The sequence below is a fragment of the Roseovarius sp. D0-M9 genome (assembly GCF_037083805.1).
Lineage (GTDB): Bacteria > Pseudomonadota > Alphaproteobacteria > Rhodobacterales > Rhodobacteraceae > Roseovarius.
This window is the reverse complement of the sequence record NZ_JBAPKZ010000019.1, coordinates 1-83,229: the sequence shown is the minus strand read 5'-3', so window position 1 is coordinate 83,229 and position 83,229 is coordinate 1. Positions and strand designations below refer to the sequence as shown.

The 83,229-nt window shown below is 63.6% G+C and carries 78 protein-coding genes, 1 tRNA gene and 2 pseudogenes; 33 read left to right on the top strand and 48 right to left on the bottom strand.

The annotated features are described in order from the left end of the window. Positions 1–168: 168 nt before the first annotated feature. Together V8352_RS13320 and V8352_RS13315 are read right to left on the bottom strand one after the other, a co-directional pair. Complete coding sequence (locus V8352_RS13320) at positions 169–852, bottom strand: UPF0149 family protein (RefSeq protein WP_336424785.1); 684 nt, start codon at positions 850–852, stop codon at positions 169–171. 432 nt (positions 853–1,284) lie between these two features. After that, a complete protein-coding gene (locus tag V8352_RS13315; RefSeq protein ID WP_336424784.1) occupies positions 1,285–2,511 on the bottom strand; it encodes a tyrosine-type recombinase/integrase in 1,227 nt (408 codons plus the stop codon). A 427-nt stretch (positions 2,512–2,938) separates the two neighbouring features. Between V8352_RS13315 and V8352_RS13310 the strand changes: the two genes are divergently transcribed. Both V8352_RS13310 and V8352_RS13305 read left to right on the top strand, forming a co-directional pair. Continuing rightward, positions 2,939–4,072 carry an efflux RND transporter periplasmic adaptor subunit gene (locus V8352_RS13310; protein WP_336424783.1) on the top strand — a complete coding sequence of 378 codons (1,134 nt, stop codon included), beginning with the start codon at positions 2,939–2,941 and terminating at the stop codon, positions 4,070–4,072. Further along, positions 4,069–7,143 (top strand): efflux RND transporter permease subunit, encoded by a 3,075-nt coding sequence (locus tag V8352_RS13305; RefSeq protein WP_336424782.1) that lies wholly within the window; start codon positions 4,069–4,071, stop codon positions 7,141–7,143. Before V8352_RS13310 ends, V8352_RS13305 begins: the two co-directional genes overlap by 4 nt. A 132-nt stretch (positions 7,144–7,275) precedes the next feature. Here the strand turns inward: V8352_RS13305 and V8352_RS13300 are convergent, their stop codons facing one another. From V8352_RS13300 to V8352_RS13290, 3 genes are all read right to left on the bottom strand, one after another. Further along, positions 7,276–7,629 (bottom strand): hypothetical protein, encoded by a 354-nt coding sequence (locus V8352_RS13300; RefSeq protein WP_336424781.1) that lies wholly within the window; start codon positions 7,627–7,629, stop codon positions 7,276–7,278. A gap of 110 nt (positions 7,630–7,739) precedes the next feature. Beyond that, complete coding sequence (locus V8352_RS13295) at positions 7,740–8,501, bottom strand: hypothetical protein (RefSeq protein ID WP_336424780.1); 762 nt, start codon at positions 8,499–8,501, stop codon at positions 7,740–7,742. 256 nt (positions 8,502–8,757) lie between these two features. After that, entirely contained in the window at positions 8,758–9,891 is a 1,134-nt protein-coding gene (locus tag V8352_RS13290) for a polysaccharide biosynthesis/export family protein (RefSeq protein ID WP_336424779.1), read from the bottom strand. Between the two features lie 259 nt (positions 9,892–10,150). Between V8352_RS13290 and V8352_RS13285 the strand changes: the two genes are divergently transcribed. Beyond that, the gene (locus V8352_RS13285) at positions 10,151–11,128 is read left to right on the top strand and encodes an NAD(P)H-dependent glycerol-3-phosphate dehydrogenase (protein ID WP_336424778.1); all 978 of its coding nucleotides are present in this window, start codon (positions 10,151–10,153) and stop codon (positions 11,126–11,128) included. Between the two features lie 3 nt (positions 11,129–11,131). Here the strand turns inward: V8352_RS13285 and V8352_RS13280 are convergent, their stop codons facing one another. The 5 genes from V8352_RS13280 to V8352_RS13260 all read right to left on the bottom strand — a co-directional run bounded on the left by V8352_RS13280 (position 11,132) and on the right by V8352_RS13260 (position 16,084). Further along, positions 11,132–11,737 carry a sugar transferase gene (locus V8352_RS13280; protein ID WP_336424777.1) on the bottom strand — a complete coding sequence of 202 codons (606 nt, stop codon included), beginning with the start codon at positions 11,735–11,737 and terminating at the stop codon, positions 11,132–11,134. Beyond that, complete coding sequence (locus V8352_RS13275; protein ID WP_336424776.1) at positions 11,734–12,591, bottom strand: NAD-dependent epimerase/dehydratase family protein; 858 nt, start codon at positions 12,589–12,591, stop codon at positions 11,734–11,736. The genes V8352_RS13280 and V8352_RS13275 overlap by 4 nt, the downstream gene beginning before the upstream one ends. A gap of 87 nt (positions 12,592–12,678) precedes the next feature. Then, a complete protein-coding gene (locus tag V8352_RS13270; RefSeq protein WP_336424775.1) occupies positions 12,679–13,959 on the bottom strand; it encodes an ABC transporter substrate-binding protein in 1,281 nt (426 codons plus the stop codon). Positions 13,960–14,084: 125 nt separating this feature from the next. Then, positions 14,085–15,635, bottom strand: a complete 1,551-nt coding sequence (locus V8352_RS13265; RefSeq protein ID WP_336424774.1) for an alanine/glycine:cation symporter family protein — start codon at positions 15,633–15,635, stop codon at positions 14,085–14,087. A gap of 11 nt (positions 15,636–15,646) precedes the next feature. Then, entirely contained in the window at positions 15,647–16,084 is a 438-nt protein-coding gene (locus tag V8352_RS13260) for a universal stress protein (RefSeq protein ID WP_336424773.1), read from the bottom strand. A gap of 246 nt (positions 16,085–16,330) precedes the next feature. Here V8352_RS13260 and V8352_RS13255 point away from each other — a divergent pair, with 246 nt between their 5' ends. Continuing rightward, entirely contained in the window at positions 16,331–17,365 is a 1,035-nt protein-coding gene (locus V8352_RS13255) for a succinylglutamate desuccinylase/aspartoacylase family protein (protein WP_336424772.1), read from the top strand. Between the two features lie 33 nt (positions 17,366–17,398). Here the strand turns inward: V8352_RS13255 and V8352_RS13250 are convergent, their stop codons facing one another. Beyond that, positions 17,399–18,061, bottom strand: coding sequence for a hypothetical protein (locus tag V8352_RS13250; protein WP_336424771.1), 663 nt, complete (start codon positions 18,059–18,061; stop codon positions 17,399–17,401). Between the two features lie 316 nt (positions 18,062–18,377). Here V8352_RS13250 and V8352_RS13245 point away from each other — a divergent pair, with 316 nt between their 5' ends. From V8352_RS13245 to dctP, 3 genes are read left to right on the top strand one after another with little or no spacing between them, the layout of a single operon-like run. Beyond that, positions 18,378–18,887 (top strand): TRAP transporter small permease subunit, encoded by a 510-nt coding sequence (locus V8352_RS13245; protein WP_336424770.1) that lies wholly within the window; start codon positions 18,378–18,380, stop codon positions 18,885–18,887. Beyond that, on the top strand, positions 18,887–20,212 hold the full coding sequence (locus V8352_RS13240; RefSeq protein WP_336424769.1) for a TRAP transporter large permease: 1,326 nt from the start codon (positions 18,887–18,889) through the stop codon (positions 20,210–20,212). Before V8352_RS13245 ends, V8352_RS13240 begins: the two co-directional genes overlap by 1 nt. A 24-nt stretch (positions 20,213–20,236) precedes the next feature. After that, on the top strand, positions 20,237–21,316 hold the full coding sequence (gene dctP / locus V8352_RS13235) for a TRAP transporter substrate-binding protein DctP (RefSeq protein WP_336424768.1): 1,080 nt from the start codon (positions 20,237–20,239) through the stop codon (positions 21,314–21,316). Positions 21,317–21,580: 264 nt separating this feature from the next. Here dctP and rpsU read toward each other — a convergent pair whose 3' ends face one another. Continuing rightward, positions 21,581–21,787 (bottom strand): 30S ribosomal protein S21, encoded by a 207-nt coding sequence (gene rpsU / locus V8352_RS13230; protein WP_007118112.1) that lies wholly within the window; start codon positions 21,785–21,787, stop codon positions 21,581–21,583. Between the two features lie 105 nt (positions 21,788–21,892). On the opposite strand from rpsU, the gene V8352_RS13225 reads away from it, so the two are divergent. From V8352_RS13225 to V8352_RS13210, 4 genes are read left to right on the top strand one after another with little or no spacing between them, the layout of a single operon-like run. After that, entirely contained in the window at positions 21,893–22,570 is a 678-nt protein-coding gene (locus V8352_RS13225; protein ID WP_336424767.1) for a COQ9 family protein, read from the top strand. Between the two features lie 11 nt (positions 22,571–22,581). Further along, positions 22,582–23,565 carry an NAD(P)H-quinone oxidoreductase gene (locus V8352_RS13220; protein ID WP_336424766.1) on the top strand — a complete coding sequence of 328 codons (984 nt, stop codon included), beginning with the start codon at positions 22,582–22,584 and terminating at the stop codon, positions 23,563–23,565. A 2-nt stretch (positions 23,566–23,567) separates the two neighbouring features. Further along, positions 23,568–24,698, top strand: a complete 1,131-nt coding sequence (locus V8352_RS13215; protein ID WP_336424765.1) for an exo-alpha-sialidase — start codon at positions 23,568–23,570, stop codon at positions 24,696–24,698. After that, positions 24,695–25,246: a hypothetical protein gene (locus tag V8352_RS13210; protein WP_336424764.1), complete on the top strand. Its 552-nt coding sequence runs from the start codon at positions 24,695–24,697 to the stop codon at positions 25,244–25,246. The genes V8352_RS13215 and V8352_RS13210 overlap by 4 nt, the downstream gene beginning before the upstream one ends. A 144-nt stretch (positions 25,247–25,390) precedes the next feature. Here V8352_RS13210 and rplT read toward each other — a convergent pair whose 3' ends face one another. The 4 genes from rplT to pyk all read right to left on the bottom strand — a co-directional run bounded on the left by rplT (position 25,391) and on the right by pyk (position 27,799). Beyond that, entirely contained in the window at positions 25,391–25,756 is a 366-nt protein-coding gene (gene rplT, locus V8352_RS13205; RefSeq protein WP_336424763.1) for a 50S ribosomal protein L20, read from the bottom strand. A gap of 12 nt (positions 25,757–25,768) precedes the next feature. Beyond that, the gene (gene rpmI, locus V8352_RS13200; protein WP_138933094.1) at positions 25,769–25,969 is read right to left on the bottom strand and encodes a 50S ribosomal protein L35; all 201 of its coding nucleotides are present in this window, start codon (positions 25,967–25,969) and stop codon (positions 25,769–25,771) included. A gap of 120 nt (positions 25,970–26,089) precedes the next feature. After that, positions 26,090–26,314: a hypothetical protein gene (locus V8352_RS13195; RefSeq protein WP_336424762.1), complete on the bottom strand. Its 225-nt coding sequence runs from the start codon at positions 26,312–26,314 to the stop codon at positions 26,090–26,092. Between the two features lie 39 nt (positions 26,315–26,353). Then, positions 26,354–27,799, bottom strand: coding sequence for a pyruvate kinase (pyk, locus tag V8352_RS13190; protein WP_336424761.1), 1,446 nt, complete (start codon positions 27,797–27,799; stop codon positions 26,354–26,356). A gap of 117 nt (positions 27,800–27,916) precedes the next feature. Between pyk and V8352_RS13185 the strand changes: the two genes are divergently transcribed. Genes V8352_RS13185 through V8352_RS13175 form a run of 3 tightly spaced genes read left to right on the top strand, consistent with a single transcriptional unit; the run spans position 27,917 to position 29,381 of the window. Beyond that, a complete protein-coding gene (locus V8352_RS13185) occupies positions 27,917–28,657 on the top strand; it encodes an N-formylglutamate amidohydrolase (protein WP_336424760.1) in 741 nt (246 codons plus the stop codon). 30 nt (positions 28,658–28,687) lie between these two features. Beyond that, positions 28,688–29,041, top strand: coding sequence for a 5-carboxymethyl-2-hydroxymuconate Delta-isomerase (locus V8352_RS13180; RefSeq protein ID WP_336424759.1), 354 nt, complete (start codon positions 28,688–28,690; stop codon positions 29,039–29,041). Positions 29,042–29,066: 25 nt separating this feature from the next. Further along, positions 29,067–29,381, top strand: coding sequence for a DUF1244 domain-containing protein (locus V8352_RS13175; protein WP_336424758.1), 315 nt, complete (start codon positions 29,067–29,069; stop codon positions 29,379–29,381). Positions 29,382–29,524: 143 nt separating this feature from the next. Here the strand turns inward: V8352_RS13175 and V8352_RS13170 are convergent, their stop codons facing one another. The 3 genes from V8352_RS13170 to dgcN all read right to left on the bottom strand — a co-directional run bounded on the left by V8352_RS13170 (position 29,525) and on the right by dgcN (position 32,419). Further along, positions 29,525–30,382: a D-amino-acid transaminase gene (locus V8352_RS13170; RefSeq protein ID WP_336424757.1), complete on the bottom strand. Its 858-nt coding sequence runs from the start codon at positions 30,380–30,382 to the stop codon at positions 29,525–29,527. 5 nt (positions 30,383–30,387) lie between these two features. Continuing rightward, on the bottom strand, positions 30,388–31,347 hold the full coding sequence (dgcA, locus tag V8352_RS13165; RefSeq protein ID WP_336424756.1) for an N-acetyl-D-Glu racemase DgcA: 960 nt from the start codon (positions 31,345–31,347) through the stop codon (positions 30,388–30,390). 70 nt (positions 31,348–31,417) lie between these two features. Further along, positions 31,418–32,419 (bottom strand): N-acetyltransferase DgcN, encoded by a 1,002-nt coding sequence (dgcN, locus tag V8352_RS13160; protein WP_336424755.1) that lies wholly within the window; start codon positions 32,417–32,419, stop codon positions 31,418–31,420. 197 nt (positions 32,420–32,616) lie between these two features. Between dgcN and V8352_RS13155 the strand changes: the two genes are divergently transcribed. Then, on the top strand, positions 32,617–33,576 hold the full coding sequence (locus V8352_RS13155) for an L-malyl-CoA/beta-methylmalyl-CoA lyase (RefSeq protein ID WP_336424754.1): 960 nt from the start codon (positions 32,617–32,619) through the stop codon (positions 33,574–33,576). A gap of 186 nt (positions 33,577–33,762) precedes the next feature. Then, positions 33,763–34,551, top strand: coding sequence for an ion transporter (locus tag V8352_RS13150; RefSeq protein WP_336424787.1), 789 nt, complete (start codon positions 33,763–33,765; stop codon positions 34,549–34,551). Between the two features lie 53 nt (positions 34,552–34,604). Here the strand turns inward: V8352_RS13150 and V8352_RS13145 are convergent, their stop codons facing one another. The 7 genes from V8352_RS13145 to V8352_RS13115 all read right to left on the bottom strand — a co-directional run bounded on the left by V8352_RS13145 (position 34,605) and on the right by V8352_RS13115 (position 41,042). Next, positions 34,605–35,534: an alpha/beta fold hydrolase gene (locus V8352_RS13145; RefSeq protein WP_336424753.1), complete on the bottom strand. Its 930-nt coding sequence runs from the start codon at positions 35,532–35,534 to the stop codon at positions 34,605–34,607. Continuing rightward, a complete protein-coding gene (locus V8352_RS13140) occupies positions 35,531–36,151 on the bottom strand; it encodes an HAD family hydrolase (protein WP_336424752.1) in 621 nt (206 codons plus the stop codon). The genes V8352_RS13145 and V8352_RS13140 overlap by 4 nt, the downstream gene beginning before the upstream one ends. Next, positions 36,148–37,110, bottom strand: a complete 963-nt coding sequence (locus V8352_RS13135; protein ID WP_336424751.1) for a DMT family transporter — start codon at positions 37,108–37,110, stop codon at positions 36,148–36,150. The genes V8352_RS13140 and V8352_RS13135 overlap by 4 nt, the downstream gene beginning before the upstream one ends. 56 nt (positions 37,111–37,166) lie before the next feature. After that, the gene (locus tag V8352_RS13130) at positions 37,167–37,619 is read right to left on the bottom strand and encodes a YaiI/YqxD family protein (protein ID WP_336424750.1); all 453 of its coding nucleotides are present in this window, start codon (positions 37,617–37,619) and stop codon (positions 37,167–37,169) included. Positions 37,620–37,686: 67 nt separating this feature from the next. After that, positions 37,687–39,141 (bottom strand): Si-specific NAD(P)(+) transhydrogenase, encoded by a 1,455-nt coding sequence (gene sthA, locus V8352_RS13125; protein WP_336424749.1) that lies wholly within the window; start codon positions 39,139–39,141, stop codon positions 37,687–37,689. A gap of 7 nt (positions 39,142–39,148) precedes the next feature. Further along, positions 39,149–39,982, bottom strand: coding sequence for an S-formylglutathione hydrolase (gene fghA / locus V8352_RS13120; RefSeq protein WP_336424748.1), 834 nt, complete (start codon positions 39,980–39,982; stop codon positions 39,149–39,151). A 124-nt stretch (positions 39,983–40,106) separates the two neighbouring features. Next, positions 40,107–41,042: an AEC family transporter gene (locus tag V8352_RS13115; RefSeq protein ID WP_336424747.1), complete on the bottom strand. Its 936-nt coding sequence runs from the start codon at positions 41,040–41,042 to the stop codon at positions 40,107–40,109. Between the two features lie 97 nt (positions 41,043–41,139). Between V8352_RS13115 and V8352_RS13110 the strand changes: the two genes are divergently transcribed. The 3 genes from V8352_RS13110 (at position 41,140) to V8352_RS13100 (ending at position 45,976) form a co-directional block, all read left to right on the top strand. Next, positions 41,140–41,763, top strand: coding sequence for a TetR/AcrR family transcriptional regulator (locus V8352_RS13110; protein ID WP_336424746.1), 624 nt, complete (start codon positions 41,140–41,142; stop codon positions 41,761–41,763). A gap of 83 nt (positions 41,764–41,846) precedes the next feature. After that, complete coding sequence (locus V8352_RS13105; RefSeq protein WP_336424745.1) at positions 41,847–42,923, top strand: efflux RND transporter periplasmic adaptor subunit; 1,077 nt, start codon at positions 41,847–41,849, stop codon at positions 42,921–42,923. Next, entirely contained in the window at positions 42,920–45,976 is a 3,057-nt protein-coding gene (locus V8352_RS13100; RefSeq protein ID WP_442971029.1) for an efflux RND transporter permease subunit, read from the top strand. Before V8352_RS13105 ends, V8352_RS13100 begins: the two co-directional genes overlap by 4 nt. 43 nt (positions 45,977–46,019) lie before the next feature. Here V8352_RS13100 and V8352_RS13095 read toward each other — a convergent pair whose 3' ends face one another. From V8352_RS13095 to V8352_RS13085, 3 genes are read right to left on the bottom strand one after another with little or no spacing between them, the layout of a single operon-like run. Further along, a complete protein-coding gene (locus tag V8352_RS13095) occupies positions 46,020–47,402 on the bottom strand; it encodes an aldehyde dehydrogenase family protein (RefSeq protein WP_336424744.1) in 1,383 nt (460 codons plus the stop codon). 53 nt (positions 47,403–47,455) lie between these two features. Beyond that, entirely contained in the window at positions 47,456–49,111 is a 1,656-nt protein-coding gene (locus V8352_RS13090) for an acetolactate synthase large subunit (RefSeq protein ID WP_336424743.1), read from the bottom strand. Positions 49,112–49,147: 36 nt separating this feature from the next. Continuing rightward, a complete protein-coding gene (locus V8352_RS13085; RefSeq protein WP_336424742.1) occupies positions 49,148–49,855 on the bottom strand; it encodes a zinc-binding dehydrogenase in 708 nt (235 codons plus the stop codon). Positions 49,856–50,145: 290 nt separating this feature from the next. On the opposite strand from V8352_RS13085, the gene V8352_RS13080 reads away from it, so the two are divergent. Both V8352_RS13080 and V8352_RS13075 read left to right on the top strand, forming a co-directional pair. Further along, positions 50,146–50,376 (top strand): hypothetical protein, encoded by a 231-nt coding sequence (locus V8352_RS13080; RefSeq protein WP_336424741.1) that lies wholly within the window; start codon positions 50,146–50,148, stop codon positions 50,374–50,376. Next, positions 50,369–51,004 (top strand): MFS transporter, encoded by a 636-nt coding sequence (locus V8352_RS13075; RefSeq protein WP_336424740.1) that lies wholly within the window; start codon positions 50,369–50,371, stop codon positions 51,002–51,004. The genes V8352_RS13080 and V8352_RS13075 overlap by 8 nt, the downstream gene beginning before the upstream one ends. On the opposite strand, the gene V8352_RS13070 is transcribed toward V8352_RS13075, so the two are convergent. The 10 genes and pseudogenes from V8352_RS13070 to metF all read right to left on the bottom strand — a co-directional run bounded on the left by V8352_RS13070 (position 50,968) and on the right by metF (position 62,829). Beyond that, entirely contained in the window at positions 50,968–51,576 is a 609-nt protein-coding gene (locus tag V8352_RS13070; RefSeq protein WP_336424739.1) for a pirin family protein, read from the bottom strand. The two genes, V8352_RS13075 and V8352_RS13070, sit on opposite strands and share 37 nt — an antisense overlap. Positions 51,577–51,797: 221 nt before the next feature. After that, positions 51,798–52,040, bottom strand: a complete 243-nt coding sequence (locus V8352_RS13065; RefSeq protein WP_336424738.1) for a DUF1427 family protein — start codon at positions 52,038–52,040, stop codon at positions 51,798–51,800. Positions 52,041–52,052: 12 nt separating this feature from the next. Further along, positions 52,053–53,444, bottom strand: coding sequence for an amidohydrolase (locus V8352_RS13060; protein ID WP_336424737.1), 1,392 nt, complete (start codon positions 53,442–53,444; stop codon positions 52,053–52,055). 92 nt (positions 53,445–53,536) lie between these two features. Continuing rightward, a pseudogene (locus V8352_RS13055) lies at positions 53,537–53,791 on the bottom strand (amidohydrolase family protein); the annotation flags it as partial. Positions 53,792–54,198: 407 nt separating this feature from the next. Beyond that, positions 54,199–54,894 carry a hydrolase gene (locus tag V8352_RS13050; protein ID WP_336424736.1) on the bottom strand — a complete coding sequence of 232 codons (696 nt, stop codon included), beginning with the start codon at positions 54,892–54,894 and terminating at the stop codon, positions 54,199–54,201. A gap of 75 nt (positions 54,895–54,969) precedes the next feature. After that, positions 54,970–55,362 (bottom strand): RidA family protein, encoded by a 393-nt coding sequence (locus V8352_RS13045; RefSeq protein ID WP_336424735.1) that lies wholly within the window; start codon positions 55,360–55,362, stop codon positions 54,970–54,972. Positions 55,363–55,449: 87 nt separating this feature from the next. Continuing rightward, on the bottom strand, positions 55,450–56,286 hold the full coding sequence (locus V8352_RS13040; RefSeq protein WP_336424734.1) for an alpha/beta fold hydrolase: 837 nt from the start codon (positions 56,284–56,286) through the stop codon (positions 55,450–55,452). Between the two features lie 521 nt (positions 56,287–56,807). Continuing rightward, complete coding sequence (locus V8352_RS13035; RefSeq protein WP_336424733.1) at positions 56,808–58,175, bottom strand: FAD-containing oxidoreductase; 1,368 nt, start codon at positions 58,173–58,175, stop codon at positions 56,808–56,810. A gap of 334 nt (positions 58,176–58,509) precedes the next feature. Further along, entirely contained in the window at positions 58,510–61,692 is a 3,183-nt protein-coding gene (locus V8352_RS13030; RefSeq protein WP_336424732.1) for a valine--tRNA ligase, read from the bottom strand. Positions 61,693–61,947: 255 nt separating this feature from the next. Further along, positions 61,948–62,829, bottom strand: coding sequence for a methylenetetrahydrofolate reductase [NAD(P)H] (gene metF, locus V8352_RS13025; RefSeq protein ID WP_336424731.1), 882 nt, complete (start codon positions 62,827–62,829; stop codon positions 61,948–61,950). A 97-nt stretch (positions 62,830–62,926) separates the two neighbouring features. Between metF and V8352_RS13020 the strand changes: the two genes are divergently transcribed. Next, on the top strand, positions 62,927–63,841 hold the full coding sequence (locus V8352_RS13020; RefSeq protein WP_336424730.1) for a LysR family transcriptional regulator: 915 nt from the start codon (positions 62,927–62,929) through the stop codon (positions 63,839–63,841). A gap of 89 nt (positions 63,842–63,930) precedes the next feature. Here V8352_RS13020 and copM read toward each other — a convergent pair whose 3' ends face one another. Further along, a complete protein-coding gene (gene copM, locus V8352_RS13015; RefSeq protein WP_336424729.1) occupies positions 63,931–64,323 on the bottom strand; it encodes a CopM family metallochaperone in 393 nt (130 codons plus the stop codon). Positions 64,324–64,537: 214 nt separating this feature from the next. On the opposite strand from copM, the gene V8352_RS13010 reads away from it, so the two are divergent. Next, complete coding sequence (locus V8352_RS13010) at positions 64,538–65,326, top strand: inositol monophosphatase family protein (protein WP_336424728.1); 789 nt, start codon at positions 64,538–64,540, stop codon at positions 65,324–65,326. 3 nt (positions 65,327–65,329) lie between these two features. Here the strand turns inward: V8352_RS13010 and V8352_RS13005 are convergent, their stop codons facing one another. Continuing rightward, positions 65,330–65,686 carry a GFA family protein gene (locus tag V8352_RS13005; protein WP_336424727.1) on the bottom strand — a complete coding sequence of 119 codons (357 nt, stop codon included), beginning with the start codon at positions 65,684–65,686 and terminating at the stop codon, positions 65,330–65,332. A gap of 4 nt (positions 65,687–65,690) precedes the next feature. Next, entirely contained in the window at positions 65,691–66,437 is a 747-nt protein-coding gene (locus tag V8352_RS13000; protein ID WP_336424726.1) for a rhomboid family intramembrane serine protease, read from the bottom strand. 330 nt (positions 66,438–66,767) lie between these two features. Between V8352_RS13000 and V8352_RS12995 the strand changes: the two genes are divergently transcribed. Together V8352_RS12995 and V8352_RS12990 are read left to right on the top strand one after the other, a co-directional pair. Then, positions 66,768–67,322 carry a tetratricopeptide repeat protein gene (locus V8352_RS12995; protein ID WP_336424725.1) on the top strand — a complete coding sequence of 185 codons (555 nt, stop codon included), beginning with the start codon at positions 66,768–66,770 and terminating at the stop codon, positions 67,320–67,322. A 53-nt stretch (positions 67,323–67,375) separates the two neighbouring features. Next, positions 67,376–67,462: transfer RNA gene (locus tag V8352_RS12990), tRNA-Leu, on the top strand. 141 nt (positions 67,463–67,603) lie between these two features. Here V8352_RS12990 and V8352_RS12985 read toward each other — a convergent pair. The 5 genes and pseudogenes from V8352_RS12985 to V8352_RS12965 all read right to left on the bottom strand — a co-directional run. Beyond that, positions 67,604–68,031 (bottom strand): annotated as a pseudogene (locus tag V8352_RS12985) (integrase core domain-containing protein); the annotation flags it as partial. Positions 68,032–68,047: 16 nt separating this feature from the next. Continuing rightward, positions 68,048–69,208 (bottom strand): NAD(P)/FAD-dependent oxidoreductase, encoded by a 1,161-nt coding sequence (locus tag V8352_RS12980; RefSeq protein ID WP_336424724.1) that lies wholly within the window; start codon positions 69,206–69,208, stop codon positions 68,048–68,050. Further along, positions 69,208–70,599, bottom strand: coding sequence for an FAD/NAD(P)-dependent oxidoreductase (locus V8352_RS12975; protein WP_336424723.1), 1,392 nt, complete (start codon positions 70,597–70,599; stop codon positions 69,208–69,210). The genes V8352_RS12980 and V8352_RS12975 overlap by 1 nt, the downstream gene beginning before the upstream one ends. Continuing rightward, a complete protein-coding gene (locus V8352_RS12970; protein ID WP_336424722.1) occupies positions 70,592–70,987 on the bottom strand; it encodes a (2Fe-2S)-binding protein in 396 nt (131 codons plus the stop codon). The genes V8352_RS12975 and V8352_RS12970 overlap by 8 nt, the downstream gene beginning before the upstream one ends. Before the next feature lie 133 nt (positions 70,988–71,120). After that, complete coding sequence (locus V8352_RS12965; RefSeq protein ID WP_336424721.1) at positions 71,121–71,879, bottom strand: IclR family transcriptional regulator; 759 nt, start codon at positions 71,877–71,879, stop codon at positions 71,121–71,123. A gap of 161 nt (positions 71,880–72,040) precedes the next feature. Between V8352_RS12965 and V8352_RS12960 the strand changes: the two genes are divergently transcribed. The 4 genes from V8352_RS12960 to V8352_RS12945 all read left to right on the top strand — a co-directional run bounded on the left by V8352_RS12960 (position 72,041) and on the right by V8352_RS12945 (position 77,360). Then, positions 72,041–72,808 (top strand): enoyl-CoA hydratase/isomerase family protein, encoded by a 768-nt coding sequence (locus tag V8352_RS12960; protein WP_336424720.1) that lies wholly within the window; start codon positions 72,041–72,043, stop codon positions 72,806–72,808. Between the two features lie 89 nt (positions 72,809–72,897). Beyond that, entirely contained in the window at positions 72,898–74,427 is a 1,530-nt protein-coding gene (locus V8352_RS12955) for a class I adenylate-forming enzyme family protein (protein WP_336424719.1), read from the top strand. Further along, positions 74,424–75,509 carry a hypothetical protein gene (locus tag V8352_RS12950; protein ID WP_336424718.1) on the top strand — a complete coding sequence of 362 codons (1,086 nt, stop codon included), beginning with the start codon at positions 74,424–74,426 and terminating at the stop codon, positions 75,507–75,509. The genes V8352_RS12955 and V8352_RS12950 overlap by 4 nt, the downstream gene beginning before the upstream one ends. Positions 75,510–76,289: 780 nt before the next feature. Beyond that, complete coding sequence (locus V8352_RS12945) at positions 76,290–77,360, top strand: ABC transporter substrate-binding protein (RefSeq protein ID WP_336424717.1); 1,071 nt, start codon at positions 76,290–76,292, stop codon at positions 77,358–77,360. Here V8352_RS12945 and V8352_RS12940 read toward each other — a convergent pair. After that, a complete protein-coding gene (locus V8352_RS12940; RefSeq protein WP_336424716.1) occupies positions 77,353–77,511 on the bottom strand; it encodes a hypothetical protein in 159 nt (52 codons plus the stop codon). The two genes, V8352_RS12945 and V8352_RS12940, sit on opposite strands and share 8 nt — an antisense overlap. Here V8352_RS12940 and V8352_RS12935 point away from each other — a divergent pair. The 4 genes from V8352_RS12935 to V8352_RS12920 all read left to right on the top strand — a co-directional run bounded on the left by V8352_RS12935 (position 77,510) and on the right by V8352_RS12920 (position 82,820). Continuing rightward, positions 77,510–78,607 (top strand): ABC transporter ATP-binding protein, encoded by a 1,098-nt coding sequence (locus V8352_RS12935; RefSeq protein WP_336424715.1) that lies wholly within the window; start codon positions 77,510–77,512, stop codon positions 78,605–78,607. The two genes, V8352_RS12940 and V8352_RS12935, sit on opposite strands and share 2 nt — an antisense overlap. A gap of 19 nt (positions 78,608–78,626) precedes the next feature. Then, positions 78,627–80,405: an ABC transporter permease subunit gene (locus V8352_RS12930; RefSeq protein ID WP_336424714.1), complete on the top strand. Its 1,779-nt coding sequence runs from the start codon at positions 78,627–78,629 to the stop codon at positions 80,403–80,405. A 163-nt stretch (positions 80,406–80,568) separates the two neighbouring features. Beyond that, positions 80,569–81,873, top strand: coding sequence for an NAD(P)/FAD-dependent oxidoreductase (locus tag V8352_RS12925; protein ID WP_336424713.1), 1,305 nt, complete (start codon positions 80,569–80,571; stop codon positions 81,871–81,873). Further along, entirely contained in the window at positions 81,870–82,820 is a 951-nt protein-coding gene (locus V8352_RS12920; protein WP_336424712.1) for a hypothetical protein, read from the top strand. Before V8352_RS12925 ends, V8352_RS12920 begins: the two co-directional genes overlap by 4 nt. The last annotated feature ends 409 nt before the right edge of the window (positions 82,821–83,229 follow it).

The following is an 83,229-nucleotide window of genomic DNA, read 5'->3' as shown; positions in this document are numbered from 1 at the left end:
GGTCGTCCTCCTGAAAGCTGCATGTTTGGCGTCGACAACCAAAACATACGGCGTTTCAGACGGTTACGCTACCTCCGCCGCCTTCTCATGAATTATCCGGGCTAACACGTCCATGTTTCAGTATGTGGCCTGATTTCGATCTCGTTACTCCAAGCCCCCTTAGGCTGCTCAATGTCGGCCGCAGCATTGCTTGTATTTGCGGCCCGAACCACAGCTGCAAGGATCGTTCCGCCCTGGCCGGAAATCCGCCTTGAATGGTATGTCGGGACGATTTGCGGGCTCCCCAAACGCAAGCTCGGGCCGGGACTGGTAGAAAATCGTGGCGACGCAGTTCGGGATCAGATCCGGAGCTTCAAGGTCGATCTCGTCGATTTCGTCAACCGTGAACTTGCTCTGGCCGGTGTAGATATCCTGAAGCGCCATCAGGAAAATCATCGTGGCCCGCGTCTCTTCGTCGGCCTTATCGAGCAGTCGGCTCCAAGCATCCGGTCGCAGCCGCATGGCGCGCGTGAAGCCATCGACCCAAGGTTCCCACAGGACTTTGTCACTATTGGGATCAATCTCGTAGATCGGTTCGACCCAAAGCGAGTCAGATATCGCATCAACGACCGAGTTGTAATGTGCCATCACCGCACCGATGGTCTCCTCGGCGACCTGTTCGTCGGGAAATTCTGCCTCTCCCGTTTCACCCCAGACCTGAGGCAACCACTCCGAGGGTAGGATAATCTCCGGGCAGGCAAGAACACCGACTATGTAGCCATCAAGTTCGCTGAGCGTCATGGGCATGTTCTCGGCGGGCAGCACATGAAGCAGCGCGCTAAGTCGATCGAGACCTTGATCGGACTGGTCCATGGATGTCTCCCGATGATGTTAAGAGATTTCTAATCTGCGAAACGCCAAGTCGCAATCTGGGCAATGCCAGCTTTAAACTGGGACTGGAAGATCGCTGCGCAGACTCGAAGTGTCCGCAGTGGGCCGGGAACGTCGATGCTGTGGCATCTATGCATGGGCGGAGCTGGACCTTCGCTACAAGCGTGAAAGTTTACTTTGCGATTGGTCATCCGTTGAGATCAAGAGAAACCGCCGTGAGCCAAGGTAGCGTTTATATCAAGCCTCATAGTCCTCCCACCAGCAGGCTTTCAGCTGCGTGATGGTCTTGGCGGACCGGCCCTTACCATTTGGGCTCAGCAGCGCCTCCAATGGGGCTTCCACCTTTCTCTTGATCACATGCGCCAGCGCAGCCTCGGCCAGAAGAAGCTTTGGATTGGCGCGTTTGAGTGAATTTTAACTGCGCAACTGAACCACGTCGCCCGCCGCCTCGCCGGTGACAAACCGGCCCCACCGTTCCATGAGCGCGCGGCGCTGGTCGAGAAGGTCTGACCGGGCATAGCTGCGCTCGATCTTGCTGCCGACGATATGCGCGAGTGCTGTCTCAGCCACATCGAAAGGCGCCGCGTTCGTGTCCTGTATCCATGAGCGAAACGACGTGCGGAAACCATGCGGGCGCCCGGCCTCCCCCAGCCGGCCCAGCACCTTCGTCAACGCCTGCACGCTCACATAGCCGACGCGGGGGCTTGGAAAGAGATAGTCGTTGCGCGCGTGCGCACGGCATTGCTCCAGCACATCGAGGGCGGCGCGTGACAGCGGCACGCGGAAGTCTTTGACCTTGCCGCGCTTCCCCTTGATGCGATCCGCTGGCACGGTCCACACATCGCCGTCAATCTCATCGAATTGTGCCCCGCGCGCGGACATGCCGCGTGTCGCGGTCAGGATCGACCAGCGCAGCGCCAAGTGCGACGGATGCGGACCCGCGATACGCTCGAAAAGCGCCGGCACGTCCTGCCATGGCGTCGCGGCGATAGGTGTCTCTTCGTGATCGTGATGCCCGAGCATGTGCCGGGCCGCGTCACAGATGAAGGGATCTACGTCATGGCCCATGTACCGGGCTTGTTTGAACACGATGCGCAGCCGATAAAGCGCCTTGTCGGCGGTTTCGTGTTTCGTGCGCCAGATCGGAGCGAGGACGTCATGAATGTCGCGTTGATGGATCGTGGACATGCGCCGCGCGCCGATCTTGGGTATGACATGCACGCGCAGGGGCGAAAGCCAGCGCCCGCGCGTCCCATCACCGCGCAACTGACCTTTCCGCGCCTCAAAAACTGTGTCGATCATTTCAGCGAGAGTTGGATCGTCTCGATCGAGGGACGCGACCTCTTCATCCTTGATGCGCTGTCGCTCGCTGATCGGATCCAGCCCGTCTTGCAGGACCGCTGCCCAGCGGGCTCGGGCACGGCGCGCGTCGGCAAGCGTGACGTCAGGCATTGAGCCCAATCCCATTTCTCTGCGCCTGCCCGAAAATGAATACCGGAATATCCATTTCCCGCCGCTGCCCGTCCTGTTGAGAATGAGGCCGCCGCCGTCTTGCAGCTTGTCGCCCGGAATCGCGGACTTGATCTTCAGTGCCGTCAGTTTGTTCTGGCCCGCCATCCAGCCCCCCAGGTAGCCCCCCAATGAAGGGTGCGCTTTGGTGAAACGATATGAGACACGCTGATACACGTCACTGACACAATGAGCAAAATAAACAGGAGTATGAGAACATCATGATACACCATGATACATGTAGCGGGTGCCCTTCACCCGCACCACTTTGTTTCATTGGCGACTTGGGGTTGATACGCTGCGGTCGACCGTCACGCGTCATCGTCCGATACACAAACCAGCGCCCGCAAGAGATATTTGCGCGGCTGGCGTTTGGCAATTCGGTAGATTCTGCGGCGCAGCAGATCGAGGGATGCAGCCTTGTGGCCGAATTCCCTCTTCGCCCTATGTCCCACGCTGGCATATCAACTCCGCTGCGCTGCGGCTGAATGCCGCGCACCTGCAATGCGCCGATCCGGCGGGACGGGGCGTTAGACGCCAAAGAGGGGACGCAGTTATTTTGAGGAATGGCATTAAATTCATTCTCGGCCTTTGTATCATCGGCGCATTGGGTGTGGCCGGTGTCTTTGGCACGGGTGCGCTGCTTTCGATGCGCGCGCCTGACGGGGGCGAGGATGATCAGCGCCCCGCAACGCCCGTCGACGTCGCTCAGCCTGTCGTGCGCGACATCGAGGATGCCGTGACTGCCGTCGGCACGCTCAGGCCGGTGCGGTCGGTGGAGCTGGTGCCGGACGCACCGGGCCGTGTCACCGAAGTGCCTGTCACCTCTGGCCAGCATGTCGAGGAAGGCGCGCTTTTGATCCAGCTTGACGATCGCGCGGCGCGTGCCGCCCTGTCGGAGGCCGAGGCGACCTTGGCCGAGGCGCGCCAGGAACGCGACCGCGTCGAAGAACTGGCCAATAGCAATGTCGCCGCCGGGGCCCGGCTGGAAGGTGCGCGGGCGACGTTTCTGCGCGCCGAGGCTGCGGCGATGGACGCCCGCGCCGATTTGCAGGATCGGGCCATAATGGCGCCCTTTGCGGGAACGCTGGGCGTTTTCGACATCGAGCCGGGAACGTATCTGGACGGCAGCGCGCCCGTGACACGCCTGTCGGATCTCACCTCCGTCGAAGTGGCCATTTCGCTGCCCGAGCGGTATTTCGAGCGTGTGGCACCCGGCCAGACCCTTATCGTGACGACTCCCGCCTATCCCGGTGAGACCTTCGAGGGCGAGGTGACGATCCGCGCGAGCGAGGTCGATCTCGGTTCGCGCAGCTTTGCCTTGCGCGCCGAAATCGCCAACCCGGAGGGCCGTCTCGTCGGCGGGATGTTCGCCAATTCTCGCCTGATCTTCGGTGTGTCCGAAGGGCTGGCCATTCCCGACGACGCCATCATTAGTGAGGGGCTGACCACCTACGTCTACAGGGTCGAAGACGGCGCCGCCGCGCGGACCGAGATCGAGGTGGGCAGATCGCTCGGCCCGCTGACCGAGGTGCGCGAGGGGCTGAGCGCCGAGGACCGCGTGGTTGTCGCTGGCTGGGATCAGCTCTCGGACGGCGCGCCTGTCGAAGTGGCCGAGACGATCGACGGGGTCGGCGAGTCTGGCGACGGTCAGGACGCCTCGGAGGGCGCGGCCACGGAGGCCACGCAATGACATTACCCGATCTCAGCATCCGCCGCCCCGTTCTGGCCACGGTGATGTCGATCCTGATCATCGTCATGGGAATCGCGGGCCTGTCACGTATGCCCGTGCGCGAGTTGCCCGATACCACGACCGCCGAGGTCACCGTGACGGTCGACTACATCGGCGCCGGCCCTGCTGTCGTCGATAGCGAGCTTGCCACCGTGGTCGAGGGCGCGATTTCGACCGTTGCTGGTATCGACCGCATTTCCACCGAGTCCGAGCTGGGTGGCCTGCGCTCTGTCATCACCTTCTTGCAGGACCGCGACGTGGATCAGGCCGCCTCGGACGTGCGCGCCGCGGTCGAGGCCGTCGCCGGACAACTGCCCGAAGAGGCGGAAGAGCCGCGTGTGGAAAAGAACGACAGCCAAGGCGATCCGATCCTATGGATGACCATGACATCCGATGTCATGTCCGCCTCCGAGCTGACGGATTATGCCGACCGTTTCGTCATCGACCGGCTCGAGACGCTCTCGGGCGTGGCCGCTGCGCAGATCTATGGCGACAGGCCCTATGCGATGCGCGTCTGGCTCGATCCGGATGCGATGGCCGCGCGGGGCGTCACCGCCACCAAGATCGCAGACGCACTGCGTGACAACAACCTCGAACTGCCCGCAGGCGAGATCGAAAGCACATCGCGCACCTATCTTTTGCGCACCGAAACGCGCCTGAGCAGCGTCGAGGAGTTCTCGGATCTGATCGTCAGAACGTCGCCCGAAGGCCGTGTGACGCTAGGTGATGTGGCCAATGTCGAGATCGGCACCGAGTCGGACGACAGCACCTTTCGCTCGAACAGCGAAACGGCCATCGGCATCGGCGTCTTGCGGCAATCATCGGCAAACACGCTGTCCATCTCGACCGCAGTGCAGGCCGAGGTGGAGGATATCCGCGCCGGACTGCCCGGCGGCACCAATCTGAATGTGACATCGGACGACGCGGATTTCATTCGCAATTCCATCCGGCAAGTGCTGACGACACTGGCGATTTCCGTGGTGATCGTGGTCGCGGTGATCTATCTTTTTCTCACCTCGGTCCGGGCGACGATCGTGCCGACGGTCACCATCCCCATCGCGCTGATCGGTGCCTGTGCGGGCATCGCGGTGGCAGGGTTTTCGATCAACATTCTCACGCTCTTCGCGCTCATCCTCGCCATCGGGCTGGTGGTCGATGACGCCATCGTCGTGCTCGAAAACATTGGCCGCCGCATCGAGCGGGGGGAGGACCCATCAGAGGCGGCGCGCGCCGGTGCAAATCAGGTGTTCTTTGCCGTCATTTCGACGTCGGCCGTGCTGATCTCGGTCTTTGTGCCGCTGTCGTTTCTCGAAGGTGAGATCGGCAAGCTCTTTCGCGAATTCGGGGCGACGCTCGCCATCGCCGTGGCGCTTTCGACCTTCGTGGCGCTGTCGCTCTGCCCTGTGATCGCCAGCCGCGTGCTGAAGAAAAGCGAGGACAAGGGCCGCTTCGAGCGTCTGGTGCAGACCGCGACCGAGCGTTTGTCGCGCGGCTATCGCAGCCTTCTGACCCGCGCCATCGGTATGCCCGTGCTGGTGCTGGGCATCGCGGCGGCGCTCTCGGGCATGTCCTGGACGCTGTATCAGCAACTGCCGTCGCAGTTGACGCCGGACGAGGATCGCGGCCTCTTTTTCGTCTCGGTTCAGGCGCCAGCCGGATCGGCGCTGGGCCTCACGGATGCGGCGGTGGCCGAGATCGAGGATCTGATCGCCCCCTATCGCGACGAGGGCGTCGTCGATGACGTGATCGCCATCGTCGGCCAATATGGTGAGGCGGGCCGGGCCTTCGTGGTCGCCACCATGACGCCTTGGGGCGAGCGCGACATGGGCCCGCGCGATGTCATCGCCGAACTGCGACCCGAGTTCGCCAAGCTGACAGGTGCCAGCGTGCGCAGTTTCGCGCCCTCGGGCCTCGATGCGGGCGGCAGCTCGGGCCTCGAGGTCATCGTGACGGCCCCCAGCTTTGAGGAGGCGGCCGATTATTCGGGCCAGATGGTCGAGCGTCTGCGCGCCAATTCCGATATCATCGGTGTGCGCCGCGACTACGAGATCAATACCCCCGGCTACGACATCAGCGTGAACCGTGCCATGGCGCGCGAGATTGGCGTCGACACCCGCGCTATCTCGGACGCGGTGCGCACGTTTTTCGCCTCAGCCGAAGTGACGGAATTCATCTCGCGTGATCGCCAGTATCCTGTGATCCTGCAAGCCCCGGACGAGCGGCGCGCCGATGCCGCTGACTTGCGCGGCATAAATGTGCGGGCTGAAAACGGTGAGTTGGTGCCGCTCGACGGTCTTGTCACGCTCGAGCGGCGCGCGTCGGTGCGCGCCTACAACCGCTTCAACCGCCAGCCCTCGGTCGAAATTTCCGCCTCGCTGGCCGAAGGTGTCGATCTGGGGTCTGCCATCGCCACGGTCGAGCGGATTGCCGAAGATCTGCCCAACCAGATGCAGATTTCCTATTCAGGTCAGGCCGAGCGCTTTCAGACCACGTCGGGGGGCATCGCCATCACCTTTGCGCTGGCGCTCCTCGTGGTGTTCCTTGTGCTCGCTGCCCAATTCGAGAGTTTCATCCAGCCGGTCATCATCTTGCTGTCGGTGCCACTTGCCGTGGCCGGGGCGCTGCTGACGCTGCTGGCGGTCGGTGAGGCGGTGAACATCTATACGCAGGTGGGGATGGTCATGCTGATTGGGCTCATGGCCAAGAACGGCATCCTGATCGTCGAATTCGCCAATCAACTGCGCGAGGAAGGATATGAAATCCGCGAGGCCGTGATCGAGGCCGCGACGGTGCGTTTGCGCCCGATCCTGATGACGGTGATGTCCACTGTCCTCGGGGCGGTGCCGCTGGTGCTGTCGACCGGTGCGGGCGCGGCCAGCCGCTATTCCATCGGTCTGGTCATCATCGGCGGGTTTCTGGCTGCGTCGATCCTGACGCTGTTCCTGACGCCGGTTCTCTACGACCTGCTCCAATGGGAGCGCGATGGAGCCAAGGACAAGGCCAAGAACGAGGGCGGCCAGCCCGCAACCTGAGGGATGCGGGGCTTCGCTGTGTGCCGCGGCATTCCATGCCACAGGGCGCAATAAAACCCGCCCAGGCAGGACCGGACGGGGAATTTCATCTGGATGCGGGGCAGGGGAAATGGCCCCTACGGCTTGGTTCTGTCAATCGTCCCAGACAGGCATGCTCAGCACGTCCGCCTCGTCATCGAGGACAACCGCGCTGCCGTCGAAGGTGAAATGGGCCAGCGGGATCACCCGTTCCTCGCGCCCATAGTCAGCCACGCCATCCTCGAATTCGACAACCAGCGCCTCAGCGACGTCCATGCTCGCGCCGACGACGTTCTCGACTTCGCCGATCTCGCGCCCGGACGTGTCAAACACATCGAGATCGCCCGCTATGTCTGCACTGATTCCAAGGCCGGGCAGCATCGTGCCGTCGCTCACCTCATACATCGGCGTGTCGGCCAGCGCCGGAGCCGCAAGAAATCCCGCTATTGCCAGAGATAGAATGCGCATGTCTGACCTTTCAAATTTATTCCTAAGGATATCAGAAAGTCAAAACGCCTTAGCGCGCGCGATTGTTCCCCCCTTGAAGGCCGTCAATATGTCGCAGCTCAGCGCAGTTTTCAGCCGCAATACTCTGACCATCGCCGATAGCCCTGCGGGCTCTGCCGGTCGCCCGGATACGTCGGATCGAGCGCGGTGCCAAAGAGGTCGCGATCCTCATATCGCAGCGGCCCTTTGGGCGGCACGATGGGCTTGCGTCGGCCATTCGGGCGGGCGCGATCGGTCTTGAGGAATGAATAGGTGACAGGCGGCGCATCCGCGTGCTGGAACTGGCAAATCAGCTGGTCCTCGATCCGCGGTCTGCGCACCTCTCTTTGGCCCAGCCGCTCCAGATCGATCAGATGGCCCGCCTTGGTGCCGAGGCTGCGGGTTTCGAACGTCAGCGGCGCGTCCAGATCCAGAAGGCGCGTCTGCGCGCCGGGGCCGAAGAGATCCTCTTCGCCTTGCCAGCCCAGCCCGATGTGAAAGCGTACCGTATAGCTGCCCGGCGGCACCAGCACCCTGAAGAAATCGCCGCCCTTGATATAGGCGCCAAGGGCGTCTTCGCCCGTCTCGGCATCGCTGAGCGTTAGATAGTAGTCCTGCCCGGCGGATGTCTTGACCTGAAGCGGAAAGACAGCGGGCAGGCCGGTGCGGTTCCACATCAGGCCGGTGGTCTGATCGCTTGGTTCGGTGGCGCTTTGCCCGCTGGCGCTCGGCGCGGTATCGGCAAATGCGGTCACCGGCACCGCCCCAAGCGATAGTCCAAGCGCCAAGAGGGCGGGCCATGCCCCAAGTCGACCACAGGTGCGCGCCACCATGCCTGCCCCCGCAGATCGCATATGCGGGGCTTTGCCCGATACTTTGCACGGCATTTCTCGTGTCATCGCATGGTTCGCTGATCTGGGGCGGTCATCACATACGCCAGTATCCCGGCACGAGCCGGTCCTGTCCAATCAAAGTTGCGATAGGCCCCAGCGCTAGATCTGAACGGGGCCGCGACGTGACGCATCCTTCGGGCCAGAGGGCACGGGAAATCCGCCTGGTATGTCGAGCCCACAAAACAGGGCGAAAGGCACGCGCAGGGCGCGGCCGTTCTCAGTAATTGTCGACTGCGCTGACCACGCCAAAGACCGAACCGACGAGGCCCAGCACCGTGCGGACCGATGTGACGGCGGATTCGGTCGCCAGCACGGTATCCTCGGGCTGCACATGAAAATTGCGCGCGGCAAAAAGGCCGTCCGCACTGGTCATGTCGAACGCGAAAATCACCTGCGGCTTGGACGGGCCGGAGCCGTCTGCGCGCAGCGCTGCCGGCTCGTAGTCGCGCAGCACCAGAACCCCCTTGGGGTTGGCGCGGCTTTCGGACAGGCCCCCGATCAGCGACATCGCCTCAAGCGCGGTGATTTCCTCTTGGTCAAAGCGGATCAACTCCTCGGCGCCGGTCGCGCCCAAAGCGGTGAAATAGCGTTGATCTTCGATCACGACGACACTGTCGCCGCCCCGCAGCGTGATGTTGTGCGATGCATCGGCAAAGAGGCGTTCGGCGCGGATGCTGTATGTCTGGCCAGCCCGCTGCAACTGAACCAGCGGGTTGCGCATCGTGGGCGCGATACCGCCGCCCTGAGCGATCAGGCTGAGGATCTTGTAGTTGCGATCTGCCATCGGATAGCTGCCCGGTGCGGAGACGCCCGATACCAGATCGACCGAATTGTTCGCACCCGGTTTCAGCTCCAGCTGGACCTGCGCGGATGGCACGATCGAGTTGAGGCGGTTTTGCAACTCCCGCCGCGCCTGCGCCGGGGTCTGCCCGTTCACGACCACCTCGTCGAGATAAGGCACAAAGATCGACCCCGAGGGCGAGACGGTGAGGCCCGGCATGTCGACGGATTTGACGTCTTGCTGGGTAAGCAGCGAATTGTCCTGATTGTCCCAGATCGCAAGGCTGAGGGTATCGCCGGGACGGATGATGGCGCTCTGCGGGCCATTCGACGCCGCCGGCCATACATAATTGGAATTCGTGCCCGTCTCGGGCCAGCCTGCGACGGCTGCGGCATTGACACGTCCGACGCGCACGACCTGGTAGGTCGGGCTTTCGGCTCTCTCTTCCTTGATGATTTCCGAGGTGAGCGCGGCGCCGCGTGGCAGGGAGCATGCGGCAACGGACATGGTGGCAAGGCACAGGGCAGTCCATTTCAGACAGTTCAAAATGATCTTCCTGGTCTGGCTCACGCGTCTTGCCCCCCGGTCAGTCGCATCGCGCCCATCGGGTGGCCGCGCCTCCATCTACATGGTCCGCGCCCCGCGAGACAACCTGTAAAGTAGCGCCCGTGCCCCGGAGTGGCGACCGCGCCGCAATTCGCCGGGCGCGAAACAGGCGGCCCAGCCGCCGGGTGCCCCGCAGGGGCTTGCCTTGGCCCGTTTGCCCATGGCCCGCAGCGCCGGCGCGCGTTAGGCTGCGCAAAACCGAGTTACACCCTGCGAGGCCAGCATGAATGAAAAAACGGTCGTCATCGGCGGCGGTGCCTGGGGCACGGCGCTGGCTTGTGTGTCGGTGCGGGCGGGGCGGGACACGGCGCTGCTGTGCCGCGACGCGGCTCTGGCGCGCGCCCTCAGCACTCAGGGGACCAATCCGCGCTACCTGCCCGGTATTGCCCTGTCAGAGCGCATCGACGCGGGCACCGACCCCGCCGTGCTGGCTGAGGCGGATATCGTGATTCTTGCCTTGCCCGCGCAAAGCCTGCGCGGCGCATTGCCTGCACTGGCGCCGCATATTCCCAAGGGGGCGGTTCTGGTCAACACGGCCAAGGGAATCGAACTGGCGACGGGCCTCACCCTCAGCCGCGCCGTGGCCGAGATCTGCCCCGATCACGCCCAGGCCGTGCTGTCGGGCCCCAGCTTTGCCACGGACGTGGCGGCGGGCAAGCCAACTGCGGTGACACTGGCCGCACGGACCGAGGTCGAGGCGCTGGTGCTGTGCCGTGCGCTCGGCTCGGACACGTTCCGCGCCTATGCCAGCGCCGATATCGCCGGGGTCGAGACGGGCGGCGCGCTCAAGAACGTCTATGCCATCGCCGCCGGGATCGTCATCGGCCTCGACTATGGCGAGAGCGCCAAGGCCGCGCTCATCACGCGCGCGTTCGTCGAATTGCGCCGCCTCGGTGCCGCGATGGGCGGTCAGGAGCAGACGTATATGGGCCTGTCGGGCTTTGGCGATCTGATGCTGAGTTGCGCATCGGCGCAATCGCGCAATTTCGGCTATGGCGTGGCGTTGGGCCGGGGCGAGGATCTGGAGGGGCGGCCCTTGGCCGAGGGCGCGGCGACGGTTCATATCGCCGCCCGCATCGCTGCAGAGCAGGGCATCGACGCGCCGATCCTGCAAATGACGCGCCGGCTTCTGGACGGCGAGGTCACTCCGCCAGGGGCGGTGCAAGCGCTGCTGGCGCGGCCCCTGAAGGAGGAGTTCTGAAGGCTATCTGAGCCGTTTGAACACCGTCTTGAGCATGATTTCCCAGTCGTAGCAAAACGAGCGATTGCGCTGATAGATGAGGTCGATCCGCGCCTTGCGTGGCACGCAGCGCGCGGCATAGACGCGGTCGGTCTCGTCGGCATCCTTGCAGCGCGACAGCAGGTATTCCTCATGCTGGTGAAAATAGAGCGTCGCGAGGCCGGTGATGCCGGGCCTTGATTTCAGCACCTTGGCGTAAGTCTCGGGAAACCGCTCCACATAGCTGCGCAGGGGCGGGCGCGGGCCGACGAGGCTGATATCGCCCTTCAGCACGTTCCAGATCTGCGGCAACTCGTCCAGCCGCTTGGCCCGCAGCATTGCGCCCGTGCGCGTCAGCCGCGCCGACTTGTCCCCGCCCGATACGCCGCTGTCATCGGGTGCAGGCAGCATGGTGCGAAACTTGATGAGGCCGAAGGCCTTGGTCGGCGTCTTCATCCGCTCGGCCACGTAAAAGACGGGCCGCCCGTCCCGAATCAGGATCAGCGCCGCCACCCACAGGGTCAGCGGCAAAAGGACGGTGCCCAGCACGATGGCAGAGATGAAGTCGAAAAACCGTTTGAAAGGGGTCATGGCGCATCCCTCAGTCGGTGCCATTCAGCCACCATCTGGGGCGCTGTCGCAGCCTGCGGCGGAAATGCGTGCAGCGTGGCAAGTGCGCCGCAGTCCAGCGTGACGGTCTGCACGGCCTCGGGCGGGGCCGGGCGCATCCGGTAGGGTGTATCCGACGCCTCCAGCAGGGATTGCATGGCGACCGGCGCAGGCGCCCCGATGTTGAGCGTCTCAGGCAGGCCGGGCCCGGCCTCCAGCAACGTCTCCAGCACCCCGGCCAGCGTGGCGGGGCCGATATAGCTGCGCAATGGTCCGTGGCCGTCTGCGAAACGATCAAGCATTAGCGGAGCCTGGGCTTTTGCGCGTGCGGCATTCAGCATCAGCGCATCCGCGCCCAGAACATTGCCGATGCGCAGGGCACAGACGGCAGGTGCGCCGCTCTGCACCGCCGCCTCTGCCGCCAGCTTGGCCTTGCCATAAGGGCTGGTGGGGGCGGGGCGATCGTCCTCGCGATAGGGGCGGCTAAGGGCCGTGCCATAGACGGCCGAGCTGGAGGCCAGCAGCATGTGCGCTGCACCCATCTGCGCCGCCGCTGCCTGGCAGGCGCGCGCGATCTCCACGTTTTGCGCCATGTCCGCGCGCGCATCCACGCCGGGGCCGGGCGTGACGCCTGCCAGCACCAGCAACCGGTCGAACGGGCCATGCGCGGCCAGCGCGCCGGGGCCATCGCTGGCGTCCCAGGTGATATCGCCGCCCTGCCGTGCCTGATACGTCAGAGCCATGCCGCGCGGCGGCGCCGCCCGCCAATGGCGGCGCAGCATGCGCCCGACACGGCCCGTGCCGCCGATCACCAAAACTTTCAGATCGTCGCTCAAACCAGCCTCTCCGCGCGTGCTACACTGCTTCTTTAAACGCTTTGGCGGCAGTTTCCAGTGGCCTGCGCCGCCCTTCGGCTTGTCAGGTTAACCCGAGAACGCCCAGCCACCATTGGCCAGGCGCTGCTCCCACAGCTGCCCCAGATCCGACATCTCGGCTCGGAGCAGGTCGCCGTGCCGGTCCAGCCACGCGGGGATCGAGCCGAATTCGGTGATGCGCGCCTTGCCGGCCTGCACCGTAACCACGGGCCAATCGCCCACCAGAGCGTTGGAGATGCCGAACATTTCGTCGCCCCACCACTGCGCCGGGCCAAAGGCGTGGGTGACCTGCCCCAGCTGCTTCATCGCGGCCAGAACCGAGGCAGGCGCGAGGCTTCCGGCCTTTTCGACGGCGGCCTGCCATATTTCCAATGTCGCGACATATTCCCAGCTCACCGCGCTCCAGCTATCGGGGAAACGGCGATTGTATTCCTCGAAGAAGATGTCTGGCTGGTTAAAGAAGAATGCCTTTTCCCGCAGCATCGGATCGTCGAAATCGGGAAACTGAAAGACGGTGCCTTCCATGAACTCGGCCGAGGTGCGCGCCACGAGGGCGGGATAATTGTCCAGCGTGCAGGACAGGATCTGGCCGCGATACCCGCGCGCGAAGGCATATTCCGTCATCGCGTGGACCATCGGCGCATAGCTCGTTGACCAGCAGAGGATGTCGGGATCGCTCTCCAGCATGGCGTCGACGATGGGCGCGGGGTCCGTCTGCTCGGGCGGGTATTGCACCTCCTTGGTCACCGAAATTCCCGCCGCCTTGAATGCCGCGCGATAGCTTGCCAGCGATGGCAGCCCCAGCGCATCGGTCTGGCTGCATATCGCCGCCCGGCGCAGGTCGGGCCGGGCGCGCCCCAGCCAATCGACGCCTGTTACCATATAGATCGGATGCAGTTCGCTCGGCGCGATCAGCCAAGGTGTATCAGGACTCAGATCCGACGGCAGAAGCGTCGAGGTCAGCACCTTGGAGCGCATCAGGAAGTCGCGCACGGGCGTAAAGGTATCGCCGCCCAGCATCATCAGCAGCGAAACCTCATGCCGCTGCACCATTTGGCGCGCGCCCTCCATCGAATGCTCGGGATCATAGCGGCAATCGAAGGCGTGGATGCGCACGGGATGGCGCTGCCCATCCACCAGAAGCCCGCCCGCCTTGTTCAGCCAATCCTCCCAGATCCGCGCGCCGTTGAGGCCCGGCAGACCCCAGCTTTCGACACGGCCGCTGAGCGGTCCGAGAAACCCGATATTGACCGGCGCGCGCGTGCCTGCATCGAGGCGCGGCAGCGCGCTGCGCACGGCAAGGCGATGGGCGAAACTGCTTTGTGTCATAAGCGCAAACCTATCACCGCCACCGCCTTTACGCACAAGGTCTTTCATTGTTCTTCAAATACTCAAACGAAAACACCCGCGCCAAAACGCGGGTGCTCTCATGTCTGGTCGGAACGGCACAGATCTCAGTGAGCGTATTCCTTGATCTCGCCCGAACGCAGACGCGCCGCATAGCCATTGAGCTCTCGCCGCACCAGCCTCATCAGGAAGTAAAGCGCAAAGATGTTGACCACCGCCATGGCAAAGATCGCCGCATCCGAGAAATCGATGACGGGGCCCAGGCTGGCTGCGGCGCCGATCACGATAAAGACGCAGAAGATGATCTTGAAGGTCAGCTCCGACGTCTTGCCTTCGCCAAAGAGGTAGGTCCACGCCTTGAGGCCATAATAGCTCCAGGAAATCATGGTCGAGAAGGCAAAGAGCACGACCGCGATGGCAAGCACGTAAGGGAACCAGCCGATGACCGATCCGAATGCGGCCGATGTCAGCGCGACGCCGCTGGTGTCTCCGACCGTCGAGATCGCCGTGCCCGCCTCGTTCAGCACGAAAAGGCCGGTGGCCGGGTCCGTGATCAGCTGGCCCGAGATGATGATGACCAGCGCAGTCATCGTGCAGATGACAACGGTGTCGATCAGCGGCTCCAGCAGCGATACGAAGCCTTCGGTGATCGGCTCCTTTGTGCGCACCGCCGCATGGGCGATGGCCGCCGAGCCGACGCCCGCCTCATTGGAAAACGCCGCCCGCTTGAAGCCTTGGATCAGCGCGCCGACAAAGCCGCCCGCCACGCCGAGGCCCGTGAACGCGCCCTCGAAGATCTGACCGAAGGCGGTGCCGATCTGGTCGTAGTTGGCCAGAATGATGACCAGCGCCGCACCCACGTACAGGACGCCCATGAACGGCACGACCTTTTCCGTGACCCGCGCGATCGACTTGATGCCGCCGACGATCACGGCGAACACGACAACCGCAAAGATGATGCCGGTGATCCACCCGGGATACTCCCCAATGATGCCGGAAATCTGCGCGTGCGCCTGATTGGCCTGGAACATGTTGCCACCCCCCAGCGCACCGAGGATGCAGAAGATCGAGAACATGACGGCCAGAAAGCCGCCGCCGGGCAGCCCCAGTTCGGCAAAGCCCTTCTTCATGTAGTACATCGGGCCGCCCGACACGGTGCCATCGGGATATTCATTGCGGTATTTGACCGCGAGCGTGCATTCGGTGAATTTCGACGCCATGCCCAGAAGGCCGGCGAGGATCATCCAGAAGGTCGCACCGGGGCCGCCGATACCGATTGCCACCGCGACGCCCGCAATATTGCCAAGGCCCACAGTGCCCGAGAGTGCGGTAGTCAGCGCCTGAAAGTGACTGACCTCGCCTGCGTCATTCGGGTCTGCATAATCCCCCTTGACCAGCTTGATCGCGTGGCCAAAAAACCGAAGCTGCACAAAGCCGAAATAGAAGGTGAAGATCGTTGCGCCGACCACCAGCCACATCACGATCCAGGGGAAGGCGGTGCCGGGGATGGGGGCAAAGATCAGGTTGACGAAAGGGCCCGTCGCATTGGCGAAGGCCGCGTTGACCCTGTCGTCCAGCGATATGGCCTCCTGGGCCATTGCACCGGCCGGGGCGGCGGTGGCAGCAATGGCGAAAAGGGCTTGTTGGAAAAATCTCATGTCTATTCCCCTTAGCTGACGACGGTGACGGGCACGGTCGAGCTCATCACGAGGTTTGAGGTGGAACTCCCGAAGAACCGCTTGGCAAAGCCGCCCTCCGAGGTGCGCGCGACGATGATCTGGTCGGCCCCCTTTTCATTGGAAATGGCGATCAGCGCATCCGAGACATCACCATGTCGCACCAGCCCATGCGCCTTCAGCCCGGCCTCTTGAATGAGGTGGACGGCCGGATTGACAACACGCTCCATCGCGGTGTCGATCTCCTCTTCGCGGCGCTTGTGGCGCAGCTCGTTTTCTTCGGCTGTCTGGAACGAGAAGGGCGACCATTCGACGATGTACGCCACGATCAACTCGCTATCTCCGATCAGTTCGGCGAGGCGGCGCGCATGTGCAAGCGCCCTCTCGCCCGTGGGGTGGCCATCAAGGCCCACCACCAGTTTCGTTGTCATTGTCCCATCTCCCTGTTTTTTTATTGAGTCACCGCAGTCGTCGTCCGGGTCCGAAAGGGCGCGCTTGCACGCGCATCCTTCGGGGGCAAAATTGCGGCAGCGACGGATCGTAACAGATATTTATCAAACGCCATCATGATTTGTGATGCGCGCGGCGCCGCGCGGCCACGCTGGACCGGCGTTCAAGTGGACAGGGGGGCGAATTGCGCATATCGCCATGCAGACTTGCCACAAGGAGGCGCGCCCATGCCGACATCCCAGCCGTTCGAAATCGCCGGTCACAGCATCGCCCCCGGCACGCGCCGCACCGTGGACATTCCCGTCTCGACCCTGTCGGACCACACGCCTGTCAACCTGTCGGCGCATGTGGTGCACGGGCGCAGGCCCGGCCCGGTGATGTTCGTCTCGGCGGCCATTCATGGCGACGAGGTGATCGGCGTCGAGATCGTGCGCCGCCTGCTGCGCGCCGCGCCTCTGAGGGGTCTGGCGGGCACGCTGCTTGCGGTGCCCATCGTCAACACCTACGGGTTCTTGAACAACGCACGCTACCTGCCTGACCGGCGCGATCTCAATCGCTGCTTTCCGGGCGGTGCCGAAGGGTCGATGGCCTCGCGGCTGGCCGATATTTTCATGCGCGAGATCGTGCAGCGGGCAGAGATCGGCATCGACCTGCACTCCGCCGCGGTCCACCGCACCAACCTGCCGCAGATCCGCCTGACGCCCGGCAATGACCGGCTGGCGGCGCTGGGCCGTGCCTTTGGCGCGCCGGTGATGCTGAACTCCAAGCTGCGCGAGGGATCGCTCCGCATGGCCGCTGAGGAGGCGGGCGTCGATGTGCTGCTGTTCGAGGGCGGCGAGGGGCTGCGCTTTGACGAGCTTGCTGCGCGCTCGGGGCTGGCGGGCGTGCTGCGGGTGATGCAATCCTTGGGCATGGTCGCGCAAAAAGGCGTGCCACGCGCCCGCGCGGCCACCGTCATGTGCAGCGCCTCGCACTGGTTTCGGGCGCCGGCGGGGGGGCTGTTCCGCGGGTATCGCGCGACGGGGGACGCCGTCGATGAGGGCACCGTGCTGGGCGCGATCACCGATCCCTTTGGCGAAGTCGAATCTGAAGTCATCTGCGACGAGGCGGGGATCGTGATCGGGCGCACCAACATGCCGGTCGTCTACGAGGGCGAGGCGCTGTTTCACATCGCCAGCACCAAGCGGGGCGAGTTCGCAGCCGATGGTGTGGTCGCCCAGATGGATGCAGCGCCCCTCTTTGACGAGGATGAAATCCTTTAGCGACTTTGGCGCGGGGCGGCTGGCCGTGCTGGGCTAGCGCGTCTTGGACGGGTTCTGCGGCAAGAGAAAGATCGAGACGATCAGCAGGCTGAAGATAAACTCGTACACCTCCCATTTGCGGTCTGCGTCCAGCACGGCGATGATGATGCTGGCGACAAGGGCAATGGCCGCATGCTTGAGCCATGGCACGGGCACCGCCATCCGGTCCGCCAGCCGCGCGATGCGCCCGCCTTTGGGATAGATCAGCGGCAGCGCGACCAGATAAAGCAGGATGCAGATCGTCAGGACCGGACCAAAGAGCGATTTGGTCAGATGCACGTCGCCCACCATCAGATTGTGCAGGTTCGTCTCGTCCTGCTTGTTGTTCTCAAGAAAGAACTCCCCCGAGTCCCAGCCGATGATGCGCTGCCCCCACGAGATTTCCTCGCCTGCCGCAAAGAAGAACAAAAGGCCGTAAAGCGCCGTCAACAGCGCGGCGCCCCGGCGCCCCTGCCGCCAGAGGGACAAGGCGTGGCTGGCCATGACGCCGCTGGCAACCAGCAAAAGCACTGCGGTGCCATACTCGACTGGACCGTCTTCTCTGGCAAAGCTGAGCGTGAAATATTCCGGCGCGACGAATGCAAGGATCACGGTGGCGATCAGCACGGCGACGATGGTGGCCATCAGTGCGATGTCAACTTGGCGAATGGGGGTCATGATACGCACCTTTCGGCAATTTTGGGGTCGGCACCGCAGATGGCAAGCCAGCGCGCCGCAGGCTGCATCCGATACGACAGCGGCCGCAGGGCATCAAGGTAAAACACGAGCCCGCGCGATGTGCCGCTTGCCCATACGTTACTTGCCCGAGGCGTGGCCGGGATAGTCTTGCAATCAGTTCTCGAAACCATAAGGTGGGGTTATCACAGCAGATGCGCTGCCTAAGGGGGGGCACGCATCGCGGTCATTTTCGGTGGGGCACGCTGCCCCTCATTTGGCCGACACGCTGCATCGGAGGGAACAACATGGACCAGACATGCACAGTGTAATCCGCGTCATCGACGCCCTGAACGAGGCGGTTGGCCGCATTGTCGCCGTTGTCGCCATCATCTTCGCCGGTATCATCATCTATGACGTGGTCATGCGGTATGCCCTCGGCAGTCCAACGCGCTGGTCATTTGATGTGTCCAAGCAGCTCTTTGGCTTCTATTTCGTCATGCTGGGCGCCTACGCGCTGCGCCACAAGGCGCATGTGCGGGTCGACATCGTGACCGAGAATTTCAGCCGCACATGGCAGCGCATCATCGACGTGCTGGGGTATGCGATCTTCTTTTTCCCATTCACCTATGTCTTTACGACCAAATCCTGGGATTTCGCGATGACGTCATGGAATCAGGGCGAGACGACGTATGGCGCGATCCAGATGCCGGTCTATCCGCTCAAGATCGCCATGGCTGTCGCGGCGGGCCTTCTGTTGATCCAAGGCATCGCTGAGGTGCTCAAGATCATCCTCGACGTCGATACCACATCCGAAGAGGCCATCTGATGAATCCCGAACTGATTGCACTTCTCATGTTCGGCCTGCTGATTTCGGGCCTCTTTATGGGTCATCCGCTGGCCTTCGTTCTGGGCGGCACCGCCGTTCTGACGGCTGTGATCACCGGCAAGACGATGGTGCTGGGGATCGTCATCAGCCGGGTCTTTGGTGACGTTCTGGACAATTACACGCTGATTGCGATCCCGCTTTTCGTTCTCATGGCGAGGTTCTTGTCAGATTCGGGGGTGACCGACCGAATGTTCGAGGCGCTGCGCCTGCTTTTGAGCAATGTGCGCGGCGGCCTCGCTCTGGCGGTTGTCTTTATCTCGATCCTGCTGGCGGCGACCACCGGCATCATCGGCGCGTCGATCACCGTGATGGGCGTGATGGCGCTGCGCCCCATGCTGCAATATGGATACGCGCCCACCCTGACCACGGGCGTCATCGCCGCGTCGGGCTGCCTTGGCATCCTCATTCCGCCATCCATCATGCTGATTCTCATGGCCAGCTATTCGCCCCTGACGGTGGGCGATCTCTTTGCCGGGTCGATGATCCCCGGTGTCCTGCTGGGCCTGAGCTATGCGGTCTATGTCTATGTCATCTCGGTCTTTCGCCCCGATCTGGCCCCAGCAGTCGCGCAGGACGAAAAGATCAGCCGTCCCGCCCTCTTGCGGATGCTGGCGGTCGAGGCGCTGCCGCCTCTTGTGCTGATCTTCGGCATCCTCGGCTCGCTTCTGGCGGGGATCGCCACGGCGACCGAGGCATCGGCCATCGGTGCGGGTCTTGCCCTGCTGATCGTGATCATACGCAATAAATTCACATGGCGCACCTTCTACAGCGCCATGCTCGAGACGGGCCGCACCTCCGCGATGATTCTCTTCATCGTCATTGGCGCCACCGCCTTTACCGGCGTCTTCAACATCACCGGTGGGCTGAGGGCCACGCAGGAGATCATCCGCGGCCTCGATATGGAGCCTTGGATGCTCATCACCATGATGATGTTCATCGTCTTCATCCTCGGGGCGTTCCTCGACTGGACGGGCATCGTGCTGCTCTCCTTCCCGATCTTCCTGCCCATCGTGCAGGAAATGCCGGAGGTCAGCCTGCTGTGGTTCGTCGTCCTGATGGCGGTCGTGCTGCAAACCTCGTTCCTGACCCCGCCATTCGGATACGCCCTTTTCTACTTACGCGCCATCGCACCCAAGGAGGTGCGCACCGGCCACATCATTCGCGGCGTCCTGCCCTTTATCGGGCTGATCGTCGCGATGTGCATCCTCGTTGCCGCCTTCCCGCCCATCGTGGAATGGCTGCCGAGCGCACTTTACGGAAGCTGAAGCCACCAACCAGGGAGAGAAAATATGACCAAACTCACATTCATGGCTGCTGCCGCCAGCGCCGCGTTCGCGGGGCAGGCGATGGCACAGGAAAGCTGGACCATGACCACCACATGGCCCTCGTCGCTCGAGCTGATCGAGACGGACAAGCACTTCGTCGATCTGGCCAACAAGCTGACGCAAGGCGAGCTGACCATCGAATTCTTCGAGGGCGGATCGCTCGTCCCGGCGGGCGAGGTCTTTGGCGCGGTCGAGAGCGGCACCGTTCAGGCGGGCGCCGACTGGCCGGGCTATTGGGCAGGACGCGATGCGGCCTTCTCGCCGCTGGCGACCACGCCGTCGCTCTTCAACGCGGTCGATTACGCCAACTGGATCCTGGAATGGGGCGGCGCCGAGATCTATGACGAGATCTACGGCCAGTTCGGCATGGTATATCTGCCCTACGGCATCACCAACAACGAATCGGGCTTCCGCACGAACGAGCCGATCCGCAACCTCGAAGACCTCGAGGGCAAGCGCCTGCGCCTGTCGGGCCTCGAGCAGGGCAGACTGCTGGAGCGTCTGGGCGGCAATCAGGTGTCCATGGCGGGCGGCGAGATCTATCAGTCGCTCGAGCGCGGCGTGATCGATGGTGCTGAATTCTCGACACCCAACGTGGACTGGTCGGGCGGCTTTCAGCAGGTTACCGATTATTGGGCGACACCGGGTTGGCACCAGTCGGCCTCGGTCTTTGGCGTGATGATCAACAAGGCAAGCTGGGACGCGCTGAGCCCGGAAACTCAGGAAAAACTGCAGATCGCGGCAGACGCCACGATGATGTGGTCGCTGGCCTTCACCGAAAAGCGCGCGACCGAAGCCTACGCCAAGTTCGAAGAAGAGGTCGAGATCACGCGCTACGACGACGAGACGCTGGAGCAAGTCCAGCAGATGGCCAACGAGGTCATCGTCGAAGTGGCCTGCGAGAACCCCAACTCGGCCAAGGTCTATGTGTCGATGCTGGAGTACCTCGACGACTACGCCCAATGGCGCGACGCCTCGGCCCCCTTCAATTTGGGCCGGACACCGAACGGGCCTGACGTGCAGGAGATCAAGGACTGCATGTAAGCCGGTTTGCGGTTAGAGTTGAAAGATGGAGGGCCCCCGCCGAAAGGTGGGGGCTTTTTTCGTTTATACTAACTAGATGGTTTTCCTTTCTTCTCCATCTCTCACTTCATGATTTTGAACTGTGCGATAGATGTTTGATACTACGAAAATCCTAGTTCAGATTGATGAACAATTTCCCCACACAAACAAAAAACCCCCGAAGCCAACGCTCGGGGGTCCTTCAATTCTCATACGTGTCGGTCAAAACCGCACTAAAGCGATGACTTACATCATCCCTTCGCGCTGGGCTTTCTTCCGGGCCAGTTTACGGGCACGGCGAATCGCCTCGGCCTTCTCGCGCGCTTTTTTCTCGGACGGCTTCTCGAAATGTTGCTTGAGCTTCATTTCCCGAAACACGCCTTCGCGCTGCAGTTTCTTCTTCAGGGCACGGAGCGCCTGATCGACATTGTTGTCGCGAACACTAACCTGCATGTGGTGTCACCACCTTCCTAGTTAAAGTTGCAATAGATTGCAGGAAGCGCGTCTATAGCAAAGCGCGCGCTATATGTCTAGGGTGGACCTGAGCAGGAGAAGATCATGCAAAACACCGACATCATCGCCAGAATGCTGGACGCGGCCGCCGCACATGTGCCCTTCGACGGGTGGAGCCATGCGGCATTCGCCGCCTCGGCCCGCGACGCTGGGATCGACCCCGCCGTTGCCCGCGCCGCCCTGCCGCGCGGCGCCGTGGACCTTGCGCTGGCCTATCACGCGGCGGGCGACCGCGCCATGCTGGACCGTCTCGAGGCCGAAGACCTCAGCCAGATGCGCTTTACCGATCGCGTCAAGGCCGCCGTGCGCTGGCGCATCGAGGCGGGCGACCGCGAGATGGTGCGCCGCGGCACGACCCTCTTTGCGCTGCCGCAGCACGCCGCCGACGGCGCGCGCGCGATCTGGGGCACCACCGATCACATCTGGACCGCGCTGGGGGATACCTCGGACGATTACAACTGGTACACCAAGCGCGCGACGCTGTCGGGTGTCTATGGCTCGACCGTGCTCTATTGGCTGGGTGATGACAGTCTGGACGCCGCCGCCACGTGGGAGTTTCTGGACCGCCGCATCGAGGATGTGATGCAGATCGAGAAGATGAAGGCCAAGGCGAATGACAGCAAGATCGCCAGCGCGCTGATGGCCGGCCCGATGAAGGTGCTGAGCCATCTGCGCGCGCCCAAGAGGCAGGCGGACATGCCCGGCCGCTGGACCCGAGACTGAAGGACAAGACCATGAGCGACATGATGCAAGCCGTCGAGATTTCCCGGCACGGCGGCCCCGAGGTGCTGACACGCGTGCCCCGCGAACGGCCGCGCCCCCGCGCGGGCGAGGTGCTGATCCGCGTAGCCTACGCAGGCGTCAACCGACCCGACATCTCGCAGCGCATGGGCAACTACGCGCCGCCTCCGGGGGCCAGCGATCTGCCGGGGCTGGAGGCTTCGGGCGAAATCGCGGCACTGGGCGATGGCGTCACGGGGCTGGCGGTGGGTGACAAGGTGTGCGCCCTTCTGCCCGGTGGCGGCTATGCCGAATACGTGCGCACCCCCGCCGCGCATTGCCTGCCCATCCCCCAGGGCATGGATATGGCCGAGGCCGCCTGCCTGCCTGAGAATTACTTTACCGTCTGGACCAATGTGTTCATGCGCGGCGGTCTCGAGGCGGGCGAGCGTTTTCTGGTGCATGGCGGCTCGTCCGGGATCGGCACGACGGCGATTCAGCTAGCCCACGTCATGGGCGCGCGCGTCTTTGCCACCGCAGGCAGCGCCGAGAAATGCTCCAAATGCGCCGAGCTCGGCGCCGAGCGCGCGATCAACTACCGCGAGGAGGATTTCGTCGAGATTCTTAAGGCCGAGGGCGGCGCGAACCTGATCCTCGACATGGTTGGCGGCGACTACATCCCGCGCAACGTCAAGGCGCTGGCCAATGATGGCAGGCTGGTGCAGATCGCCTTTCTTGGCGGCCCCAAAGTCGAGCTGAACTTTGCCCAGGTCATGATGCGCCGCCTCACGATCACCGGAAGCACCCTGCGGCCCCAGAGCGATCTGGCCAAGGCCCGGATTGCGGAGGCGCTGCACCGCGAGGTCTGGCCGCTGCTCGAGGCCGGGCGCGTGGGCGTGGTCATGGACAGCACCTATGCGCTGGCGGATGTGGCCAAGGCGCATGAACGGATGGAAAGCAGCGCCCATATCGGCAAGATCGTCCTGAAGGTCGGCTAAAGGTGGCCCTCGCCGCCATGCATATCTCCGTGCCGATCGCCGTTCTGGCGCTTGGCGCGCTCAGTCTTTGCCTCAGCGCCTGGGCCATCCGCCGTGACGTTCCCCTGATGTGGGAATGGGCCGTGCCCGCGCCCATGGAGAGGGGTGGCGCGCCGGTCTTTGCGACGGTGCTGGACCACACGCCCGAGACGGGCATCGCCCATTCCCCCAGCATCATCCTGAAGGATCAGGGAATGAGCGTTCTGTGGTTCGCCGGCTCGCAAGAGGCGCAGGCGGATGTGGATGTGGTCGGCGTCGACATCACGCCCGATGGCGCGGCCTCGCCCATCACGCCCCGTCTGACCAGCGCCGCGCTGGCCGAGGCATTTGAGCCGCGCCAGCTGGTTGTGACGCTGGGCAACACGGTGCAGCGGGACGGGGCCAAGGATACGCTTTACACCACTGCCGTTTCGGTGGGCGGCTGGGCCATGGCTTCGGTCGCTGAGGTGCAAATGGCGCCGGAGGGGCCTGTGCACGCGCGCAAGCTGGACCTTTCGCCATTGCTCAACCGCTCGTTTCTGGTGAAGTCGCCGATGGTGGCCTATGCCGATGGCAGCCACGCCTTGCCTGCCTATTTCGAGATGGGCAGCACATATGGCGCGCTGGTGCGACTGGACGGGCAGCGGCGCGTGCGCGACATGCGCCGCATGACCGGGCCGATGAAGGCGATCCAGCCCATGATCGTGCCACTGGATGCGGCGCGCGCCGTGGCCTTTCTGCGCAACTTCGACAGCGGTGGGCAGCGGCTGCTGATCAGCCGCACAGGCGACGGCGGCCGCACCTGGGAGGCTGTGCGCGAGACACCTATGCCCAACCCAAGCGCGCCAGTGGCGGCGCTGGGGATTGGCGGTGATGCGATCCTGATGGCGGTCAACGACGATGCGGGCGATGGTGGCATCCTCAATCTGGTACTCAGCGAGGATGGTGGCGCGACGTGGCGGCATCTGCGCACGCTCGAGGCGGGCGGCGGCGATGCGCGCTATCCGATGATGCGTGCGCTGCCGGATGGGCGTATCGCGCTCGCCTACAGCGTGGCGGGCAAGAAAGGCATTCGCGCGCATCTGTTCAACCTCGCCTGGGCGCTTGGGACATGAGCGGGATGCTGACAGTTCTTTGGCTGGCCTCACTGGTCGGCTGGCTGGCATGGCTGCTGCTGGGCCTTGGGATGCAGGCGCAGATGGCAGTGCCGCTGGGCCTTGTCGCCGGGGTGGCTCTGGCGGTGGTCTTGCGCGATGCACTTCCGCTGCGGGGCGTTGTGGCGCTGCTGGGACCGGTGGGGGCGGTGCTGCCCTTTGTCATCCTGCGCCAGATGGCGGCGAATTTGGGCGTGCCAGTGCAGCCTTTCGGCACTCTGGAGCTGGTGGTGTTTCTGGCGCTCTACGTGGCCTTCCTCGCCTCGGCGGCGGGGGCCGTGCCGGTGGATATGTATCGGCTGGGGTATGCGCCGATCCCGGTGGCGGTGCTGGTGCTTGCACTTTGTGCCTATGGCCTGGGGCAGGGGATGCTCTTTGTGCCGCTTCTGGCGGTGACGGCACAGGTCATGTGGGTGATGGGCTGGGGCAGCAGCAACTATCTTGACCACGTGCTGCATCCCGCGCTGGTGCCTGCGGTGGCGGTGGTTCTGGTGCTGCGGCTTTTTTGACGGGCGCAAGCTGTGCCGGGAGGGGGGCAGGCCGCTGGCCCGAAAACCCTTAGTGAGGGGCCTCCCTCGCAAGCGCCCCCAACGAAAAACGCCGCCGGAGATGTCTCCGGCGGCGTTTCGATCATGTCTCAATCGCAATCAGGCTCAGGCGGCCAGTGCGCCCTTGGCCTGCTCGACGATCGCGGCGAATGCTGCGGGCTCGTGAACGGCCAGATCGGCCAGAACCTTGCGGTCCACTTCGACACCGGCCAGCGTCAGGCCGTTGATGAAGCGGCTGTATGTCAGCGCCTCGTCATGGCTGCGCACAGCGGCGTTGATGCGCTGGATCCACAGCGCGCGGAAGCTGCGCTTGCGGTTCTTGCGGTCGCGCGTGGCGTATTGGTTGGCCTTGTCGACGGCCTGCGACGCAACGCGGAACGTATTCTTGCGGCGGCCATAGTAACCTTTGGCAGCCTTGATGACTTTCTTGTGACGGGCGTGTGTGACGACACCGCTTTTGACTCTCGACATCTGGTGTTCTCCTTAGCGCGCGTAGGGCATCATCGGCTTGATGATCTGCTCATCAGCCTTTGACAGGGTGGTGGTGCCACGGGCATTGCGCAGGAACTTGTTGCTGCGCTTGATCATGCCGTGCTGCTTGCCAGCCTGTGCTGCGATCACGCGGCCAGAGGCCGAGATCTTGAACCGCTTTTTGCAGCTCGATTTTGTCTTCATCTTGGGCATTTCCGGCTCCTCATTATTGGTCGGTCGAACGCGCGACTCGGCATGCCACTCAGGGCCGGACGCGCGGGTGAAGCCCGCCTTTTAGGGGGGATGCGCCCCGCTTGCAAGCGCAAAGCCGCCTCAGTCGAGCAGCTGCCCCACCACGCGCACGAACGCCTTCGGCACATCGGTGATGCTGTATCCCGTCGGCTTCTTCGAGATCGCCCAGACCACGAGGCACCCCGCCGCGATCAGAACCAGTGCGGCCACGCGCGGGGTGCGCCTGTCCGAAAGGGCTGAAACGATGGCCGGTATGGAAAATACCCCCAGCACAAGGCCGATCACCAAAATCTGATCGCTGCTCATGTCACGCGCCCGTCCCGCAAGGAAGCTATGGCGCTTATCCTAGCTTGGATCGGCGGCGTATATCAAACTTTCTTGGCAGGGGGCCACGCGCAGGATGTTGGTCGTACCCGGCACGTTGAAGGGCACGCCCGCCGTCACCACGATCTGGTCTTCTGTGGTGGCATAGCCTTGGGCCCGCGCGGCGCGCGCGGCGTTGATGACCGCCATCTTGAAGCGCTCAAGCTCGGAGGTCATCACGCAATTGACCCCCCAGCTCAGCGCGAGGCGGCGCGCCGTGCCGCGCAGCGATGTCATCGCGATGATCGGCACTCTGGGCCGTTCGCGCGCGGTCAAAAGCGCGGTGGTGCCGGACTGGGTAAAGCAGCAGATCACCTTGATGTCGGTCGTCTCGGCAATTTCGCGCGCGGCGGCCACGATGCCGTCGGCCACCGTGGTGCGCGCGGCGATCCGCGACGCCTCGATGATCTGGCGATAGGTCGGATCGTTCTCGACCTCGCGGGCGACATTGTCCATCGTCTTCACCGCCTCGATCGGATAGCTGCCTGCCGCCGATTCCGCCGACAGCATGATCGCATCGGCGCCCTCGTAGATGGCGGTGGCGACATCGCTGACCTCGGCTCGGGTAGGGACGGGCGATTCGATCATCGATTCCAGCATCTGTGTGGCGACGATCACCGGCTTGGCCGCGGCGCGGCAGGCCCGCACGAGGCGTTTCTGGATGGGCGGCACATTCTGCACCGGAAGCTCGACCCCCAGATCGCCCCGCGCAACCATGATCCCGTCCGAGACGGCCAGGATCGCATCAAAGCGCGTGACGGCGGACGGCTTCTCGATCTTGCTGAGGATCGCGGCGCGCCCCTTGGCCAGATCGCGCGCCTCGGCCACATCCTCGGGGCGCTGCACAAAGCTGAGCGCGAGCCAGTCGATGCCGAGCTGGCAGACGAACTCCAGATCCTTGCGGTCCTTTTCCGACAGGGCGGCCAGAGGCAATTCGACATCGGGCACGTTCACGCCCTTGCGGTTGCTGATGGTGCCGCCGATGACGACCTCGCAATTGGCGTGGCTCTCGCCGCAGTCGGTGACCTTGAGACGGATCTTGCCGTCGTTCACCAAAAGCGACGCGCCCGGCTCGAGCGCGGCGAAAATCTCGGGGTGGGGCAGGCAGACGCGGGTGGCATCGCCCTTGGCCTCGTCCAGATCGAGGCGGAAGGCCGCGCCTTCCTCCAGCTCTTCCTCGCCGTTGGCAAAGACGCCGACGCGCAGTTTTGGCCCCTGAAGATCGGCGAGGATGCAGATCGGGCTGTCCAGATCCTTTTCCACCTGCCGGATGATGCGGTGCTTTTCGCGAATCTCGTCGTGCTGGCCGTGGCTCATGTTCAGGCGAAACACGTCCGCCCCCGCTTCATGAAGCGCGCGGATCATGTCATAGGTTTCGGAGGCCGGGCCAAGTGTGGCGACGATCTTGACGTTGCGATGGCGTCTCATTTGTGAAACTTCCTGTACTATGGGGCCGCAGGATGGGGCACCGGGCAGCGCACCGGCACATGCGCGCTTCAATGCCATTCTTTTGCGCCGAGGCAAAGGGCAGACGGGAGTTTTGAGGTGACTTACAAGCCATTTGTCATCGACGGGCAGGACCGCCCGGGACGATGGACGGTATTGTGCGATCACGCGTCCAATGAGGTGCCGGATTTCGTCAACGGGGGCAGCCTCGGCGTGGCCGACGAAGACATGGCGCGCCACATTGCCTATGATCCGGGCGCCGAGGGGGTCAGTCGCGCGCTGGCCGAAGCGCTGGATGGCCCGGCAATCCTGTCACGCTTTTCCCGCCTCGTGATCGACCCGAACCGCGGCGAGGAGGATCCGACGCTGATCATGCAGCTATATGACGGCACGATCATTCCCGGCAATCGCGGCATATCGGATCTGGACGCGGATGAACGGCTGCGCCGCTGCCACCGGCCCTATCACGAGGCGGTTGCGCGTCTGGCCGCCGCGCGCGACGCGCCGGTGCTGGTGTCGGTCCACAGTTATACGCCGCAGCTGCGGGGGCGCCCTCCGCGCCCGTGGCAGATCGGGGTGCTTTATTCCACCGACACGCGGCTTGCGCATCCGCTCTTGGCGCGCCTGCGCGCCGAGCCGGACCTGAGCGTTGGCGACAATCAGCCCTATACCGGCCATCTGCCGGGCGATACGATTGCACGGCACGCAATCGCGCATGGCAGGCCCAACGTGCTGATCGAGCTGCGCAATGATCTGATCGCAACCGAGGTGCAGCAGCGCGCATGGGCCGCGCGCCTCGCCCCGATCCTGACCGAAACGCTGGCCGGGGCCAGCTTGTAAGCCTGCCATCTGGCAAGAAGGGGGTAAACCATGCCGCATGTCATCATCGAGCATTCGCCGGACGCGGCCGATCCGGAGGGACTCAGTGCGCTATGTGATGCTCTGTTTGCCGCGCTGGCGGCCCATCCGTCGATCACCCGGCCCGAGACGCTGAAGCTGCGCAGCTGCGCGGCGGGCGCCCATCTGCTGGGAACGCGCGGGCAGAGCTTTGCCCATGCCACGCTGCGCCTCTTGCCGGGGCGGGATGCGGATACCAGATCCGACTTGGCACAAGTGATCTTGCGTGTGCTCGAGGCCCAGATGCCGCATGTGCACAGCCTGTCGGTGGATGTTGCCGATCTGGACCCCGCCTATGCCAAGCGTGTACTGCCGCCCGACGATTGAGCGAGGCTGAATGAGGAGAATGAGAATGGACGAGCAGACCCAAATCGAGCTGGAGGCCGCCGCCTTTCGCGCCCTGCGCCACCACCTGATGCAAGAGCGCCCGGATGTGCAGAATATCGACATGATGAACCTGACCGGGTTCTGCCGCAACTGCCTGAGCCGCTGGTATCAGGAAGCCGCGAACGCGCGCGGCATCGAGATGTCCAAGGATGAGGCGCGCGAGGCCTTCTACGGCATGACCATGGACGAGTGGAAGGCTGCGCATCAGACCGACGCGACCGCCAGCCAGCAGGACACATTCAAGACGGCCTTTGCGGAAAACGTAGAGAAAAAGCGCTGAAACCGCAATCGGACCGCCCCGGTGGGGGAGCGGTCCGAGATGAGTATTTTTGCCAAGATGAAGCCTGGCGCCAGAATTATGAGTTGCGCAGGGCCTAAAGCGTTTCGCCTTTTGCTGATATCTCAGGTTAAAGGCGAAACGCTTTAGACGGCGACCTTGAGGCTTTCGTCGATGTAGATTTCGCGCAGGCGCGCGGCGATCGGGCCGGGCATCCCGGTGCCGATTGCGGCGCCGTCCAGCTCCACCACGGGTGTGACGAAGGCGCTGGCCGAGGTGACGAACGCCTCGTCCGCATCCTTGGCCTCCTCGATGGTAAAGCTGCGCTCCTCGACCTCCATCTGTGCCTCGCGGGCAAAGCGCAAGACGGCAGCGCGGGTGATGCCGTGCAGAATGTCATTGCTGAGGGCACGGGTGATGATGCGGCCGTTCTTGATGATGTAGGCGTTGTTGGATGTCCCCTCGGTGACATGGCCATCCTCGACCATCCAGGCATCGTCGACGCCCGCGGCCTGTGCCATCGTTTTGGCCATCGACGGGTAGAGCAGTTGCACTGTCTTGATGTCGCGGCGGCCCCAGCGCAAGTCGGGCACTGAGATGACGCGCGCGCCGCGCTTTGCCTTGGGGTTGTCCATCAGGCTCGGCATGTCTTGGGTGAAGAGGACAACCGTCGGCTCGGTCTCTTTGGGTGGGAAATTGAAATCACGGTCGCCGGGGTTGCCCCGTGTGACCTGAAGGTAAATCAGCCCCTGATCGAGGGTGTTGCGCGTGACCAGCTCGCGGTGGATCTCGAGCAGATCATCACGCGCGCTCGGCCGCGTCATGTCCAGCTCGCTCAGCGAGCGATCGAGGCGGACCATGTGGCCTTCGAAATCCACCAGCTTGCCGCCCAGAACACAGACCACCTCATAGACGCCATCGGCCATGAGAAAGCCCCGGTCAAAGATCGAAACCCTAGCCTCGGTCTCGGGCAGGTACTCGCCATTTACATAAACAGTGCGCATCGTCTTTATCCCCATAGCTCTGGCGCGGGGGGGTGCACCCCGGCGCCGTCAAATATCAGCGGTGTGTCCCGGTCCTCGGCCAGAAGGAGAGGGCCGTCAAGGTCCGTCACCATCGCGCCTTGCGCGACGAGGGTTGCCGGCGCCATACCCAAGCTGGACCCGATCATGCAGCCGACCATCACGCGATAGCCTTCCGCCAGTGCTTCGCGGCGCAGCTCAAGCGCCTCGGTCAGCCCGCCGGTCTTGTCCAGTTTGATGTTCACCACGTCGTACTTGCCCTTGAGCGCCGCGAGGCTGGCGCGATCATGGCAACTTTCGTCGGCGCAGACGGGCAGGGGGCGTGCGACGCCCAGAAGCGCGTCGTCCTCGCCCGCAGGCAAGGGCTGTTCGACCAGTGCGACGCCAAGGCGCAGCAAATGCGGCGCAAGGTCGGCATATATCTCGGCGCTCCAACCCTCATTGGCATCGACGATGATCGTCGATTTGGGCGCACCCGCGCGGACCGCCTCGAGGCGCGCCATGTCATCGGGTGTGCCCAGCTTGATCTTCAAAAGGGGGCGGTGCGCATTCTGTGCCGCCTTGGCCCGCATCGCCTCGGGCGTGTCCAGCGACAGGGTATAGGCGGTGATCTCGGGCCCCGGCGTGGCCAAACCTGCCAAGTCCCAGACGCGCCGCCCGGCGCGCTTGGCCTCCAGATCCCACAGCGCGCAATCCAGCGCATTGCGGGCCGCGCCCGCCGGCAGACCCATCAGTGCAGCGCGGTCCGTCACCTCGGCACCCTCGATTTGCGCGGTCACCGACTCCAATGTCTCGCCGTAACGCGCATAGGGAACGCATTCGCCGCGCCCGGTGTGATCACCGTCGCTGACGCTTACCGTCAGCACCTCGGCCTCGGTGCGCGAGCCGCGGCTGATGGTAAAGACCTGCGCCAGTTTGAACACATCACGCGTTACCGATACCTGCATGCACCCTCGCCTTTCATTGTTCTGAAAATACTCAAAATCCGGCGGGGCCTGCCTGCGCCGGACGCCCGGATCAGACCGCCGCCAGCGCATCCACCAGCACATCTGCGCCATAGCGGTAGGGGTCGGTCGCGGGCAGACCCATTTGCTGCGATATCTCGGCCAGATAGGCGCGTGCGTCCGCGTCGCCCATGTGCTGTGTGTTGATCGAGATGCCGACCACCTTGCACTGGGGATTGCCGACCTGCGCCAGTGGCAGCGCGGTATCGCGCAGCTGCTCGAGCGACGGCAGGGAATACCCCGGCAGGCCGCGCATATGACTGCGCGTGGGCTCGTGGCAGAGGATCAGAGCATCGGGCTGGCCGCCATGGATCAGCGCCAGCGTCACGCCGGAGTAGGAGACGTGGAAAAGGCTGCCTTGGCCTTCGATCATGTCCCAATGATCGGCGTCATTGTCCGGCGTCAGATACTCGATTGAGCCGGCCATGAAATCGGCGATCACGGCATCGAGCGGGACACCGCCGCCGGTGATCAGGATGCCGGTCTGGCCGGTGGCGCGGAAGGTCGCCTTCATCCCGCGCGCGGTCATGTCGCGCTCCATCGCCATGGCCGTATACATCTTGCCGACCGAACAGTCGGTGCCGACGGCAAGGCAGCGCTTGCCGGTCCGCTTCTCGCCATTGGCGATGGGGTATTTGACGCTGGGAATACGCACATCATGCAAGGTGCGCCCCGTTGCCTTGGCCACGGCCACGAGGTCCGGCTCGTCGCGCAAAAGGTTGTGCAGGCCCGAGGCCAGATCAAAGCCCTCTTCCAGCGCTGCGACCAGCACTTTTTTCCACGCCTGGCTGATGATGCCACCGCGGTTGGCAACGCCGATCACCAGCGTTTTCGCGCCCGCCGCCTTGGCCTCGAGCAGGGTCATTTCCGTCAGGCCCAGATCGGCGCCGCAGCCGGGCAGGCGGAACTGGCCCACCGCGTTTTCGGGGCGCCAGTCGCGAATGCCGATGGCAACCTTGGCGGCCAGCATGTCGGGCGCATCGCCCAGAAACAGAAGATATGGGGTCTCGATCATGGTATGTCCTTTGGCGGCGCGCGGAATCGGCGTTTGCCTCTGCTTAGCGCATATCACGCGGGGTGTTCACCCGAAAACCTCGCAGTTCATCAGGCAGGTCATGCTGCAACTGCATAATCGCCTTGCGGCGGGGCGCGTAATTTCATACCGGTTGGGTGATTGATCGCGCAACTTCGTTACTCAGAAAGGTCTACCCCATGAGCTTCCGCTTGCAGCCGCCCGCGCCCGCCCGTCCCAATCGCTGCCAGCTTTTTGGGCCGGGATCGAACGCCAAGCTCTTTGAAAAGATGGCGGCAAGCGCGGCGGATGTGATCAATATCGACCTTGAGGACTCGGTTGGCCCCAACGACAAGGATCTGGCGCGCAAGCAGACGATCGAGGCCATCAATGCGGTCGATTGGGGCACCAAATACCTCAGCGTGCGGATCAACGGGCTTGATACCGGCTGGTGGTATCGCGATGTGGTCGACCTGCTGGGGCAGGCGGGTGATCGGCTGGACCAGATCATGATTCCCAAAGTGGGCTGCGCGGCGGATGTCTATGCCGTCGATGCGCTGGTCACGGCGGTCGAGCGCGCGCAGGGCCGCACCAAGCCGATCACCTTCGAGGTCATCATCGAGAGCGCGGCTGGCATCGCCCACGTCGAGGAAATCGCCGCCGCCAGCCCGCGCTTGCAGGCGATGAGCCTCGGGGCTGCCGATTTCGCGGCCTCGATGGGCATGGCCACGACCGGGATCGGCGGCACGCAGGAGAATTACTACATGATCCGCGAGGGAACCAAGCATTGGTCCGACCCTTGGCACTGGGCGCAAGCGGCCATCGTCGCGGCCTGCCGCACCCATGGATTGCTGCCTGTCGACGGCCCGTTCGGGGATTTCTCGGATGACGACGGCTTTCGCGCGCAGGCCCTGCGCTCGGCCACGCTGGGTATGGTGGGCAAATGGGCGATCCACCCCAAGCAGATTGCATTGGCCAACGAGGTCTTCACCCCAACGGATGAGGCTGTCGCCGAGGCGCGCGAGATCCTGGCCGCGATGGAGACGGCGAAAGCCAATGGCGAGGGCGCGACCGTTTACAAGGGCCGCCTTGTCGACATCGCCAGCATCAAGCAGGCCGAGGTCATCGTCCGCCAATCCGAGATGATTGCCGTCGGCTAGGCGATGATCTGCTGAAAGGTGCGCCTGCGGCGCGCATTTTCACCATTTGCGCTGCGCGCAGCGACGGTTGAAATCTTGCAGATTTCAACCGAGTGGATATTTGGAGGAAGAAGAAAAGAAGGGCGGCGCGCAGGGGCCGCCCATTTTGCGTAAATTTAATAATGAATGACGGGGCAAGGTGAGTTGATGGACACGCGCGCGAAGTTGGACGCATTCTTGTCGCGGGCCGCGGTCCGGCAGGTGATCATCGGGGTCATCATTTTCAACGCGATTATCCTCGGGATGGAGACGTCAGACCCGATCATGTCGCAGTTCGGTTCAGCGATCGTTGCGCTGGACAGGGCCTGCCTTGCCTTCTTTGTAGCGGAAATCGCGCTGAAGCTTTATGCGCGGGGCGGGCGGTTTTTCCGCGACGGGTGGAGCATCTTTGATCTGGTGATTGTGGCGGTCGCACTGGTTCCGACCGGACAGGCGCTGTCGGCGCTGCGAGCGCTGCGCATTCTGCGGGTTTTGCGCGTCATTTCGGTGGCGCCGCGCCTGCGCCGGGTCGTCGAGGGTTTTGTCACCGCGCTGCCGGGTATGGGGTCGGTCTTCTTGCTGATGGCGATCATCTTCTACATCGCCGCGGTCATCGCAACCAAGCTTTTTGGCGCCGATTTCCCTGAATGGTTCGGCACGCTGGGCCGGTCGGGCTATTCGCTGTTCCAGATCATGACGCTGGAGTCGTGGTCCATGGGCATCGTGCGCCCGGTGATGGAGGTTCATCCTTGGGCATGGGCGTTTTTCCTGCCCTTCATCCTCGTCACGACCTTTGCCGTGGTCAACTTGCTGGTCGGTTTGATCGTCAACTCTATGCAGGATGCGCATCACTCGGAAAATGAGGCGAGCACCAATACCTATCGCGACGACGTTCTGGCGCGGCTGGCTGCGATGGAGGCCAAGCTGGACGCGTTGGCCGATGACCGCAAGGAGTAAGCGCACCGCACCGAGCTGCATCTGCGGCTCAAGGGCGAGAGGCTGATCCGGGCCTAAGGCGCAAGATGCTGGCGCAGCAGTGCCGCGACCTCTGTGTCATGGCTGTAGGGCAGGGCATGGCCTGCGCCGGGCACTACGTGCTGCCGGGCCGATGGGTTCCAGCCGGCGAGGGTCTCGCGGCCTGCCACCGGGATCACCTCGTCGACTTCGCCCCACACAACAAAGGTCGGGATGCTCGCGGCGCTCACCGCACGGTGCGCCGCCTCGCTATCCTCATCCAGCGCGCCGCGAAGGGACGCCAGCACCGCGGGCAGGAAGCCACGGTAACGCAACTGCGCAATCTGCATGTCGACGATGCCGGGCACGCCTGACCTCTGCCCGCGCTCGGCCTCGAGCGCGCGGCGCATCGAGCGGCCATAGACCGACAGCATTGCCCATGAGCCGATGAGCCCGGTCCGTGCGATCAGCCGCGAGGCGGGCCCCAGATCATGGCCGACGCCCGCCGGGGCCAGAAGAACCAGCTGGCAGACCCGGCTGGGATGCGCGGCGGCAAAGCCGGGCGCGATCATGCCGCCCATCGAGTAGCCAAGGAGGGTGATGTCGCTCTCGACGTTTTGGTCTGCCAGAAGGTCCGATAACTGTCGGCAGAAGAAGTCCACATCCTGCGCCCCGTGCGGACGGTCGGAATAGCCGCGCCCGTAAAGGTCATAGACGAGCACACGGTAGCCCATCTGGCCAAGCGTCTCGGCGATGCGATCCCAGACGAAGGAGGGCGTCGTCAGACCGTGAACGCAGACCGCGACGGGGCCATCCTCGGGGCCTGACCAGCGGAAATGCACGCGCCCCTGTGGCAGGTCGGCGAACTGGCCGGGCGCGGCGCGGCGGGCGCGGCGCGACATTGCCGGGCGCGCCGCCTCGCGCAGGAAGGGCGCGGCGGCGATGACGGCTGCGACACCGGCGAGGATGAGGAGCAGGTTTGTCACACCGCCTCCTGCGGGCCGAGAAGGCGGGCGCGCACCAGGCAATCGGCCAGCCCTGCCGCCTCCTTGAAGTGATGCACCTGCCAGCCGCGTGCAGCAGCAGCGGCGATGTTGTCGGCGCGGTCATCGGTAAAGAGCAACGCCCCCGGCGGCAGGCCGCAATCGGCCTCAACCGCGGCATATATGGCCGGATCAGGCTTGATCAGGCCCATCTGACCCGAGATATAGGCCCTGTCGAACTGGCGCAGGAACGGGAATTGCGCGGCGCTGAGCGGGAAGTTCTGCGCGCCGAAATTCGAAAGCGCAAAGACCGGGATGCCGCGCGCCCTCAGCGCCTGCATCAGGCGGACGGAATGCGCGATGGCGGGCTGGGCGATCTGGCACCAGCGATCACGAAAATGCAGGAGCTCGGGTGCGAAATCGGGATGTGCGGCACCGGTGCGCACGGCCTCTTGCGAGAAATCCGCACCGGCATCGATGCGTTCCATCATGGCGGATATGTCCACGGCTTGAAACATCGCGCGGCGGCGCTCAGGCCCGACGGCGCCGTCAAAATAGCGCTCGGGTTGCCATTCGATCAGGACGTTGCCGATGTCGAAGATGACGGCCTGCGGGGTCATCGGCGATAGCGCGGAACGGGCCGCACCGCCTTCTTGCGATGCTCGCGCCAGAGCATGTAGAGGCCCGAACCGAGGATCAGCGCGATCCCGATCCAGGCGTTCAGCGTGGGCCATGTGTCAAAGAAGACAGCGCCCCAGAAGATCGCGATGGGCATCGCCACATATTCGAACGGCGCGGCGAAGGCGGCCTCGCTTAGCCGGTAGGCCTGCGTGATGAGCCAGCTGCCGCCCACACCCGCCACGCCCAGCATGACGATCACCCAAAGCGCATAGCCGTCGAGCGGCGCCCATGCGCGCACGAGGAACGAGAGCGCCGGATGCACGTCCGGCTCATAGCGCCCATCGCTGAGAAAGAAGCCGATGATCGCGCTTGAGACGAGGAAGGTGAAAATGACATAGATTGTCATGGTCGCGGCGCTTTCGGTGTTGCGGATCTTGCGCGTGACCATATGCATCGCACCATAGAGCACGGCGGCAATCGCCGGCAGCAGCGAGGCGAACTGGAACGCGTCGGTGCCCGGCTGCACGATCATGAGAACGCCGATCAGCCCGACGAGGATGGCGATCCAGCGGCGCGGGCCGACCGTCTCCTTGAGAAAGATCACCGACATGACCGCGATGGCCAGCGGCGAGATGAAGAAGATGGCGACCGCATCCGCGATGGGCATCGCAGCAAGGCCCAGAAAGAGGCAGACATTGGCGCAGACGATAAAGCTGCCGCGCAAAAGGTGCGCGCCGGGGCGCCGCGTGCGAAAGACGCGCCAGCCGCCGCTGAAGGGCATGATGAGGCCAAGGAAAACCACAAGGCTGACCAGCGAGCGCAACAGAACGACCTGATGCAGCGCGTAATCATCGCTGAGCAGCTTGATCCCGAGATCGACAAAGGAAAAGCACAGGATCGCCGCGATCGCGCAGAGCGCGCCGATCATGTTGTTGGCCGGTACGGCAATCGTATTCATGGGGCGTGTTTCATCGGGCAAGGCTCATCTTGTTTGGCTCAACGGGAAAGGGCCTATCAGGGGGCTGTCTTGCTGGCCTGCCTGACGGCCCGCTCCAGCGCGTCCAGAAAGCGCGAGCGATCGGTCTTTGTAAACCCCTTGCCGCCTCCCTGGCGAAAGGGGTCGGCGGCCCGCAAATCCGTCATCAGGTCGCGCGTGGCCAGCACGTTGCCGATATTGGCCGCTCTCAGCGGCTCGCCATTGTGCTTGAGCACCAGCGCGCCCGCCTCGACGCATTTGGCCGCCAGGGGAATATCGCCGGTGATGACGACATCGCCTTTCGTCGCGCGCTCGGCGATCCACATGTCGGCGATGTCCGGCCCGTCGGGCACAATGATGGTTTCGACCAAGGGGTGGGGCGAGGGGCGCAGTCCTCCGTTCGAGACGATATAGACCATCAGGTCATGCCGCGTGCCGACGCGGATCGCCTCGTCCTTGACGGGGCAGGCATCTGCATCGACATAGATCACCGCGCGCAGCGCCGCGCGGAAAACAGTGCTTCGCCGCAGCGTTTTCCGAATGGAAACCGGGCGCGTGTCATGGCGCGTCCGCCTTTGTGCGAGCCTTGCGGCCGACCTTGTATTCCTCGGGGATGGGCATGCGGTTGAACGCATCGAGCCCTGCGATCTTGTAGGCCTCGGCCAGCGTCGGGTAGTTGAATGTATTCTGGACGAAGTAATCCACCGTGCCTTTCAGGTTCAGCACTGCCTGCGCGATGTGAATAAGCTCGGTCGCGCCCTCGCCGACGATCTGCACACCCAGCACGCGCCGCGTCTTGAGGCTGAACAGCATCTTCAGCATGCCGTGCTCCAGCCCCATGATGTGCCCGCGCGACGTTTCGCGAAACCGCGCGACGCCGACCTCATAGGGGATGCCGCGCTCGTTCATCTCTTCTTCGGACATGCCGCAGGTGCTGATCTCGGGGACGGAATAGATGCCGTAGGGAAACCAGGGGCTTTCGGGCAAGGTGGGCGTTTCAAGCGCGTGGCACGCCGCGATGCGCCCCTGCTGCAACGAGGTGGAGGCGAGGCTGGGATGGCCGATGACATCGCCTGCGGCATAGATATGCGGCACTGATGTCTGGTAGGTCTTGCGGTCAACCTCAAGCCGTCCGCGATTGTCGGTCTCAAGCCCTGCATTCTTGAGCCCAAGCCTGGACGTCGCCCCCATGCGTCCGGCGGCAAAGAGCAGCATGTCACTGCGCACATGTCGCCCATTCTCGAGCGTGACCTCGACGTGACGGCCCGCGTCCTCAATCGTTGCGATCGGCGAGCCGAGGCGCAGATCGACGCCGTTCTCGCGGATCTGGTGGGTGAAATCGTCGATAATGCCGTTGTCGATGAAGTCGAGGAAAGTCTCGCGCGGCTCGATCAGGGTCACGCGCACATCGAGGGCGGCAAACATCGTCGCGTATTCCACCCCGATCACGCCCGCGCCGATCACCGTCAGGCTGCGCGGGATCGCGTCGATCTTGAGGAATTCGTCGCTGTCCAGCACGGTCGTGCCGTTGAAGGGGCAGCTATCGGGGCGGTAGGTCTTGGTGCCCGTGGCGATCAGGAACTTGTCTGCCGTCAGCCGCGCGGTCTGGCCCGCATCCACCTGCACCTCGACCTCGTTCGGCCCGGTAAAGCAGGCCAGTCCAAACAGCGTTTCCACGTGGTTGCGATTGAACTGATGCTCCAGCACGTCGACCTCGTAATCGACGGTCTTGGTCAGACGCTGCTGAAGATCCTCGGCGCCGATGTCGTCCTTGACCCGGTAGGAGCGCCCGTAAAAACTGCGCTCGCGCCACCCCGACAGGTTCAACACCGTCTCGCGCAGGGTCTTGGACGGTATCGTGCCGGTATGGGCCGATACGCCCCCGAGGCGATCCTTGCGGTCGATCACCAGAACGCGGCGATTGAGCTTGCCGGCCTGGATGGCGGCTGCCCGCCCGGCAGGACCCGAGCCGATGATGATCAGGTCGTAATGATCCGGACGGTCGTGCTGCATCGCCCTTTTATCCTGCATAAAGCGCCTCTGCGTGGAATGTCACGTGATCCTCCATGAAGGAGGAGACAAAGAAATAGCTGTGGTCGTAGCCGGGCTGCATGCGCAGAATGCACTGCTGGCGGCGCTTTGCGGCGGCGCTGGCCAGCGTCTCGGGCATCAGCAGATCGAGGAACTGATCGGTCGTGCCGGTATCGACCAGTATCGGCCCGTCAAACCCCTTCTCCGCCATCAAAAGGCTCGCGTCATGCGCGGCCCATGTGGCCTCATCCGTGCCCAGATAGCCGGTGAACTGCTTGCGGCCCCAGTCGCTGGCGGTGGGGTTGCAGATCGGCGAGAAGGCCGAAACGCTGCGAAAGCGGCCCGGCAGGCTCATCGCCAGTGTCAGCGCGCCGTGTCCGCCCATGGAATGCCCGGTGATCGACTGCCGCTCCATGTCCAGCGGGAATTCGGCGGCCAGCAGCGCGGTCAGATCCTCGGTGATGTAGTCGCGCATCTGGAAGTGTTCGGCCCAGGGCGCCTCGGTTGCATTCAGGTAGAACCCCGCGCCTTGGCCCATGTCGAAGGCTTCGTCGTCAGCCACGCCCTCGCCGCGCGGCGACGTGTCGGGAAAGACCAGCGCGATGCCCTGCTCGGCGGCCCAGCCCTGGGCGCCCGCCTTGGTCATGGCGTTCTCATGCGTGCAGGTCAGGCCCGACAGATACCACAGCACGGGCACGGGGCCGTCCCGCGCCTCGGCAGGCAGAAAAAGACCGAATGTCATATCGGTGCCCGTCGCCTCGGAGGCGTGGGTATAGACGCCCTGAATACCCCCGAAACAGGCGTTTTCCGATTTCGTTTCCATGGCGGCGCTCCTCTTGGCAGGCTTGTTTCACGGGTATGCTTAACAGGCGGTTGCCGAGGGTGAAACGGCTAAAAGAAAGTGCTTGTTCGGGGACACTTCCGGCAAGGTCGCAGGAAAGATCCCATTATCGGTAGAGCGGCTGCACCCAGCCGATCACAAGCGAGACCGTGATCGCGGCCAGAACGGTCGAGATCAGGATCGAGGTCGACACCCGCTGCGGCGCAACGCCGTAATGCTGCGCCAGCATGTAGACATTTCCCGCCACCGGCAGGGCGGCGGCGGCAATCATCACGGCAGCGGCATAGGGCGCCACGTCAAAGATCAGCAGCGCGGCGATGGCGACAGCGGCGGGGTGCAGCACCAGCTTGCAGAAGCTCAGCCAGCCCGCCACGGTCGGGCGCTCGGCCGATTTGCCGGCCAGTGAGGCGCCGATGGCAAAAAGCGCGCCGGGGGTCGCCGCGCCGCCGAGGATGATGAGAAACTCGTTGACCGGGCCGGGGATCGGCCATTGCAGCGCCGACCACGTCAGGCCCAGCACGATCGAGACGATCATCGGGTTCTTGAGCAGGCCAAGGCCCACAACCCCCAGCACAGCCGGCCGCATGCGCCCGTCGCGGGTGCCGGTGATGACCACCACGATCAGCGCGCCAAAGACGATCAGATCAATCGCCAGGACCAGCATCACCGATGCGATCGCCGCCTCGCCCATCAGCATCGCCAGCATGGGGATGCCGAGAAAGCCGACATTGCCGATCACCGCGCATTGCGCCTCGACGGCGGCCTCCTCGGCGCGGATGCCGCGCAGCCATGCCACGCCTGTGGCCAGCGCATAGACCACGATCGAGCCGCACAGATAGGCCAGCACGAAGGGCAGATCAAAGACCTCGCGCAGGCCCAGATTGGCCGAAAACCGCAAGAGCATGGCCGACAGCGCAAAGTAGAACACGAATTTCGTCAGATAGGCTGTCGCCTGCGGTGTGAAGAAACCACTACGGCCCGCGCCATATCCCAGCGCGATGATCATGAAGAAGGGAAGGGTCTGGATGAAAATCGCGGCCATGCCACTTGTTAGCAGGCGGGCTGGCGGCGTCAATCGCGCCTGCTTGCGTCCCAAGGGGTCCAGGCACTAGGGTAGCGAAAAATCTTGAGGCAGGCACATGGCGGCAGTCACCGGCGCTATCCGAAAAGGGCGCAAGTTCGATCAGGTGCTGGAAGGCGCGCGCGAGGTCTTCATGCGCGACGGCTTTGATGGGGCCAATGTCGATGACATCGCGCGCGCAGCGGGCGTGTCCAAGGCCACGCTTTACAGCTATTTTACGGACAAACGGCTGCTTTTTTCCGAGGTCGCGCGCATCGAATGTGATGGCCAGGCCAGTGCCGCGATGGCCGACATCGCCCCCGACGCCCCTGTCGAGACGGCCCTGCGCGACCTTTCCGACCGCATCACACGCTTTTTCCTGTCGGATTTCGGGCTTCAGATCTATCGCATCTGCGTCGCGGAAAGTCACCGCTTTCCCGAGCTTGGCGAGAGGTTCTACGCTTCGGGACCGCGCATGTTGCGCCAGCGGCTGGGCGCGATCCTGGACTGCTACGTGCAGCGCGGCGCGCTGAGGATCGATGACATGGACATGGCCGCGAACCAGCTGATCGAGCTGTGCAAGAGCGATCTGTTCGCGCGCCGTCTGTGCGGCGTCAGTGATGGTGCCTCCGAGGAGGATATTCGCCGGGTTTCCGGCGCGGCGGTGGACATGTTCCTCGCCCGCTACGGCGCCCACACGTAGGGCGGCGCGCGCTCGACAACCGGCGCCCTTGGCGCATAACCTGCAGTTGCAGGCACACCAAGCCACCTCAAAGGACTCGCGCCATGAAAAAGGCCCTCGCCCTTCTGTCCCTCGTCGCGGCGCTCGCCCAGCCGGTTCTGGCCGCGCCTGCCGCCGCGCAGGATAGCGCCGATCCCGCACCCCAGACGCTGCGCCCGGTCAAGCTGATGACGCTCGAAGAGGGGGTGGGCGAAATCCAGCGCGAATTCTATGGTCGGGTGCGCGCCCGCGAGACGGTCGATCTCGCCTTTCAGGTGGGCGGGCAGGTGACCGAATTTGGCGTGTCCGAAGGCGCGCAGCTGGATGAGGGCGCGCTGATCGCGCAGCTGAACCAGGCCCCGTTCGAGCGCGCGGTCGCGCGCGCGCAGGTCGATCTGGAAAAGGCCGAGCGCGACGTGGCGCGTCTGTCAAAACTTTCCGGTAGCGCGGTTGCCGCGGTCGAGGTGCGCAACGCCGAGACAAGCGCCGATCTGGCCCGTATCCGCGCAGAAGAAGCACAGGAGGCGCTGGAGGATGCAACGCTCCATGCGCAGTTCGATGCGTTGGTGGCGCGCCGCGAGGTTGCCAATTTTTCCACCGTCAGCGCAGGCCAGCCCGTCGTGCGTCTGCATGACATGTCCGAGTTGCGCGTCGATATCTCGGTGCCCGAAGTGCTGTTTCGGCGCGGCCCGGCGCAGCAGGTCACCTTCGAGGCGACATTCCCCGGCGCGCCCGAGAGTTTTGAGCTTGTCCTGCGCGAATTCGAGGCCGAGACGGCGGATGTCGCCCAAACCTATGAAATCACGCTGGCCTTTCCCGGCGATGTGCCCGAATGGGTGCTGCCCGGCGCCTCCGTCACTGTCACTGCCCGCGCCGAGCGGCCGAAGGGCGCGCAGATGCTGGTGCCCGATACGGCCATCACCTTTGACGCGGATCGCCAGCCGGGGCTGATGGTCTTTGCGCCCTCGGATGGTGAGGATGTCGGCACGGTCACATGGACCCCGATCGAGATGGAGCTGCGCGACGACACACGCGTGCGCATCGTAGACGGCCCTGCGCCCGGCACCGAAATCGTCGCAGCAGGCGCCGCGCAGCTTCGGGATGGCCAAACGGTCCGGCGCTTCAAGGGGCTCGCGCAATGACCCTGGCCCTCGCGCGCGGCGCGATCGCCCGGCCTTTGCTGACGTGGATCCTGATGCTGACCTGCCTGCTTGGCGGCGTCTGGGGATTTTCCACCATCGGGCGGCTGGAGGATCCGGCGTTTACAATCAAGAACGCCGTCATCATCACGCAATACCCCGGCGCCAGTGCCGCCGAGGTCGCCCGCGAGGTTTCCGAGCCGCTGGAATCGGCCATCCAGAAGATGGCCGAGGTCGATACGATCACCTCTTCCAACAAACCTGGCATCAGCCGGATCAATGTCGAAATCGCTGACACCTACGACGGCGACGCCTTGCCGCAGGTCTGGGACCGCCTGCGCGCCCGCGTCACCGATGCGCGCGGATCGCTGCCGCCCGGCGCAGGCACACCCCTCGTCAATGACACCTTCGGCGACGTCTTCGGTATCTTCCACGCGGTCACGGCCCCCGGCTTCTCCGACGCCGAGATCCACGACATCGCCGACTTCCTGCGCCGCGAGCTATTGTCGGTCGAGGGTGTGGCCGATGTGGTCCTCTCGGGCCTGCCCGAAGAGGCGATCTTTGTCGAACCCGATAGCGCGATTGTCGCCAATCTGGGCGTGTCGCCCGATGCCATCCAGGCCGCCATCGTCGAGGCGACGGAAGTCGTCGCCGCCGGCGCGGCCCGCCGCGAGGGACAGAACATCCGCATCGACGCGCCGTCAGGCTCGACCAGCGTGGATGCGATAAGCGACCTGACCCTCGGCATCTCTGGCGAGCTCATCGGCCTGACGGATTTTGCCGCGGTGACGCGGGGGCGCGTGGAAAACCCGTCGATGATCATTCGCCATGATGGCCAGGAAGCCTTCACCATCGGCATCTCGGGCAAGGACGGGCTGAACATCGTCGAGGTCGGCGCGCGCGTGGATGCGCGCTTGGACAGGCTGCAATCGGATATCCCCGTCGGCGTCGATCTGCACCCCGTCTACCAGCAGCATTTGGTGGTGGATGAGGCTTCCTCGGATTTCCTGGTGAATCTGGCCTTGTCGGTCGCCATCGTGATCATCGTCCTGGCCCTCTTCATGGGGTGGCGCGCGGCCGTGGTCGTGGGGGTGACGCTCTTTCTTACGGTCGTCGGCACGATCTTCTTCATGGCCCTCTTCGGGATCGAGATGCAGCGCATCTCGCTGGGCGCACTCATCATCGCGATGGGGATGCTGGTGGACAATGCGATCGTGGTGGCCGAGGGGATGCAAGGCGACATGGCGGGCGGCAAATCCGCGCCGGACGCCGCCGAGAATACCGCCAGCAAGACGCAGATCCCGCTTCTTGGGGCCACTGTCATCGGCATCATGGCCTTTGCGGGGATCGGCCTCAGCCCAGATGCGACGGGCGAATTTCTCTTTTCGCTTTTCGCGGTCATCGGCATATCGCTGCTGCTGTCCTGGGTGCTGGCGATCACGGCGACGCCCCTCTTGGCGCATTACCTCTTCAAGGTCGGCACGCAAGGTGCAGGCGGCGCCTATGACGGCCCGGTGTTTCGCGCTTATGCAGCCGTGCTGCGTGGCGCGATACGCGCGCGCTGGCTGGTGATCGCGGCGCTCGTCGTGTTGACGGCGGCCTGCTACTGGGGCTTTGGCCAGGTCAAGCAGCAGTTCTTTCCTGACAGCAACACGCCGCTCTTTTATGTGCACTACAAATTGCCGCAAGGCGGGTCGATCCACGCCACCGCGCGCGATATGGCCATCGCCGAAGAGTGGCTCTCGGCGCGGGGCGATGTCGTCTCGGTCTCGACCTTTGTCGGCGGCGGCGCGTCGCGCTTCATGCTGACCTATTCCCCAGAGGAAAACCTGCCGACCTACGGCCATCTCATCATCCGGACCGAAACGCTCGCGCAGATCCCGCCCCTGCGCGCCGACCTCGAGGCGTTCGGACGCAGCGCTCTGACCGAGGGCGAGTTTCGGACCGAGCGCCTCGCCTTCGGCCCCGGCGGGGGCGCGCCGATTGCCGCGCGCATTTCGGGCGCGGATGCCGACGTGTTGCGCCGCCTCGCGGCCGAGGTCGAGGCACGGATGCTGGGCGCGACCGACCGCCTGCAAGACCTGCGCACCGATTGGCGCGAGCGCGAGATGGTGATCCGGCCCCTCTACGACGATGGCCGCGCCAAGACGGCAGGCGTCACCCGCAGTGACGTGGCGCGCGCCCTGCAATACGCCACCGATGGCGCAAGGGCCGGCACCTACCGCGAACAATCGCGCCTCATTCCTATCGTGCTGCGCAATCCCGGCGCGGATGGCGCCACCGGCGCAAGCCTTGTCGGCCAGCCGGTCTATTCCAGCGCGGCGAACAGTTTCATCCCGCTCGAGCAGCTTATCGACGGGTTCGATTACGCCGCCGAGGATACCCTGATCCAGCGCCGCGGACGCCTGCCAACCATCACCATCATGGCGGGCGTGCCCGCAGGCGCCAACTCGGCCGAGATCTTCGGCCAATTGCGCGGCCCGGTCGAGGCGCTGGAGCTGCCCGAGGGCTACACCCTCGAATGGGGCGGCGAATTCGAGAACTCGACCGAGGCGCAAAGCTCGCTCGGCTCGCGCCTGCCGGTCTCGCTTCTCATCATGGTGCTGATCTCGGTCCTTCTTTTCGGCAAGCTCCGCCAGCCCGCGATCGTCTGGCTGCTGGTGCCGATGTCAGTGAATGGCGTCACGCTCGGCCTTCTGGCGACGGGGCTGCCGTTCTCCTTCACGGCGCTTCTCGGTCTGCTCAGCCTTTCGGGCATGCTTCTGAAGAACGGCATCGTGCTGGTCGAAGAGATCGACCTGACCCGCGCCGATGGCGTGCCCTTCTCGCGCGCGGTGGTCGAGGCGTCGACCTCGCGCCTGCGTCCAGTGATGCTGGCGGCGATCACCACGATCCTGGGCATGGTTCCGCTGCTTTGGGACGCCTTCTTTGCCTCTATGGCGGTCACGATCATGGGCGGTCTGGGCTTTGCCAGCATCCTCACGCTGATCGCCGCGCCCGTCCTTTACTACATGATGTTCCCGGCCGCCCGCCGCGACGAGGCAAAGGCAAGCTAGCGCGCTCTCGCTGGTGGATCAGGTTCCCCCAAGCGGAGTGCCATCAGCTCTTGCGCATCAGGATCATCTTTTCCTGTGTCATGTCGCGCATGGTATAGGGGATGCCACCGGTGCCGTATCCGGATTCCCTGCGGCCGGCGAAGGGCATCCAGTCGGTCCGGAAGGCCGTCGGATCGTTGATCATGACCGCCGAGGCATCAAGGCGGTTGGCCGCGCACATGGCGACGTCTATGTCCTGCGCGAAGATACTGGCCTGAAAAGCCGTCGGCAGGGCGTTGGCGCAGCGAATGGCGTCGTCAAGATCGTCGTAGGGATAGACCGCGACAACGGGGCCGAACACCTCCAGCAGGGACATCTTCGCGTCGCCGGCCGGATCCAGCAGCACCGCCGGGCTCAGGGTGGTCTCGGACAGGCGTTCGCCTCCGGTCGAGAGGACCGCGCCGCCGGAGACCGCCTCCGCGATCCAGTCCGCGACTCGGTCAGCCTCGCGCGGCAGGATCAGCGGCCCCACCTCGGTATCCTTTAGAGTCGGATCGGCGGTGCGCAGTTTGTCGACGCGGGCAACGAGGCGCTCAGTGAACTCGTCAGCGATGTCGCTCTGAACGTAGATGCGCTGTGTCGATACGCAGACCTGTCCGGCATGGTAGTAGCCGCCCTTGACGACCGGTTCGATGACGCGGCCGAGATCGGCACTGCGGTCGATGATTGCCGGCGCGGCGCCGCCATGCTCCAGCGCCGACCGCGTTCCCGGCGCGAGCTTGCCATGTAGCGACCAGCCGACCCGGGCCGAGCCGATGAAACTCAGGAAGGCGACACGGGCGTCGGTCGCCAGTTTCTCGGCGAGCGTGTTGTCCTCGGTGACGAAGGTCTGACACCAGGGCTCGGGCAGGCCGGCCTCGTGGACCAGCGCCACGAAGTCGAGGCAGGAGAGCGGCGTGGCACTCGCCGGCTTCACGATCACCGGACAGCCGGTCGCGATGGCGGGGGCCACCTGGTGGACGATCAGGTTCAACGGGTGGTTGAAGGCGGAAATCGCCGCGACGATGCCGATGGGCTCCTTCGTGGTGAAGGCCCAGCGGTTCTCCGCCGCAGCCGACAGCCCCATCGGGATCTCGCGGCCGGCGAAGTTGCGGAGCTCGTCAGCGGCGTTGTGAACGCCATCAATGGCGCGATTGGTCTCGACGATGGCGTCGGGCAGGGGTTTACCGCCCTCGCGCGCGATCTGCATGGCGAGATGGTCGCGCCTGCCCTCCATCAGCACTGCCAGCCTGCGCAGAACCACGATCCGCTGGTGCGGCTTGAGCCAGCCATCGCGATCCGCGAAAACGCGGCCGGCGGCTTGCAGCTTGCGCTCCAAAGCGGCGGCATCGTCGGTTTCGATCTCCGCAATCTGCGCACGATCAAAGGCCTGCACGACAGTCAACATGTCCGATCTCCTCGCTTGTCAGGGGTCTGAATTCTGCAACGACGGAACCCGTGTCATGAACATTCCACATCCGGCGTGCGGTTACGCAACTCGTCGACCAGAACGCGGGTATTCTCCGAATAGTCGATCGGGACATCGACCAGATGGACACCGCCACCGGCAAAGGCGGCTTCGAGCGTCGGTCCGAGCTCCTCAATCGCGCTCACTCGGGATCCTTTCGCGCCGTAGGCCTCGGCGTAGCGCACGAAATCAAGATTGCCGAAGCTCATGCCGAAATCGGGAAAGCCGTCTACCGACTGCTTCCAGCGGATCATCCCGTAGGCGCTGTCGTTCACGATGACGACAACAAGGTTCAGCCCGAGCCGCACCGCCGTTTCCATCTCCTGCGAGTTCATCATGAACCCCCCATCGCCGCAGACAGCCATCACGCGGCGCTCGGGGTGAAGCATGGCCGCCATCATTGCCGAGGGAAGTCCGGCCCCCATCGTGGCGAGCGCATTGTCGAGCAGCAGTGTGTTGGCCACATGGGTGCGGTAATTGCGGGCGAACCAGATCTTGTACATGCCGTTGTCGAGGCAGACGATGCCGTCTTCTGGCATGACCTGGCGGACACCGTGGACAAGACGTTGAGGCGTCACCGGGAAGCGATCTTCTTCGGCGCGATCGTTGATCCGGGCCAGAATCCTCTGGCGCAAGTCGGGCATCCCCTCGTCGGGCGACAATCTGCCCTCCAGCCGTTCTCCAAGGCCTTGGGCGGACGCGCCGATATCGCCGATCACCTCGAGATCCGGATGATAGACCTGTTCGACCGTCGCGGAGTCATAACCAAGATGGACGACCCTGGGCCCGCCCTCGCTCCGCATCAGGAACGGTGGCTTTTCGATCGTGTCATGGCCGATGGCAACGATCAGGTCGGCGCGTTCGATGGCTTCATGGACATAGTCACCCTCCGAGAGCGCGGCGGTCCCCACGTAAAGGTTGGAGCCGCCATCGACGGCGCCCTTGCCCATCTGCGTGTTGAAGAACGGCAGCCGGGTGCGCGCGATGAAGCCGGAAAGCGGCTCGACCAGCGCGGGCCGGTTGCCTGCCGCGCCGATCATCACGAGGGGCCTCTGGGCGGCAAGGATCATCTCGGCGGCGTGGTCGAGTGCTGCGGCGCTGGCGACGGGACGGTCGTGGGAATGGCGCGGAATGACGGTGGCGTTCCCGGCGTCCGCTGCCGCCACGTCCTCCGGCAGTTCGAGATGTACCGGCCCCGGCCTTTCCTCTGCCGCGACGCGAAACGCGTCCCGCACCGTCGCGGGAATGGCGGCCGGGCTCAGGATCTGACGCGTCATCTTGGTCAGCGGCTTCATTGAGGCGACGATATCAACGATCTGGAACCGGGCTTGCTTGGCGCTCATCACCGGCTTCTGTCCAGTGATGAGGATCATCGGCATGGCGCCCAGATGGGCATAGGCCGCGCCGGTCGAAAGGTTCAGAGCGCCGGGGCCGAGCGTGGCGAGGCATACGCCGGGCCTGCCCGTAAGCCGCCCATGCGTCGCCGCCATGAAGGCCGCGGCCTGTTCATGGCGCGTCAGAATCAACTCGATGCGAGAGGTGCGCAACGATTCCAGTATGTCGAGATTCTCCTCGCCGGGCACACCGAAAATGCGGTCAACCCCCTCGTTCTCCAGTGCGGCGACAAACAGGTCCGATCCTTTGGGCATTATCTCAATCCATATATGGCTTCGGCAGAGTTCACGTTAAGATACCTGCCCGTCCTTAGAAGCACCAGATTCGCGGAAGGGGCGGGCGTCAAAGGGCGTGAGCGTGTCCTGCGACGCATCGCCGAAGAGAACGCAGGCGCTGCGCGGTGCCAGCCACATCAGCGCTTCGCCGAGGAACGTGCCCCCGACGCCCTCCAGAAGCAGGTCGGAGGGGCAACCTTCCTCTCCGGCCTCGATGCCGACCGCAATCTCGTCTGTGCCAAGGCTGCGCAGGAATTCCGCATTTGAGGCATCCCGCGCGAAAGCCGTCACATGGACGCCCGCAGCCGCTGCGAGCTGGATCGCATAAATGCCGACACCACCCGTGGCCGACGTGACGAGAACACGGCTCCCCGGACCGATCGCCTTCTTCTGCAGCGCTACGGCCGCGGTCAGACCCGCGACAGGGAGGGTGGAGGCCGCTTCGAAGCTTACGTCGTCGGGAACTCTGGCCCATCCGGGGCGGTCGCAGTCGGTCCCTTCATGGAGCGCGCCGCGAACTTCACCATTGTTCAGCGAGAACGCGCGAACTGCGACGATCGCCTCGTCAGACCCCGCTTCCGGTTCGTCATGTTCGGCCAGAACGAGGCCGGTTTCCGAACTTACGCTTTGCGGAACATCGCGCGGCATGCAGGCGGGTCGGCGATGCTCGATCAAGCCAATCAGATTGTGAACCGCCTCTACTTCCCGAGGTGGAAATGCCATGCAGTTGCGAAAGGGCATGATTTTTTCCCTGAGATTCTAATGAATTCGAACTCTGCCGACTTAACCTAGCAAATGCTTCAAACACACGCGGTGCGGAACTTGCTTGGCGTGAACCGCTCTTGCTATCCATTCTGGACCGGACAGTCGCACCCTCCGTCCCACATTGCCGTTCCGATCGCGTGGATCGGGAAGCCCGCAAGATCGGCACCTTTGCGGCAGCATCTGCGTCGCGTGGCAGAAGGCCGACCGATATCCTGCTCTTGACATGACCCTGTGGGAGACACCTCCTCGTGAGCCACATTCAACCCTTCATCGTTTCACTGATCGTCGGTCTGGAATCGGCGGCCCGACGGCATTCCGTTCCCGGTGCTGATCCGGCCAACCCGTCCAGCGGCACAGATGAAGGCGTCTTCGCTCTCCGTGCGCCCGCTCCAACACTGGAAAACCCTATGCCTGACACCGATCTGACCGTTGTTGCCAAAGCGAGCCGCCGCCCGACCGCTGGTAATCTCAATGCCTGAGCAGGGGCTGGCGGCTGCCGGAAGCGCAAGCCCGCTGAGATCCCCGGTCTTTCGGGCGCTCTGGATCGCGACGATTGTCTCCAATGTCGGCACCTGGATGCATGATGTGGGCGCAGGATGGCTGATGACATCGCTGTCGCCGAGCCCGCTGCTGGTCGCACTGGTCCAGACCGCGACGACGCTCCCGATGTTCCTTCTCGCCTTGCCGGCCGGGGCCATGGCCGACATCGTGGACCGGCGCAGGATGCTGCTGGCGGCGCAGGTGCTCGGCCTGCTCGCGGCGATGACGCTGGCGATCCTGACAGCGGTGGGTCTGGTCTCTCCCGGTATCCTGCTGGCCGCGACTTTCATGCTGGGCATCGCGGCGGCGCTCAGTGCGCCAGTGTTCCAGGCGATCGTGCCGGAACTGGTGGACAGGCAGGCCCTGCCGGACGCCATCGCGCTGAACAGCCTCGGCGTCAACATCTCGCGCGCGGTGGGCCCGGCGCTCGGCGGTGTCATCGTTGCCCTTGCAGGGATCCCGGCCGTCTTCGCGCTGAACGCGCTTTCGGTGCTGGGCGTGCTGGCGGTCCTGTTCACCTGGAAGCGTCCTCAGGTCCCGCCCGCCGCCAGCGCGATGTCGGCATAGAGCGTCTCCGAGGCCGTCGCGAGCGGCGAGCGCGCACCATGGAGCGTGCCCGCGATCAGGCGGAGAGAGCGCGCGCCGTCTTCGATCACCGGCAGTTCGCTGTCGCCATGGTGAAGGAAGGCCGGGTCGCTCTCTTCCGCCGCGGCCGGCAGCGCCATCCAGGTCTGAAGGCCGAAGAGCCGCTGCCCGGTGCGCTTGAGTTCGGGCGCGGTGCGTTCGGAATGGACGATCCCGCGACCCGCGCGCATCCAGTTGACGGCGCCGGGACGTATCGCCTGCTCGGTTCCGAGACTGTCGCGGTGCAGGATCTCGCCCTCGAGGAGATAGGTCAGCGTGGCGAGGTTGATATGCGGATGCGGCCGCACGTCGATGCCCTGGTCGGTCAGGAACTCCGCCGGTCCCATCTGGTCGAAGAAGATGAACGGCCCGACCATCTGGCGCGCGGTCGAGGGCAGCGCGCGGCGCACGGTCATCTCGCCGAGATCGACGGCGCGGGGCACGATGACCGTCTCGACGGCATTGACGCTCGCGGCGTCACCGAGGGTCGGGTCGGGGCATGGACTCCAGCTCATGATTGGTCTCCTTTCAGTGTTTCTCCGGGATGCCGCCCGGCCGGGGGGGTATCAGATAGTATATCGTGGGCGCAGTGCCCGAAGCCAGAATGTTCCGGACCCGATCCTGCAACGCCTTCTCGACCGCCGTGACACGCGCTTGGTGGTGCAGATGAAGACAAGCTGTTCGGCAATGGCCATGTGCGCGCTCGTGAGTGTGGACAGGAGTGCAAGACGGCATCTCATCCCTCTGTCTCTTGGCGCTCGGACGTGGCAAATCGCTTGTCGTGCAGGCAGTGGGCGGCGGCCTCGGCGGCCGTCATCCGGTCCTTGAGCCAAGAGACCGCCGTCTCACCGAGTAGCATGCCGAGCAGACCGAGCAGCGCGATGATCGGCGGCGCGGGGGAGCGTGTGTTGAGAAGCGCATAGAGTCCACCGACTGCAAGACCGATGGCCAGCGATACTGCGTAGGGTTTCCAATCCATCATGAACTCCCGTCACACCGCAAAACACGAACAGCCGAGGGCGCCCCAGAAGGACGTCAGGTCCTTCACTGGGATAGGATTCGTCCAGGCGATCCCGTGGTCATGGCCGTGCAGGGAACAGGCGCTGGCGCAGCCATCTTGGCATGCGCGGGCAAAGCGCGCCTCCTTGGCCCTGGCCGCCTGCCGCGCGCCCGGGCTGAGGACGGCGCCGACCGGGCTCCAACCCGGCGAGGCAGGCGGCAGCGGCGGAGCAATATCCGCGAACGCGCCCTCGCCATGGACGATCCGGCCGCCGACCATGGTCAGGACCGCGTTGATCTGCCGGATCTCCGCATCGGGCACGGTCAGGTAGTCGCCGGACAGGATTGCGAGATCGGCATACATGCCCGGCGCCAGCGTCCCCTTCACCTCCGCCTCGCCCGAGAACCAGGCGGAGCCGTGGGTCCAGAGCCGCAGCGCCTCCTCCCGCGTCAGCAGGTTGTCGTCGCCATGGAGCGGCATGCCGCCCAGCGTCTTGCCGGTCGTCATCCAGTAAAGCCCCACCCACGGGTCGTAGGAGGCGACGCGGGTCGCGTCGGTGCCAGCGCCGACCGGGGCACCCATGTCGATCATCCGCCGGATCGGCGGCGTCGCCTCAGCGGCCTCCGCGCCGTAGCGATCGACGAAATACTCGCCCTGAAACGCCATCCGGTGCTGCGTGGCGAGGCCGCCGCCAAGCGCCGTGATGCGCTCGATGTTGCGCGGCGAGATGGTCTCGGCGTGGTCGATAATGAAGCGCGTCTCGAAAGGCTGGCGCTGGTTCACGCGCTCGAAGACGGTCAGGAACCGGTCGATGCTCTCGTCGTAGGTGGCATGGATGCGGAACGGCCACTTGTTCGCCGCCAGGAGTTCGACGATCGGCTCCAGTTCGCTCTCCATTGTGGGGGCGAGATCGGGGCGCGGTTCGAGAAAGTTCTCGAAATCCGCAGCCGACCAGGTGAGGTTCTCGCCCCCGCCGTTCATCCGCAGCATGTCCGAGCCGGCACCGGGTTCGGTCATCGCCACCCAGCGCTCGTAATCCGAAAGCTCCGCGCCGGCGGTCTGCGCAAAAAGATTGTAGGCGATCCGGACGGTCAGCAGGCCCTCGTCGTCCAAGGTCTGGATGACCGCGTAATCGTCGGGATAGTTCTGCCCGCCGCCACCGGCGTCGATCACTGATGTGATGCCGAGGCGGTTCATCTCGCGCATGTAGTGGCGGGTGGAGTTGATCTGGTCCTCGAGCGGCAGCTTCGGCCCCATGGCGAGGGTGGAATAGAGGATGAGCGCCGAGGGCTTGGCGATGAGAAGACCCGTGGGGTTGCCCTGGGCATCCCGCTGGATCTCGCCGCCCGGCGGGTTCGGCGTCTCCTTCCCGAAACCCAGCACCTCGATCGCCGCGCGGTTGAGCAGCGCTGGCCGTAAAGGTGCAGAATGAAGACGGGCGTGTCCGGGGCCGCAGCGTTGATCTCGTCCAGCGTCGGCATGCGCCGCTCCGCGAACTGGAACTCCGACCAGCCGCCGACGACGCGGACCCATTGTGGCGCGGGCGTGCGGTCCGCCTGTTCCTTCAGCATCCGCAGCGCGCCCGAGAGCGAGGGGACGTTCTCCCACCTGAGCTCCATGTTGTAGTTCAGTCCACCCCGGATCAGATGCGTGTGGCTGTCGTTGAGGCCGGGGATCAGGCGCCTGCCGCCTGCGTCGATCACCTGCGTCTCCGCGTCCGCGAGCCGCATGATCTCGGCCTCCGGTCCAGTCGCCAGGATTTTGCCGTCCCCGATCGCGACGGCGTCGGTATCCGCCATGGCAGGATCCAGCGTCGTAACATGCGCATTTCTGATGATCGTGTCGGCCATTCCGTCCTCTTCGTTGGATTGCGCGCGTGCCATCCGGGGTGCAAAGCGTCCAGGTGCGCAGACCGCGGCGCCTGATTTCGTGACCTGTAGACGAGTGACGCACGCGGCACCTTGCAAGGGGCCATCGGCTCTCGCGCATGTTCGCGTCCTCGCGCCTCTCGTCTCCCCAGCTTGAAAGAAAGGGCGGGCCTGCGGGCTGGGGGGGCGTTGCAGGCCCGCCAGGTGTGCCGGGAAGGAATGGGACGGCCGCGGGGGGATCAGCCGCCAGACCCGGCGCATCGGGATAGCTATTCGGCGGCGGCGGCCGATCCGGCGGACACGGGCGCGAGACGCCCTCCATGCTCGACCCGCTCAGGCGCCTTGTGGACCATGGTGTAGGCGTAATCTACGCCCATGCCATACGCGCCCGAATGCTCCTGCACGATCGCTATGACGGCGTCATAGGTCTCGCGGTGCGCCCAGTCACGCTGCCATTCCAGCATCACCTGCTGCCAGGTCACCGGCACGACGCCGGCCTGGATCATGCGCTGCATGGAATAGTCATGCGCCTCCTGCGAGGTGCCTCCAGAGGCGTCGGCGACCATGAAGATCTCGTAGCCGCCCTCGGCCATCGCGGAAAAGGCGAAGGTGTTGTTGCAGACCTCGGTCCAGAGGCCCGAGACGATGACCTTCCGCCGTCCGTTCTTTTCGAGTGCATCGCGCACTTTCTGATCGTCCCAGGAATTCATCGAGGTCCGCTCAAGCAATGGGTGATCGGGGAAGACGGCCAGCAGTTCCGGATAGGTGTGGCCCGAGAAGCTCTCGGTTTCGACGGTGGTGATCGTGGTGGGTATGCCGAACACTTTCGCGGCCTTGGCGAGGGCGACAGTATTGTTCTTCAGAACCTGCCGGTCGATAGACTGCACGCCGAACGCCATCTGCGGCTGGTGGTCGATGAAGATGAGCTGACAATTGTCAGGCGTCAGCAGTTCAGGCTTGTTCATCTGGTCTCTCCTTGGACACGTGCATGTTTTCTCTCATCCCCGCGCTTGTCGTCGGGCGCCGCGACCTATTGAGCATCATCCCGGTAGGCGCGCGATCACCTTGATCTCGAAATCGAAACCGGCGAGCCAGTTGACCCCGACCGCTGTCCAGGTCGGGTAAGGGGCTTTGGGAAAGATCCCGGTTTTCACCTCCATGATCGCCTCGAACTGGTTTTCGGGGTCGGTGTGGAACGTGGTGACATCGATGATATCGTCAAAACCGGCGCCGGCGGCGACGAGCACGGCCTCAAGGTTTCTAAACGCAAGCTCGACCTGCTTGCGAAACTCAGGCTCCGGCGAGCCGTCCTCGCGGCTGTCGACCTGACCGGACACGAACAGGAGGTCGCCCGTGCGAACCGCGGCGGAATAGCCATGCGCCTCGTAAAGCGCATGGCGGTTGGCGGGGAAGATGGCGTCGCGTTTCGACATGGGTCAGGTCCGTTCTGATGGATGGGAGCTTGTTGGAGGACGACGAAGGGGGACGTGCGGTGCAAGGTCTGCGAACCCGCAGCCGCCTCAGCCGGTGACGAACTCCAGAAGATCTGCGTTCAAGACGTCGGCATTGACCGTCAGCATCCCGTGCGAGAACTCAGGATAGGTCTTCAGCGTGCCGTTCGGCAGCAGTTCGACCGCCTTCAGAGCCGAGGCCGCGATTGGAACGATCTGGTCGTCCTCGCCATGCAGCACCAGGGTAGGGACGGTGATCGCCTTCAGATCCTCCGTCTGGTCGGTTTCCGAGAAGGCCTTGATGCCGTCGTAATGCGCCTTGGCGCTGCCCATCATGCCCTGCCGCCACCAGTTCTGAATGACGCCCTCGTGGACCGTCGCACCGTCGCGGTTGAAACCGTAGAACGGCCCTGTCGGGACATCGCGGAAGAACTGCGCGCGATTTCCGGCGAGCGCGGTCCGAAAGCCGTCGAAGACCTCCATCGGCGTGCCTTCGGGGTTCGCGTCGGTCTGCAGCATCAGGGGCGGAATTGCGGCGACGAGGACGGCCTTGGTCACCCGGCCCGCAGGTTCGCCATGCCGCGCCACGTAGCGTGCGACCTCGCCGCCCCCGGTGGAATGGCCGACATGCACCGCATTCCGCAGGTCCAGCGCCTCCGCAACGGCAAAGGCGTCTGACGCGTAGTGGTCGATGTCGTGGCCGCTGTCGACCTGCTCCGAACGGCCGTGTCCGCGCCGATCGTGTGCCACGACGCGGTAGCCCTTCGAGAGGAAGAACAGCATCTGCGCGTCCCAGTCATCGGAGCTGAGCGGCCAGCCGTGGTGAAAGACGATGGGCTGCGCATCCTTGGGACCCCAGTCCTTGTAGAAGATGCGATTGCCGTCGGGGGTGGTGATCTCTGCCATTAAAAAATCTCCTTTGGTTTGATCTTGAGCAATACTTGGAAGGGGCAACGCACTTGCCGCGGCGAAAGCGACAGCAGAGGACAGAGCCGTGCGCCGCGTCAGCGTTGTGCGGGTCAGATCATCGGTGTGCATTGGTGATCCTTCTTCTTTGTCGGGTTTCGTCTTTGTTCGGCATGCCGTGCATCTGGAAAGTTGGGAGCAGGGTAAGCGGCTTCGGCATCGTGAGCGTTGCTTGTTCTGCTGCGCATGTGCCGAACTTGCGCATTGTTGCATTCGGCTGCCTGACCGAGGGGCAGTGGATGAAGTGGAATACGCCGCAGGGCGTCGGAGGCAGGGCAAAAAGGCGTGGAGGATGTCCCGAAGCCTTGCGCGGGTGCTGCGTCCTCCTCCATCAGTGGGACCCCGCGCGCCCATCGGCAGGGAAGAAACCTATGCGGGCGAGCAACTCGTCGGAATCGAGCGCCTACGGCGCGTCAAGCAAACGTCCGGCACGATCATGGCCTGCATGGGTGCGACCAATGTCAGCTCAGGTCACCGAACAATGTCGGCAGGAGTTCGGAGACAGTGGGATGGATCGGCACCGCCCGCATCAGGCCCTCCGCCGGGACGCCGGCGGTCATCAGGTCAAGAACCCCGTGGATCGCCTCGTCGCCGCCGGTCCCGAGGATCGCGGCACCCAGGATCGCGCCCGTGTCGGCGTCGACCACCGCTTTCATCAGCCCCTGCGTCTCGCCCTTCTCCACGGCGCGGCCCACGCGTGTCATCGGGCGGGAGGCGGTCCGAACCCTGTGTCCAGCGCCCCGCGCCTGCGCCTCGGTCAGGCCCGCCCGTCCGAGCGGCGGGTCGATATAGAGGGCGTAGCCCGGTATCCGGTCCGACACCTTGCGATCGGCCCCGTCGAGGAGGTTCGCGGCGACGATCTCGTAATCGTTCCAGCTGGTATGCGTGAAGGCGCCCCGGCCGTTGCAGTCGCCGAGCGCCCAGATGCCTTGCACTTCGGTCTCCAGCCGCTCGTTCACCGGGACAAATCCGCGCGTGTCGGCGACGAGGCCCGCGTCGTCGAGGCCGAGGTCGTCGGTGTTCGGCGTCCGGCCGACCGCGAGCAGCACATCCGTCCCGTGCACCTCCGGCGCACCCTCGGCGCAGCTCATGCGGACGCAGACGCCCTCGGGCCCCGGAGCCAGCGCGATGCAGTCTGCGTCAAGGCGTACGGCGATGCCCTCAGCCTCGAGTATGCCCCGGATTGCCTCCGACACCTCCGGGTCCTCGCGCGGGAGCAATGCCGGTGCCCGCTCGACCACCGTCACCTCGGCGCCGAAGCGGCGGTACATCTGCGCGAACTCGAGACCGATGTAGCTGCCGCCGACAATCACCAGATGTTTCGGGACGCGGCCCTGCTCGAGGATCGTCGTGCTGGTGAGGTGCGGCACCTCGTCGATGCCGGGTATGTCCGGCCGCGAGGGACGGGCGCCGACATTGAGAAAGATCCGGGGCGCGCTCAGCGTCTCGCCATCGACCTCGACCGAATCTGGCGCCACAAACTGTGCCTGTCCCCGGATCAGCGTCAAGCCTTCCATCCCGCCCAACCAGGCCGCGAGCCCGTCTCGCGAGGCCTCGACGACGCTGCGCATCCGCGCGCGGACCCGGCCCATGTCGACCTCAGGCGGCGCGGTGCCGATGCCGAACTCCGCTGCCCGCCGGACCACATGCGCGGTGCGCGCAGAGGCAACAAGCGCCTTGGTCGGCGTACAGCCGGCATTCACACAGGTGCCGCCGACGCGCTTGCGCTCGATCAGCGCGACGGTCATGCCGGCGGCCGTCAGACGACCGGCAAGGGGCGGGCCCGCCTGGCCGGCACCCACGATCAAGGCGTCGAATGAGCGGGTCATAGCGTGACCGCCAGACGAAGTCGGCAGAGATCGCTCTGGCGTCCGTGATCAACAGGGCCGGCCGGTCGCGCCCCAACGCCGGTTGCTGCTCCGGGATAAGCGTCGGATGCCATCCGGCCGCCAAGCTGGAGCGGGACACAGACAGCCATCGCTCAACTCCTGTTTCGACACGCTTCGCTCCGCAACGATAGCCCCGAACTGGCGAAGCGCCAAGAGCCAGTAGCATTTGCAATTCCAAAGCAGCGGTTCCCAGGCCGGAGCCGCAAGATGCAAGAGAGAATCAAGCGACGAATCATGCTCGCCCCGCGCGGAGCGCGCCCGCCGTCTCTACGCGTCAGCCAAGCTCCTCAAGCCGCGCGAGCGCCGCGCGCAATGTCTCGGCCTCTTCCTCGCGCAGGGCAAGGTTCTCGCGGGCCTCTTCGACCACATCATCGGGGGCGGAGGCGACGAATTTGGGGTTGTTCACGCGCCCCTTCAGCCCGCCGATCTCCTTGTCGAGTTTGCCCAGCGTCTTTTCCAGCCGTGCCTTTTCGGCATCCACGTCGATGATATCGGCCAGCGGCAGGCCAAAGGTGCCGCCCTCGACAGCGACCGTGGCGCAGCCCTTGGGAAAGGCGTCCACATGGTCCAGCCCGGTGAGGCGCGCCAGCCGCAGGATCATCGCCTCGTTGCGTGCCCATGCGGCGCGGCCAGCCTCGTCCAGCGAGGTGGCGAGCAGCGGGATCTTGGCCCCCGCAGGCACATGCATCTGCGCGCGCGCGCTGCGCACCGCGTCGATCAGGGAAATCACCCAGTTCATCTCGCGGTCCGCCACCGGATCCACGGCCTCACTGCCATAGCTCGGCCAATCGGCGTGAATCAGCATCTTGTCGCGTGTGCCAAGGCCGCCCCACAGCTCTTCGGTGACGAAGGGCATGATGGGATGCAAGAGAATCAGGCATTGGTCGATCACCCATGCCATGGTCGCTTGGGTTTCGGCCTTCACCGCGTCCGTGCCATCCATCAGCAGCGGTTTGGAGAACTCGACATACCAGTCGCAGACCTTGCCCCAGACAAAGGTATAAAGAGCGTTTGCCGCATCATTGAACCGATACGCCTCGAGTGCCGCGTCCACCTCGGTGCGCACCTTGGCTGTCTCGCCGATGATCCACTTGTTGACCGTCTCAGTCGGCGCCGGAAGGGTGCCGGCGTCATAGGCATCGCCGAGATGTGCCGGTGTCGCGCCGTTCATCTCGGCGAACCGCGCGGCATTCCAGAGCTTGGTGCCGAAATTGCGATACCCCGCGATGCGCTGCGTCGACAGCTTCAGGTCGCGCCCCATCGCCGCCATCGCGGTCAGGGTAAAGCGCACGGCATCGGTGCCGTATTCGTCAATCAGCTCGAGCGGATCCAGAACATTGCCCAGGGACTTGGACATCTTCTTGCCCTTTTCGTCGCGCACGAGCGCGTGGACATAGACATGGCTGAACGGCTTTTGTCCGACGACGGCGTATTGCATCATCATCATCCGGGCGACCCAGAAAAAGATGATGTCAAAGCCGGTGATGAGCGTCGATGTGGGGAAATACTTTGCCAGCTCCGGCGTCTCTTCGGGCCAGCCGAGCGTGCCGATCGGCCAGAGGCCCGAGGAAAACCATGTGTCCAGCACATCCTCATCGCGCCACACCGGATAGACCAGCTGCGTCGGGTCCTGGCTGGTGACGTAGTCTGCCAGGCTCTCGGCAAGGCGGTGCATCGCGGCCTCACGATCTGCCACCTCGACCAGCTGCGCATGGTTGAGCGGTGTCGGCAATCCTGCCAGCACATCGGCGAACTTGTCGCCCAGCGCGTCGAAATCGGGCGCGGCATGATAGCGGTCGGTGCCCGGCGGCATGGATTGATCCCACAAGAGGCGCTGCATCTCGACCAGATCGAGCGCGCCGTCGCCCTCGTCATCGCGAAATGTGCCGCGCTCCAGGTCAAGCCCATACCACACGGGGATCTGATGCCCCCACCACAGCTGGCGCGAAATGCACCACGGCTCGATATTCTCCAGCCAATGGAAATAGACCTTGCGGTCGCTCTCGGGCAGGATCGTCACCTCGCCCGACCGCACGGCGTCCAGCGCGGGCGCGACGATCTGCGCTGTGTCGACGAACCATTGATCGGTCAGCATCGGCTCGATCACCACTTTCGAGCGGTCGCCGAAAGGCTGCATGATCTGCTTGGCCTCGACCAGCGGCACCAGCACGTCCTCGCGCGCCTCGCCGCCCTCCTCGGGGGCCAGGGGCTTGATGGCGCCAGCGCCCAGACGTGGATCATGCGCCTGCGTCATCACGGCGAGGCCCTCGGCGGTGATCTCTTCGATGACGCGCGTGCGCCCCTCAAAGCGGTCCAATCCGCGCAGGTGATCGGGCACGAGGTTGATTGCGTCGATGTCGGCCTCGCCCAGCGTGCGCTCGCCGCGGGCGATCTCCATGGCGATGGCCGCGGCCTCGGCATAGGGGACGCCATCGTCGCGCATTTGCGCGCGGGTATCCATCAGGCGATAGCAGGGGATGTCGCCGCGCTTGGCGACGGCGTAGTCGTTGAAATCATGCGCGCCGGTGATCTTGACCGCCCCCGAGCCGAAATCAGGGTCGGGGTATTCATCGGTGATGATCGGAATGAGGCGCCGATGCTCTTTCGGCCCCACCGGTATTTCGCACAGTTGGCCGACGATGGGTGCATAGCGCGCGTCCGACGGATGCACGGCCACCGCGCCATCGCCCAGCATGGTCTCGGGGCGTGTCGTGGCGATTGAAATGTAGTCGCGCGTCTCGCGGAAGGTGACGTTGCCGTCCTCGTCCTTTTCCTCGTACTCGTAGGTCGCGCCCCCGGCGAGCGGGTATTTGAAGTGCCACATGTGCCCGGCGACATCGACATTCTCGACCTCGAGATCGGAAATGGCCGTTTCGAAATGCGGATCCCAGTTGACCAGCCTCTTGCCGCGATAGATCAGCCCCTTGTCATACATGTCGACAAAGACCTTGATGACCGCGTCATGGAAATTGGGGCCATTGCCCTTGTCCGGATCGCCCGCCGCGCCGCCCATGGTGAAGGCCTCGCGCGACCAGTCGGCCGAGGCGCCAAGACGCTTGAGTTGTCCGATGATCGTGCCGCGGGATTTGACCTTTTGCTCCCATACGCGGTTCACGAAGGCCTCGCGGCCCATCTCGGCGCGGGTCGGCTCGCCGTTTGCGGCCATGTCGCGCTCGGTCACCATCTGGGTGGCGATGCCCGCGTGATCCGTGCCCGGCTGCCACAGCGTGTCATGCCCGCGCATCCGGTGCCAGCGGATCAGGATGTCTTGCAGCGTGTTGTTGAACGCATGGCCCATATGCAGGCTGCCCGTCACGTTCGGCGGCGGAATCATGATGCTGAATGGCTCGGCGCCGGGGCGGGCATTCGCACCCGCCTTGAAGGCGCCCGAGGCCTCCCACGCGTCATAGAGGCGCTGCTCGGCCTGCGCCGCATCGAATGTCTTTTCCATCGCCATGGGAGTGCTCCTTCTCGCTCGAGGCTTGGCTTAGCCAATTCGGCGCCCGAGGGGAAGCCCGGCGCGTGCTGGCGGCGCTGGGCGGTCACATGTCGTGTCGGGTCCGAGCGCGTGACGTGACCGATGGGGCACTGCGGGACGATTGCTGCGCCAAAGCGAGCCGGAACGCACTGGGCGCGATGCACCGGAGCGTCCTTCACGGCAAAACGCCGCCCGTCTGACGGGGCGGCGCCTTGGCTGGATTGTCCGGATGCCTCAGGCGACGTCGCGCAGCGCGACCTTGGGCGTGACGCCGAGCGCATGGCAGATGTCGCGCGTCAAATCGGGGCGGTTGAGGGTGTAGAAGTGCAGATTCTCGACCCCATGGTCCATCAGTTTGCTGCACATCTCGGTTGCGTGGGCGATGGCCAGAAGGTCGCTGCGCCCGTCCCGCTCGGCTTTGGCGAAGGCATTGTCCAGCCATTCGGGCACCGATGTGCCGCAGGATTGGGCAAAGCGGCGCGCACCGGCCCAATTCTCGATCGGGAAGATGCCGGGGATGATCGGCTTGTCGATGCCCGCCGCCGCGCAGCGGTCGCGGAAGCGCAGGAAGGTGTCGGTGTCAAAGAAGAACTGCGTGATTGCCTCGTCCGCGCCCGCCTCGAACTTGCGCTTGAGAAAGGCGACATCGGCGCCGGCATCCGCCGCCTCGGGGTGAATCTCGGGGTAGGCGCCGACGCGGATGGTGAATTGATCGCGTTCCTTGAGCGCGGCGATCAACTCGCAACTGTCGTTGAACCCGCCGGGATGCGGTTTGAACCCGTCGCTGTCCTTGGGGGCGTCGCCGCGCAGGGCCACGATTTCGCGCACGCCAGCATCGTGAAACTCATCGGCAATGGCCATCGTCTCGTCGCGGGTGGCATTCACGCAGGTCAGATGCGCCGCCACGTTCAGCCCTGTCGCGGAGTGGAGCGTGCCCACGGCCTCGCGCGTCAGCGTGCGCGTGGTGCCGCCCGCGCCGTAAGTGACCGAGACGAAGCGCGGCTGGAGCGGGGCCAGTGTTTGCACGGTATCCCAAAGGCGGAAGGACGCCTCGAGCGACTTCGGTGGGAAGAACTCAAAGGAGACGTTCGGCACGGATTTTGAGGACGCTGTCATGGCTGATTTCCTATCAAAGGTGTTGAGCCTTTGTGCCCATACGGCGTAAGTTAAGCAAATTCATAATATTCACGTTCTACATGAGGCGCGCTAATATATGCACATCGAATTCCGGCATCTGCGCACGATCCGCGCCATCCACGCGTGCGGCGGGCTGGCCAAGGCGGCCGATCAGTTGAACATCACGCAATCTGCCCTCAGCCATCAGATAAAGGGGCTGGAGGATCAGGCTGGGGTCGAGCTTTTCGTGCGCCGGTCCAAGCCGATGACGCTGTCGGCGGCCGGGCTGCGCCTCTTGCGTGTCGCGAACAAGGTGCTGCCCGAGATCGAGGCGCTGGAGGCCGAATTTTCAGGTGTGCGCGACGGCAGTTCAGGGCGCCTGCATATCGCCATCGAATGCCACGCCTGCTTCGAGTGGCTCTTTCCCGTGCTCGAAGCGTTTCGCAAGAATTGGCCCGAGGTCGATGTCGACATTCGCCCGGGCCTTGCCTTTGACGCGCTGCCGGCGCTGCAAAAGGAGGAGGTCGATCTGGTCGTCTCGTCCGATCCCGAGGCGCTGCGCGGCATCGGGTTCAAGCCGCTTTTTGACTACGAGCCGGTGTTTCTCGCCTCGGCCCTGCACCCTCTGGCGCAAAAAGCCTATGTCGAGGCCGAGGATTTTCGGGGCCAGACGCTGATCACCTATCCCGTGGATCGCTCGCGCCTAGACGTCTTTACCGAGTTGCTTACGCCTGCCAAGGTCGAGCCTGCCAGCATCCGGCAGGTCGAGCTGACGGCGGTGATCCTGCTTCTGGTGGCAAGCAATCGGGGCGTTGCCGTGCTGCCCGACTGGGTGGTGCGCGAATTGCGCATGAGCGACGATTATGTCGTGCGGCCCATCACCGAAGGCGGCCTGACCAAGCGGCTTTATGCCGCGATCCGCGACGATGACGCGGCCAAGCCCTTCATGGCGCATCTGCTGAAACTGGCGCGGGAAATTCCGGTGCGGATGCAAAGGCGCGAGGTGGCGTAGCGCGGCGGGCCGCCTCGGCCCCGTTCGGGGGACAAGGGCACCTCAAAGGGCGGCTGTCGGGCATTTGCCGACCCGGCCCATCGCCTCGGTCAATGCCCCCGCGCGGTCAGCCATTCTTCCATCCAGGCGATTTCTGCGCGCTGAGCGTCGATGATCTCTTGCGCCAGCTTGATGACCTCGGGGTCTTCGCCATGTTCAAGGGCGATTTCGGCCATGGCGACAGCGCCTTGATGATGCGGAATCATGCCGCGGATGAAATCGACATCGGCGTCCCCGGTCATTTCGATGGCCATGTCCGCATGCATCGCGTCATTGGCGGCGATAAAGGCCTGCGTCGATGCCGGTGTGCCGTCCGATGCCGTCATTGTGTGGCTTGAGTGATCCATCTCCGTGGATTTCTCAGTGGTTTCCGCTACTGCAAACCCGCCTGCGGTCAAGCCGGCCAGAACGATCAGGCTCGCGGTAATTCCGGTCGTTTTCATCACAAATTCCTCATGTTGGTTAGCGGGTCAGAGAGGCGAAGGCAGGTGTGCCTGTCAATACACGTTCGCGTGGGCTCAGGCATCGCCCGGCCTGGCTTGCCCGGCCCGAAGATCCCGACGCTCAAACACCCTGGCCCCAGGTGCCCCCGGCCCCTTGCAGCCAAGCCCCTCCCGGCCTATACGCGCGGCTTGACACAGGTAAGGACGGACCCCGATGGCACTCAGCGCAAATCTGAACGTGATGATGAAGGCGGCCCGCAAGGCGGGGCGCGCGCTGGCCAAGGACTTTCGCGAGGTCGAAAACCTTCAGGTCTCGATGAAGGGCGCAGGGGATTTCGTCAGCCGCGCCGATATCCAGGCCGAGCAGATCATCAAGTCCGAGCTGATGAACGCGCGCCCCACCTATGGCTGGATGGCCGAGGAGGGCGGAGAGGAGCCGGGCACCGATCCTACCCGCCGCTGGATCGTCGACCCGCTGGACGGCACGACGAACTTCCTGCACGGGCTGGCGCATTGGGCCGTCTCCATCGCGCTCGAACACAAGGGGCAGATCGTTGCGGGCGTGGTCTATGACGCCTCCAAGGACGAGCTTTTCTTTGCCGAAAAGGGCGAGGGCGCGTGGATGAACGAATCGCGCCTGCGTGTATCGGGCCGTGACAAGCTGATCGAGAGCATCTTTGCCACCGGGTTGCCCTTTGGCGGGCGTGCGGACCTGCCGCATACGCTTCAGGATCTGGCGCGGCTCTTGCCCGCGACGGCCGGTGTGCGCCGGTTTGGGGCGGCCTCGCTTGATCTCGCATATGTCGCCGCCGGCCGCTATGACGGCTTTTGGGAGCGGCGCTTGCAACCCTGGGATCTGGCAGCGGGCCTGCTGATCGCCAAGGAAGCGGGCGCGCTGGTCGAGCCGATGACCGAAGGGCGCGACATTCTGGACGAGGGCGCGGTCATCTGCGCGAACAACGCCATTTACAGCAAGTTCGCCAAGATCATCCGCAACCAGTAATCCCTACTGGTCGGACGGGTGATTGACCCCGTCGACCCAGCCGATCTCGCCAAGATCGCGTGGATTGACGCCCTCCAGCGCGCCGAGGTTTACCCCGTATTCATTGGGGTTCGAGCGTCTGCGATGGTGCGTATAGATCCCGCAGACCGAGCAGAAGTAATGCTGCGCCGTGCCGGTGCCCCAGGTGTAGAGCGTCAGCTTGTCCGCGCCGCGCACCACCTCGACGCCGTCCAGCGGCGCAGTGACCGCCGCCGCGCCGCGCCTTGCGCAAAAGCTGCAATCGCAGCGGCGCGCCGTGCTCAGCCCATCCGATAAGGTCACGCGCAGCTCTACCGCGCCGCAATGGCATGTTGCCTTCATTGGATCACCTCTTTCGCCTGACTGTCGGAATACGCGAGCGTGCATAGACGTAGCGCGCCTCGGGATGGGGCGGGTGGCCGTCCGTCCGGTCCCAGAACTCGGCGCCGCCGCGCCGCAAGAGCAGCGGCAGCGTCAGAATGGCCCCGATGACAAAGCCGCCCGCATGCGCCCAATAGGCCACGCCGCCGCCCGTCGTGGGGGTCGAAAGCCCGCCAAAGAGCTGAAAGACAAACCAAAGTCCCAGCATGATCCACGCAGGCAGCGGCAGGATACGGAAAAAGACGATGAAGATGATGAGGATATCCACCTTGGCCTTGGGAAAGAGCAGAAGGTAGCCCCCCATCACGCCCGCGATCGCCCCCGATGCGCCGACCGTGGGGATCAGCGAAGCAGGCTCGGACGCCAGCTGTGCCAGCCCGGCACCGATACCCGAGGCGATGTAGAAGGCGAGAAAGGGCAGGTGCCCCATCTCATCCTCAAGGTTGTCGCCGAAGATGTATAAAAACAGCATGTTGCCCGCCAGATGCATCCAGCCGCCATGCAGGAACATGGAGGAAACCAGGGTCTCGTAACTGCCCCCATGGACGATCTTGGCCGGGATCATCGCCCAGTCCACGTAAAAGGCGTTGAGCGCATAGGGATCGTCGAAAATCGGCCAATAGCTCAGGAATATGCCGATGTTGGCGACCATCAGCGCATAGGTCACATAGGGCGTGCGCCCCGAGGGGTTATGATCGCGGATGGGAAACATTGCGCCACGTTGGCGCTACGCCCCGGCGCGGTCAAGCCCGTGCGCCCAGCCAGGCGTGCGTGCGACAATCCGCGCGGCGCTGCTGCCGATTTGGGCGGCCCAGATGCGCAAGGTGCCGCTGTTTTTGGCGCCTTGATGCGCGTGTTTGCAGACGGATTATGCGGGGGTCAGTGCGCGCCGCCGCGCGCCGATCCGAGCGCCAACTTGCGCGCGCTGACTTGATCGCGGGGCTTTTCGGCTATCTTTTAAGATGTCTCCCCCCGCCGCACCCTTGCACCGCAACAAGATGTGGTCCCATCGCCGCAACGTCGCCATCCCGGAGGATGTATCATGAAACTGCTTGCCATCACCGCCTGCCTTGTCGCGGCGCCGACCCTTCTGGCTGCCGATACCTGTCCCGCAGCGCCCGACCATTCCGATGCTCTTGCCGCGCTCATCGAGGAGGCGCGCAGCGCCGAGAACCGCAGAGCGGGCATGGCCGTGTCGGACAAGATGTGGGCGCTGTGGGCCGATGCGCCCGATACCCGCGCGCAGGAACTTCTGGACGAGGGGATGGAGCGGCGGCAATCTTATGATTACGATGGCGCCTTGGCCGCCTTCGAGGCGTTGGTGGCGTATTGCCCCGACTATGCCGAGGGCTACAACCAACGCGCATTCATCTCATATCTGCGGCAGGATTTCGAGGCGGCGCTGCCTGATCTGGACGCCGCACTGGAGCGCACGCCGCGCCATGTGGCCGCGTTGACCGGCAAGGCGCTGACCCTCGTGGCACTGGGGCGCAAGGGCGAGGCGGCATTGGCGCTGCGCGCCGCGCTCGACATGAACCCGTGGCTGTCCGAGCGCGCCCTTCTGCCGGTGCTGGAGCAGGGTGAAGACACGCTCTAAGCGGTGCGCGGCGCCTTTACACCCGCCGTGATGCGGTTATGGTCCGACGTGCTGCGGGCGTGATGGAATGGTAGACATACCAGACTTAAAATCTGTTGGGGCGTGTCCCCGTGCGGGTTCGAGTCCCGCCGCCCGCACCATAAAAGTCTTCAATCGCTCTATTTATATGGCGCGAAAAACGGAGCCGAGATTGTAGCCCCCCAATTAGCCCCCCAAGTGTGACGCCGCTAGGCGAATGGGCACAGTCCGTACAGCCAGTCTCCCTGCGCCAGCAAAAACGGTCAAGAATCGAGGTTCGGCGTTCCAGCTACCTTTAGGCGGCGAACTTCGTCGGAATTGATGTCCGCTTGCGATGAGGTTGGGGCAGCGTGAGAACGGCTTAGGCCACTGTGGCGGTGGTTGTCGTAGTAGCCCTCGATCCAGTCTCCGACCAATCTCAGAACGGTTTGGGCATCGGGCAGCTGCTTGACGCGAACATAATCGCGCTTGAGCGTTTTAACGAAGGTCTCTGACATGCCGGTGGATTGCGGGCTGGTGACTGGTGTGAAGCACGGCTTCAGCCGAGCTGGCGAGCAAAGATATGCGTTTCCTTCGCCGTATAAGAGCTGCCGTTGTCGGATAAGACCTCGATGACCTCTGGCGCGCGGTAGGTGTCAAAGCGTTTTTCGAGGGCCTCCAGTAGCATGTCACGCACGTCTGATCCGCTGATTGCCCTTTGCCGCCTTTCAGTTGTCAAATTCCTTTGCGATCTTGTCGCTTTCGACGAGCCCGGCTGCAAAGCGGTCGATCCGGTAAGTTGAAAGATCACAGATGGGCGATGCGCCGGCGACCTGCGCAGCCAGGCTTTCCCCGACCGCAAGGCCGATCTGAAAGCCGCCGCCGCTGGCGCCGAAGGCGTGGAACAGGTTGTCTGTGGTCTGGCTGGCGCCGACGATCGGCAGCATGTCTGGCAGATAGCCCTCGACGCCGGACCAGTTGCGGATCACCTCGACACCAGACAGCGCTGGGACGGCCTCGACCAAAGCGCGCATACATTTGGCAAGCTTGCGCGACGGCACGAACGTAAAGGCTCCATCAGGGTTTGCGCGGGTGCGCGGGTAGCCCGCGAAAATAAAGTTTCCCCGCGGGATCTGCCGTAGAATGACATCGCCCTCGATAGACTGCAGCACGGGCCTGAGTATGTAGGGGAGCGGCTCGGTCACGAATTGCGGTGGACCGGCGGCAAAGAGGGGCACCGCTTCGCCGAACTGCGCCGCGATGGACCCTGCCCAAGCCCCTGCCGCATTGACGAGTTTGGATGCGGTCAGATGCAGGCCGGAAGAGGTGCGGACGTGGAAAAGCTGGCCCTCTTTCCACAGCTCTATAACCGCGCATTGTGTGCGGAGGTGCCCACCCGCGCGCTCGAAGGCGCGGCAGATCGCCGGTGTCGCAAGTCGGGGGTTGGCGGTGGCGCACTTAGGCGAAAAGCTGGCAACAGTGGCGTTCTCCGTCAGGAAGGGTAGCCGCTGCCTGAGCGCTGCGCCCTCCAGCATCTCGATCTGCATTCCGACGGAGCGCGACGCCTCTGCATATGCTTCGACCTTGGCGCGGCCCGCGTCGTCACGGGCGAAATAAACATGGCCGGTGCGTTCGTATTCACAGGGCTCGCCAAAGGTGGCCTCGAACGTCTCCCAAAGGTGCTGAGCGCGCAGGGATAGCGGGTATTGCGTGTCGATCCGGCCTTGCAGTCGCAGGCTGCCGTAGTTCGCGCCGCTGGACTGCGCGCCGATGTGATCGCGCTCCAGCATGAGGACGGATTGTCCCTGCCGTGCAAGATGGAATCCCGTGGCCGCGCCAAAGAGGCCGGCGCCAATGATGATGACGTCGTAGTCGCAGGGCTGCGCCATCACGCATCATCCTCGGTGCAGGCTGCCCCGGCCGGAAGGGGACGAATTGGCGCCTGTGCGCGAAGCCGACCTGCCTGTTCCAGTGACCGGCCGGTCAGTGCAGCGGTAATCTCGCCAAGGGCGCCGCCGCATAGCCGACCTTGACAGCGTCCCATGCCGCACCGGGTGATCGCCTTGACACGGTTGACCTCTACCGGGCCCTGCTGGTTGGCTACCGCCTCGCGTACATTGCCGATGCTGACGCGCTCGCAGCGGCAGAGGATCGTGTCATCGGGCAAATCCGAAAGCTTTCCCACAGGGGGGGCAAAGGCCATCGTCATGGCGCGTTGGAAACGCCGCCAGCGGGCGACGCGCCGGATCAGCCGCGCGATCTCTGCTTTTGGGGGCGTTGCAAGGCCCTGATGCTCAAGGATTGACCACGCTGCCAGCGCTCCTGAATCGGCGGCCGCTGCCGCGCCTCCGATGGCAGCGCCGTCTCCGGCAATCCACGCGTTCGGGGCGAATTGGCCATCCGGCTCCGTCATCGTGAACCATTGCCGAAACGCCGGGTCGAAACGGAATTTTGCGCCCATCAGTTCTGCCAGTTGCATCTCGGGTTGCAGGCCGTAGCCAAGTCCTACCGCATCGCATGGCAGCCAGCGGACTTGCTTGTTCGCCCTGGCGTAGGAAATGCCGCTCACGCGGTCTTCGCCAGTAATGGCGTCCAGCTTGACGCCCATCTGGATGGGAACTTTGGCGCGGCGCAATTCCTGGATCAGTCGCACGCCCTCGGTCAGCGTGCCGAGGCCGGTCGTTGCCATGCGGGGAAAGGCGCGCAATTTGGCGGGTATTGGAGTGGTATCAAGCACTGCGGCAACCTGCCCACCGGCCCGCAGATACTGCGCGGCAGCCAGATAAAGCAGTGGCGAGCTACCGGCGAAGACAACCGTTCGACCGATGAAGCTGGCGTCGCGCTTCAGCGCGATCTGCGAGCCGCCGAGTGTATAGGCTCCAGGCAGCGTCCAGCCGGGCAGGGGCAGAATCCGGTCCATTGCCCCGGTTGCAAGGATAGCGGCCCGGTATCGCAGAGTGGCAAGGCCCCCCTCGGAGACGACTGAAAGCTCGTCGCCCATGGCGCCCCAAACCTGTGTCCCTGGCCGATAATCGCAAGCCGCTAGCACCGTGTTTTCACGGCGCTCACGCTCGATCATTGCGGCGGCGGCATCTCCGAAGATCCGGCTTCGATAGCGTTCGAGCCTCGGCGTGATCCGGCGCGTGCCTTGACCACCTGGGCGAATGGACTCGTCAAGAATTATGGGGCGAAGCCCATGGTCGACAAAGACGCGCGCGGCAGCCAGACCCGCAGGCCCCGCTCCAACGATAATCGGTGTATCGGTTTGATCCTCATGCATCATTCGGCGACCATTTGCCAAGCTGTGAAGCGCTGAACAGCCTCATGTCGGGCGAAACTTCGGTGGCGCAGGCGCGCAGGCGTCGACCATCACTAGCCCAGACAGAGCAATCCTGGCATGCGCCCATCAGGCAGAATCCCGCACGCGGGCTGCCGTCAAACTCGGAGTAACTCAGAAATGCCCCATCTCGAAGCAAGGCGGCGATGACAGTTTCGCCCTCCATAGCCTCGACCGGGCGGCCATCGAAAAAAACGGTAAATGTCGCGCCGTCCGTTACGATGGGCACCAGCAGGCCGTTCATAATTAACTTCACCTCACCGCTTATTACATTGCAATAATAACAATTGGATTCTTGCGGCAGTGCGTAAAAACTGTCAAGCGGTTGCAAACTCTACTGCTTGTAAGGCGGGCGGAAAACGAGACACTACCCTTTAGGTTGGTGGCATGAAATGGGCTGTGACCCTAGTGCTCCCTTGGCGGGCATGACCGCGAGCGATCATTTTTTGGTAGCCCGCAAGCAATCAGGTGGTGATCGAGTGTGCGGCGGCAATGATCAAGCTGGAATAATTTGAGATGACCGTGTCCGGGTTGAATCGCGCAACGCTCGTCGCAATGCTGATAGCCCCTTGAACCTTGCCACCAGATCCGACGATCGGCGCAGCAATCGAAGCGTCCCCAAGATAGATTTCCTCAAATCCCGTGGCAAAGCCCTGTTTGCGGCTAACGTCGATAATCTTCAGCAGTTCGGCAGGCTTGGTCACGGTGTGGGGTGTGTGCTCACGCAGGTCTGATGCCTCTAGAACCTCGGCCACTTTTTCGGAAGCGAGCTGCGACAGGATGGCCCGTCCCGCAGACGAGCAGTAGGCTGGCAGACGCGTTCCCGAAATCACGTTGGGCTGAAGCACGTGCCGGCTTTGAATGCGGGCGACATAGACAATTTCCGCACCGTCGAGCACCGTCAGGCTGACGGTTTCCTCGGTTTCTCGGCTTAGATGCTGGAGCACCGGCATAGCGGCGCGAACGAGCATGGACGAATGCTTGTATTGATAGCTGAGGTTCAGAACCTTCAGCGACAGACTGTGCTGACGCGTCAAAGGATCTTTGTCCAGGTATCCCAGCTTGTTCAGGGTGTGGCAGAACCGTTGCACGGCACTCAGATCGAAAGAGGTCAGCTGGGCGATTTCGGACAGGGTCAGCTTGGGATGCGCTTCGTCAAAAGCCTCGAGGACGCGGAAGCATTTTGCCACCGACTGGATCATGAGCGGATCGGATTTCTTCATAACGGGAGGTGTCACACTCAACTCGAAAGGCTCGATAGCAACTATCGTATTCTTCTCTTGTAAGTGCATTTGCGCTGCCGAGGCTATGACTAACTTGCAGTTGACACCAATTAAGTTGTATACCTACAACCAATAACAACTATTATATGGTGATAGCAAAGATGGCATCCTACATTCTGACTGAAACAATTGACACCGTACGGCGCATCACTCTGAACCGTCCGGACAAGCTGAATGCCTGGAACGCTGAGATGCGTGACATGCTCATTGAGGCGCTGAAGGAGGCCGAAGCGGATGACGCCATCCGCGCCGTCGTCTTGACGGGGGCTGGAGATCGCGCCTTCGGGGCCGGGCAGGATCTGAACGAGTCCAAGACCTTTGATGCGAACCGTGCGGAAGAGTGGATGGGAGAATGGAAAGTTCTCTATTCGCAGCTGCGATCGCTGTCCAAGCCGATCATTGCGGCGCTGAATGGTGTGGCCGCAGGGTCGGCCTTTCAGGTTGCGCTGCTATGCGATCTGCGCGTCGCCCACCCAGGGGTGCTAATGGGGCAGCCCGAGATCAAATCCGGCATTCCCACAGTGACTGGGAACTGGGTCATGCGCGAATTGATCGGCCTTGCCCGCACCATTGATCTGACGCTAACCGGACGAATGCTTGATGCGGATGAAGCGAAGGAGTTCGGCCTGATCTCGCGCCTTGTCGAGGCTGACGCGGTACAGGACGCCGCGTTAGACTTGGCGCGCGAGCTGGGCGCGCATCCGCCGGTTGCGATGCGGCTCAACCGCCAGCGGATCGCAGAAGTGACTCAGGCAAGCTTTGACGAGACGATGTCCTCGGGTGTGCGCATTCAGGTCGAAGCCTACGGAACAGGCGAACCTCAGGCCGAGATGGAAAAGTTCTTCGAGGCGCGCCGCAAACGCAGCTAAACCCATGACACTTGATGGCCGTGATTTTTCAACCATGCTCCTTGTCTTGAAAGAGAGTGGAGTGTCAAATTTTTCATCATGAGGACAAAATGAGAATTGTCGGGCTGACGAACACGTTTCAAGACATCGCGCGTGAGACGCCGTCCCGTCCGTTCGCCGTGACCCCTGATGGGGTGCTCACGATGGGGGATCTTTCGGCGCAAGCCGATACGATGGCTTTTCGCTTGCGCGATGCCGGGGCCCGCCCCGGCGATCGTATTCTAGTGATGATGCGCAACAGCCCGGCTGCGCTGGCGTTGGTACATGGTATCCTAAGGGCAGGCATGGTCTGGGTTCCAGCCAATCCGGCGTTGGTGGGCACATCTCTGTCGCATGCCGTATCTCTTGTCGAGGCATCCCTGATTTTCTGCGACGCAGAAGCGGCGCCAGTGCTTGATGCCTGCGGGGCCACTGCGCCGCTGGGCCGGATCGAGATGACGGACACGTCGGCGCCCGCCCCATCCAGAATGGCTTGGGATGGCCCTGTGCCCGGTCCGCAGGACACAGCGGCGCTGATGTATACCTCAGGGACGACCGGCCCCTCCAAGGCCGTGATCGTCACGCACACGATGCTGGAACTCGCCGCCCAATCGGTGGCCTTCTGCGCCTCGCTCGCGCGGGGTGACAGCCTCTACATGTGGGAGCCGTTCTATCATATCGGCGGCGCGCAGTTGATCGTCTTGCCAATCCTGCATGAGGTTACCCTGACCATGCGTGACAGGTTCAGCGCCAGCCATTTCTGGGAGGACGTGTCGCAGTCAGGTTGCACGCATATCCACCATCTGGGCGGTGTCGTGCAGATCCTGTTGAAGCAGCCAGAAACACCATATGAGAAGGATCATAGCGTCAGGATCGCTTGGGGGGGTGGCTGCTCGACCGAGGCATGGCGCCCATTCGAGCAGCGATTTGGTGTCAAGATACATGAATGCTATGGCATGACGGAGTCCTCGTCGCTCACGACCTGCAACACCGAAGGCGTCGTCGGCGCGGTTGGCAGGCCGCTTCCGTGGTTCACCGTCGATATACTTGATGAGGATGGACGCGCGCTTGACCGTGGACAGGGGCGCGGCGAGATCGTGGTGAACACCTCGGTTCCCGGCGCGATCTTTCCCGGCTATTACCACAATGCCGAAGCCACGAAAAAGGCGCTGCGTCCGACCGGTTTCCACACTGGCGATATGGGATCCTGGGACGAAAGTGGAATGCTCTTGTTTCACGGGCGGATGGGAGACAGCATCCGTGTGCGCGGTCAAAACGTGTCAGCCCACGAGGTCGAATCCGTCGCCAACCTGCATCCGTCCGTCAGTGAAAGCGCGATGGTTGGCGTGCCGGCTGAGATTGGCGAGCATGACATATTGCTTTTCGTGCGACCCAACGAGGGCGCGACGATCAACGCCGCAACGCTAGGCGAATGGCTAGAAACCCAGCTGCCGCATTATCAGCGACCGCGCTACATCAAAACCATTGAAGATTTCCCCAAGACTCCAAGCCAACGGATTCAAAAGCACCGGTTGCCCAGGGATCTGGATGGGGCGTGGGAATACGCCAAACGCAAGACAACTGGAAAGGTAAGCCCATGAGTGTCGACATCCTGATCACCGGAACGGGCATGTTTGCCGGCCGCATGGCGTTGGATATAGCTGCGACCGCCCAACATCCGGTCAAGGTAATGGTCGCCGGACGCAATACCGACCGGCTCGACTGGCTGCGCACCGCGGGGAATGCGCGCGCGGCGATGTTCGGCACGCCTGCCAAGATCGTGACCCATGAGATCGACCTCATGGAGGAGGGGGCCAGCGAACGCATCCTGGACATCGCACAGCCACGCATCGTCGTGCAGGCGGCCTCGATCCAGACATCCTCGGTGATCGCGCAAAAAGGCTCCAAATGGACGGATCTGGTCTCGCGCGGGGGGCTTAGTGCCACGGCGGTATTCCAGGCGATCATCTCCAGCCGAATGGCGAGGGCGATTGAGGCGACTTGCCCCGGCGCCCATTACATCAACTGCTCCTTTCCCGATGTAGTCAATGGGATGATCAGTGAAATGGGCTATGACGTGCTTTGCGGAACCGGCAATGTGGCGATCTTGTCCAATGTGTTCGAAGGAGCGATCAGCGGTTCTGACAAGGGCAGGCTGAGGGTATTGGCGCACTACCAGAACCTTGCCCCTTGGCGCCAACCCGCAGATCGCCGCGCAGACGCTGTGCCGCCGCGCGTTTTTGTCGGAGACAAGGAAGTCGAGGATGTCTTTGCCACCTTCCGCGACACCCGGCTGACGCCGGAGCCTGCCATCGAGATTTCCGGTGCCAGCGGCGTCACGCTAATGCTGGCGCTGGCCGCAAATCAGACCTGGTATGGGCACGCGCCCGCGCCGCATGGTCGTCCGGGCGGGTATCCGGTCAAGTTCGAGGACGGGGTTTTCGGGCTTGATCTGCCGACGGGGGTGGATGAGGCTGCTGCCGTCGCATGGAACGACGCGTTCGAGCGCCGGAACGGTATGACCGTCGGTCAAGGCCGCGCCCAGTTTCATGGCACGCTGCACGAGATGCTCTCGAACGAGGGTTTCGTTCATGCCGACGGTTTCGCCCTTTGCGATCTCGAAGAGGTCCACCATGATTTCGCGGCCTTGCGTGATCGGCTGTCCGCGCAAGGAAGCACATGACGGCAATCAAGGGAAGAGATCGCGCCGCATCGATAAGCACAGCGGCCGACATTAAAAAGGAAAAGTGGATCTGCGCATCAGCGCTAACTGGATGGCCATTGGCATTCCAAAGAGAATGACCGCAGCGAAATACGAGAAACGTTAGCGTCAGCCTGCCCCAGTTCGCGGGCGCTATAGCTCATCGATCCGGAAGTCCCACTTTTGACGGCGGCCAGTCCTGATCGCCAATGGCTCTGATCACACCGCTCAAAGGAGGGCCGAAATTCATCCGGTGCCTCGATCGGGTGCCACAGTGGGATCAGTGGTGGAAAAAAGGATCATCACATCTTGTGGTCTGCGCCAGTGAAGCCTGACTTGAAGGGACAATACCTTGGAAAGACCTCAGCATTCGGCTGCGCGTCACACAAGGTGGGTCAAATTCAAGTTGACAGACAGAAGACAGGGCTCCTAGGATCGTCTGGCACTATTAACTATTGAGATGCAATAGTGCGCTGGGCGAGATGTTGGGCAATTCAGCCCTTTCGGAGTGGCATGGTCGTATCGTGATCATTCAAAAATACAGGAGACCGCCAAGGCGCCTCCTACAACGCGGAGGGTCTATGCTCTCGCAATCATCGGGGCTGAGGAAAAACGTGCGTGGAAAACCAATGCACTGCCGCGTCCCGCGTATCTGCGTGCCCAGAGTGGGGATGGCAATGCCACGGGCTTCGCGCTCCGTGGCAGATCGCCTGTAGCTCGCTCTTAATCTAGCCATGAAGCCAACATTTAGGGAGTGAATAAATGACTGACGGACCACTACACAAGGGCATCAGCCGCCGAGCGATGATGAAGATGACGGGCGCGACCGCTGTCGCTTCGGGACTTTCCATGCCGGCCTTCGCAAGTGATGGCCGCCTGATCGTCGCCGACCCCGGCGGCCCCTTCACAGATGCTTTCGGCGCCGCGTTTTATCGCCCGTTCGAAGAGGCGACAGGCAACACCATACGTAACATCGCGCGCGAGCATCAGCCAACAAGCCATGTTCAGGCCATTGTCGAGACCGGCTCCTATACTTGGGACGTTGTCACTATCACCCAGGCCGGTCAGGTCCTTCTGAGCGATCGCGATCTGCTGGAGGATCTCGACTGGTCGGGCGAGCACATGGACAACATCATGCCCGAGGCGCGGGCGGATGACTGGATGGGCACCGACGTCTATGCGACGGTGCTGGCCTACCGCACCGACGCGATGCCAGATGGCGGCCCGGAGTCATGGGCGGATTTCTTCGATGTCGAGGCCTTTCCGGGCCGCCGCGCGCTGCGTCGCAGCCCGATCGACACACTTGAGATCGCGCTGCTGGCCGATGGGGTGGACCCGTCCGAACTCTATCCGCTCGACATTGAGCGGGCGCTCGCCAAGCTCAGCGAAATTCGCGAACACATCTCAGTTTGGTGGACCGGTGGGGCGCAGACAAGCCAGCTCCTTCAGACCGGGGAGGTCGACATGCTTCCCACTTGGAACGCTCGCGCCCAGACCGTGATCGACGGGGGCGTGGACGCCGCGATCCAATGGAACCAAGGGCTCTATTCGATTGAGGGCTGGGCTATTCCGAAGGACAATCCCAACGCTGAACTGGCACGGGAGTTCATCAAGTTCTGCGCCAATCCCGAGCAACAGGCCGCGTTCACCGAGGCTGGGCTTACCTACGGTCCCACCAACCCCGGAGCCTACGACTTCATTCCGCCCGAGACCGCGGAAAAACTGCCGACGGCACCGGGGAACTTTGATAACCTCATTCTGGCCGATCAAGCCTGGTGGGGCGAGTTCAAGGAAGAGGCCGAGGCCCGTTTCAACGAGTGGCTTCTCACCTGATTTTCGCAACATCGAAACGATCATTGGGCGCGGCGGGTGGTGATCCCCCTGCCGCGATCCTGCACAAGCCCGGCGGAAGGAACACGCTGCGGCCATCAAAGACGACATCGCGCCCCTCGACCCAAGCCGAGACGCCAAAGGATTTGCCCATGACCGAAAGCCCTACCGATCCGAAACTGCGCATCGTTAATCTGGAAAAGAGATACGGTGATTTCGTCGCACTAGAAGGGGCCTCGCTTGACCTTGCCGATGGCGAGTTTTTGACGTTACTCGGTCCATCGGGCTCGGGAAAAACCACCCTTTTGCTGGCGGTGGCGGGGCTCAGCGAGCCTGATGGCGGTGACATCTGGATCGATGGCGCTTTGGCCACCTACCTGCCGCCTTACAAGCGCGACCTCGGTATGGTCTTTCAGAGCTATGCGTTGTTTCCACATTTGACCATTCGCGACAACATCGGCTTCGGGCCAAAGATGCGTGGCTGGTCCAAGTCAAAGATCGACGCGGCAGTGACCCGCGCCCTCGACACGGTTCATCTGCCGCATCTAGCAGACCGCTTTCCCCGCCAACTCTCTGGCGGGCAGCAACAGCGCATCGCGCTTGCCCGTGCGATGGTCTATGAGCCGTCCGTGATCCTGATGGATGAACCGCTTGGTGCGCTTGACAAAAAGCTGCGCGACCAGATGCAATATGAAATCAAGCGCCTTCACCAGGAACTTGGTATTGCCGTGGTCTACGTCACCCACGACCAGGAAGAGGCATTGGTCATGTCCGACCGGATCTGCCTGATGCGTCAGGGTGGAATCGAACAGATTGGCACGCCAGCCGACCTCTACTTCCGTCCCAACGGCCTTTTCGCCGCAGATTTTCTGGGAGAGGCCAACCTCCTTTCTGGCCGGATCGCCGAGGCGTCGACGACACCGGTGGTGGACCTCGGCGAGGGCCTCAGGATCCGGTGTGTCGGCGATCACACCTTCGCTCAAGGCGAGCAGGTACGGGTGATGGTGCGCCCGGAGTCGATCACTCTGCTGGGTGACGGGCAGCAGGCGGATAATAGTGTTTCGGCACGTGTGCGCGACGTGGTCATGAGCGGTGCCACCACAAAGGTCTTTCTGACAGCCAGCAGTGGCTTTGACCTCTTTGCGACAGTTCTGACCAACAGTTCTGCCGCACAGGTCGCCAAGGGCGCCGAAGTCTCGCTGGGGTGGTCGACCGAAGCCGCCGTGGTCTTGCCCGATAACGCAGAGTAAAGCATTGGAAACCAACCGTATGAGCCTGAGCGACAAAACCCTGGCCTTCTTCCGTTGGAGAATGCCGCTCATCCCCGTTATGCTGTTTCTTGGCATAGCTTTCGCCTATCCGGTCATAACGCTACTTAGCGTCAGCTTTACAGGTGACACCGGCGGGTTATCGTTGGAAAACTATATCAAGCTTGCTGATTCCGGTGTGGTGATCCGGGTGCTGACCATCACGCTCAAGATTGCCGCCTGGACTGCCCTGATCTCGATTGTCGCAGCCTATCCGGTTGCTTATCTGCTCTCGACGGTCAGCTCCAACCAGAAGAACTTCCTGCTGATCTGGGTGTTGATGCCATTCTGGACGAGTTTCCTTGTGCGGACTTTTGCGTGGATCGTCCTACTGGGCAATAACGGCGCCCTCAACCAGCTTGCAGTTGCGATGGGTTTGCCAGCTCCGCCCAGCATGCTCTACAATTTTACCGGTGTGATGATCGGCATGGTGCATGCGTTGATGCCGCTGTGCGTGTTGACGATGCTGTCGGTGATGGAAAATATCGACCGAAATCTGGCACCTGCCGCGACCACGCTTGGAGCGCGGCCTGCGCAAGCCTTCCTTCGGGTGACGCTGCCCCTGTCCATGCCGGGCATCGCTGCTGGCGGGCTTTTGGTCTTCATAACGGCACTCGGTTTTTTCATAACGCCCGCGCTTCTTGGCAGTGAACGCGAGACCGTCATCGTCCAGCTCATCATTTTCCAGATCAAGGACCTTCTCAATTGGGGTTTTGCCGGGGCGATCTCCGTGATGCTCCTGCTCGCTGCGCTGGTCATTTTTGCAGTCTATGACCGCTTGGTCGGGCTCTCCACCCTTTCGGGCGGCACGATGCGGGTGCAGGAAAGCAAGCGCAATCCGATCGGCTGGCTGGGCCGCCAGCTTAGCTCGGCTCTGATCGAAGTCACTGCGGCCGTGACCGACCGGCTGGCCGTATTTGTCGAACGCCTCTTTCCTCCGCGCGCCGACCGAAAGTCTCGGCCCGTCGGACGGCGCATTCTCAGGGTATCGGTCGTGTTGATCCTGATCTTCCTCGCCGTGCCGGCCTTTTTCGTGATCCCGGTCAGCTTTACCGAAGGTAACTTTCTGGCTTGGCCACCTGAAGGCTTTTCCCTGAAGTGGTATCAATCTGTCTTGAACAACCCGATCTGGCTCGAAGCAGCTTTGCGTTCGGTTGTTGTCGCGCTTTTCGCGGGCGCGGCAGGGCTTTTGCTCGGTGTGCCTGCGGCCTTCTATATCGTTCGGCGCGCGCAGCGGAAGACGGCGCTCATCGCCCTCATGGTGTCGCCGATCATCATGCCGAACATCATCATCGCAGTGGCCTTGTTCTATCTTTTCGCGGATATTGGTCTTGTTGGCACGACAGCCGGTCTGGTGATCGGCCATTCGGTATTGGCAGTGCCCTATGTCGTCGTCACCGTGATTGCAGTACTCAAGCAGTATGATGAACGGCTGGATCAGGCGGCCTATACGCTTGGCGCAAACAAGTTCCGGACCTTCTTTCACATTACCTTGCCGTTGATCGGATCTGGATTGATCGCCGCCTTCATGTTCGCATTCGTGATCTCTTTTGACGAGTTGACAATTGCGCTCTTTGTGGCCGGCGGCGAAGTGACGACACTGCCGCGGCAGATGTGGGACAACGCGCTGCTACAGGTTTCACCCGCACTTGCGGCAGTCGCCGCAATGGTCCTTATTTCGATGATCTTCGTCATATTGCTGTCGGAGTATCTTCGGCGACGCAGCCAGCGGTTGCACTGATGGTAAGGTCGCGCTGCATGAACCTTCTGGCGAAGATTGGATCGCCCCAGAACAACCATGCCTGTCCAATCTGCCGGACACTCCCTGCCGGACAGCCGGATGCGATGATCTTGGCGGCGATGGCTGCCGTGTTGTCAGACATTTTAAAGCGCGAGGGCAGGGGGTGACGGTGGGCCAACAGGACTTGCCGCCGGGGGCCGGTAGCGCCCGCAGGATCGCCGTCGTCGGGGCCGGAATCGTTGGAGTCTCCTGTGCTTGGCAGCTTCAGGCGCGTGGCTACGACGTGACACTCATCGACCGGCAGGAACCGGGCGAGGCAGCTTCATTCGGAAATGCCGGCGTCATCTCCACGAGTTCGATCTTGCCGCTCGTAGGCGCCAATACCTGGCGCAAGGTGCCCGGCTGGCTTGCCGACCCTTCCGGGCCGCTGCGCATCGGCCTGCGCGATCTACCCAAGAACCTTGCGTGGTTTCGCGCCGCCCAAGCCAATGCAACAATGGCCAAGGCCGAGACGGTAGCCCGGGCGCTGAATGATCTTCATGGCCAAGCAGTTGAGGACCATTTCAACCAGGCCAATGAGGCCGGCTGTGCCCATCTGCTGGTGCGGTCCAACTACCTTCACGTCTATCGCACCGCCAAAGGTTTCGAGGCCGACCTAGGGGACTGGGAGCGGCGGCGCGCTTTGGGTGTTGGCTTCCAAACGCTCGGGCCAAGCGAGCTGGCGCAGGCCGAGCCCGCTCTGGCACCTGATTTTGCCCGTGGCATGCTCGTCGATGGACATGGCACGGCGCTGGATCCCGGCGGGCTGGTCAAGGCGCTGTGGGCCGACTTCCGTGCCCGTCAGGGTCGCGTCGTCAAGGTCGGGCTCAGACGCATCGTGCCGATGGAAGAGGGCGTGTGCCTCGTCACGGATGCGGACGAGATCAGGGCCGACCGGGTGGTCTTGGCCGCCGGAGCGTGGTCGGCTGAGATCGCGCACTCGCTCGGCCACCGCTTCCCGCTGACCTCCGAGCGTGGCTATCACGTCGTCTTTCCCGACCCTGAGATCACGCTGAAAAGCCCCGTGATGCTCGCCGAAGAAAAAGTCGCCGTGACCAGCATGTCGATGGGGCTGCGCGTGGCAGGCACCGCTGAGTTCACGGCCCCCCACCGCCCGGCCAATCCGCGGCGCTGGGCGATGCTGGAGAAGCTCGCCGCGCGGTCGATCCGGGGAGCGTTGGGACCAGCCGGCAGTCGCTGGCACGGGCCTCGGCCGAGCCTTCCGGACACCCTGCCGGTGATAGGCCCGTCCGAGTTGCACCCGGCCGTGATCTTTGCCTTCGGCCACGGCCATACAGGGCTCACGGCGAGCGCCTCGACGGCCCGCGCCATCGCGGCGCTCATCGCGGGCGAAGCGCCCCCTTTCGACCTTTACCCGTTTCGTCCGGGCCGCTTTCCGGTGGCACCGGGAAAGCGTGCGGCCTCATGAAAGCGCCATACATCACCGAGGCCGAGGTGGAGGCCCTTGGCATAACCGCGGCCGAGATTGCCGACGCCGCTGAGCCGCTTTTTCGCGCAAGGGAGCAAGGGCAAGGGCAGGTGGCCATGCCGCCCAAAACCGGCCTGTCCCTACCGGGCTCGGACGCATTCTTCCACGTGATGCCAGCCGCTGCTGAAGGCGCGGTCGCCTGCGCTAAATGGGTCTCAGGCGCGCTAGGCAACGCGGCGGCGGGGCGGCCTCACATCACTGCGCTGTTGATCCTTGCCGATGCCACCGATGGTCGCGTTCTGGCGCTGGTCGAGGCCGCTGCCTTGACCGGGCTTCGGACCGCCGCGCTTTCTCTTCTTGCCGCGCGTCGCCTCGCCCGCGCCGAAGCCTCTCGGCTGGCATTTGTCGGCTGCGGCCTTCAGGCGCGCACACATCTGGCCGCGCTCGCCGGTCCGTTTCCGGTCCGCGAGGTGCTTGCCTACGGTCCTCGACCTGCGGGCGTGAACCGGTTCGCTGATCACGCCCGAGCCTCGGGGCATCAAGTGCAGATATGCGCCCGGCCGGAGGAGGCTCTCGAGGGCGCGGACATCATTGTCAGCTCAGTGCCAGCCCATCCCGATCTGGTCCCGTTCCTCGATGCAGGGAGTCTTCCGCCCGGCGCGTTCGCCACGATGGTCGATCTCGGCCGATCCTGGTGCGTGGAGGGACTTCCGAACTTTGACCGCTGCCTCACCGATGACATGACGCAGAGCACAGCGTTGTCGGGCGCGAACCCAACTTTTGCGGCAATTCAGCTCGAGGCCGATCTGGCCGCGCTCGTCACTGGACGGGTGCCCGGCCGGCAGTCGGACGATGAACGGATTGCCTTTCTCTTTCCCGGTGTCGCGCTCGCCGATCTGGCTGCCGGGATGCTCGTGCTTGAGAGGCTGGGGATAGGCGCCCCTTGAGCGCCATGCATTCACGATCACTGGGATGCTGGTTTCAGACTGGCCGCACCCCCTATGCGCCAAGATTCACGGCAAAACCAAAACGCATCAGCCAGCTGTGCAAATATCCGGCGGTAAAAGGCCAGGCCGTTTGCTAGATGCATGACGCGGGTGGCAGAGCCAAACCTCGGAAAGCAAACCTCAACCATCGGCAAGGCAAACGCGGCTGAGTGGCTTTTGAGATATTAGCTATGCTAGCTAGCTTTTTTGGGACGCGAATATGCATTTACGAGTAAAGCGCTAAGCGTAGTCAAAACCATGAAAAAAGGTCCCTTCTCGTTCCGTGTGGGTAGTCGGGCGCACCGGTGCTTGAGCCGCTCCCATATTTCGTGCCTTCGGTAGGCGCGTCCGACGCGGAGACCTCAGCCAT

Coding starts and splice junctions, on each gene's coding strand:
- V8352_RS13320 (WP_336424785.1), bottom strand. CDS start 852: ATGGACCAGTCCGATCAAGGTCTCGATCGACTTAGCGCGCTGCTTCAT.
- V8352_RS13305 (WP_336424782.1), top strand. CDS start 4,069: ATGACATTACCCGATCTCAGCATCCGCCGCCCCGTTCTGGCCACGGTG.
- V8352_RS13300 (WP_336424781.1), bottom strand. CDS start 7,629: ATGCGCATTCTATCTCTGGCAATAGCGGGATTTCTTGCGGCTCCGGCG.
- V8352_RS13295 (WP_336424780.1), bottom strand. CDS start 8,501: ATGCGATCTGCGGGGGCAGGCATGGTGGCGCGCACCTGTGGTCGACTT.
- V8352_RS13285 (WP_336424778.1), top strand. CDS start 10,151: ATGAATGAAAAAACGGTCGTCATCGGCGGCGGTGCCTGGGGCACGGCG.
- V8352_RS13280 (WP_336424777.1), bottom strand. CDS start 11,737: ATGACCCCTTTCAAACGGTTTTTCGACTTCATCTCTGCCATCGTGCTG.
- V8352_RS13270 (WP_336424775.1), bottom strand. CDS start 13,959: ATGACACAAAGCAGTTTCGCCCATCGCCTTGCCGTGCGCAGCGCGCTG.
- V8352_RS13265 (WP_336424774.1), bottom strand. CDS start 15,635: ATGAGATTTTTCCAACAAGCCCTTTTCGCCATTGCTGCCACCGCCGCC.
- V8352_RS13260 (WP_336424773.1), bottom strand. CDS start 16,084: ATGACAACGAAACTGGTGGTGGGCCTTGATGGCCACCCCACGGGCGAG.
- V8352_RS13255 (WP_336424772.1), top strand. CDS start 16,331: ATGCCGACATCCCAGCCGTTCGAAATCGCCGGTCACAGCATCGCCCCC.
- V8352_RS13250 (WP_336424771.1), bottom strand. CDS start 18,061: ATGACCCCCATTCGCCAAGTTGACATCGCACTGATGGCCACCATCGTC.
- V8352_RS13245 (WP_336424770.1), top strand. CDS start 18,378: ATGCACAGTGTAATCCGCGTCATCGACGCCCTGAACGAGGCGGTTGGC.
- V8352_RS13240 (WP_336424769.1), top strand. CDS start 18,887: ATGAATCCCGAACTGATTGCACTTCTCATGTTCGGCCTGCTGATTTCG.
- dctP (WP_336424768.1), top strand. CDS start 20,237: ATGACCAAACTCACATTCATGGCTGCTGCCGCCAGCGCCGCGTTCGCG.
- rpsU (WP_007118112.1), bottom strand. CDS start 21,787: ATGCAGGTTAGTGTTCGCGACAACAATGTCGATCAGGCGCTCCGTGCC.
- V8352_RS13225 (WP_336424767.1), top strand. CDS start 21,893: ATGCAAAACACCGACATCATCGCCAGAATGCTGGACGCGGCCGCCGCA.
- V8352_RS13220 (WP_336424766.1), top strand. CDS start 22,582: ATGAGCGACATGATGCAAGCCGTCGAGATTTCCCGGCACGGCGGCCCC.
- V8352_RS13210 (WP_336424764.1), top strand. CDS start 24,695: ATGAGCGGGATGCTGACAGTTCTTTGGCTGGCCTCACTGGTCGGCTGG.
- rplT (WP_336424763.1), bottom strand. CDS start 25,756: ATGTCGAGAGTCAAAAGCGGTGTCGTCACACACGCCCGTCACAAGAAA.
- rpmI (WP_138933094.1), bottom strand. CDS start 25,969: ATGCCCAAGATGAAGACAAAATCGAGCTGCAAAAAGCGGTTCAAGATC.
- V8352_RS13195 (WP_336424762.1), bottom strand. CDS start 26,314: ATGAGCAGCGATCAGATTTTGGTGATCGGCCTTGTGCTGGGGGTATTT.
- pyk (WP_336424761.1), bottom strand. CDS start 27,799: ATGAGACGCCATCGCAACGTCAAGATCGTCGCCACACTTGGCCCGGCC.
- V8352_RS13180 (WP_336424759.1), top strand. CDS start 28,688: ATGCCGCATGTCATCATCGAGCATTCGCCGGACGCGGCCGATCCGGAG.
- V8352_RS13175 (WP_336424758.1), top strand. CDS start 29,067: ATGGACGAGCAGACCCAAATCGAGCTGGAGGCCGCCGCCTTTCGCGCC.
- V8352_RS13170 (WP_336424757.1), bottom strand. CDS start 30,382: ATGCGCACTGTTTATGTAAATGGCGAGTACCTGCCCGAGACCGAGGCT.
- dgcA (WP_336424756.1), bottom strand. CDS start 31,347: ATGCAGGTATCGGTAACGCGTGATGTGTTCAAACTGGCGCAGGTCTTT.
- dgcN (WP_336424755.1), bottom strand. CDS start 32,419: ATGATCGAGACCCCATATCTTCTGTTTCTGGGCGATGCGCCCGACATG.
- V8352_RS13155 (WP_336424754.1), top strand. CDS start 32,617: ATGAGCTTCCGCTTGCAGCCGCCCGCGCCCGCCCGTCCCAATCGCTGC.
- V8352_RS13150 (WP_336424787.1), top strand. CDS start 33,763: ATGGACACGCGCGCGAAGTTGGACGCATTCTTGTCGCGGGCCGCGGTC.
- V8352_RS13140 (WP_336424752.1), bottom strand. CDS start 36,151: ATGACCCCGCAGGCCGTCATCTTCGACATCGGCAACGTCCTGATCGAA.
- V8352_RS13135 (WP_336424751.1), bottom strand. CDS start 37,110: ATGAATACGATTGCCGTACCGGCCAACAACATGATCGGCGCGCTCTGC.
- sthA (WP_336424749.1), bottom strand. CDS start 39,141: ATGCAGCACGACCGTCCGGATCATTACGACCTGATCATCATCGGCTCG.
- fghA (WP_336424748.1), bottom strand. CDS start 39,982: ATGGAAACGAAATCGGAAAACGCCTGTTTCGGGGGTATTCAGGGCGTC.
- V8352_RS13115 (WP_336424747.1), bottom strand. CDS start 41,042: ATGGCCGCGATTTTCATCCAGACCCTTCCCTTCTTCATGATCATCGCG.
- V8352_RS13110 (WP_336424746.1), top strand. CDS start 41,140: ATGGCGGCAGTCACCGGCGCTATCCGAAAAGGGCGCAAGTTCGATCAG.
- V8352_RS13105 (WP_336424745.1), top strand. CDS start 41,847: ATGAAAAAGGCCCTCGCCCTTCTGTCCCTCGTCGCGGCGCTCGCCCAG.
- V8352_RS13100 (WP_442971029.1), top strand. CDS start 42,920: ATGACCCTGGCCCTCGCGCGCGGCGCGATCGCCCGGCCTTTGCTGACG.
- V8352_RS13095 (WP_336424744.1), bottom strand. CDS start 47,402: ATGTTGACTGTCGTGCAGGCCTTTGATCGTGCGCAGATTGCGGAGATC.
- V8352_RS13090 (WP_336424743.1), bottom strand. CDS start 49,111: ATGCCCAAAGGATCGGACCTGTTTGTCGCCGCACTGGAGAACGAGGGG.
- V8352_RS13085 (WP_336424742.1), bottom strand. CDS start 49,855: ATGGCATTTCCACCTCGGGAAGTAGAGGCGGTTCACAATCTGATTGGC.
- V8352_RS13075 (WP_336424740.1), top strand. CDS start 50,369: ATGCCTGAGCAGGGGCTGGCGGCTGCCGGAAGCGCAAGCCCGCTGAGA.
- V8352_RS13070 (WP_336424739.1), bottom strand. CDS start 51,576: ATGAGCTGGAGTCCATGCCCCGACCCGACCCTCGGTGACGCCGCGAGC.
- V8352_RS13065 (WP_336424738.1), bottom strand. CDS start 52,040: ATGGATTGGAAACCCTACGCAGTATCGCTGGCCATCGGTCTTGCAGTC.
- V8352_RS13050 (WP_336424736.1), bottom strand. CDS start 54,894: ATGAACAAGCCTGAACTGCTGACGCCTGACAATTGTCAGCTCATCTTC.
- V8352_RS13045 (WP_336424735.1), bottom strand. CDS start 55,362: ATGTCGAAACGCGACGCCATCTTCCCCGCCAACCGCCATGCGCTTTAC.
- V8352_RS13040 (WP_336424734.1), bottom strand. CDS start 56,286: ATGGCAGAGATCACCACCCCCGACGGCAATCGCATCTTCTACAAGGAC.
- V8352_RS13035 (WP_336424733.1), bottom strand. CDS start 58,175: ATGACCCGCTCATTCGACGCCTTGATCGTGGGTGCCGGCCAGGCGGGC.
- V8352_RS13030 (WP_336424732.1), bottom strand. CDS start 61,692: ATGGCGATGGAAAAGACATTCGATGCGGCGCAGGCCGAGCAGCGCCTC.
- metF (WP_336424731.1), bottom strand. CDS start 62,829: ATGACAGCGTCCTCAAAATCCGTGCCGAACGTCTCCTTTGAGTTCTTC.
- V8352_RS13020 (WP_336424730.1), top strand. CDS start 62,927: ATGCACATCGAATTCCGGCATCTGCGCACGATCCGCGCCATCCACGCG.
- copM (WP_336424729.1), bottom strand. CDS start 64,323: ATGAAAACGACCGGAATTACCGCGAGCCTGATCGTTCTGGCCGGCTTG.
- V8352_RS13010 (WP_336424728.1), top strand. CDS start 64,538: ATGGCACTCAGCGCAAATCTGAACGTGATGATGAAGGCGGCCCGCAAG.
- V8352_RS13005 (WP_336424727.1), bottom strand. CDS start 65,686: ATGAAGGCAACATGCCATTGCGGCGCGGTAGAGCTGCGCGTGACCTTA.
- V8352_RS13000 (WP_336424726.1), bottom strand. CDS start 66,437: ATGTTTCCCATCCGCGATCATAACCCCTCGGGGCGCACGCCCTATGTG.
- V8352_RS12995 (WP_336424725.1), top strand. CDS start 66,768: ATGAAACTGCTTGCCATCACCGCCTGCCTTGTCGCGGCGCCGACCCTT.
- V8352_RS12980 (WP_336424724.1), bottom strand. CDS start 69,208: ATGGCGCAGCCCTGCGACTACGACGTCATCATCATTGGCGCCGGCCTC.
- V8352_RS12975 (WP_336424723.1), bottom strand. CDS start 70,599: ATGCATGAGGATCAAACCGATACACCGATTATCGTTGGAGCGGGGCCT.
- V8352_RS12965 (WP_336424721.1), bottom strand. CDS start 71,879: ATGAAGAAATCCGATCCGCTCATGATCCAGTCGGTGGCAAAATGCTTC.
- V8352_RS12960 (WP_336424720.1), top strand. CDS start 72,041: ATGGCATCCTACATTCTGACTGAAACAATTGACACCGTACGGCGCATC.
- V8352_RS12955 (WP_336424719.1), top strand. CDS start 72,898: ATGAGAATTGTCGGGCTGACGAACACGTTTCAAGACATCGCGCGTGAG.
- V8352_RS12950 (WP_336424718.1), top strand. CDS start 74,424: ATGAGTGTCGACATCCTGATCACCGGAACGGGCATGTTTGCCGGCCGC.
- V8352_RS12945 (WP_336424717.1), top strand. CDS start 76,290: ATGACTGACGGACCACTACACAAGGGCATCAGCCGCCGAGCGATGATG.
- V8352_RS12935 (WP_336424715.1), top strand. CDS start 77,510: ATGACCGAAAGCCCTACCGATCCGAAACTGCGCATCGTTAATCTGGAA.
- V8352_RS12940 (WP_336424716.1), bottom strand. CDS start 77,511: ATGGGCAAATCCTTTGGCGTCTCGGCTTGGGTCGAGGGGCGCGATGTC.
- V8352_RS12930 (WP_336424714.1), top strand. CDS start 78,627: ATGAGCCTGAGCGACAAAACCCTGGCCTTCTTCCGTTGGAGAATGCCG.
- V8352_RS12920 (WP_336424712.1), top strand. CDS start 81,870: ATGAAAGCGCCATACATCACCGAGGCCGAGGTGGAGGCCCTTGGCATA.